The 115343-nt window shown below is 71.8% G+C and carries 89 protein-coding genes and 1 riboswitch (1 of these 90 running past the window's edge); of the genes, 42 read left to right on the forward strand and 47 right to left on the reverse strand.

The features are described from left to right. Positions 1-152: 152 nt before the first annotated feature. Positions 153-728, reverse strand: coding sequence for a hypothetical protein (locus tag LPA41_RS28800; protein ID WP_229074037.1), 576 nt, complete (start codon positions 726-728; stop codon positions 153-155). A 168-nt stretch (positions 729-896) separates the two neighbouring features. On the opposite strand from LPA41_RS28800, the gene LPA41_RS28805 reads away from it, so the two are divergent. Then, positions 897-2783 (forward strand): MFS transporter, encoded by a 1887-nt coding sequence (locus LPA41_RS28805; protein ID WP_229074038.1) that lies wholly within the window; start codon positions 897-899, stop codon positions 2781-2783. A 116-nt stretch (positions 2784-2899) separates the two neighbouring features. On the opposite strand, the gene LPA41_RS28810 is transcribed toward LPA41_RS28805, so the two are convergent. Beyond that, positions 2900-3850, reverse strand: a complete 951-nt coding sequence (locus tag LPA41_RS28810; RefSeq protein WP_229074039.1) for a trans-aconitate 2-methyltransferase — start codon at positions 3848-3850, stop codon at positions 2900-2902. A gap of 47 nt (positions 3851-3897) precedes the next feature. Between LPA41_RS28810 and LPA41_RS28815 the strand changes: the two genes are divergently transcribed. Beyond that, positions 3898-4464 (forward strand): helix-turn-helix domain-containing protein, encoded by a 567-nt coding sequence (locus LPA41_RS28815; protein WP_229074040.1) that lies wholly within the window; start codon positions 3898-3900, stop codon positions 4462-4464. Between the two features lie 603 nt (positions 4465-5067). On the opposite strand, the gene LPA41_RS28820 is transcribed toward LPA41_RS28815, so the two are convergent. The 3 genes from LPA41_RS28820 to LPA41_RS28830 form a co-directional block, all read right to left on the reverse strand. Continuing rightward, positions 5068-6084: a LacI family DNA-binding transcriptional regulator gene (locus tag LPA41_RS28820; protein WP_229074041.1), complete on the reverse strand. Its 1017-nt coding sequence runs from the start codon at positions 6082-6084 to the stop codon at positions 5068-5070. A gap of 16 nt (positions 6085-6100) precedes the next feature. Further along, positions 6101-7096 (reverse strand): type I glyceraldehyde-3-phosphate dehydrogenase, encoded by a 996-nt coding sequence (gene gap / locus LPA41_RS28825; protein ID WP_229074042.1) that lies wholly within the window; start codon positions 7094-7096, stop codon positions 6101-6103. An 85-nt stretch (positions 7097-7181) separates the two neighbouring features. Further along, the gene (locus LPA41_RS28830; RefSeq protein ID WP_229074043.1) at positions 7182-8141 is read right to left on the reverse strand and encodes a GlxA family transcriptional regulator; all 960 of its coding nucleotides are present in this window, start codon (positions 8139-8141) and stop codon (positions 7182-7184) included. A 150-nt stretch (positions 8142-8291) separates the two neighbouring features. Here LPA41_RS28830 and LPA41_RS28835 point away from each other — a divergent pair, with 150 nt between their 5' ends. Next, positions 8292-9302 (forward strand): LacI family DNA-binding transcriptional regulator, encoded by a 1011-nt coding sequence (locus LPA41_RS28835; protein ID WP_229074044.1) that lies wholly within the window; start codon positions 8292-8294, stop codon positions 9300-9302. A 28-nt stretch (positions 9303-9330) separates the two neighbouring features. Here the strand turns inward: LPA41_RS28835 and LPA41_RS42535 are convergent, their stop codons facing one another. Beyond that, positions 9331-10707 (reverse strand): serine/threonine-protein kinase, encoded by a 1377-nt coding sequence (locus LPA41_RS42535; protein WP_304523802.1) that lies wholly within the window; start codon positions 10705-10707, stop codon positions 9331-9333. Between the two features lie 154 nt (positions 10708-10861). Here LPA41_RS42535 and LPA41_RS28850 point away from each other — a divergent pair, with 154 nt between their 5' ends. Beyond that, positions 10862-11656, forward strand: coding sequence for a hypothetical protein (locus LPA41_RS28850; RefSeq protein ID WP_229074045.1), 795 nt, complete (start codon positions 10862-10864; stop codon positions 11654-11656). 6 nt (positions 11657-11662) lie between these two features. Here LPA41_RS28850 and LPA41_RS28855 read toward each other — a convergent pair whose 3' ends face one another. Further along, positions 11663-12718, reverse strand: a complete 1056-nt coding sequence (locus tag LPA41_RS28855) for a hypothetical protein (protein ID WP_229074046.1) — start codon at positions 12716-12718, stop codon at positions 11663-11665. A 120-nt stretch (positions 12719-12838) separates the two neighbouring features. Between LPA41_RS28855 and LPA41_RS28860 the strand changes: the two genes are divergently transcribed. The 5 genes from LPA41_RS28860 to LPA41_RS28880 all read left to right on the forward strand — a co-directional run bounded on the left by LPA41_RS28860 (position 12839) and on the right by LPA41_RS28880 (position 19340). After that, positions 12839-14689 carry a sensor domain-containing diguanylate cyclase gene (locus LPA41_RS28860; RefSeq protein ID WP_229074047.1) on the forward strand — a complete coding sequence of 617 codons (1851 nt, stop codon included), beginning with the start codon at positions 12839-12841 and terminating at the stop codon, positions 14687-14689. Then, complete coding sequence (locus tag LPA41_RS28865; RefSeq protein ID WP_229074048.1) at positions 14686-16968, forward strand: bifunctional diguanylate cyclase/phosphodiesterase; 2283 nt, start codon at positions 14686-14688, stop codon at positions 16966-16968. The genes LPA41_RS28860 and LPA41_RS28865 overlap by 4 nt, the downstream gene beginning before the upstream one ends. 68 nt (positions 16969-17036) lie before the next feature. Continuing rightward, positions 17037-17633: a hypothetical protein gene (locus tag LPA41_RS28870; RefSeq protein WP_229074049.1), complete on the forward strand. Its 597-nt coding sequence runs from the start codon at positions 17037-17039 to the stop codon at positions 17631-17633. Continuing rightward, positions 17630-18493 carry a hypothetical protein gene (locus LPA41_RS28875; protein WP_229074050.1) on the forward strand — a complete coding sequence of 288 codons (864 nt, stop codon included), beginning with the start codon at positions 17630-17632 and terminating at the stop codon, positions 18491-18493. The genes LPA41_RS28870 and LPA41_RS28875 overlap by 4 nt, the downstream gene beginning before the upstream one ends. Before the next feature lie 73 nt (positions 18494-18566). Then, a complete protein-coding gene (locus tag LPA41_RS28880; RefSeq protein ID WP_229074051.1) occupies positions 18567-19340 on the forward strand; it encodes a hypothetical protein in 774 nt (257 codons plus the stop codon). 352 nt (positions 19341-19692) lie between these two features. Here LPA41_RS28880 and LPA41_RS28885 read toward each other — a convergent pair whose 3' ends face one another. The 7 genes from LPA41_RS28885 to LPA41_RS28915 are packed head-to-tail and all read right to left on the reverse strand — an operon-like array spanning position 19693 to position 26495. Continuing rightward, on the reverse strand, positions 19693-20829 hold the full coding sequence (locus LPA41_RS28885; protein WP_229074052.1) for an ABC transporter substrate-binding protein: 1137 nt from the start codon (positions 20827-20829) through the stop codon (positions 19693-19695). 30 nt (positions 20830-20859) lie between these two features. After that, a complete protein-coding gene (locus tag LPA41_RS28890; RefSeq protein WP_229074053.1) occupies positions 20860-21624 on the reverse strand; it encodes an ABC transporter permease in 765 nt (254 codons plus the stop codon). Further along, positions 21624-22412: an ABC transporter ATP-binding protein gene (locus tag LPA41_RS28895; RefSeq protein ID WP_229074054.1), complete on the reverse strand. Its 789-nt coding sequence runs from the start codon at positions 22410-22412 to the stop codon at positions 21624-21626. The genes LPA41_RS28890 and LPA41_RS28895 overlap by 1 nt, the downstream gene beginning before the upstream one ends. After that, on the reverse strand, positions 22409-23251 hold the full coding sequence (locus LPA41_RS28900) for an ABC transporter permease (RefSeq protein WP_229074055.1): 843 nt from the start codon (positions 23249-23251) through the stop codon (positions 22409-22411). The genes LPA41_RS28895 and LPA41_RS28900 overlap by 4 nt, the downstream gene beginning before the upstream one ends. Next, positions 23248-24243, reverse strand: coding sequence for a TIGR03842 family LLM class F420-dependent oxidoreductase (locus tag LPA41_RS28905; protein ID WP_229074056.1), 996 nt, complete (start codon positions 24241-24243; stop codon positions 23248-23250). Before LPA41_RS28905 ends, LPA41_RS28900 begins: the two co-directional genes overlap by 4 nt. A gap of 12 nt (positions 24244-24255) precedes the next feature. Beyond that, the gene (hydA, locus tag LPA41_RS28910; RefSeq protein WP_229074057.1) at positions 24256-25656 is read right to left on the reverse strand and encodes a dihydropyrimidinase; all 1401 of its coding nucleotides are present in this window, start codon (positions 25654-25656) and stop codon (positions 24256-24258) included. Beyond that, on the reverse strand, positions 25653-26495 hold the full coding sequence (locus LPA41_RS28915; protein ID WP_229074058.1) for a nitrilase-related carbon-nitrogen hydrolase: 843 nt from the start codon (positions 26493-26495) through the stop codon (positions 25653-25655). Before LPA41_RS28915 ends, hydA begins: the two co-directional genes overlap by 4 nt. Before the next feature lie 190 nt (positions 26496-26685). Here LPA41_RS28915 and LPA41_RS28920 point away from each other — a divergent pair, with 190 nt between their 5' ends. From LPA41_RS28920 to LPA41_RS28945, 6 genes are all read left to right on the forward strand, one after another. Then, complete coding sequence (locus tag LPA41_RS28920; RefSeq protein WP_229074059.1) at positions 26686-28062, forward strand: aminotransferase class I/II-fold pyridoxal phosphate-dependent enzyme; 1377 nt, start codon at positions 26686-26688, stop codon at positions 28060-28062. A 19-nt stretch (positions 28063-28081) separates the two neighbouring features. After that, complete coding sequence (locus tag LPA41_RS28925) at positions 28082-29380, forward strand: aspartate aminotransferase family protein (protein ID WP_229074060.1); 1299 nt, start codon at positions 28082-28084, stop codon at positions 29378-29380. Positions 29381-29554: 174 nt separating this feature from the next. Further along, the gene (locus LPA41_RS28930; RefSeq protein WP_229074061.1) at positions 29555-30484 is read left to right on the forward strand and encodes a sugar phosphate isomerase/epimerase; all 930 of its coding nucleotides are present in this window, start codon (positions 29555-29557) and stop codon (positions 30482-30484) included. After that, entirely contained in the window at positions 30484-32550 is a 2067-nt protein-coding gene (locus LPA41_RS28935; RefSeq protein ID WP_229074062.1) for a PQQ-dependent sugar dehydrogenase, read from the forward strand. Before LPA41_RS28930 ends, LPA41_RS28935 begins: the two co-directional genes overlap by 1 nt. A gap of 258 nt (positions 32551-32808) precedes the next feature. Further along, positions 32809-34038 (forward strand): inorganic phosphate transporter, encoded by a 1230-nt coding sequence (locus LPA41_RS28940; RefSeq protein ID WP_229074063.1) that lies wholly within the window; start codon positions 32809-32811, stop codon positions 34036-34038. Positions 34039-34051: 13 nt separating this feature from the next. Further along, a complete protein-coding gene (locus LPA41_RS28945) occupies positions 34052-34363 on the forward strand; it encodes a hypothetical protein (RefSeq protein WP_229074064.1) in 312 nt (103 codons plus the stop codon). Positions 34364-34413: 50 nt separating this feature from the next. On the opposite strand, the gene LPA41_RS28950 is transcribed toward LPA41_RS28945, so the two are convergent. Then, positions 34414-35505: a glycerophosphodiester phosphodiesterase gene (locus LPA41_RS28950; RefSeq protein WP_229074065.1), complete on the reverse strand. Its 1092-nt coding sequence runs from the start codon at positions 35503-35505 to the stop codon at positions 34414-34416. A gap of 194 nt (positions 35506-35699) precedes the next feature. Continuing rightward, positions 35700-38660, reverse strand: coding sequence for a glycine--tRNA ligase (locus LPA41_RS28955; RefSeq protein WP_229074066.1), 2961 nt, complete (start codon positions 38658-38660; stop codon positions 35700-35702). Between the two features lie 44 nt (positions 38661-38704). On the opposite strand from LPA41_RS28955, the gene LPA41_RS28960 reads away from it, so the two are divergent. Further along, a complete protein-coding gene (locus LPA41_RS28960; protein WP_229074067.1) occupies positions 38705-39847 on the forward strand; it encodes an acyl-CoA dehydrogenase family protein in 1143 nt (380 codons plus the stop codon). A gap of 42 nt (positions 39848-39889) precedes the next feature. Here LPA41_RS28960 and LPA41_RS28965 read toward each other — a convergent pair whose 3' ends face one another. Together LPA41_RS28965 and LPA41_RS28970 are read right to left on the reverse strand one after the other, a co-directional pair. Further along, on the reverse strand, positions 39890-40717 hold the full coding sequence (locus LPA41_RS28965; protein WP_229074068.1) for a hypothetical protein: 828 nt from the start codon (positions 40715-40717) through the stop codon (positions 39890-39892). A gap of 129 nt (positions 40718-40846) precedes the next feature. Further along, positions 40847-42370 (reverse strand): sensor domain-containing diguanylate cyclase, encoded by a 1524-nt coding sequence (locus tag LPA41_RS28970; protein WP_229074069.1) that lies wholly within the window; start codon positions 42368-42370, stop codon positions 40847-40849. 87 nt (positions 42371-42457) lie between these two features. Between LPA41_RS28970 and LPA41_RS28975 the strand changes: the two genes are divergently transcribed. Together LPA41_RS28975 and LPA41_RS28980 are read left to right on the forward strand one after the other, a co-directional pair. Beyond that, positions 42458-43141 carry an HAD family phosphatase gene (locus tag LPA41_RS28975; RefSeq protein ID WP_229074070.1) on the forward strand — a complete coding sequence of 228 codons (684 nt, stop codon included), beginning with the start codon at positions 42458-42460 and terminating at the stop codon, positions 43139-43141. Between the two features lie 304 nt (positions 43142-43445). After that, a complete protein-coding gene (locus LPA41_RS28980) occupies positions 43446-45224 on the forward strand; it encodes a glycoside hydrolase family 6 protein (protein ID WP_229074071.1) in 1779 nt (592 codons plus the stop codon). Between the two features lie 335 nt (positions 45225-45559). On the opposite strand, the gene LPA41_RS28985 is transcribed toward LPA41_RS28980, so the two are convergent. After that, entirely contained in the window at positions 45560-46168 is a 609-nt protein-coding gene (locus LPA41_RS28985; RefSeq protein ID WP_229074072.1) for a DUF3455 domain-containing protein, read from the reverse strand. A 101-nt stretch (positions 46169-46269) separates the two neighbouring features. After that, positions 46270-47076, reverse strand: coding sequence for a hypothetical protein (locus tag LPA41_RS28990; protein WP_229074073.1), 807 nt, complete (start codon positions 47074-47076; stop codon positions 46270-46272). 380 nt (positions 47077-47456) lie between these two features. On the opposite strand from LPA41_RS28990, the gene LPA41_RS28995 reads away from it, so the two are divergent. From LPA41_RS28995 to LPA41_RS29005, 3 genes are read left to right on the forward strand one after another with little or no spacing between them, the layout of a single operon-like run. Continuing rightward, entirely contained in the window at positions 47457-49376 is a 1920-nt protein-coding gene (locus tag LPA41_RS28995; RefSeq protein ID WP_229074074.1) for a translation initiation factor III, read from the forward strand. Next, the gene (locus LPA41_RS29000; RefSeq protein WP_229074075.1) at positions 49373-50848 is read left to right on the forward strand and encodes an NADH-quinone oxidoreductase subunit NuoF family protein; all 1476 of its coding nucleotides are present in this window, start codon (positions 49373-49375) and stop codon (positions 50846-50848) included. The genes LPA41_RS28995 and LPA41_RS29000 overlap by 4 nt, the downstream gene beginning before the upstream one ends. Positions 50849-50889: 41 nt before the next feature. After that, positions 50890-51417, forward strand: a complete 528-nt coding sequence (locus tag LPA41_RS29005) for a redoxin domain-containing protein (protein WP_229074076.1) — start codon at positions 50890-50892, stop codon at positions 51415-51417. A gap of 36 nt (positions 51418-51453) precedes the next feature. Here the strand turns inward: LPA41_RS29005 and LPA41_RS29010 are convergent, their stop codons facing one another. Continuing rightward, positions 51454-51705, reverse strand: a complete 252-nt coding sequence (locus tag LPA41_RS29010) for a PspC domain-containing protein (RefSeq protein ID WP_229074077.1) — start codon at positions 51703-51705, stop codon at positions 51454-51456. A 185-nt stretch (positions 51706-51890) separates the two neighbouring features. Here LPA41_RS29010 and LPA41_RS29015 point away from each other — a divergent pair, with 185 nt between their 5' ends. Next, positions 51891-53663: a serine/threonine-protein kinase gene (locus tag LPA41_RS29015; RefSeq protein WP_229074078.1), complete on the forward strand. Its 1773-nt coding sequence runs from the start codon at positions 51891-51893 to the stop codon at positions 53661-53663. A gap of 60 nt (positions 53664-53723) precedes the next feature. Here the strand turns inward: LPA41_RS29015 and LPA41_RS29020 are convergent, their stop codons facing one another. Further along, on the reverse strand, positions 53724-56204 hold the full coding sequence (locus tag LPA41_RS29020; protein WP_229074079.1) for a Tex family protein: 2481 nt from the start codon (positions 56202-56204) through the stop codon (positions 53724-53726). 485 nt (positions 56205-56689) lie between these two features. On the opposite strand from LPA41_RS29020, the gene LPA41_RS29025 reads away from it, so the two are divergent. Further along, the gene (locus LPA41_RS29025; RefSeq protein WP_229074080.1) at positions 56690-57409 is read left to right on the forward strand and encodes a PP2C family serine/threonine-protein phosphatase; all 720 of its coding nucleotides are present in this window, start codon (positions 56690-56692) and stop codon (positions 57407-57409) included. Positions 57410-57451: 42 nt separating this feature from the next. Further along, positions 57452-57994 (forward strand): GNAT family N-acetyltransferase, encoded by a 543-nt coding sequence (locus LPA41_RS29030; protein WP_229074081.1) that lies wholly within the window; start codon positions 57452-57454, stop codon positions 57992-57994. Positions 57995-58043: 49 nt separating this feature from the next. On the opposite strand, the gene glgB is transcribed toward LPA41_RS29030, so the two are convergent. The 4 genes from glgB to LPA41_RS29050 all read right to left on the reverse strand — a co-directional run bounded on the left by glgB (position 58044) and on the right by LPA41_RS29050 (position 65296). Continuing rightward, a complete protein-coding gene (glgB, locus tag LPA41_RS29035; RefSeq protein WP_229074144.1) occupies positions 58044-60149 on the reverse strand; it encodes a 1,4-alpha-glucan branching protein GlgB in 2106 nt (701 codons plus the stop codon). Positions 60150-60253: 104 nt separating this feature from the next. Next, the gene (locus LPA41_RS29040; protein ID WP_229074082.1) at positions 60254-61567 is read right to left on the reverse strand and encodes a maltokinase; all 1314 of its coding nucleotides are present in this window, start codon (positions 61565-61567) and stop codon (positions 60254-60256) included. Continuing rightward, complete coding sequence (gene treS / locus LPA41_RS29045) at positions 61564-63321, reverse strand: maltose alpha-D-glucosyltransferase (RefSeq protein ID WP_229074083.1); 1758 nt, start codon at positions 63319-63321, stop codon at positions 61564-61566. The genes LPA41_RS29040 and treS overlap by 4 nt, the downstream gene beginning before the upstream one ends. Before the next feature lie 10 nt (positions 63322-63331). Further along, positions 63332-65296 carry an alpha-1,4-glucan--maltose-1-phosphate maltosyltransferase gene (locus LPA41_RS29050; RefSeq protein WP_229074084.1) on the reverse strand — a complete coding sequence of 655 codons (1965 nt, stop codon included), beginning with the start codon at positions 65294-65296 and terminating at the stop codon, positions 63332-63334. Between the two features lie 568 nt (positions 65297-65864). Here LPA41_RS29050 and LPA41_RS29055 point away from each other — a divergent pair. After that, positions 65865-66479 (forward strand): hypothetical protein, encoded by a 615-nt coding sequence (locus LPA41_RS29055; RefSeq protein WP_229074085.1) that lies wholly within the window; start codon positions 65865-65867, stop codon positions 66477-66479. Positions 66480-66628: 149 nt separating this feature from the next. Here the strand turns inward: LPA41_RS29055 and LPA41_RS29060 are convergent, their stop codons facing one another. Then, positions 66629-67096: a PPOX class F420-dependent oxidoreductase gene (locus LPA41_RS29060; RefSeq protein ID WP_229074086.1), complete on the reverse strand. Its 468-nt coding sequence runs from the start codon at positions 67094-67096 to the stop codon at positions 66629-66631. Between the two features lie 13 nt (positions 67097-67109). Beyond that, positions 67110-67913 carry a polyphosphate--glucose phosphotransferase gene (gene ppgK, locus LPA41_RS29065; RefSeq protein ID WP_229074087.1) on the reverse strand — a complete coding sequence of 268 codons (804 nt, stop codon included), beginning with the start codon at positions 67911-67913 and terminating at the stop codon, positions 67110-67112. Positions 67914-68162: 249 nt separating this feature from the next. On the opposite strand from ppgK, the gene LPA41_RS29070 reads away from it, so the two are divergent. Next, positions 68163-68918, forward strand: coding sequence for a SigB/SigF/SigG family RNA polymerase sigma factor (locus LPA41_RS29070; protein WP_229074088.1), 756 nt, complete (start codon positions 68163-68165; stop codon positions 68916-68918). A gap of 769 nt (positions 68919-69687) precedes the next feature. Here LPA41_RS29070 and LPA41_RS29075 read toward each other — a convergent pair. Next, entirely contained in the window at positions 69688-70308 is a 621-nt protein-coding gene (locus LPA41_RS29075; RefSeq protein ID WP_229074089.1) for a general stress protein, read from the reverse strand. Beyond that, entirely contained in the window at positions 70305-71216 is a 912-nt protein-coding gene (locus LPA41_RS29080; protein WP_229074090.1) for a phosphatase PAP2 family protein, read from the reverse strand. The genes LPA41_RS29075 and LPA41_RS29080 overlap by 4 nt, the downstream gene beginning before the upstream one ends. Before the next feature lie 215 nt (positions 71217-71431). On the opposite strand from LPA41_RS29080, the gene gsmA reads away from it, so the two are divergent. Then, entirely contained in the window at positions 71432-72541 is a 1110-nt protein-coding gene (gene gsmA, locus LPA41_RS29085; RefSeq protein WP_304523804.1) for a sporangiospore maturation cell wall hydrolase GsmA, read from the forward strand. Positions 72542-72620: 79 nt separating this feature from the next. Next, positions 72621-74948: an ATP-binding protein gene (locus LPA41_RS29090; RefSeq protein WP_229074091.1), complete on the forward strand. Its 2328-nt coding sequence runs from the start codon at positions 72621-72623 to the stop codon at positions 74946-74948. A gap of 7 nt (positions 74949-74955) precedes the next feature. Here LPA41_RS29090 and LPA41_RS29095 read toward each other — a convergent pair whose 3' ends face one another. Further along, entirely contained in the window at positions 74956-75321 is a 366-nt protein-coding gene (locus LPA41_RS29095) for a response regulator (RefSeq protein WP_229074092.1), read from the reverse strand. A 53-nt stretch (positions 75322-75374) separates the two neighbouring features. Then, on the reverse strand, positions 75375-76328 hold the full coding sequence (locus LPA41_RS29100; RefSeq protein ID WP_229074093.1) for a glycosyltransferase family 2 protein: 954 nt from the start codon (positions 76326-76328) through the stop codon (positions 75375-75377). A 56-nt stretch (positions 76329-76384) separates the two neighbouring features. Here LPA41_RS29100 and LPA41_RS43075 point away from each other — a divergent pair, with 56 nt between their 5' ends. Next, a complete protein-coding gene (locus LPA41_RS43075; RefSeq protein WP_229074094.1) occupies positions 76385-76882 on the forward strand; it encodes a DapH/DapD/GlmU-related protein in 498 nt (165 codons plus the stop codon). A 67-nt stretch (positions 76883-76949) separates the two neighbouring features. Continuing rightward, positions 76950-77525 carry a low molecular weight phosphatase family protein gene (locus LPA41_RS29110; protein WP_229074095.1) on the forward strand — a complete coding sequence of 192 codons (576 nt, stop codon included), beginning with the start codon at positions 76950-76952 and terminating at the stop codon, positions 77523-77525. Here the strand turns inward: LPA41_RS29110 and LPA41_RS29115 are convergent. From LPA41_RS29115 to LPA41_RS29140, 6 genes are read right to left on the reverse strand one after another with little or no spacing between them, the layout of a single operon-like run. Next, positions 77506-78921 (reverse strand): polysaccharide biosynthesis tyrosine autokinase, encoded by a 1416-nt coding sequence (locus LPA41_RS29115; RefSeq protein WP_229074096.1) that lies wholly within the window; start codon positions 78919-78921, stop codon positions 77506-77508. The genes LPA41_RS29110 and LPA41_RS29115 overlap by 20 nt on opposite strands. Beyond that, positions 78908-80227, reverse strand: a complete 1320-nt coding sequence (locus LPA41_RS29120) for a hypothetical protein (RefSeq protein ID WP_229074097.1) — start codon at positions 80225-80227, stop codon at positions 78908-78910. The genes LPA41_RS29115 and LPA41_RS29120 overlap by 14 nt, the downstream gene beginning before the upstream one ends. Position 80228: 1 nt before the next feature. After that, on the reverse strand, positions 80229-81299 hold the full coding sequence (locus LPA41_RS29125) for a glycosyltransferase family 1 protein (protein ID WP_229074098.1): 1071 nt from the start codon (positions 81297-81299) through the stop codon (positions 80229-80231). Beyond that, entirely contained in the window at positions 81296-82507 is a 1212-nt protein-coding gene (locus LPA41_RS29130) for a hypothetical protein (protein ID WP_229074099.1), read from the reverse strand. The genes LPA41_RS29125 and LPA41_RS29130 overlap by 4 nt, the downstream gene beginning before the upstream one ends. Next, positions 82504-83535, reverse strand: coding sequence for a glycosyltransferase (locus LPA41_RS43080; RefSeq protein ID WP_229074100.1), 1032 nt, complete (start codon positions 83533-83535; stop codon positions 82504-82506). The genes LPA41_RS29130 and LPA41_RS43080 overlap by 4 nt, the downstream gene beginning before the upstream one ends. Position 83536: 1 nt before the next feature. Further along, on the reverse strand, positions 83537-84895 hold the full coding sequence (locus LPA41_RS29140; protein WP_229074101.1) for a sugar transferase: 1359 nt from the start codon (positions 84893-84895) through the stop codon (positions 83537-83539). Positions 84896-85431: 536 nt separating this feature from the next. Between LPA41_RS29140 and LPA41_RS29145 the strand changes: the two genes are divergently transcribed. Both LPA41_RS29145 and hrpA read left to right on the forward strand, forming a co-directional pair. Continuing rightward, positions 85432-86526, forward strand: coding sequence for an LCP family protein (locus tag LPA41_RS29145; protein WP_229074102.1), 1095 nt, complete (start codon positions 85432-85434; stop codon positions 86524-86526). 55 nt (positions 86527-86581) lie between these two features. Further along, the gene (hrpA, locus tag LPA41_RS29150; RefSeq protein WP_229074103.1) at positions 86582-90508 is read left to right on the forward strand and encodes an ATP-dependent RNA helicase HrpA; all 3927 of its coding nucleotides are present in this window, start codon (positions 86582-86584) and stop codon (positions 90506-90508) included. A 94-nt stretch (positions 90509-90602) separates the two neighbouring features. Here the strand turns inward: hrpA and LPA41_RS29155 are convergent, their stop codons facing one another. Continuing rightward, on the reverse strand, positions 90603-90974 hold the full coding sequence (locus LPA41_RS29155) for a DUF6401 family natural product biosynthesis protein (RefSeq protein WP_229074104.1): 372 nt from the start codon (positions 90972-90974) through the stop codon (positions 90603-90605). Positions 90975-91169: 195 nt separating this feature from the next. Here LPA41_RS29155 and LPA41_RS29160 point away from each other — a divergent pair, with 195 nt between their 5' ends. Beyond that, positions 91170-92000: a LamG-like jellyroll fold domain-containing protein gene (locus LPA41_RS29160; RefSeq protein WP_229074105.1), complete on the forward strand. Its 831-nt coding sequence runs from the start codon at positions 91170-91172 to the stop codon at positions 91998-92000. A gap of 792 nt (positions 92001-92792) precedes the next feature. Here the strand turns inward: LPA41_RS29160 and LPA41_RS29165 are convergent. The 4 genes from LPA41_RS29165 to LPA41_RS29180 form a co-directional block, all read right to left on the reverse strand. Continuing rightward, positions 92793-93158: a hypothetical protein gene (locus tag LPA41_RS29165; protein ID WP_229074106.1), complete on the reverse strand. Its 366-nt coding sequence runs from the start codon at positions 93156-93158 to the stop codon at positions 92793-92795. A 216-nt stretch (positions 93159-93374) separates the two neighbouring features. Then, the gene (locus LPA41_RS29170; RefSeq protein WP_229074107.1) at positions 93375-94394 is read right to left on the reverse strand and encodes a B12-binding domain-containing protein; all 1020 of its coding nucleotides are present in this window, start codon (positions 94392-94394) and stop codon (positions 93375-93377) included. Further along, the gene (locus LPA41_RS29175) at positions 94391-96094 is read right to left on the reverse strand and encodes a PP2C family protein-serine/threonine phosphatase (protein WP_229074108.1); all 1704 of its coding nucleotides are present in this window, start codon (positions 96092-96094) and stop codon (positions 94391-94393) included. The genes LPA41_RS29170 and LPA41_RS29175 overlap by 4 nt, the downstream gene beginning before the upstream one ends. 67 nt (positions 96095-96161) lie before the next feature. Continuing rightward, a complete protein-coding gene (locus LPA41_RS29180) occupies positions 96162-96935 on the reverse strand; it encodes an exodeoxyribonuclease III (RefSeq protein ID WP_229074109.1) in 774 nt (257 codons plus the stop codon). 252 nt (positions 96936-97187) lie between these two features. Between LPA41_RS29180 and LPA41_RS29185 the strand changes: the two genes are divergently transcribed. Beyond that, the gene (locus tag LPA41_RS29185; protein ID WP_229074110.1) at positions 97188-97814 is read left to right on the forward strand and encodes a hypothetical protein; all 627 of its coding nucleotides are present in this window, start codon (positions 97188-97190) and stop codon (positions 97812-97814) included. Between the two features lie 33 nt (positions 97815-97847). Here LPA41_RS29185 and LPA41_RS29190 read toward each other — a convergent pair whose 3' ends face one another. Beyond that, complete coding sequence (locus tag LPA41_RS29190) at positions 97848-100175, reverse strand: EAL domain-containing protein (protein WP_229074111.1); 2328 nt, start codon at positions 100173-100175, stop codon at positions 97848-97850. A 68-nt stretch (positions 100176-100243) separates the two neighbouring features. Then, a complete protein-coding gene (locus LPA41_RS29195) occupies positions 100244-101053 on the reverse strand; it encodes a universal stress protein (RefSeq protein ID WP_229074112.1) in 810 nt (269 codons plus the stop codon). Positions 101054-101226: 173 nt separating this feature from the next. Between LPA41_RS29195 and LPA41_RS29200 the strand changes: the two genes are divergently transcribed. The 6 genes from LPA41_RS29200 to LPA41_RS29225 all read left to right on the forward strand — a co-directional run bounded on the left by LPA41_RS29200 (position 101227) and on the right by LPA41_RS29225 (position 109400). Further along, positions 101227-102510: a citrate synthase gene (locus LPA41_RS29200; protein ID WP_229074113.1), complete on the forward strand. Its 1284-nt coding sequence runs from the start codon at positions 101227-101229 to the stop codon at positions 102508-102510. A gap of 215 nt (positions 102511-102725) precedes the next feature. After that, positions 102726-104291: a gluconokinase gene (locus tag LPA41_RS29205; RefSeq protein WP_229074114.1), complete on the forward strand. Its 1566-nt coding sequence runs from the start codon at positions 102726-102728 to the stop codon at positions 104289-104291. Positions 104292-104407: 116 nt separating this feature from the next. Continuing rightward, a riboswitch (cobalamin riboswitch) is annotated at positions 104408-104525 on the forward strand. Between the two features lie 12 nt (positions 104526-104537). After that, positions 104538-106817, forward strand: a complete 2280-nt coding sequence (locus LPA41_RS29210; RefSeq protein ID WP_255690518.1) for a VWA domain-containing protein — start codon at positions 104538-104540, stop codon at positions 106815-106817. Positions 106818-107026: 209 nt separating this feature from the next. Then, the gene (gene cobO / locus LPA41_RS29215; RefSeq protein ID WP_229074116.1) at positions 107027-107626 is read left to right on the forward strand and encodes a cob(I)yrinic acid a,c-diamide adenosyltransferase; all 600 of its coding nucleotides are present in this window, start codon (positions 107027-107029) and stop codon (positions 107624-107626) included. Further along, positions 107620-108969, forward strand: coding sequence for a cobyrinate a,c-diamide synthase (locus tag LPA41_RS29220; RefSeq protein WP_229074117.1), 1350 nt, complete (start codon positions 107620-107622; stop codon positions 108967-108969). Before cobO ends, LPA41_RS29220 begins: the two co-directional genes overlap by 7 nt. 65 nt (positions 108970-109034) lie before the next feature. After that, entirely contained in the window at positions 109035-109400 is a 366-nt protein-coding gene (locus LPA41_RS29225; RefSeq protein WP_229074118.1) for a cobalamin biosynthesis protein, read from the forward strand. A 90-nt stretch (positions 109401-109490) separates the two neighbouring features. On the opposite strand, the gene LPA41_RS29230 is transcribed toward LPA41_RS29225, so the two are convergent. Beyond that, entirely contained in the window at positions 109491-110969 is a 1479-nt protein-coding gene (locus LPA41_RS29230) for a glutamate--cysteine ligase (protein WP_229074119.1), read from the reverse strand. A 221-nt stretch (positions 110970-111190) separates the two neighbouring features. After that, positions 111191-111712 (reverse strand): hypothetical protein, encoded by a 522-nt coding sequence (locus LPA41_RS29235; protein WP_229074120.1) that lies wholly within the window; start codon positions 111710-111712, stop codon positions 111191-111193. A 2170-nt stretch (positions 111713-113882) separates the two neighbouring features. On the opposite strand from LPA41_RS29235, the gene LPA41_RS29240 reads away from it, so the two are divergent. Both LPA41_RS29240 and LPA41_RS29245 read left to right on the forward strand, forming a co-directional pair. Continuing rightward, on the forward strand, positions 113883-115163 hold the full coding sequence (locus LPA41_RS29240; RefSeq protein ID WP_229074121.1) for a hypothetical protein: 1281 nt from the start codon (positions 113883-113885) through the stop codon (positions 115161-115163). A gap of 108 nt (positions 115164-115271) precedes the next feature. Next, a protein-coding gene (locus LPA41_RS29245) for a SigB/SigF/SigG family RNA polymerase sigma factor (protein ID WP_229074122.1) crosses the window boundary here: on the forward strand, positions 115272-115343 show its 5' portion. The gene runs 1065 nt beyond the window's last position; the window shows 72 of its 1137 coding nt (coding positions 1-72); the start codon lies at positions 115272-115274; its stop codon lies beyond the right edge, outside the window.

Below are 115343 nucleotides of genomic sequence, written 5' to 3' on the forward strand. Positions count from 1 at the left end.
GTCGCGGTCGAACTCAACGGCCGCCCACGCAAAACGCTCGGCTGGGACACCCCAGCCGAGCGCTTCGCTAAACTCCTGGCCGAAACCAGTTAATCAACCTGTGTTGCAACGACCCCTGGAATCCGCCCGCGGTGGCCGGGCCGTTCCGTGTCTCAGGAGTCCTTCAGCAACCCGTCCAGGCCGGAGCGGGCGTCCGCGTGGGCGTCGAGCACATCCTGTTCGACGATCCGGGTCTCCTCGGCGAGCACCTCGGCGGCCACCTCCGCGACGTGCGCCTCCTGCCGGACCTGGGCGGTCTCGGCGAGTGTCCGGTCGTACTCGGCGCGGGCCGCGTACACCTCCTGCTCGTCCATCTCGACGGCGCCGGCGTGTTCCCAGATGGTGTTCAGCTGGGTGACGTCGAGGTCACCACGCCGGTACGCGTCAAGCGCCGCCCGCTGCACCAGGCGATTCTTCGTCTGGTCGTCGCGGGTCACCCACTGTGCCGCCAGGTACCGCTGCTCGGCCTCGGCGCTGGCCCGCGCCGCCGACTCCGCCCGGTGCCGTGCCTCGTCGGCCGCCTCCGCCGCCCGTTCCGCCGCGGTCCGGACGGCCTCGGCGTCCGCCAGCAGCTCGTCCACATCGTCGGGTTCCGGCGGTCTCGGCTCCTCCCGGCTGCTCCTGGCTATCACCCAGCCACCGAGCAGAGCGGCCAGCACGACCACGACTACGACGAGTGTCCATCCCATCCGGCCGACCGTAAGGTGATCTTCGGCCGCCCGCCACTCGACGGCGGCACCGGCCCGCCCGCGATCCCGCAGCGAATCGCGGCGGAGGCCCACCGTCCGGTAGCGTGCCCGCCGCGCGTAACACCGGCGTGGTAGAAAGCCCGACGACTTGGAGAAAGGGGCCCCGGCGTGAAGCAGCTCAACGACCTGGTCGCGGAGTTCTGGAACGACTACGCCGCCCTGGTGCTGCTCGGCGCGGGCCTGCTCGGCGTGATCCTGCTCGCCGGCCTGGGCGTCTGGGCCAAACGGTCGAAGAAGCCGTTGCGGCCGATCGCGCTGGCGTTCAGCATGAACCTGGCGCTGCTGCTCAACGCCGAGGGCATGTGGGTCATCGCGGTCGACCAGCTGAACCTTCCGAAGATCTTCGCGGTGCTGGTGTTCGCGGTCTTCGAGATCTGCTTCCTGACGGCAACGTCGCTCGCCGCCGAGCAGTACCGGCGGACCACCGTGCACGCTCCGGACGGGACGATCGTCACACCCGGTCACCCGGGACCGATGCTCTACATCGCCGCCCTGATCGCCGCGCTCTCCGGCATCATCGTGGCCAGCAACGCGGTCACCGGCACCGAGAAGCTGCTGCGCCTCGCCGTACCCTGCGTGATCTTCCTGATGTGGTGGGCGGCGCTCACCGCCGCCGGGCAGCGCGTCCGGCGTGGCCGCTTCGCCTACAGCCCGCGCCGGCTCGCCGAGCGCTGGGGATGGCTGATCCCCGACGACGACCCCGATCTGGTACGGATGGCAGCCGAGCGCCAGGTCCGCCGGATGATCGTGAACTACCACCGGGTCAGCGCCGGCCGTGTTCCCCAGGCGTGGTGGCGGTCGCGGCTGCTCAAGGACGCCCGGACCGCCGGTGAGCCGGTGATCGCCGACGTGATCCAGCAGCTCGCCCGGATCGAGCGCGTGATGGACCTGCTGGCTCCGGGCGCGGTCCGGGCGGCCGCGCCGATCCGCCCGGAGTTGCTCACGCCGCCGCCCGCGTCCGCGCCGTCGCCGGGCCCCTCCACGCCGGCGCCGGCCACCTCTTCGCAGGTGCCGGCCGTCCCTTCGCAGGTGCCGGGCGCCCCTCCGCAGTCCGCCGCCAGCTCTCCGCAGTCGCTGGGCGCCGCCGGATCGGTGGCGGTGCCGGCAATCCCGGTGCCCGTGTCGCCGGCCGTGCCGCCGCAGGTCCAGTTCGTCCCGCCGGCGGTCGAGCAGCGCACCGACGCCATCGGCGTGCCGGTGTCACGGCGGCCCGCCGACCAGCCCGTACCGGCCGACGCCCCGGTCTCCCCGGCCCCGGCGATCCCGGCCTGGGCGTCGATCGGCACCGGCGCCCGGCCCGCGGTCAGCATCGTCGGCTCGCCCTGGTGGCGGCTCGCCGTCGACCGGCTCAGCAAACAGGTCGCCCTGGAGATCCGCGTCGAGGACCTGCCGGACATGACGTACCCCCGGATCACCGAACTCGCCCGCACCCTGGCGTCCCGCAACTCCGAACTCGGCGAGGGCGTCGTGAAGGCGTTCGTCAACGACTACGTGCGCGAACTGAACGGCGAGTACGGCGAGGTCGCGTACCCCTGGCGGGATTTCCTCCCGGCACCCGCCACCGCCGCGCCCGGCTCCGCCGCCTGGCTGGCCGCGCTCGAAGACCTGCGCAACGCGCTCGAGGAGGAGCTGGGGCAGAGCGAGCTGCCGGCCGACCCCTACGAGTTGATCGACCTACTCATCCCGGCCGCGCCGCGGCTCGACGAGGAGACGGTGCGCGGCTTCGTCGGCGACTACGTGCTCGCGCTCAGCGGTCAGGGCTCCGGCGGCGCCCAGCCCTGGCAGCACCTGCTGCCGCGCCCGCAGAGCATCCGGTCGGCCACCGACGAGGAGATCCTGGACGTCTACGGCGAGCAGCTCGAGGAGTACCTGCGCGCCAACGGCCGGATCACCCGCAACCGGGTGCAGTCGATCACCGGCATCAAGAGCCGCATCCAGGCCGACCGGATCAAGGCGACCCTTGAGGAGCGTGCGGGCGTACCGGTCGGGGGCTGATGCCGGGCCAGGCGGGTCCAGGACGCGGTGGTGGCGGGTCCGGGACGCGGTCCCTCAGGACGCGGTGTACGCGGTCCTTCAGGACGCGGTTCTGCGGTCTCTCGTGATGTGGCGGTTCAGGATCTGGTGATCCAGACGTCCCGGGTGCTGCGGACGGACAGGTCGGAACGGGCCGCGAGCGCACCCGGCGCCAGCAAGTCGTCCAGGGCGCGGCGGTCGGCGGGGGAGAGGCGGTCCGCCAGGGTGGTGCGATAACGGCCCAGGACCGTACCGGCGTAGAGCAGCGCGTTCGCGGGCAGCGGCGCCGGGATCGCCACGGTGAGCGGGCGCGCCTCCAGGACGGTCAGGCCGGCTGCGTCGAGGCGGGCCGGCCAGTCGGAGCCGATGTGCGGCAGATGTTCGTTGCGGGCCTCGGTGGCGGCCGCCTGACAGCGGTCCTCCAGGCCGTCGGCGAAGCCGGGCGGCAGGAACCACGGCATCGCCTCCATCTCCAGCATCACGAACAGCCCGCCGGGGCGCAGGGTGGCCCGGATGTCGCGGAGCACGCGGTCGGGCTCGGCCATGTGGTGCATCGAGGACGACGCCCAGATCAGGTCGGCCGGTTCGAGGGTGGGCCAGCCGGCGTCGAGGTCGGCCCGCAACGGGGTGATCCGGGTGTCGACGCCGTGCCGGCGTGCGGCCTCGGTGAGGCGCGCCAGCATGTCGTCGGAGCTGTCCACGGTGGTGGAGGCGGCTTCGGGGAAGCGGCGCAGCAGGGCGAACGTGCCGGTTCCGGTGCCGCTGCCGACGTCCACGATGTGCCGGACCGGGTGGCCGGCCAGTGCGGCGGCCCGGGCGGTGAGTTCGTCGAGTTGCGGGCGGGCCAGCTCGGCGTCGAGGTCGAGCAACTCGGGCAGGCCGGCCCCGGAGTGGCTGTCGCCGTGGCCGCCGTGGCCGCCGTGGCCACGCGTGCTGTGGCTCTGCCCGTGCTGGCTCTGCCCGTGCTGGCGCTCGCCGTGGCCGCCGTGACCGCCGTGGCTCTGACTGTGCTGGGGGGAGCGGTCGGCGGGTGCGTGATCGTGTGGCATGTACCGACCATACGACGTCCTTGCCTGCAACGCATATAATCTTGCGTATGACGCAAGACGCCGAGGTGGACGCTCTCGTCCGGGCCCGCATCCGAGGCCTTCGGGTCGCCAAAGGGTGGTCGCTGGACGAACTGGCCGCCCGTTGCTACCTCAGCCCGTCCACGCTCAGCCGGATCGAGACCGGGCATCGGCGGATCGGGCTCGACCAGCTGACGGCGATCGCGCGGGCACTCGGTGCCAGTCTGGACTCGCTGGTGGAGACGGCCGGTGACGAGGTGGTGATCACGCCGCATCACCATCCGGAGCGGGGCATCACCACGTGGGTGCTCACCCACGAGCCGGGGCGGCAGGGTATGACGGTGGCCCGGATACGGCTGACGCGGCCGGCCGAGCGAGGCCCGGACGCGTTGCGGGTGCATCCGGGGCGCGACTGGTTCACGGTGCTGTCCGGGACGATCGAGCTGGTGCTCGGCGAACGCACGGTGATCGTCGAGGCAGGGCAGGCGGCGGCGTTCTCGACGATGATCCCGCACGCGTTCGGGGCCCGCGGCGGGCCCGCCGAGGTGATCGCCATCCTGGACCACGACGGCGAGCGTGTGCACCTCGACGCCTGAGCGCCGCGGCGACCGGCGACCTCCGGCGCATCGCCGGGCAGATGCGCGGCAAGGGGCGGGGCATATCGCCGGGCAGATGCGCGGCAAGGGGCGGGGCATATCGCCGGGCAGATGCGCGGCAAGGGGCGGGGCGCGCCGCCGGGCGAGTGCGCGCCGGAGGGTCAAGGGCGGCCTTGTTGATCTGCTAGCGGTGCGAAATCGCGGTTTTAGCCCCTTGATCACAGCGATTTTGTAGCGCTAGCAGATCAACATCTCGCCAAGGACCCGCGCGACGGGAGAGACACGGCCGGACCGGCGCGGTGGGAGGGACGCGGCCGGACCGGCGCGGTGGGAGAGACGTGGCCGGAGGGGCGCGGCGGGAGAGACGTGGCCGGAGGGGCGCGGCGGGAGAGACGTGGCCGGAGGGGCGCGGCGGGAGAGACGTGGCCGGAGGGGCGCGGCGGGAGAGACGTGGCCGGAGGGGCGCGGCGGTAGGCATATGCACAGGCGGGGAGGACGCGGTCGGGGAGAGCGGCGGTAGGCGTATGCGCGGCGGGGAGGGCGGCGGTCGGGGGAGAGCGGGTGCGCGGCGAGGGCGGGGGTGCGGGCGCCCGTACGGCTGGGTCAGTGGGTTGGGGGTGCGCAGCTGGCTCGCCAGGTGATGGTGGCGGGGGCGGGTTCGGAGCGCGGGGTCTGGTCGTCGCCGAGGGCCAGGGCCATGGCTCGTTCGCCCATTTCGACGAGGGGCAGGCGCACCGTGGTGAGGGCCGGTGTGACGTCCCGGGCGATCGGCATGTCGTCGAAACCGGTCACCGAGATGTCGTCGGGGACGCGGACGCCGCGGTCGCGGAGGGCGGCTAGGGCGCCGACCGCCATCGAGTCGTTGAGGGCGACGAGCGCGGTGAGCGTGGGGTCGGCGTCGAGGAGCGCGGTGGCTGCGGTGGCGCCGCCGTCGCGGGTGAAGTCGGCGTGGACGATCCGCGCCGGCGGCAGCGGGACGCCGGTGTCGGCGAAGGCCTGGCGGAAACCGGTCAGCCGGTCGGTGGTGGTGGTGAGCAGGTGGGGCCCGGCGATCACGCCGACGCGGCGGTGGCCGAGGCCGAGGATGCGCAGGCCCAGCGCGTGGGCGCCGGCCTGGTTGGCCGGCAGGACGGCGCTGCCGACGATCCGGTGCCGGCCGATCACCGCGACGCGCCCGCCGGAGTGCTGGTAGGCGGCGAGCTCGCCGTTGAGCCGGTCGGTGAACGCGTCGTCGTGGTAGCCGGAACCGGCCAGGATCAGCGCGTGCACCTGCTGGGCGCGCAGCAGAGCGACGTACGCCAGTTCGCGTTCCGGCTCGCGGTAGCTGTTGCAGATCACCAGGAGCCTGCCGTGGTCGGCGGCCTGACGTTGCAGGCCCCGGGTGATCTCGGCGAAGTACGGGTCGGAGACATCGTGGACGATCACGCCGACCGCGGCCTGCCGGGGGCGTGCCACGTGCTGGGCGTGCGCGTTCGGCACGTAGTGCAACTGCGCGACCGCGGCCAGGACGCGTTCGCGGAGGTCCTCGTTGACCCGTTTCGCGCTGTCGTTGATCACGCGGGAGACGGTCGCGGGGGAGACCCCGGCAAGCCGGGCCACATCTGCCAAGGTGACCGCCATCGGCACAGTCTAGAGATTAATCGCGGCCCAGCAGGCGCAGCGTGTCGACGACCCGGTTGGCGAAGCCCCACTCGTTGTCGTACCAGGCCACGACCTTCACGAGCCGGCCGTGCGCGGCGGTCAGCAGCGAGTCGAAGATCGAGGACGCCGGGTTGCCGGTGATGTCGGAGGAGACGAGCGGGTCCGAGGAGTACTCCAGGATGCCGCGCAGCGGACCGGCCGCTGCCGCCTCGAACGCGCTGTTGATCTCCTCGACCGTGACCGGGCGCTCGACCAGGGCGTTCAGCTCCACGAGGGAGCCGACCGGGACGGGCACGCGCACCGAGTACCCGGTGAGCCGGCCGTCGAGGCGCGGCAGCACGGCGCCGATCGCGGTGGCCGCGCCGGTCGTGGTGGGCGCGATGTTGAGTGCGGCGGCGCGGGCCCGGCGCAGGTCCCGGTGCGGGCCGTCCTGAAGGTTCTGCTCCTGGGTGTACGCGTGAATCGTCGTCATCGACCCGGTCTCGATCCCGGCCAGGTCGTCGAGGACGGCCGCGACCGGGGCGAGCCCGTTGGTGGTGCAGGACGCGTCGGACACCACGTCGTGGACGGCCGGGTCGTAGTCGCCGTGGTTCAGCCCGTACGCGATGGTGATGTCCGCGCCCTTCGACGGCGCGCTGACCAGCACCTTGCGGGCGCCGGCCGTGAGGTGGGCGCGCGCGTCGGTGGCGGCGGTGAATCGGCCGGTGGATTCGAGGGCCACGTCGACGCCGATGTCCTTCCAGGGCAGCCGGGCGGGTTCGCGCTCGCTGAGCACCTCGATCCGCCGGCCGTCCACGATCAGGTGGTCGTCGTGCGCCTCGACCGGGCGGCCGAGGCGGCCCAGGGTGCTGTCGTAGCGCAGCAGGTGGGCGAGGGTGGCGGCGTCGGCGAGGTCGTTGACGGCGACGATCCGGACGTCGGTGTGCAGCAGCGCGGCGCGCAGCACGTTACGGCCGATGCGCCCGAAACCGTTTATGGCAACTCGTGTCATGCCCTCAGCCTGCTATCCAGCTTTGTCGCGAAATAGACGGCGGGGCGTCAGGAAGCGCGAGATTCTCGCCAGCGGCGGTGCGGCGTCAGGAAGCGCGAGATTCTCGCCAGCGGAACGCCCGCCGGTACTCGCTCGGCGACGTCGACAGGATCCGCTGGAAGTGCAGCCGCAGGTTGGCGCCGGTGCCCAGTCCGACCCGCGCGGCCACCTGTTCCACCCCGAAGTCGCTCGACTCCAGCAATGCCCGGGCCATGTCGACGCGGGCCCGCAGAATCCACTGCATCGGCGTGTAACCGGTGTCCTCGACGAACCGCCGCCCGAACGTGCGCTCGGAGACCCGGGCGTGCCGGGCCAGCGTGGCCAGGGTGAGCGGCTCGTCCAGGTGACGCAACGCCCACTCCCGGGTGGCCGCGAACACGTCGCCGAGCGGCTCCGGGATGCCGCGGGGCAGGTACTGCGCCTGGCCGCCGCTGCGGTACGGCGCCGCGACCAGCACCCGGGCCACCGCGTTGGACGCCTGCACGCCGTGGTCGCGCCGGATGATGTGCAGGCAGAGGTCGATGCCGGCGGCCACTCCCGCCGACGTGAGCACCTGTCCCTCGTCGACGAAGAGGACACCGCCGTCTACCTGCACCTTCGGGTATTCGCGGGCCAGCGTCGGCGCCATCCGCCAGTGCGTGGTGGCCCGGCGCCCGTCGAGCAGGCCGATCGCGGCGAGCGCGAACGCCCCGGTGCAGATGGAGACCATCCGGGCGCCGCGGAAGGCGGCGTCCCGCAGCGCGTCGAGCACCCGCGTCTCCAACGGCCGCACCGGGAACCGGTAGCCGGGGATGATGACCGTGTCCGCCTCGGCCAGCGCCTCCAGGCCGTGTTCGACGACGAAGCCGAGCCCGTCCCGGCCGGGCACCTGACCGGCGGCCAGTGAGCAGTGGGTCAGGTCGTAGGCGTGCTCCTCGCGCGGCGCGAACACCTGCGAGGTGATGCCGACGTCGAGCGGCGCCGCGCCCGGGAGGACCAGCACAGCGATCTTGTGAGTTCCGTGCACGTACTCACCATGCCCGGCCTGCACGGCGGCGCGGAACTGGCGGTACGGACAGGGTACGCAAGGATTTCGCCAGGCGGGCTACCCTCTGGACGCGGACGCACGTGTACCGTGTGTCGGTTGCGTGCGGCGACGCGGAGAGGACGGCCGGCGATGCGGGACGAACGGAGCCGCTCGACAGGGCGGCCGACGCTGGAGGAGGTCGCGGCCCGGGCCGGTGTCGGCCGGGGCACGGTGTCCCGTGTCGTCAACGGGTCGGCGCAGGTGAGCCCCCGGGCGAGGGCGGCGGTCCAGGACGCCATCGAAGCGCTTGGCTACGTGCCCAACCGGGCGGCGCGAGCCCTGGTGACACAGCGCACCGACTCGATCGCGCTGGTGATCTTCGAGTCCGGCGAGCGGTTCTTCGCCGAGCCGTTCTTCGGCCGGATCGTGCAGTCGGTCTCCTCGGTGCTGGTGGCGCGCAACCTCCAGATGGTCCTGATGATCGCGCAGGCGCCCGAGGAGCGGCGGCAGCTCGAGGGCTACCTGACCCGCCAGCACGTCGACGGCGCGCTGCTGCTGTCGCTGCACGGCGACGACCCGCTGCCCGCGGTGCTGGAGGAGCGGGGCGTGCCCACCGTGCGGGTCGGCCGCCCGGTCCACCCGGACGCGGTGAGCTTCGTGGACGCCGACAACCGGGGCGGGGCCCGGGCCGCCGTCACCTATCTGCGGGAACAGGGCCGCACGTGCATCGCCACGATCACCGGCCCGCTGGACATGGCCGCCGGCATCGCGCGCTACGACGGGTACCGCGACGTCGTCGGCGACGGCCCGGCCGCGCGCGGCGACTTCGGCGAGCTCAGCGGCGCCACCGCGATGGAGTGGCTGCTCACCCAGCACCCCCAGATCGACGGCGTGTTCGCCGCCTCCGACATGATGGCGGCCGGCGCGCTGCGGGTGCTGCGCCGCGCGGGCCGCCGGGTGCCGGAGGACGTCGCCGTGATCGGGTTCGACGACTCGGTGATCGCCCGGCACACCGACCCGCCGCTGACGAGCGTCTACCAGCCGATCGAGCAGATGGGCCAGGAGATGGTCCGGCTGCTGCTCACCAAGCTCGACGGCGAGGAGCCGGCAGACTGGGAGACGGTCCTGCCCACCCGCCTGATCCTGCGCGGCTCCGCCTGACGGACGCGGGCCGGGCGGGGAGCCGGCGTCAGCCGGCGCCGCGCAGGTCGGTCAGGCGTTCCTGGATCAGACCGGCCTGCGCCTCGGTCAGGCCACCCTCGCTGAGCCGCTGCCGCACCTTGACACTCAGCAGGTCGACCTGGTCGTCGACGTTCACGTCGCCGACCCCGTTCAGCTGACCCAGCAGGTTCAGGAAGTCCAGCGCGACGTCCGGCCGGATCTCGCCGGCCTGCTCACCCTCCTCGACGGCGTCCTTCACCCGGCTGACAGCGGTGTCCACGGTCAGCGCGCGTGCCGGGGTGGCCGGCGGGGACACGGCCGCCGGCGGTGCGGGCGGCGCGGTGGTCGGCGCCGGGCCGGTCGGCGCGGCACTCGACGGTACGACGCTCGGCGGCGCCGCGAACTGCGGCTCCTCGTCACTGCGGACCGTGTTGACCAGGAACACGAAGGCGCCGGCCGCGATCGTCAGGCCGACGCCGAGCGCCACCCGCCGCCGGTTCAGGCCGGGGTCCCCGGCGGGCCGGGGGACGACCCGGGCGCTGCCGGTCGGCGGCGGGGTGGGCAGCGGGATGGTGCGGCGGGCGGCGGTCGAGGGGATCAGCCGGGACAGGGCGCGGCGTGCCTCGGCGGCGGAGGGCCGGCGGTACGGGTCGTCGTCGAGGCACCGGTGGATGAGGTCGCGCAGCCGTTCCGGCAGGGTGTCGGGGAGCCGGGCCGGGCCGTGCGCCTGCGCGACGGCCAGCTCCTCCCAGGTGTCCACCGAGTACGGCGGGACGCCGGCCACCATCTCGAAGAGCAGGACGCCGAGCCCGTACAGGTCGGTGGCGGGCTCGGCGGGTTTGCCGTCCAGGCGTTCCGGCGCGGCGTAGGCCGGTGTGCCGAAGGTGGCGCCGGTCTCGTCGTCGTCGGGTTCGCCGGCGGCCGCGCTGATCCCGAAGTCGAGCAGTTTCACCCCGCCGGTGCAGAGCATCACGTTGCCTGGCTTGATGTCGCGGTGCACCACGCCCGCCGAGTGTGCGGCGGCCAGGGCCTCGGCGACGGCGGCGCCGATCGAGACGGCCTCGCCCCACGGCATCGGGCCGTCCGCGATGCGGGCCGCGACGGTTTCACCGCTCAGCAGCTCCATCACCACGAACGGCGCGACCGAGCCGTCCGGGCGGACCGCCTCCCGGTAGTCGTGCACGGCGGCGATGCCCGGGTGCGACAGGCGCGCGGCGAGGCGGGCCTCGCGCCAGGCCAGGTGCGCGGCCCGGGTGTCGCCGGCCGGCAGCTTCACCGCAACCGGCCGGTCGAGCAGTTCGTCGGTGGCCCGCCAGACCTGCGCCATGCCGCCCGTCTCGAGCAGGCTGACGAGGCGGTACCGCGAAGCCAGAAGGATCGCCGGCGCCGGCCATACATCGTGCATGCCAGGACATTCGCGGAGTACGGCGGGCATGTCAACCGCTGCGGGGCACCGAGGGGCCGTGGTGAGGCGCAACCCACCCGCAACCGGACCGGAAACCGGCCTGAACCCGGGCCTGCTGATCGTGGGAACTCCCCAGAACAAGGAGCTCGTTCCGATGCGCATCCGCCGTACCGTCGCCGCCGCCACCCTGGTCGCCGCCGTCACCGTCTCGGTCGCCGGCACCGGCGTGGCGGCGTTCGCCCAGTCCGGCTCCGCGCCGGCCGCCGTCGCCGCCGCCAAGAAGCCCGCAGCGACCAAGCCCGCCGCCAAGAAGCCCGCCGCCAAGAAGCCCGCAGCGACCACGCCCGCCGCCAAGAAGCCGGTCGCGAGCAAGCCCGTCGCGAGCAAGCCCGTCGCGAGCAAGCCCGTCGCGAGCAAGCCCGCCCCGAGCAAGCCGGCTCCGAGCAAGCCGGTCGCCCAGAAGCCGGTCGCCAAGAAGCCGGTCGCGAAGAAGCCCGTCAAGAAGGTCCCCTTCGCCGCGCTGGGCACGATCACCGCGGTCGACGCGGCCAAGAACACCGTGACGGTGAAGGTCACCGGCGGCACCAAGGACGTCAAGGGCCGGACCGTCACGATCACCGTGCCGTCCGCCGTCGCTATCAAGGTCAACGGCAAGAAGGGCGCGCTGAGCACGCTCGGTGCCGGCCAGAAGATCCAGGTGACGGGTACGCGTGCCGACGTCACCCTGACCGCGGCCAAGGTCGTGGTGACCGGGAAGAAGAAGGTCACCACGACCCCGGCGCCGCTGCCGGCCGAGACGCCCGCGCCGGTCGTGACCCCGGTGCCGTCCGACAGCCCCGAGGCTCCCGAGCCGGTCGTCACTCCGGAGCCGGCCGAGACCCCGGAGCCCGGCACGACCCCGGAGCCCGGCACGACCCCGGAGCCGGCCGAGACGCCCGACGCGGCGTAAGGGCGGTCAGTCGACGGTGGGCGGGAGGGTGCGTGCGGCCTCCCGCAACGCCGCGCCGGCCGCGCTGTACGGGTTGTACGTGTACGTCCGTGCCGGGGACCCCGGCACGGTGAAGTAGGCGGTCGCCAGCCTCGCCGGGTCGGTGGCGATCTCACCGCGGGCCACCGTGTCGTTGCCGTCGTCCCAGCCCCACGGCGCGTTCGCCGAGTTGGTGCCGCACGCGTAGGTGCCCGTACCGCAGCCGCCGCTGGTGTCGCCGGCGAAGGTGCCCAGGCCCGCGAAGAGGCTGGTGTTGGCCCGCTGGGCCCACAGGCCGCCGGACGCGAAGACGTCGACCAGGCGGTACCGGACGTCCCGGTCGTCGGCCCCGGCCGGCGCCTCGGCGACCGACAGTGACGGGTAGTAGACGATCCCGTCGCCGTTGATCGCGTACTGCGGATGCGCCTTCAGCCCGTGCCCGCGCGCCTCCTGTGCGGTGACCGGGTGCTGGTGGGGGTCGTGCGGCGACGGCGCGGTGCGCAGCGTGCCGTCGATCGTCTCGCCGCCGTTGGTCCAGGTGCTGCCGGCCGGCGTGTACGAGAAGAAGTCGCTGTGCGCCACCGTGACCGCGGCCCGCAGCACCCCGTGGTCGGAGCCGTCCCGCTCGACCACCATCAGGACACCCTCGCCGTCGTTCTCGTGCTCGGTCTCGAACAGCGGGTGGTCGATCCAGTCGCGGGGGTGGAAGAACAGGTAGGTCAGGTACCAGTGGGTCGCGGTCTCGGCCACCGAGTAGTACGCGTACGCGGTCGTGTCCTTGCCCGCGTTGTCCCAGTTGTCCCGGCCGTTGAGGTTGCCGTCGAAGTCGTACCCGGTGATCATGTCTGCCTTGCCGGCCAGCGCGTGCGTGCCGGTTGCGTCGACGTCCTGGTGGTGGACCGGCGCCCAGCGAAGCGCCAGTTCGGCCCGGCTCACCGCGGCCTCGGCCGGCAGCGCCGGGAGCGTCGCGGCGACGATACCCGCTGCCAGGACGGCCCCTGCCTGGCGAAGACGCGTGGCGGCCCCTGCTCGAAAGAGATGCATGGCAGTCAATGTAAGGGGGGCCGGTGGCATTCCGGCAAAGATCGAATGACCGAAGATCTAAGTCCGGGCGGGTTCCGGCCGATCGCTGCCGACGACATGAGTGACAGACGGAGGACAGCGATGCGGCCGGCCACACGTGACCCGGTCCTTCTCGTCCTGCTGCTCGGCGGGTTGCTGCTCTGCGCCGGATACGCCGCCGGCCTGGGCGGTTTCCGGGCACAGACCCTGGTCGCCTGGCTGATCACCCCGGCGCTGGACCTGCTGCTGCTGATCTGGGCGTGGGCGGTGGCCCGGACACCCGGGGTGCCGCGGCCGGTCCGCCGGTTCTGGCAGGCCGTCGCCGCGGCCGCGCTCGTGTTCTTCGGCGGCGACTCCGTGCAGTTCGTGGCGCTGCTGACCGACCCGGTCCGGAACGGGCTCACCTACCACCCGGCGCAGACCACCGCCGCGGTCGTCGGGATGCTCGTGGTCTGCGTGGCCGCGCTGCGCTACCCGGCCGGTTCGTGGACGAGCGGCCAGAGCACCCGGTTCGTCCTGGACGCCGGGATCGTCGGCTCCGCGGCCGGGGTGGCCGCCTGGTGCCTGGTCTCCCGGCCGGAGGTGGCGGCCGGCGGCGCCGCCGTGCTCTACCCGGTGGCCCTCGGCTCCGGGCTGCTGCTCTGCGCCGTCTTCCTGGTGGTCCGGATGGCGATGAACGGGCACAGCCCGATGTCCGTCCCCGCGGGTGCGCTGCTGGCGGCCGCGATCCTGCTCCAGGTCGGCTCGACCGCCGTCATCCCGACGCTCGGCGACGACCACGCCCGGCTGCAACTGGTGCTGGCCTTCGCGCCCTGCGTGCTCTCCGCCGCCGGTGCGCGGGTGCAGCTGCTCGGTGACCCCGGCGCGGGCGAGCGGCAACGGCAGGGCCCGGCCGCGCGGCGCCGGCGGCGCTACAGCGTCCTGCCGTACACCGGGACCGTCGTCTGCGCGGCCGCGCTCGTGCTGACCCTCGCCACCGGCGGCCTCGGCCTGACCGCGTGGGGCGCCCTGGCCGGTCTGGTGCTCAACGTGGCGCTGGTGGTGGCCCGGCAGCTGGTGGCGCTCGGCGAGAACAACCGCCTGCTGGACCGGCTCGACGACAGCCTGGACGAGATCCGCCGGCGTGAGCACCTGCTCGAGGAGATGCTGCGGCACTCCTCCGAGATCGTGTCGATCCTGGCGGCGGACGAGCGCTTCCGGTACGTCAGCCCGGCCATCGAGCGGATCCTCGGCCTGCCGGCGGACCACGTCCTCGGTCGTACCGCGCGCGACGTGCTGCACCGCGACGACGAGGCCCGCCTGGACGCCGACTTCCAGCACCTCTACCGCACGCCGGGCGCCGAACTGGCGTATCAGGCCCGGTTCCGCCGCGCCGACGGCACCTGGCGCTGGCTCGACGTGTTCGCGGTGAACCTCACCCACGAACCGGGCGTCGGCGGCGTCATCTGCAACGCCCGGGATGTCACCGAGGCTCGCGAGCTGCATGAACGCCTGCGCTTCCAGGCCGGGCACGACGAGCTGACCGGGCTGGCGAACCGCCGCGAGTTCACCGCCGCGGTCCGCGCCGAACCCGGTGACGCCGCGGTCCTGCTGATCGACCTGAACGGCTTCAAACAGATCAACGACACGTACGGGCACAGCACCGGTGACGCGGTTCTCCGGCACGTGGCGGGTGTCCTGCGGGCCGGCACCGCGCCCGGGGACGTGCCGGCCAGGCTCGGCGGCGACGAGTTCGCGGTGCTGGTCGCCGGCGGTGACGCGACGGCGGCCGAGCGGCTCGCGGCGCGCCTGCGCACGGCACTGACCGAGCCCGCCCAGGTAGCCGGACGGTCGCTGCCGGTGGGCGCCAGCATCGGTGTCGCGTGCGGACCGGCCACCGACCCGGACCACCTGCTCAACGCCGCGGACCTGCGGATGTACGAGGAGAAGCAGCGCTCGAGGGCGGTGTCGTGACAGCCGTCGCGGTCGCGGTGCTGGGTGCGCTCTGGTACCTGTTCTGGTCGGCGACCGGGACCGGGCCGGTCGCGATCGCCTACCTGTTCATGCCGGCCGGCCTGATCGCCGCCGTCCTCGCGGTCCGCGGCCTGCGGCGGTCCACGCCGCTCACTCCGGTGGCACGGCAGTTCTGGCGGACCCTGGAGACGGCCTGCCTGCTGCTGACCGCGGGGTACGGCGTCCTCGCCGCCGCCGCGTTCGCCACCTCCCCCGAACTGCCCGCCATGCCGGGACCCGCCGTGGTGCTGGCCGGAGCCGGGATGCTGCTGGCGATGGTCGCGGTGGCCCGGGTGCCGCTCGGTGTCGCGAGCTGGTACGAGCGCGGTAAACAGGCCCTGGACCGGACCATCGCGTTCCTCGGCTGCACCGTGCTGCTCTGGCACTTCGGCCTGGCCCCGATGGTCGCCTCGCCGACGGCGTGGAGCACGCCGGTGCTGGGCATCCTGCTGCTGGCGTTCGTCTTCGCGGCCGGCGCGATCACCAAGGTCTCGTACATCGCCGGTGGGCCGGTGGACCGGGTCGCGCTGCGCCTCATCGCGGCGTCCGGCCTGGTCGCGGCCGTCGTCGCGGAGGCGGGTGTGGCCGGCGGCGAGGACGGTCCGGTGGTGGCGCAGGCGCTGTGCATGCCGCTGGTCCCGGTGCTGGTCGCCGTCGCGGCCCGCCGTCAGCGGCGCACCGCCGACGCGCCACCGGCCCGCCGGGGCAACGTCTGGCTGCCCTATCTCGCGGTGCTCGCCGTCGACATCCCGGTCGCCGACATGCTGATCGGACCGCTGGACCCCGGCGACCGGCTCTGGGAGATCCGGGTGGTGGTCGGGGTGGCGGTCACGGTCGCCGCCCTGGTCACGCTCCGGCAGTACCTGTCGTTCCGGGAGAACAACCGGCTGCTGCGGGAGAAGCGGGAGTCGGAGGCGCGCCTGCGTCACGAGGCCGACCACGACGCGCTGACCGGCCTCGCCAACCGGGCGCTGTTCCGGCGGCGACTCGACGCGGCCCTAGCCGGCGGGGCGGCCGGTGCCACGGTGCTGCTGGTGGACCTGGACGACTTCAAGACGGTGAACGACTCGCTCGGCCACGACGCCGGCGACGAACTGCTCGTCGCGTTCGCGGCGGCGCTGGCCGCGGCGACCGGCGGCGACGGGGTGGTGGCGCGGCTGGGCGGCGACGAGTTCGCGATCCTCCTGGACGAGGAGGACCGGGGCGCGGCCGTGGCGGACCGGGTGATGGCGATGACCGCCGCGTCTTTCGGGGCGCACCGGTTGCTCGTACACGTCAGCGCCGGTCTGGCCACCGCCACGCCGGGCACCGCGCCGAGCGCGCTGCTGCGCGCCGCCGACACCGCGATGCACGTCGCGAAGGAACGCGGCAAGAACAACTGGGTGCGGTACGCCCGGGACATGGAACGCACCGCCCAGGCGCACGCCGCCCTCGGCGGTGACCTGCGCCGAGCCCTCGACGCCGGTGAGTTCCGGGTCGTCTACCAGCCCCTCGTCGGCCTGGCCGACGGCCGGCTGGTCGGCGCCGAGGCCCTGGTCCGCTGGCTGCACCCGGAACGCGGCGTGGTCTCCCCGGCCGAGTTCATCCCGGCCGCCGAACGGACCGGGCTGATCGTGCCGCTGGGCCGTTTCGTGCTCCGGGAGACGTGCCGGCAGGCGGCGGCCTGGCTCGCCGCGTTCGGGCCCGACGCGTTCGCCAAGGTGTCGCCGAACGTCTCGGTGCGCCAGCTGCACGACCCCGACTTCGTCGCCGACGTGCGCGCCGCCCTGGCCGACGCCGGGTTGCCCGCCGACCGGCTCGTCCTGGAACTCACCGAGTCGGCGGTGCTGCGCGGCCCGCAGATGCTGCACGTGCTGCGCGAACTACACGACGCGGGCGTGCGGCTGGCGCTCGACGACTTCGGCACCGGCGAGTCGTCGCTGAGCCTGCTGCGCGCCTTCCCGGCGTCGATCGTCAAGCTGGACAAGTCGTTCGTCGACGGCATCGAACTGGATGAACTGGGCACGCCGGCGGCGCACGCCCGGCAGGCGGTGGCCCGCGCGGTGGCCCAGCTGGCGGACGCGCTGGGCCTGGACACGGTCGCCGAGGGCATCGAGAACCAGGAACAGGCCGACCGGCTGCGGGCCATCGGATACACCGTGGGGCAGGGCTACCACCTGGGCCGCCCGGTGGCGCCCGACGAGATCACCGCCCGGATGGCGGCCGAACAGCGGTCCCGCGCCGGGTCTGCCGCGGCCTGACCTGAGCGCGGCCGGTTTCTGCCGCGGCCTGAGCGGTTCCGGCGGGCGGGTGTGGATAGGGTACGGCGATGGACACGGCGGACGACGGCACCCGGACCGCGCGGTCGCTCGCGGACCGGCTGGAGCGCCTCACCTTCGCCGACCTGACCGAGAGTCAGGTGACGGCGCGGCTGACCGACGAGATCGCCGGGTGGGGCACCGAGCAGGGCTGGCGGGTCTACCGGCGCGCGCCGAGCGTCTTCCCGCTGCCGGCACCGCTGCGGGGCAACTCGGTGCTGGACGTCGCCTGCGCCCGCCCCGACGGGCCGCCGATCGCGATCGAGGTGGACCGGGCCGACCGGCAGCGTACGGTCGACAAGCTGCTCGCCGAGGCCGCCGCCGGCCGGGTCGCGATCTGGGTGCGCTGGGGGACCGGGCCGTTCATGCCGCCGCCGCTGCCGGTGCACCTGGTGGTCCGGGAGACGGCCCGCCGCTCCGGGCGCTGGCACACCGTGGCCGACCTGCCCCCGCCCCGCCACTCCGAGCTCGTGACCACGTCCGACGCCGCCGAGCTGCCGCTGGGCGGACCGGCGGCACCCGCGTCCGACGCCGCCGGGCTGCCGCTGGGCGGACCGGCCGCGACCTCGTCCGATGCTGCCGAGCTGCCCTGGGAGGACACACCGTGACCGAAAGCCCGTACCGCCTGGCCTGGCGGGTCACCGAGCCGTTGCACGCGATGGTCTACTTCGCGCCCGAGGCGGTGCAGGCCTATGCCCAGGCCGGCGTCCAGGATGCGCGCGCGGGCTACTTCGCGTCCCGGGCGGCGGCGTTCGGCCCCTGCGGGCCGGGGGTCGTCACCGCCACGTTCTACAACTTCAACCCGGCCCTCGTGGCGCGGGCCCTTCCCTCGGTGTGGGCGACCACGTCGCCGGCGGCGATGGTGGCGGCCCGCCTGGAAGGTGCCGGCGCGGCGCTCACCCGGGGGCTGGGCGCCGAGGTGCTGTCCGGGCCGGAGGTGGCCGAGGCGGCCTCGCTGGCGCGCGTCGCGGCGCAGGCGGCCACCCGGTGGCCGCAGGGCCGGCCACTGTTCGCCGCCCACGCGGAACTGGACTGGCCGCAGGAGCCGCACCTGGTGCTCTTCCACGCGCAGATGCTGTTGCGGGAGTTCCGGGGTGACGGGCATGTCGCGGCCCTGCTCGCGGCCGGTGTCAGCGGCCTGGAGGCGATCGTGCTGCACGTCGCCAGCGGGGAGGTGGACGAGCGGTTCCTGCGGGGCAGCCGGGGCTGGAGCCGGGACGAGTGGGCGGCGGCCCAGGACGGGTTGCGGGCGCGCGGCCTGCTGGACGGCACCGAACTGTCCGGCGAGGGGCGGCGGCTGCGGGCCGAGATCGAGGAGCGGACCGACCGGCTGGCCGAACCCGCGTACCGGGAACTGGGAGAGCAGGGCTGTCTGCGGCTGGCCGAGCTGGCCCGGCCGCTGAGCCGGACCGTGGCGAAGGCCGGGATGCTCGACCCGCGTGCCCTTGTCGCGGAGCGTCCCAGTTGAGGGATCGGGCCGGTGAAAAGGCGCACTGACCATTTACGTTGCCGTTCCGTATCCGAGACGTCACCCTTAGTAGGTGACTGATGAGCGGAGACACCCCGCGTCCTGGTGGGCGCAGTTCCAAGAGGCCTCCGATCGGTTCGACACCGCGTACCTGACCGAGGGCCTCGGTGATCTGATCAACGCGAAGATCGCTTCGCCGCTGCTGCGGCGGGAGGCCGAGATCGCCGCGGACGTCGTGGTCCGTCACCTGAACAAGCCGAACAGCGCCGAGCTGGCCGAGCGGGCCGGCAAAGCCGTGCAACGGCTGGTCGAGACCGTACGGCGACTCGAGGAACGTTCCGGCGACGCGTTCGAGCTGGCCCCGGCGCACGCCGCGTGCCACCTGCTGGAAGGCCGGTTCGCCGACGCCGCCTCCGCGGCCGAGGAGTTCCTCAAGACGCAGCAGATCCTGCGGGTCTTCGTCGGCGCGCTGCGGATGGAACGGTTCGACAACGACCTCGCGGTCCGGATGCTCGCGGCCGGCCACGCGCCCGGGACGGCCCTCAACTCCGGCTCGGTGATGGGCAAGTACAGCTGGTGGCCGAGCTGGCTGACGAAGGTGGTGACCGAGCGCGCGATGGCCGGCCGGCTCGACGAGCAGACCATTTCGGCGCTCGACCGCTGTGCCTACGCGGAGCTGAGCCCGGCACAGGCCCGGATCGCCCGCCGGCTGCTCGCCGGTGAACAGGACTTGATCGAGGCCACCGCGACCCGGTTGGAGGCGCTCAACGAGCCCCGAGCGGCCAAGCTGCTCCGCGAGGGCGACCTGACAGCGGTCGCCCTGGCCGCCCGCCTGATCCCGCTCTAGTAGCGCCGGTTCCGGCCGGCCGGGCGAGCCCGGCCGCTGCGGGCTTGGTGGGTTCAGCCGGTGTTCGGCCACCCGGCTTCACCGCTGATCGCGCCGGCCCGGCTGTCGATCACGGCTGCGGGGAGTGCTCTCGGGCGACCGTGGGTGACAGCCCAGCGGTGGCTGTCATCCACGGCTGTGAAAGGTGCCCTGTGGCGACCGTGGGTGACAGCCGGGGCCGGTGGGCTGTCGCTCATGGCTGTGGGGAGCGCTCTCGGGCGACCGTGGGTGACAGCCAGCCCCGCTGCGCTGTTGTTTGCGATCATGGGGGACGGTTCTGTGCCGAACGTGAGGGCCGGCGGGAGTCGGAGGCTCAGGCGCCGCCGGATTCCAAGGTCACCGTGGTGGGTTGGAAGTTTGTGCCGGTTACGTCCACGCCGGCGGTTTTGGCGGCCTCCAGGGCCTGGTTGATGTAGTCGTTCGTGTAGGCCAGGCCCTCCGGTGCCTTGGTGAGTACCGTTTCGCCGGTCTGGTTCTTCGCCGTCATCGAGATGTCCACGGTCTGCTGCCAGGCCGCCGGGTCGATCACGCCGATGCCGCCGGTGGACGGCCAGATCAGTTTGTTGGTCTCGTTCATCTGCCAGAGCTGGTGGCTCTTGCCGAGCTTCGAGCCCTTCGCGACGACCAGGTCGCGGCACTTCTCGGCGTTGTCCCGGCAGAACGCCCAGCCCTTGATCGTGCCGGTCAGGAACTTCACGGTCTGCTGCTGGTACGCCGGGTCGTTGAGCTTCTCGGTGTTCGCCCAGACCGCGTCCTGCAGCATCGACGAGCCCTCGGTCTTCCAGTCGATGATCGAGAAGTCGTCGGCGGTGTAGAGCTTGCCGGTCGCCGGGTTCGTCGCCTCCAGCAGCTGGGCGTACTCGTTGTAGCTCATCGCCTGTGCGGCGTCGATCTCCTTCTTCAGCAGCGCCTGCATGTCGAACTGCTGCTGCACCAGCGTGACGTCCTTGCCGGGGTCGATGCCGGCTTTGGTCATGCCGGCGAACAGCTCGAACTCGTTGCCGAAGCCCCAGTTGCCGACCTTCTTGCCTTTGAGGTCGGCGGCCTTGGTGATGCCGCTGTCCGCCCAGGCGACCTGGTAGGTGCCGGAGCGGGCGAAGATCTGCCCGACGTCGGTGATCCCGGCGCCCTGTTCCCGGGAGGCGAGCGCCTTCGGCACCCAGGCCACCGCGTAGTCGGCCTTGCCCTGGGCCAGCACGGTCTGCGGGACGATGTCGACGGCACCTTCCAGCAGTTCCACGTCGAGGCCCTGTTCGGCGTAGAACCCCTGGTCGACGGCGGCGATGTAGCCGGCGAACTGGGCCTGGTAGAACCACTGCAACTGCAGCTTGACCGGGGTGGGCGCGCCGCTCGCCCCGGGCGCCGCGGTGGTGCCCTGGTCGGCGGTGCCGCACCCGGCGAGAAGCAGAGCGGTGACGGCAACAGAGGTAAATATCCGGTTTCGTGGCACAGCAACCTCCGGGAGAAACGGCGGGAGAACTCAGGCGATGAGCCGTTGCCGCCACGGCATGGCGAGCCGTTCCAGCAGCAGCGTCACCAGGTAGAAGGTCAGTCCGAGCAGGCAGGCGCCGACCACGAAGGCCCAGGCCCGGGGGTACGCGGTGAAAGCCGCGGCCGAGGTGATCCGGGAGCCGAGACCGTCCTGGAGGCCGCCGAAGTACTCGGCGACGACCGCGGCGATCACGGCCAGCGACGACGCCTGCCGCAGACCGGTGAAGAGGTGGGGGAGCGCGCCGGGCAGGCGGACCTTGCGGGCGAAGGTCCAGCCGCCGGCCGCGTACGCGTGCATCAGTTCCTGATGGATCGGGTCCACCTCGCGCAGCCCGCGCAGCAGGTTCAGGAAGACCGGGAAGAACACGACGATCGCGGTGACCAGCCGGCGCGGGACACTGCTCGTCGACTCGAACATGTTGTTGAGGATCGGGGCGAGCGCGATGATCGGCAGCGCGTTGATCACCGCGGCGAACGGCACGGAGACCTCGCCGAGGATCCGCGACCGGCTGGCGAGCAGCGCCGCCAGGATCGCCAGCACCGAGCCGGCGACCAGGCCGGCGAGGGCGTTGGCGCCGCTGGCGAGCGCCGCCTCCGCGACGTTGCCGCGCTGCACGAGCAGTTCCCGCCAGATCGCCGACGGCGCCGGCAGGATGAACGGGGCGATCCGGCCGAGGGTCACGGTGAGCTCCCAGAGCACCACGGCGACGATGCCGGTGAGCACCGGGGGCAGGACGCGCAGCAGCGTACGCATCACGCCTCCGCGGTGATCGGCGCCGGCGTGCCGCGCAGCGCCTGGCGCACCTCGGTGATCTTCTCGAAGAAGACCGGTGACTGGCGTCCGGCCTCGTCGCGGGACGGCAGCGCCACCTCGATCGCCGCGGTGATCCGCCCGGGGCGTGCCGACATGACCACCACCCGGTCGGAGAGGAACACCGCCTCGGAGATCGAGTGGGTGACGAAGACGGTGCTGGTCCCGGTCGTGGCGCGGATGCCGAGCAGCTCCGACTGGAGGCGTTCGCGGGTCATCTCGTCGAGCGCGCCGAACGGCTCGTCCATGAGCAGCAGCGGCGGCCGCACGGCCAGCGCCCGGGCGATCGCGACGCGCTGCTGCATGCCGCCGGAGAGCTGGCCCGGGTAGTGCCCGGCGAAGTCGGCGAGACCGACCAGGTCCAGCATCTCCTCGGCCCTGGCCCGGCGTTCGGCCCGGCCGGCGCCGCGCAGTTCCAGCGGCAGCTCCACGTTGCGGCGCACGGTCCGCCATTCGAAGAGGCCGGCCTGCTGGAAGGCGATGCCGTACTCCTGGTCGCGGCGCGCCTGCCCGGCCGGCCGCCCGGCCACCGTGACCGTGCCCGTGGTCGGCGGGATCAGGTCGGCGATCAGGCGCAGCAGGGTGCTCTTGCCGCACCCGGAGGGCCCGATCAGCGAGACGAACTCGCCGTCGCCCACGGTCAGGCCCACGTCGGTCAGGGCGAGCACCTCGTCGGGCCGCCCCCGGTTGAAGATCTTCGTCACCCCGTCGACGACCACCGCCGCTGTCACAGTGTCACCACCTCCACGTGGCGCCGGTGCCGCATCAGCGGCAGTTCGAGGAGACTGACGGCGCCGGCCACGAGCAGGCCGAGCAGCGCCGCGCCGAGCATCGCCGTGTAGACCTTGGCGGGGTCCGAGGTGGCCTCCCGCGAGTACTCGATAATCAGGCGGCCGATGCCGCCGCGGGTGCCGGTGGAGATCTCGCCGACGACCGCGCCGACCACCGCCGCCGCGCCGGCCAGCCGCAGCGCCGGGAACAGGTAGGGCAGCGCCGCCGGGAACCGCAGTTTCAGCAGCGTGCGCCACCACCCGGCGGCGTAGCTGCGCATCAGCTCGACACCGGCGGCGGACGGCGACTGCAGCCCTCGCAGCATGCCCACCGCCACCGGGAAGAAGGCCAGGTAGGCGGCGATCACCGCGACCGTCGCCCAGGGCGGCATCAGGATGCCGCCCCAGCCGGCGATCAGCGGCGCCAGCGCGACGAGGGGCACGGTCTGGGAGAGGATGACGTACGGCAGGAGCCCGCGCTCGACGATCCGGAACCGCTGCATCGCGACCGCCAGCAGCAACCCGACGACCGCCCCGGCCAGGAATCCGGTTGCGGTGATCCCGAGCGTGAAGACGCAGGCCTCCAGGACGACCTGCCAGACCGGCCGGCCGCCGGCCAGCTCGGGGGAACCGAGCCGGTCGGCGATCGTGGCCAGGTGCGGCATGGACAAGTCGTCGGCGCGCGGCAGGACCCGGACGCCGAACAGCACCGTGCCCGCCGGGTTGCCGAGCGCCTTGTAGCCCTCCCAGAGCAGTGCGGCCAGCAGGAGCCCGGCGGCGATCGGGAGGATCCTCCTCATGCGAACGCCGGGATGATCTTCTCGCCGTACGCGGCGAGTGTCTCGTCCTTCGCGTCGTGCTGCAGATAGACGGCGAACTGGTCGACGCCCAGCTGCTTGAGTTGCTCCAGCTTCTTGACGTGCGCCTCGACCGGGCCGAGCACGCAGAACCGGTCGACGATCTCGTCGGGCACGAACGTGGTGTGGCTGTTGCCGGCCCGTCCGTGCTCCCTGTAGTCGTAGCCGTCCCGCGCCTTGATGTAGTCGGTGAGCGCCTGCGGCACCGCCCCGTCGCCGCCGTACCGGGCCACGATGTCGGCGACGTGGTTGCCGACCATGCCGCCGAACCAGCGGGTCTGACCGCGCTGGTGTTCGAGGTCGTCGCCGACGTAGGCCGGCGCCGCGACGCAGAACTTGATGGTGTCGGGGTCCCGGCCGGCCCGCTTGGCCGCCTTGCGAACCGTCCCGATCATCCAGTCGGCGATGTCCGGGTCGGCGAGCTGCAGGATGTACCCGTCGCCCACCTCCCCGGTGATCGCGAGCGCCTTCGGCCCGTACGCGGCCACCCAGACCTCCAGGCGGCTGTCGGCGGCCCAGGCCAACTGGATCTCGTTGCCGCGTACCGTGACCGTCTCGCCGTTGCCCAGCCCTCTGATCACCTGGACGCTCTCGCGTAGCTGGCCCAGGGTCTGCGGGGTCAGGCCGAGCACCCGCAGCGCCGAGTCGCCCCGGCCGATGCCGCAGACGGTCCGGTTGCCGTACATCTCGTTGAGCGTCGCGAACAACGACGCGGTGACCGTCCAGTCCCGGGTGCCCGGGTTGGTCACCATCGGGCCGACCACGATCCGCTCGGTGGCGCCGAGGATCGCCGAGTAGACGACGTACGGCTCCTGCCAGAGCACGTGCGAGTCGAAGGTCCAGAAGTGACTGAAGCCGGCGGCCTCCGCCTTCTGCGCCCACGCGACGAGTTCGAGTGCCGGTGGGTCGTTCTGGAGCACCACTCCGATGTCCATGTGTGCTCCCGTTCAGACCAGGTAGTCGCTGAGGCCGCGCTTGACGTAGCGGCCGCGGCCGGCCCGCCCGGTGTACTCGCCACCCGCGGCGATCACCTCGCCCCGGGAGATGACGGTGTCGACCCGGCCGTCGATCTCCCAGCCCTCCCACGCGGAGTGGTCCATGTTCATGTGGTGTGTCGCGGCGCTGATCCGGGTCCGCCCGGCCGGGTCGTAGAGCACGATGTCGGCGTCCGAGCCGGGCGCGATCACGCCCTTGCGCGGGTAGAGCCCGAACATCCGGGCCGGGGTGGTGGCGATCGTCTCGACCCAGCGGCTCAGCGACAGCTTGCCGTCGACCACGCCCTGATAGATCAGGTCGACCCGGTGCTCGACGCTGCCGATCCCGTTCGGGATCTTCGAGAAGTCGCCGCGGCCGAGTTCCTTCTGGTCCTTGAAGCAGAACGGGCAGTGGTCGGTGGAGACCACCGACAGGTCGTTGGTGCGCAGGCCCTGCCACAGGTCGGCGCGGTGGCTCTCGTGCTTGCTGCGCAGCGGCGTCGAGCAGACCCACTTGGCGCCCTCGAACCCGGGCGCGCCGAGCTGGTCCTCCAGGGTCAGGTACAGGTATTGCGGGCAGGTCTCGGCGAACACGTTGCGGCCGCGGTCCCGCGCCTCGGCCACCTGTTCCAGCGCCTTCGACGCGGAGAGGTGCACGATGTAGAGCGGGCAGTCCGCCGCGACGCTCGCCAGCCAGATCGCCCGGCTGGTGGCCTCCGCCTCCAGCTCCTGCGGCCGGGTCAGGCCGTGGTGGATCGGGTCGGTCTCGCCGCGTTCCAGGGCCTGCTTGACCAGGACGTCGATGGCCGGCCCGTTCTCCGCGTGCATCATGATCATGGCGCCGTTGTCGCGCGCCTTCTGCATGGCGCGCAGGATCTGGCCGTCGTCGGAGTAGAACACCCCGGGGTACGCCATGAACAGCTTGAAACTGCTGATCCCCTCGTTGGTGACCAGGTGATCCATGGCCTTGAGGGACTCGTCGTCCACCCCGCCGAGGATCATGTGGAACGCGTAGTCGATGTGGCAGTTGCCGTCCGCCTTGCCGTGCCAGGCGGCCAGGCCGTCCTGCACCACCTCGCCGGTCCGCTGCACCGCGAAGTCGATGATCGTGGTGGTCCCGCCGATGGCGGCCGCCCGCGTGCCGGTGTCGAACGTGTCGCTCGCCGCGGTGCCGCCGAACGGCAGCTGCATGTGGGTGTGCGCGTCCACCGCGCCCGGGATCACGTATTTGCCGGTGGCGTCGATGGTCGCCACGCCCTCGGGGCCGCGGCCGGGCGCGTACAGCGCCGCGACCGTCTCGCCGTCGACCAGGACGTCCGCCAGGATCGCGCCGGCCGGGCCGACGACCGTTCCACCCTTGATCAGGAAGCTCATGGCTGCACCAGGTCCCCGTAGGCGTCGGGCCGGCGGTCCCGGTAGAACTGCCAGCGGTCCCGGACCGTGGCGAGCAGGCTCAGGTCCAGGTCCCGGACGATCAGCTCGGGCTGGTGCGTGTCCGCGACGTCGCCGACGAACTTGCCCTCCGGGTCGACGAAGTACGTCTGGCCGTAGAAGTCGTTGTCACCGAGGTCCTCGACGCCGACCCGGTTGATCGCGCCGATGAAGTACTCGTTGGCGACGGCACTGGCCGGTTGCTCCAGCTGCCACAGGTACGACGACAGGCCGCGGCTGGTGGCCGACGGGTTGAAGACGATCTGCGCGCCGTTCAGGCCGAGCGCCCGCCAGCCCTCCGGGAAATGCCTGTCGTAACAGATGTAGACGCCCACCCGGCCGACGGCCGTGTCGAACACCGGATATCCGAGGTTGCCGGGCCGGAAGTAGAACTTCTCCCAGAATCCCTTGACCTGAGGAATGTGGTTCTTGCGGTACTTGCCGAGGTATTTCCCGTCGGCGTCGACCACTGCCGCGGTGTTGTAGAGAACGCCCGGTTGTTCCTGTTCGTACATCGGCAGAATCATGACCATGCCGAGTTCGGCGGCGAGGGCCTGGAATCGTTCGGTGGTGGGTCCGGGGACGGATTCCGCGTACTCGTAGTAGGCGGCGTCCTGCACCTGGCAGAAGTACGGGCCGTAGAAAAGCTCCTGGAAGCAGATCACTTTCGCACCCTGGGCGGCGGCCTCACGAGCGTAGTCCTCGTGCGCCTTGATCATCGATTCCTTGTCGCCCGTCCAGGTGGTCTGGACGAGGGCGGCGCGGACGACTCCGGTCGTCATGTGCGGCCCCTCTCAATTGATCTTATGCACGCGCAGTGCGCTGCGGAGCGCCTGTGATCGTGTGTTTACTCCTCGTCATGTGTCCCGCGCTAGGGCTTGCTTTGTCGGCGCCGGATGCCGTAGGACACTAACGACACACATTGAGGCGAACAATTGCCCGAACGTTACGGAATGTTTCGGAGAGGATAATTTGCTCCCGCTGATAACCGGGGCGATCCAGGACCGCAGCGCCCGGGGCATCGCGGCGGCCGTGAGCCGCCTGATCACCGCCGGCCGGTTGCCGGCGGGGACCCGGCTGCCCACCGTGCGCGCGGTCGCCGCCGGGCTCGGGGTCAGCCCGACCACGGTGAGCGAGGCGTGGCGCAGCCTGACCCTGGCCGGCGCGATCCGGACCCGCGGGCGCTCCGGCACGTTCGTCGCGGGCCCGCTGCCGTCCCGGGAGCAACTGCGCTACAGCCGGCTCGGCGGCGCGCGGGTGGCGCTGCCGCGGGACCTGTCCACCGGCGTGCCCGACCCGGCGCTGCTGCCCGACCTGAGCGGGGCGCTGCGCCGGATCGGCGACGGCCGGTGGGCGGGCAGCTATCTCGACGCCCCGGTGCTGCCGGAGCTGGAGGCGGTGTTGCGGGAGCGGTGGCCGTACCGGCCGGAGAGCCTCACCCTGCTGGACGGCGCGCTTGACGCGCTGGACCGGATCGCCGGCGTCGCCCTGCGCTTCGGCGACCACGTGCTTGTCGAGAACCCGGCGTTCGCCCCGCTGCTCGACCTGTTGCAGGCGGTCGGCGCGACAGTGGTGGGCGTGCCGATGGACGCGCGCGGGCTGGACCCTGCCGCGCTGCGGCAGGCGCTGCGCGAGCACCACCCGGTTGCGCTCTTCCTCCAGCCGCGGGCGCAGAACCCGACCGGCGTGAGCATGGACGCGGCCCGGGCCGCCGAGCTGGCCGGTGTCCTGCGCGACGCGCCGGACCTGCTGGTCGTCGAGGACGACCACGCCGGTGACATCGCGACCGCGCCGCCGGTCAGCGTCGGCACGCACCTGCCGGACCGCACGGTGCACGTCGCCAGCTTCTCCAAGAGTCACGGGCCGGACCTGCGGCTCGCGGCGGTCGGTGGGCCGGCGCCCGTGGTCGACGCGGTGTGTGACAGGCGGCTGCTCGGGCCCGGCTGGTCCAGCCGGCTATTGCAGGGTGTGCTCCTGGACCTGCTCACCGACCCGCGGGTGATCGACCGGGTCGCCACCGCGAGGGACACCTACGCGGAGCGGCGCGGCGCCCTGCTGGCCGTGCTGCACGCCCGGGGCGTGACGGCCACCGCAGCCGACGGCATCAACCTCTGGATGACCGTTCCTGATCAGCAGAACGCGATGGTGGCCCTGGCCGCGCACGGTGTGGCCGCCGCCCCCGGCGCGCCGTTCTGCGTGCGGCCGCTCGCCGACGACCACCTGCGGGTCACCGCCGGGCTGGTCGCCGGCGGATACGACGAACTGGCCGAGGTCCTCGCCTCGGCCACCCACCGGAACAGCCGCGGCAGCGGCCGGCGCGGCCAGGGGCACCCCCACGGCTGGCGCTGATCGATCTGAAGGAGGTCCGATGAGTGAGCTGCTGGATCGGCATCGTGCCGTCATGCCGGGCTGGATGCCGGTCTACTACGGCGACGATGCCTTGGAAATCGTGTCCGGAAAGGATCGCCGGGTCACCGACGCCGCCGGCCGGACCTACCTGGACTTCTTCGGCGGCGTGCTGACCACCATGATCGGGTACGACATCGCCGAGATCAACGACGCCGTCCGCCGCCAGATCGGCACCGGCGTGGCGCACACGTCCACGCTCTACCTGATCCGGCAGCAGGTCGAGCTCGCCGAGAAGATCGCCCGGCTCTCCGGCATCCCGGACCCGCGGGTCTTCTTCACCAACTCCGGCACCGAGGCGAACGAGTCGGCGCTGCTGTTCGCGACGAACGTGCGCCGCTCCAACCAGATCCTGGCGATCAAGAACAGCTACCACGGCCGGACCTTCGCCACCATGGCCGTGACCGGGCACCGCAGCTGGTCGTCGAGTTCGATGAGCCCGCTGACGGTGAACTGGCTGGCCTCGGCGGACCGGCTGCGCGGCCGGATGGCCGGGTTGTCCGACGGCGACCTGCTCGACGCGGCAGTGGACGACCTGCGCGAGGTCCTCGCCACGGTCACCGCCGGTGACGTCGCGGCGCTGATCGCCGAGCCGGTCCAGGGTGTCGGCGGGTTCGTGCACGGGCCGGACGGGCTGCTCGGCGCGTACCGCAAGGTTCTCGACGAGCACGGCGTGCTGCTCATCGCCGACGAGGTGCAGACCGGCTGGGGGCGCACCGGCGACCATTTCTGGGGCTACCAGGCACACGGCGTCACCCCGGATCTGATCACCTTCGCCAAGGGGATCGGCAACGGGTTCGCGCTCGGCGGGGTGGTCGGCCGGGCCGCGGTGATGAACGCGGTGCCGGCGATCAGCTTCTCCACCTTCGGCGGCAACCCGGTCAGCGCCGCCGCCGGCAACGCGGTCCTCGACTATCTGCTCGACCACGACCTGCAGGGCAACGCGCGGCGGACGGGCGCGGTGCTGCTGGACGGTCTGCGGGCGCTCGACCACGGCATTCTCGGCGAGGTACGCGGACGCGGCCTGATGATCGGGCTGGAGTTCGTGCGTCCCGGCACCACCGAGCCCGATCCGGCCGCCACGCTGCGGGTCTTCGACAGGTGCCGGCAGGCGGGTCTGCTGGTCGGCAAGGGCGGCCTGTACGGCAACGTGATCCGGATCGGCCCGGCGCTGACCCTGACCGAGGAGGAGGCCCGAGAGGGACTGGCAATTCTGTCCGAAGCGGTCGCCGCGGTGGACGCCGAGACCCAGATAGGTTGATCAGTACCGTTTTGCACCCCGCTTTACCCCCGTGACCGGCACATCGGCGCGGGGGTTTTGCTGTCTACGCGGGAACTTTCGCTTGATCTGAAGAAACTTAGCTTCACTCTGGACGAAACAGATCGGTAACCTCCTGATTCATGTAGATGGATCGATAAGCGAGGGGGACCGCACATGCCGCAGTCACTCAGTCGACGCAAGCTCCTGGGCGCCGCCGCGGCGGCCGGGGCTGCCGGCGCGCTGGCCGCACCAGGGGCAGCGAGCGCCGGTGGCGGGGGCGGCCACGGCCGGCCCGGCCGCGTCCCGCGCGACCAGATCAGCGTGCAGCTCTACACGCTGCGCAATCAGCTCTCGATTGACCTGGAGGCGAGCCTCGCCGAGCTCGCCGAGATCGGTTACACCCGGGTCGAGCACGCCGGCTTCGTCGGCCGCACCGCCGCACAGTTCCGCGCCGCCCTGGACAACGCCGGCCTGCGGGCCACCTCGGGGCACGTCGGGATCCCGCAGCCGTTCAACGCCGACACGTGGAAGCGGGCCCTGGAGGACGCCAACATCGTCGGCAACAAGTACATCGTCCACCCGTACTTCGGGTTCGGCGCCAACGGCCCGATCCGCGACGCCGCCGTCTACCGGGCGTTCGCCGCGGACCTCGACAAGGCCGGCGCGCTGGCCCGCCGGGCCGGGCTCAGCTTCGGTTACCACAACCACCAGGCGGAGTTCTTCCGGCAGACTCAGAACGTCCGGCCCGGCAGCAAGGTGACCGGGTTCGACATCCTGACCGGCGAGACCGACCCGCGCAACATGCACCTCGAGGTCGACCTCTTCTGGGCCTTCCGCGGCGCCAGCGACCCGGTCGACCTGATCAAGAAGCACCGCGGCCGGATCCGGCAGGTGCACGTCAAGGATCTGGACGCGAACGCGAGCTTCGCCGACCCCGGCGACGGCGTGATCGACTTCGGCCGGATCTTCGAGCACTCGCGGGAGGCGGGCCTCGTCGAGTACATCGTCGAGCGCGACGACGCCGGATCGCCCCCGCGCACGCCGGCCGACGCGCTCGTCACCGCACAGCGCGGATACGCGTACCTGGAGGGGCTTCGGTTCTGATGATTCTTCACCGTCTCGCAGCGCTGGTCATCGCCGGATCAGCCATGCTCGTCGCACCGGTCGCGGCCGCCGCGCACCCCGGGCACGAGTTCCCGACCGACTTCCAGAAGGTCACCCTCAACGACTTCCCGGGCGAGCCGATCGCGCTCGCCGTGCTGCCCGACCGCCGGGTGCTGCACACCGCCCGCGGCGGTGAGGTCCGCATCCACGAGCCGTCCACCGGGCGCAACGTCCTGGCCGCGACGATCCCGGTCTACCTGCACGACGAGGAGGGTGTGCAGGGCATCGCGATCGACCCGAACTTCGAGCAGAACAAGTGGGTGTACGTCTACTACTCGCCGCCGCTGGACACGCCGAAGGACGACCCGGCGACCCCGGGCGTCAACGAGGGTGACGCGCCGGCCGAGGGCACCGCCGCCGACTTCGCCCGGTTCAAGGGCCACCTGCTGCTGTCCCGCTTCAAGCTGGTCGGCAACACGCTGAAGCTGAACACCGAGCAGCAGATCCTCAAGGTGCCGACCGACCGCGGCCAGTGCTGCCACGTCGGCGGCAAGATCGACTTCGACCGGGCGGGCAACCTGCTGCTCTCCACCGGTGACGACAGCAACCCGTTCTTCTCCGACGGGTACGCGCCGATCGACGAGCGGCCGAACCGCAACCCGGTCTTCGACGCGCAGCGCACCTCGGCCAACACCAACGACCTGCGTGGCAAGCTGCTGCGGATCAAGGTCGGCCACAACGGCAAGTACACGGTGCCGCGCGGCAACCTGTTCCGGCCGGGCACCCCGAAGACCCGCGCCGAGATCTACGCGATGGGCCTGCGGAACCCGTTCCGGTTCACCGTCGACCCGCAGACCGACGTGGTCTACATGGCCGACTACTCGCCGGACGCGCAGAACGCCAACCCGGCTCGTGGCCCGGCGGGTCAGGGCCGCTGGATGGCGATCGACAAGCCGGCGAACTACGGCTGGCCGTACTGTGTGGCGCCGGATCAGCCTTACGTCGACTACGACTTCGCGACCAAGGTGTCCGGTGCGCCGTTCAACTGCGCGGCGCCGGTCAACGAATCGCCGAACAACACCGGTCTGCGCAACCTGCCCCCGGTCGAGCGGGCCGAGGTCATCTACTCGTACGGCGCCAGCGCCCAGTGGCCGGAGCTCGGCACCGGTGGCATCGGGCCGATGGGCGGTCCCGCCTACGACTACGACCGCCGTTCCCGGTCGCCGTTCAAGTGGCCGGCCGAGTTCGACGGGCTGCCGCTGTTCGCCGAGTGGACGCGTGACTACGTGAAGGCGTTCCACCTGGACCGCCGCAACCAGGTCACGCAGATCGACCCGGTGCTGCCGCAGATCGTCTTCGACAACCCGATGGACCTGGAGTTCGGCCCGGACGGCGCGCTCTACGTCCTCGAGTACGGTGACGGCTACTTCGCCGAGAACCCGGACGCCCAGCTCGCCCGGATCGACTACGTGCGGGGCAACCGGACGCCGATCCCGCGGGCGTCGGCCACGCCGAGGTCCGGCCAGGCACCGCTCACCGTGCAGTTCTCCAGCGCCGGGACCACCGACCCGGACGGCGACGCGCTGCGGTACGCGTGGGACTTCGACGCCGACGGCCGGGTCGACTCCCGGCAGCCGAACCCGACGCACACGTTCACCAGCAACGGCAACTACCGGCCGACCCTGAAGGTCACCGACAGCACCGGCCGGTCCGCGTCGGCCGAGGTGATCCTGCCGGTCGGCACCCTGGCTCCGGTGGTCACGTTCGTGACGCCGGTCGAGGGCCAGCCGTTCGAGTTCGGTGACACGGTGAACTACGAGGTGCAGGTCACCGACGACGCGCCGGTGGACTGCGCGCGGGTGACGGTGACGTACATCCTCGGGCACGACGAGCACGGGCACCCGCTCTCCACGTCCTCGGGCTGCACCGGATCGATTACCACGTTCGTGGACGACGGGCACGCCGGGGCCGAGGGGCTCACCGGGGTCTTCGTCGCCTCGTACACCGACACCGGCACGCCGCCGCAGACCGGTTCCGCGCAGGTGGTACTGGACCCGGCCGACTGATCACGATTCGCCGGACCCGACGAGGGCCGGCCGGGCTGTCACAGCCCGGCCGGCCCTCTCGTCCGTACGGCTGTTTCACCATCCGATGAACGGTCATCAGGAAGTGTTCATTCATCGTCCGTTGACTTCACCGAAACACGCCTGTCCGACTACTCTGCGATGAATTTTGGAAAACGTGAGGTAAACGGGAACGGAAACTTGTACATGTCCCGTTCCCCCTCTGGCCGTCGGGTGTCTTTCTCGGTCACGATCACCCGCGTGACAGAAACATCCGTGATCTTGGCGCTGGTGGTCCTCACGGCCCTGGCCTTCGATTTCACCAACGGGTTCCATGACACCGCGAACGCGATGGCCACCTCCATCGCGACGAAGGCGCTGCGGCCCAAGACCGCCGTCGCGCTCTCCGGCATCCTGAACCTGGTCGGCGCCTTCCTCTCGGTCGAGGTCGCGCTCACCGTCACCAACGCGGTCGTGAAGATCCAGGACAAGAGCGGCGCCCCGAAGACGGAACTCCTCGCCGACGGCGGCAGCGCCCTCCTGCTGATCATCCTGGCCGGTCTGGTCGGTGGCATCGTCTGGAACCTGCTGACCTGGCTGGTCGGCCTCCCCTCCAGCTCGTCGCACGCGCTCTTCGGCGGCCTGGTCGGCGCGACGATCGCCGGCCTCGGCTGGGGCGGCGTCAACTGGAACGGTGACGGCTCGAAGCTGGACGGCGTGGTCGGCAAGGTGCTGCTGCCCGCGGTGCTCTCCCCGGTCATCGCGGCCGTCGTCGCGGCGGTCGGCACCTGGATCATCTTCAAGATCACGGCAGGCGTCGCGGCGCGCTTCACCGACAAGGGCTTCCGCTGGGGCCAGATCGGCAGCGCCTCGCTCGTCTCCCTGGCGCACGGCACCAACGACGCGCAGAAGACGATGGGTGTGATCACCCTGGCGCTGATCGCGAGCGGCCACTGGAGCGACACCGCCAACATCCCGCTCTGGGTGAAGGTGTCCGCCGCCGTCGCCATCGCGCTCGGCACCTACCTGGGTGGGTGGCGCATCATCCGGACCCTCGGCAAGGGCCTGACCGACATCAGCCCGCCGCAGGGCACCGCGGCGCAGTCCGGCGCCGCGGCGGTCATCCTGGCCTCCAGCCACCTGGGCTTCGCGCTCTCCACCACGCACGTCGCCACCGGCTCGGTGCTCGGTTCCGGCCTCGGCCGCCCCGGCGCGACCGTCCGCTGGGCCGTCGCCGGCCGGATGGTCGCCGCCTGGCTGATCACGCTGCCCGCGGCCGGCCTGGTCGGCGCGGTGATGTGGTGGGTCGGTGACCTGATCGGCGGCATGGCCGGCGCGCTCGTCGTCTTCACCCTGCTGGTGCTCGCGTCGGTGGCGATGTGGATGCGGTCGCGCACCGGCCGCGTCGACTCGTCGAACGTCAACGACGACTGGGAGGGCACCGACGTCACCGACGTCGTGGAGAAGCCCGTCCCGGCCGTGGCGAACTGAGAGGCGTACGACAATGCACAACCTGGGATTCGCCCTCAGCGGCGCGTGGCAGGTCCTGATCGCCGGTCTGGTGCTCGGCGCCGGCCTGCCGATCCTCTTCGCCCTCGGCATCCGGTCGCTCGCCTGGGGCGCCGGTGAGGCCACGGTCAGCGACAGCGGCGTCACCGTCCCCGGCACCCGCCGGCCGGTCGGCACCGCGATCGGTTACCTGCTCTTCGCGGTCGTGGTGGTCGGCGTGCTGCTCGGCATCACGTTCATCGTGGCCAGCGGATTCGGCTACAAGCTCGACTTCTCCGGGTTCCTACCGGCCCTCGTCGCGAAGTAGGACCCCCGGCGGCCCGGCACCCCGCGAAGGGCGCCGGGCCGCGTCAGATCTCAGACGAGGGTACGGGCCAGCACGCCCACGTCCGGGTTGTCGGTGAACAGCCCGTCGATCCCGGTGCGCAGGAACGTGATCTGCTCGTCGATCGCCTTGCCGTACGCCGACGGGTCGGTGCCCACCCGCAGCTCGGCCGGCAGGAACGAGTTCTCCGCCCGGAACGTGTACGGCATCACCTTCAGCCCGGCCCGGTGCGCGTCCCGCACCAGCGAGGTCGGCGTGCCGAGCGTGCCGTCCGCCTTGCGCGGGATGATCTGGCTCTTCTCCGGGCCGAGGCCGTCGACGAAGTCGTTGAGCTCCTTCAGCCCGACCGGGGTCAGGTAGTCGGCGTAACTGCGCGGGTCGCCGAACGGCCCGCCCGCCGCGCCGGTGAGGAACACCAGCGGCACCTCGACGCGGTGCACGTCGGCCAGCTCCCGCAGGTTCGCCGCCTCGAACGACTGCACGAACACCTTCGCGCCCCGGCGGTCCAGGCCGTTGCGGCGCAGGGTCCGCACGAGCGGCTTCTCCAGGGGCAGACCGAGCCGCTGGAAGTACGTCGGGTGCTTGGTCTCCGGGAAGACACCCAGGTCGCGGTCCAGCTCCTTGGAGAGCCGCTTGCGCAGGTCCAGCACCTCCTGGAAGGTCGGCACCTCGAACCGGCCGTCGTACAGCGTGTTCTGCTGCCGGATCGCCGGGATCCGCTCGGTGGCGCGCAGTGTCTTCAGCTCGGCGAGCGTGAAGTCGTGGGTGAACCAGCCGGTGACACTCACCCCGTCCAGCGAGACGGTCCGCTTGCGGCCGGCGAACTCCGGCCGCGACGCCACGTCGGTCGTCCCGCCGATCTCCGGCTCGTGCCGGCACACCAGCACGCCGTCCTTCGTGATGACCAGGTCCGGCTCCATGTAGTCGGCGCCCATCCGGGCCGCCAGCTCGTAGGACGCGAGCGTGTGCTCCGGCCGGTAGCCGGAGGCGCCGCGGTGCCCGACCACCAGCGGCGTGGCCTTCCGGCCGGAACCGGCCCAGGCGGGTGCGCTGACGGTGCCGGCCAACGCCGGAGCGGCGGCCGCTGCGGCTCCGATGCGCAGCACCTGACGGCGATCTGCCACGTTTCCTCCACGGATTCGGCGTCCGGCGACCACCGCCGAACTGTCCGCCGAAAGTCCAGGTGACCGATTCGTCGGCCACCCGACCCCCATCCGTCGCGCAGGAGAAGAAACCGTGGCGCCCACGCGAACACACCCCGGGCGGGCCGGCACACCCGTCCGGTCACCCGGGGCGTGCCGGCGCGCTGGTCCGGGATCTACAGCCGCAGGTGCGGCCAGTCGAGCAGGCCGGCGCCGAGGTCGCGGACCGTCGCCAGCAGGCCCAGCCGGGCGGCCCGCAGGTCCGGGTCGTCGGCCATCACAAAGACCTCGTCGAAGAAGGTGTTCAGCGGCTTGACCAGGTCACGGGTGGCGGCCACGAACCCGGTCAGGTCGTCGAACCCGGTGGTGGAGACGCCCGACACCGCCGTGTGCAGGGCCAGCTCCGCCGGTTCGGTCAGGGCCGCCGCGTCGTAGGACGCGGCGGTGCCGTCCGGCACGATCCGCCGGGCCCGCTGCACGGCGGCGGCCACGGCCGCGAAGTCCGGGTCGCCGACGAGCTCGCCCAACTGGGCCAGCAGCGTGTCGGCGGCGGCCGGGCTGGCGAAGTGCGGCAGCACTGCCCGCACCCGGTCGACCGGCTTGCCCTCCTCGGTGAGTGCCTGCTCGAGGCGCTTCGCCAGGAAGTCGGCACAGGCGTCCAAGGTCTCCGGCGTGACCGGCACGGGCTGGGCCTCGGCGGCCAGCCGCAGGGCCTCGACCAGGTCCAGGCCGGCGAGGGCGGGCGTGGCGCGGTGCACGGCGAGCAGGCCGAGGACGGCGCGGCGCACCGCGAACGGGTCGCTGCTGCCGGTGGGCAGGCCCACGGTGGCGGCCAGGCCGGCGATCACGTCGAGGCGGTCGGCCACCGAGAGCAGGGCGCCGGTCACGGTACGGGGCAGTTCGTCAGCGGTGTTACGGGGCAGCTCGGCCTCGTACACCGCCTGTGCCACCGCCCGGTCCTCGCCGGCGTGCAGGGCGTAGTCGCGGGCCATCACACCGGCCAGGCTGGTCATCTCGGTGACCAGTTGCGAACCGAGGTCGAACTTGACCAGCTCCGCCGCCCGGCGCAGCGCCGGTGTGTCGATGCCGAGCCCGCCGGCGAGCCGCCGGGCCAGCGCCGCGATCCGGTCCGCCCGGTCGGCCATCGAACCCAGCCGATCGGTGAACGTGAGCCGGGACAGCTTCGCGCGCATCCGGTCGAGCGGCGTCTCCCGGTCGGCGCGGTAGAAGAACGCGGCGTCCTCGTACCGGGCACGCAGCACCGCCTCGTTGCCGGCGCGGACCAGCTCGACGTCGACCGGCCCGTTCGCCACGGTCACGAACATCGGCAGCAGGGCGCCGTCCGCGTCCCGGACCGGCAGGTAGCGCTGATGCTTGCGCATCACGGTGGTGAGCACGGCGGCGGGCAGGTCGAGGTACGCCTCGTCGAACGTCCCCAGCAGCGGCAACGGCTGCTCCACCAGGTCGGTGACCTGGTCGATCAGGGCCGCCTCGCCGCGCACGTCGATCCGGCCGTCCGGGTAGACCAGGTCCTGCGCGCCGACGACGATCAGTTCACGGCGGTCCTCGTGGTCGGCGACGATCCCGTTCACCCCGAGGGTCTCCACAAAGGTCTCGGCGGACTCGATCGCGATCACCGGTTCGGCGGCGGTGCGCAGCAGCCGGGTCTCGCGGCCGGCGGCCAGGGTGGAGACGGTCACCGGCACCACGTCGTCGCCCCAGAGCGCCGTCAGCCAGCGGATCGGCCGGCTGAACGACAGCTTCGGGTCGTTCCAGCGCATGTTCTTGGCGGCCCGCAGACCCGTCACCACCTGCGCGAGCACGGTCGCGAGCACGGCCGGCGCGGCGCGTCCGGCCTCGTGCTTCTCGACCACGACGTGCGGTACGCCGCCGATCTCCCGCGTGGTCACATCGGCGAGCGTGACGCCCTGGCCGCGGACGAAGCCCTCGAGCGCCTTGGTGGGCGTGCCGTCGGCCGCGTACGCGTTCGGGGTCTTCGGTCCCTTCACCAGGCGCACGTGATCGTCCTCGCGGGCACCGACCGCCTGCACGACGGCGATGAGCCGGCGCGGCGTGCCGTAGACCCGGATCTCGCCGTGCGCCAGCCGGGTGCCGGCCAGCCCCTCGGTGACCAGGCGCAGCAACTGGGCGCGGGCCGAGCGCAGCTCACCCGGCGGCAGTTCCTCGGAGCCGATCTCGAAGACCAGGGTGCGTACGCCGTCGCCGGTCTGCGTGGTGGCCGCCGGGCGTGCGGCCTCCCGGGCCGGGGTGGTGCCCAGCGGCAGGCCGAGTTCCTCGCGGCGGGTGACCCAGAGCTTGGCGACCTCACCGGCGAGGCGGCGCATCCGGGCGAACTCGGTGGCCCGGTCGGCGGTGGAGACGGCGCCGCGCGCGTCGAGGACGTTGAACGCCTGCGAGCACTTCAGCACGAAGCTGTGTGCCGGGACCGGCAGGCCCGCGTCGATCATCCGCTGGGCCTCGGCGGCGTAGAGGTCGAGCAGCCGGCGGTTGGCCTCGACGTCGGCGTCGTCGAGGTAGTAGCGCGACATCTCGTACTCGGATTGGCCGAACACCTCGCCGTAGCTGACGCCGGGCGCGTACGCGATCTCCTTGAAGTGGGTCTTCTCCTGCAGTGCCATGATGATGCGCTCGACGCCGTAGGTGATCTCGACGCTGACCGGGTCGAGGTTGAGCCCGCCGGCCTGCTGGAAGTAGGTGAACTGGGTGATCTCCAGGCCGTCCAGCCAGACCTCCCAGCCCAGACCCCAGGCGCCGAGCGCGGGGGAGGCCCAGTTGTCCTCGACGAACCGCACGTCATGCGCGGCCACGTCGATGCCGAGCGCCCGCAGGCTGCCCAGGTAGAGCTCCTGCGGGTTGCCGGGGTCGGGCTTGAGGATCACCTGGAGCTGGGTGTGCGTCTGCAGCCGGTTCGGGTTCTCGCCGTAGCGGGAGTCGTCCGGGCGCACCGACGGTTCGACATAGACGACTTTCCACGGCTCCGGACCCAGCACGCGCAGGAACGTGGCCGGGTTCAGCGTGCCGGCACCGACCTCGGTGTTCATCGGCTGGACGACCAGGGCACCCTGATCTGTCCAATACGCGGTCAACCGGGCCAGTGCGTCCTGCATGGTGAGCATGGGACCGAAGTCTAGGTGGGGCGTCACGGGGGTACGAACCGAACATGCTTGCCGGAGATCTTTACGCCTTTCAGGGTCTGCTGTCGGAGGAGGAGTCCGCGATCGTCCAGCGCGTCCGCGACTTCCTGAGCGCCGAGGTGACCCCCATCGCCAACGAGTACTGGGCGCGGGCCGAGTTCCCGACCCACCTGATCAAACGGTTCGCCGGGCTGGGTCTGGCCGGCGTGGAACGGTCGTCGCTGCTCAACGGATGGCTCGCCCTGGAGATGGGGCACGCGGACGCGTCGATGGCGACGTTCTACGGCGTGCACGCGGGACTCGCCATGGGCAGCATCCAGACCTGCGGCTCCCCGGAGCAGCAGGAACGCTGGCTGCCGGCGATGACCGCTTTCGACAAGATCGGGGCGTTCGCGCTGACCGAGCCGACCGGCGGGTCGGACGTGGCCGCCGGCCTGCGAACGACCGCCCGCCGCGACGGCGACACGTGGATCCTGAACGGCGCCAAGCGGTGGATCGGCAACGCCACGTTCGCCGACCTGGTCGTCGTCTGGGCCCGCGACGAGGCCGACGGGCAGGTCAAGGGCTTCGTCGTGCCCGGTGACGCCCCCGGGTTCACCGCCACCAAGATCGAGAACAAGATCGCGCTCCGGATCGTGCAGAACGCCGACATCACCCTGTCCGACGTGCGGGTGAGCGAAGCCGACCGGCTCCAGCGCGCCAACTCGTTCAAGGACACCGCCAAGGTGCTGCGCGAGACCCGGGCCGGCGTCGCGTGGCAGGCGGTCGGCGTGATGCTCGCCGCCTACGAGATCGCGCTCGCCTACGCCAAGGAGCGGGAACAGTTCGGCCGCCCCATCGCCAAGTTCCAGCTCGTGCAGGACCTGCTGGTCCGGATGGTCGGCAACGTGACCGCGTCCCTCGGCATGTGCGTGCGGCTCGCCCAGCTGCAGGACGGCGGCGTCTACCAGGACGAGCACTCGGCGCTCGCGAAGGCGTACTGCACGACCCGGATGCGCGAGGTCGTCGGCTGGGCGCGGGAACTGCTCGCCGGCAACGGCATCGTCCTGGACTACGACATCGGGCGGTTCGTCGCGGACGCCGAGGCGCTCTACTCGTACGAGGGCACCCGCGAGATCAACTCCCTGATCGTCGGGCGCGCGGTGACCGGTCACGGTGCGTTTGTCTGATCAGGCTCGTTGGTTGATCATTCCGTCTTGGGCCGATCATTCTCAGACGTACGCGACCTCGGTCGCGGTCTGCGTGACGGTGTAGCCCAGATCGCAGACCGTGGCCTGGCCGCGCTCCCGCTGGACACTTGACCAGGTCAGATAGAAGTGGCCGGCCGGCTTCGGCGGGGCCAGGGTGAACGCGGTGGGTCCGGCGCCGTCCGGGAAGTCCCGCCACCCCGGGTCGCCGGCCGCGTGCCTGTTCCACGGGTCCGCGCCGAACCCGAGGCTGCCACCGGACCGGGTCCGGCCGCAGTCCCGCCGGAAGCTGACGTGCACCGGGCCGCGGCCGAGGGTCAGCTCCGGGCTCTGCGCGCGGCACACCGGGTGGCACTGGAGCTGGGTGCCCTGCCAGGTGTAGACGAGGCGGTCGACCGTACGCGTCGTGAAGACCGCCAGATAGTCGGTCATGTAGGCCGAGCCCCGCCCGTTCTTCTTGATCCCGCGGTAGACCGCCTCATAATCGCCGGACGTGCGCGCGATCATCGTGGTCCGGAACCGCCCGGCGTCGTCGGCGGCCACCCGGCCGATCCGCGCCCACCGATCCTTCTCGGTCTTACGGAAGTAGAGGTCCACCGGCGCGGCGTTGCCGGTGTCACCCCAGCCGGCCTTCCCGCTCAGCGTGATCCGGGAACCCTGCCGCACCTCGTCCGGCGACACCGCGAACACCATCTCGGTGGTCGGCCCGCGCTGCACCTGCCCCGCCGGCACGCCAGGCACCCCGGCCGTTCCGGGCGCTCCCAGCGCTCCGCCCGCTCCGGTTGTTCCGGTGGTTCCGGCGGTTCCGGCGGCGAGCACGGCAACGGCCGCAAGCAGGGACGTTCCGAGCATGGCGAAGTCCTTCCCGAACAACGTAGGCCGCCCGAAACTATCAGCTTTGCGGTATTTATCCGATCTCCCGAACCCGTGTTGCCGCCCCGCCCATGCCCGGACCGGGCGCCGGAAGCAGCCGTCGGCGCGTCAGTAGGCCACGCGGACGCCGCCGCCGTTGCGCTTGGCCTCGTACATGGCGGCGTCGGCGTTGCGCATCATCGTGCCGAAGTCGATGGCGTTGGACGGGAACATGGAGACGCCGATGCTGGCGCCGATGCGTACCGTCTGGCCCTCGATGTCGAACGGCTCGCGGAGCCGGTCGCAGATGCGCGTGCCCGCCGCGACGGCGGCGTGCTCGTCCGGGTCGCCGGTGAGCAGCACCGCGAACTCGTCGCCGCCCAGGCGGGCGACCAGGTCGGGGCGGCGCACGGTGCCCTGGAGGCGCTTCGCGACGAGTTGCAGGAGGACGTCACCGGCGTGGTGCCCGACGGTGTCGTTGACCTGCTTGAAGCCGTTCAGGTCGAGCAGCAGGAGAGCGAGGCGGGTGCCGGTCGCGTACCCGATCTCCACCGCCTGCTCGGCCCGGTCCAGCAGGTGCTTGCGGTTGGGCAGGCCGGTCAGGGAGTCGTGGAAGGCCTGCCGGGTCAGCTCGTCCATGTGCTGCTGCGAGGCCTCCCGCATCCGGGCGCTGTCAATGATCAGGGCGCCTTCGACCGCGATCTGCTCGGCCAGCACACGGTCCCGGGAACTCCACTCGCGGACGCCGCCGGTGTCGCCGCAGACCACGATGCCGACCGTCCCGGAACCCGACGTCAGCGGGATCGCGATGAACGACTTGATACCGAGCGACTGGACGAAACCGCCGGCCCGCGCCTTCGTGGCGGCGGCGTCGCCGACCAGCATCGGCTCGCCGGACCCGGCGACCGCCCGCCAGATCGGTGAACCGGTGGCCGGTTCGCCGATCAGGTTGCCGACCACGTCACGCCGGGCCTCCTCCGGGAAGCCGACGCCGTGCACGTGCCGGATCCGGCCGTCGTTGTCGATCAGGTGCATCCCGGCGATCTCGGTGCGGAACGCGGTCGCGCAGGAGCGGGCCAGCAGTTCGGCGGCGGTTTCCACGCTGCCGGCGGTCATGCCCTGTTCGAACAGCTGCCGGATGGTCGAGGTGCTGTGCGCGACGAACTGCCGCTGCTTCTCGGCGGCCAGGCCCTGCAGGGTGGTCGCGAAGTGCAGCGCCATCGTGGAGATGGTCTCCGGGAGCAGGCCGGCCAGGGCGCTGCCGGTGAGCAGCAGGACGCCGACGGTCTGCCCGCCGATCCGCAGCCGGATCGCCATCTGCTCGCCGCTGACCACCGGCTTGCCGCCGGCGGGGGTGCGGAACACCTTGCCGGCGACCATCTGGTCGCGCCGGCCGGGCTCGCCGTACTGCGCGGTCGCCGTCATCATGCCGGACTCCGAGTCCAGCTCGTAGACGGTGGCGGCGGTCAGCCCGGCGACGTCCCGCAGGTGGGGTGCGGTGAGGTCGAGCACGTGCTGGACCGAGGGCGTGTCCTTGGTCATGAAGGCCACCAGTTCGGCCAGCAGGAGGCCCTGCCGGTCGGGTGTCACGGCCGGCCCGCCGGAGAGCTCCACCTGGAGTCCGGCTGTGTGCATCGAGCTGCCCACGGTCATGGTCCTAGGGTCGGCATCCGGGCGCCCGGGTTGAGTCGCGGGAGCGGTGCCGGAGGTCGCATTTGGGGAGCGGTCATAATTCGTGCTGTGGCGTTCCGTGCTCTGATCTTCGACTTCGACGGCCTGCTCATGGACACCGAGACCACGTTGATCGACAGCTGGCGCCACGAATGGCGCCGGCACGGCCTGGAACTGGACGAGACCGGGTTCTTCGCGGAGCACGGCGGGGACATGAGCGAGCAGCGGTACGCGGCGCTGGCGCGCGCTGCCGGTCCGGGCTTCGACCGGCTGGAGAGTCATGCGCGGCGGACCGCGTACCGGGAGGTTGTGCATGCCGGTCTGGGGCTGACGGCGGGGATGCCGGCGTGGCTGGACGAGGCGGAGCGGCGGGGCCTGCGGCTGGCGGTGGCGAGCAGTTCGGCCCGGGAGTGGGTGGCCGGCAACCTGGCGCGTACCGGCGATCTCGGCCGCTTCGAGGTGCTCGCCTGCGGTGACGAGGTGGCCGCGCACAAGCCCGACCCGGCCGTCTACCACCTCGCGCTGGAACGTCTCGGGTTGCGCGGGGCCGACGCTGTCGCGTTCGAGGACAGCCCGCACGGCGTCACGGCCGCTCAGGCCGCCGGGTTGCGCTGCGTGGCGATCCCGAACCCGTTCACCGCGCCGGACCGGTACGCCCACGCGGACCTGTTGCTGAGCAGCGCCGCCGACCTCGGGCTGGCCGGCGTGCTGGCCGCGGTGCGGGCGCCGGAGCGGCAGTCCGCGGAGTCCTGAACCACCCGCCGGACCACGGCCGGTCCCGCGCTGGACCACCCGCCGGTCCGGCGCCGACCATCGGCCGCTCGCGCGCCGATCACCGGCCGCTCGCGCGCCGATCACCGACCGCCCGGTCGTCGATCCCGGGGGCCCAGGAGTCGCAAAACCTGCGGTGAACCACCCGTTGCGGCACTGTTTCCGGATCATTGCGCTGGGAGCGCTCCCATGTAATGCTGTCCACATCGGCCAACGATCCCCACCGATGTGTTGGTCGCCGTTCCCTGGCGCGCTCCCGCGCCGCCCGAAGTCTCGAGGAGTCTTCATGAGACCCATCCCCACCCGTGTCCGCGCACTCACGGCTGCGGCAGCCGTGAGCATCGTGGCCGGCGCCGGTGCCGTCGCCGTGGCGAACAGCGCCAGCGCCGCGGCCGGTTGTCGCGTCAACTACTCGGTGAACCAGTGGAGCACCGGGTTCACCGGCAACGTCACCGTCACCAACCTGGGCGACCCGATCAGCGGCGGCTGGAACCTGACCTGGGCCTTCGCCGGCAACCAGCAGATCACCCAGGGCTGGAGCGCGACGATCAACCAGTCCGGGGCGAACGTCACCGCCGCCGGGCCGTCGTGGGCGGCCTCGCTGCCGACCAACGGCACCGCCAACTTCGGCTTCAACGCCAACTACTCGGGTACGAACGCGGCGCCGACCACCTTCACGCTGAACGGCACGGTCTGCACCGGAAACGTGCCGACCAGCCCGTCGAGCAGCCCGTCGACGTCGCCCTCGACCTCGCCGTCCAGCAGCCCGTCGACCTCGCCGTCCACGTCGCCGTCGAACCCGCAGCCGGGCACCAAGGTCGACAACCCGTACGCCGGTGCCCGCGGCTACGTGAACCCGGAGTGGAAGGCCAAGGCCGAGTCGGTCGCCGGTGGCAACCGGGTCTCCAACAACCCGACCGCCGTCTGGATCGACCGGATCGCCGCCATCAACGGCACCACGGGCAGCAGCTCGAACGGTTCGATGGGCGTCCGGGACCACCTGGACGAGGCTCTCGAGCAGGGTGCCGGCTACATCCAGTTCGTGATCTACAACCTGCCCGGCCGGGACTGTGCGGCGCTCGCCTCCAACGGTGAGCTCGGCGTGAACGACCTGCCGAAGTACAAGACCGACTACATCGACCCGATCGCGGCGATCCAGGGCGACGCCAAGTACGCCGCCCTGCGGATCATCAACATCGTCGAGATCGACTCGCTGCCGAACCTGGTCACGAACACTTCCGGCCAGCCCGGCGGCACGGCGACCTGCGACACGATGAAGGCGAACGGCGGATACGTCCAGGGCATCGGGTACGCGCTGCAGAAGCTCGGCGCGCTCGGCAACGTCTACAACTACGTGGACGCCGCCCACCACGGCTGGATCGGCTGGGACTCCAACTTCGGCCCTAGCGCCGACATCATGCTGGAGGCCGCCCGGGCGTCCGGGAACGTGAAGAACGTGCACGGCTTCATCACGAACACCGCGAACTACTCGGCGCTGCGCGAGCCGTTCGTCCAGCCGACCACCACGGTCGGCGGGCAGAGCGTCCGCCAGTCCAAGTGGGTCGACTGGAACATGTACACCGATGAGCTGACCTTCGCGCAGGCCTTCCGGACCAAGCTGGTCTCGATCGGCTTCGACTCGGGCCTCGGCATGCTGATCGACACGTCCCGCAACGGCTGGGGCGGTTCGGCGCGGCCCACCGCGGCGAGCACCTCGACCGACGTGAACACCTACGTCAACCAGTCCCGCATCGATCGCCGGATCCACGCCGGCAACTGGTGCAACCAGGCCGGTGCCGGCCTCGGCGAGCGTCCCACGGCGGCTCCGGCCCCCGGCATCGACGCCTACGTCTGGGTCAAGCCCCCGGGTGAGTCGGACGGCTCCTCCGAGCTGATCCCGAACGACGAGGGTAAGGGCTTCGACCGGATGTGCGACCCGACCTACACCGGCAACGCCCGTAACGGCAACAGCCTGTCCGGCGCGCTGGACGGAGCCCCGATCTCGGGTGCCTGGTTCCCGGCGCAGTTCGCTCAGCTGATGGCGAACGCCTACCCGGCACTGTAAGAAGCCACGATTCCCATCCGGCGACCGGCCGGCGCTTCTCGGGCGCCGGCCGGTCGCTTCGTGTCCGCCACGTCGGTGAGCGCTCGCCGACCAGGAGTCCGAGGTCGACCTGGCGCTGTCGAGGTTCGTGTTGATCTGCTGGCGGTGCGAAATCGCGGTTCTGACCCCTTGATCACAGCGATTTCGTAGCGCTAGCAGATCAACTTCCCCTACTGGGCGGACGGGATCTGCTGAGGGCGCGACGGGCTCGTCCCGCGGACGATGTAAGTGACCGTGCCCGCCCGGGTCGATCACCGCCTCACCGGGGCCGGCGCGAGCCCCTGACCCCGGCGACGCTAGCTCTTCGCCACGAAGAAGCGGTAGACCGCCCGGTAGGACACCGCGGTGGTGGCGCTGCCGCTGCAGGCGCCGGCCGGGGCGACGCCGCCCACGGTGTCCAGCCGCTGGATGTAGGTGATGTTGCCGAGCAGGCCGGGGCCCCGGGTGAGTTTCGCGGTGATGCGCAGCTGCGGGATGCTCGCCGGGTGGGCGGACGGCGCCCGGACCGCAGTCGTCCCGTCGCCCTCGACCAGGGAACCGTCCTGGTCGGACTGCCAGCTGGGACCGCGGAAGTGCAGGACTGTCACACGTTTGGCGGGGCGGTTCTGCACACCGGTCAGCGAGGCCGCCGGCTCGATCAGGGTCCAGGCGCCGGTGGTGCAGCCGTAGACCTGGACACCGCGCGCCTTGAGCACCGCGTGCACGACGTGGCCGGCGGGTGGCGCCAGTTCCGGCGGCACCACCGGTTCGCCGCCGAGGAAACTCTCCGCCTGGGTGGTGGCCGGCCGCGACGACGCGGCGGGCGTGCGGTCCGTCCCGGCGAACGAGACGCCGGCCGGCACCGCGACGGCGGTGAGTGCGAGGGCGCCGAACGCCCCGATGAACCGTACCTGGCGTCTGGTCACGAGGCCCTCCGGCGTTGGACGGTGACGCTGGGCCCTCACGGTAACGGGCCGCCGGGCGGGAGCGGCTCGTCGAGTCGGGAAATCACCCGCAGGAACGCCACCTACCGGGGTGATCCGGGCATCGTGTAGAAACCGGTCGGCAACTGCTGGGCCCGTTCCCGTGCGGCGCGCGACCGGGCCCGGATGCGCAGCAGCAGCAGGATGCCGAGGAAGACCAGGATGCCGCCGACGATCAGGCCGGGACCGAGCAGGAACGAGTCCTCCGAGACCAGTGCGGTCTCCTGCGCCTCCGCCGGCTCCTCGTCCCGATCCGCGGGGGCCACCGGTCCGCCGGCGGCGTCCTCCCCGGCATCCTCCGCCGAGGGCGACGGCGACGCGTCGGCGGACGACGCGGACGGCGACGGCGACGGGGGCGACTCGGGGTCGCCGCCGACCCGGGTGGTCAGCCCACCGGCGGTGAGCAGCGTGCCCTGCGCGTCGAAGGCCCGCGCCTCGAACCGCACCGGACCCGCATCGGGGCCGGTGAAGGCGATCTGCCAGCGACCGGTGACGGTACGCCCGCGGCACAGCGTCCCCGGGTCCGGCGCGTCGTCCAGGACGGTCGTGGTGATGCCCTCGGTGCTGGTGCTCGTGCCGAAGACGCCGTCCTGTTCGACCCGGACCACGCGGAGCTGATCGGCCGGTAGCTCGGAGTGCACCAGCAGCGCCCAGCGCACCTTGCGGCACCGGCGGCTCTCCGAGGTCACCACGGCTGTCACGTCCGGTGCCGAGCGGCCGGCGGCGAACTCCTCCGGCCCCGTCACCCGCACGGCGAATCCCGGCACGTCGGCCGTGGCCGGCGCCTCGATCATGGTGCTCAGCACGGCGCCGGCGAGCAGTGCGCCGGCCAGGGTGATGAGATGTCGCATGGCGGTCCCCCTTCCCAGGCACCTCGCGTGCTTCGCCTGCACTACTAAGTTCGCCGTCGCGCCCGGAATGGTTCAGAGGGTGTCCTGCGTCACCACGCGGGAAAGCTTTAATTCTTCCTTACGGAAGCAACCTGATCGCCGTTTCGGCAGCTCAACGCGCATGTGCGAACGGTAGCTGACCGGCTACGCAAAAAATTTCGACGCTGTTCATCCGAAGCGCGGCCCACCACGTAATCCGGGGAGGACACGGACCGGCGCTCGGCAGGGGATAGCGGAGCGGCGGAACGGGTCCGGCAGAGCTTGAGCGCGGGGCGTCCCCCACGGACGCCGGCGTCCCACCGCCCACGGGACGTGGCCGCACCAAGGAGAACGAGGAGTCAATGGCCCGGTCGAAGAACAACCAGCGCGCCGCCAATCGGGTGACGGTCGATGTCGGATCCACCGGGACCCGGCCGGTCTCGAAGTCCGCCGTCCTCTTGCTCGTCGTCAGCGTCCTGGCCGCCCTCTGGGCCGTCGCCATGATGACCACGCCCGGCAAGGTCGGCTACTACTACTTCTTCATCTACGCCGAGTTCTACATGGGCGTCATCAGCCTGGTGTCGCTCTCGATCACGATCATGGTCGGCCTGGTGGCGACGGACCGGCTGGTGCTCAGCATCCGCCAGCGGGTCCTGCTCCAGTCCGTGCACCGGACCACCGGCCTGATCGCGGTGAGCGCCCTCGGCGTGCACGTCTGGACCAAGTACACCGCCGACTACATCCGGCTCATCGACATCGCCGTGCCGTTCCTGGCGCCCGGGTACAACACCCTCTACGTCGGCCTCGGCACCATCTCCGGGTGGATCATGGTGCTGGTCATGTGGACCGGTATCGCACGGTCCCGCTTCATCGGCCGTGGCAAGCCGTGGATGTGGCGGGGCATCCACGCGATCTCGTACCTGATGTGGCCGATCGCGCTGCTCCACGGCCTCGCCGCCGGCCGGCCCGCGCCCACCTGGGTCATCGTCAGCTACGTCGTGTGCGTGCTCGGCGTGCTCGTCGGCCTGGCCGTACGCCTGACGGTCAGCCTGAACCGCCGGAAGGACTTCTCGTCCGCGGCGGGAACCGGCATCAAGCCGGTCGGCCAGCTGGTGCCCACCGGCTCGCCGGCACCGAAGCGGCGTCCCGGCCGCCGCGGTGAGCCCGCGGTGGATCTGCTCGCTCCCGCCGGTCCGGCCGCGAACACGGCTGCCTGGGTGCCGGCTGCCCCGCCGGTCCGCCCGGCCGAGCCCGCGCCGATGACCGCGCCGATGACCGCGCCGATGGCCGCTCCCGTCAGCCCCGCCCCGATGGCCGTTCCGGTCAGCCCGGCGCCGATGACGGCCGAGGCGGACTACCCGCCGCCGCGCGGCCGCCGCCCCGAGCTGGAGGCCCCCGCGCCCCGGCAGCGCCGGGCGGTCGAGGACGACGAGCGCTACGACACGGCCACCCGGGCCATCTCGCGGCGCGACATCGAGGACGAGCGGTACGTGTACGACGAGGAGCCCGCCCCGCGCTCCCGGGGCGGCCGGGCCCAGGAGATCTACGACGCCGGCCCGCGCCGCGGCCGCCGCTACGAGGACGACGAGCCCGCACCACGCGACCGCCGCGACCTGGAGGGAACCGGTACCCGGATGCGCCGGGACGACCTGGAGGCGACGGGCACGCGGATGCGCCGCGACGACCTGGAGGCGACGGGCACGCGGATGCGCCGGGACGAGCTCGAGACGACCGGCACCCGGATGCGCCGGGACGAGCTCGAGACGACAGGTACCCGGATGCGCCGCGACGACCCGGCGGCGACGGGCACGCGGATGCGCCGCGATGAGCTCGAGGACACCGGCGCCCGGATGCGCCGCTACGCCGACGGCGAGGTGCCGCTGCGGGCCCGCCGGGTCGAGCCCGAGTACGAGGACCGCCCGCGCCGCCGCCGGGACGACGACTACGACGAGGTGCCGCCGCCGCGTGCCGCCCGGTACGAGGACGACCGCCCGGCCCGATACGAGGACGACCGCCCCGCCCGGTACGCCGAGGAGGAGCCGCCCCGCCGCCGCGAGCGTGCCGACGGCCGGCACAGCCGCAGCCAGTTCGTCGACCTCGCGGACGGCCAGTGGGGCGAGCCGGACGACTCACCGACCCTCGTCGACATGGCGTCCCGCCGGTCACGCCGGGCTGCCGCACCGGAACCGGAGACCCGTGGCGGCCGCCGGGCCCGGGCCGGCCGCGACGAGGACGACACCTATTTCTCCCAGCTTCGTGGTGACGTCAGGGAAGCGAATTGAGTACCGCACAGGTTCCACCGGTCACGGCCATCGGAACGCCGCGCATCACCGCGGGGTTCGACGAGTACGGCCGTCTCGACCTGGTCGCACATCAGGAGGTGCACGGCGGGTTCGCCGCGCTCTCCTCGGGTGAGCTGGTCGGCCTCGCCGACCGGATCGAGCTGCGTGGCCGCGGCGGTGCGGGTTTCCCGTTCGCCCGCAAGGTGCGCGCGGTGATCGACTCGTGCCGCCGGCAGGACCTGCCGCCGGTGATCGTGGTGAACGCGACCGAGGGTGAGCCGCCGTCCTGGAAGGACAAGGCCGTGCTGACCCGCAACCCGCACCTCATCCTGGACGGCGCGGCGCTGGCCGCCGCCGCCCTGGACGCCGAGGAGATCGTGATCGGCATCGCCGACGACGGTGTCGGCCAGAGCTCGATCACCGCGGCGCTCGCCGAGCGCAAGATGCCGTGCCCGACCCGGATCGTCACGGTGCCGCACCGGTTCATCTCCGGTGAGGGTGGCGCGCTGGTCCGCGGCATCAACGGCGAGGCGCACATCCCGCCCGGCCGCAAGGTCCGGTCCAGCGACAACGGCGTGATGGGCCTGCCCACGCTGCTCTCCAACGCGGAGACCTACTCGCAGCTGGCGATCGCGGCCCGGATCGGGCCGTGGGAGTACAACTCGGTGGGCATCCCCGAGGAGCCCGGCACGGTCATGCTCACCGTCGGCGGGTCGGCCACCGCGCCGGCGGTCGTGGAGGCGCCCAGCGGGACCCCGCTGATGGAGGTCCTGGAGATGTGCGGCGCCGACCTCGGGCCCGGTCTCCTGGTCGGCGGGTACCACGGCAAGTGGATCACTGCCGAGCAGGCCCGGACCGTGACCATCTCCCGTAAGGGTTTCGCCAAGGTCGGCGGCACCCTCGGCGCCGGCATGCTGATCCCGATCGGCTCCAAGACCTGCCCGCTCGGCGAGGTCGCCCAGGTCGTGCAATATCTGGCCGGTGAGTCGGCCGGTCAGTGCGGCCCGTGCCGGATCGGCCTGCCCGACCTGGCCCGGGCGGTCACCCTGGTGTCGCTCGGCGGCAACGCCGTGGAGAACGTGCGGCAGGCGGCCGGCCTGGTCAAGGGCCGCGGCGCGTGCAGCCACCCGGACGGCACGTCGCGGTTCGCGCTCTCCGCACTGGAGGTCTTCGCGGAGGACGTGCGGGCGCACGCCAACGGCGAGGGCTGCGGCAAGCAGGTCCGCGGCATCCTCCCGCTGCCCTACACCGCGGAGAAGGGCGCCCGGAAGCTGGCCCTGGACTGGTCACGCTGCGACGGGCACGGGCTCTGCTCGGCGGTCGCCCCGGAGATCATCCGGTTGGACCACAACGGCTTCCCGGCGTTCCCGCAGACGCCGTTGCCGCCGTGGCTGGAGGAGGGCGCCCGCAAGGCGGTGAACGTCTGCCCGGCGCTCGCGCTGCGTCTGACGGAGCCGACGGTCGCCAAATAGGCCGGTGTGAACCGGCCGGACTATCGACGGGAGAGCACGCCGTGCGCGTACCCCGGCTGCTGGTGAGCCTGCTGATCGCGACAGCTGTCGCGGCGGCGGGCTGCGCCACCGCCAAGACCGCGTCCCCCGCGCCGGCCGGTGCCGCGCCGCCGGCCGCACCCGGCGTGCCCGTCGCGCTCACCTTCACCGGGAGCACGCTGGACGGCGCCGACTACGACGCGGCCGCGCTCGCCGGACGCCCGGCGCTGCTCTGGTTCTGGGCGCCCTGGTGCGCGACCTGCGCGAGCGAGGCCCAGTCGGTCGCCGACCTGCACGAGGAGTACGGCGACCGGCTCGGCATCCTCGGCGTCGGCGGGCTGGGCACGGTGGAGGCGATGCGCGAGTTCGTGAGCGAGATGGGGGTGGGCGCGGTGCCGCACCTCAGCGACCCGGCCGGCAAGGTCTGGCAACGGTTCGGGATCGCGCAGCAGAGCTGGTACGTCTTCGTCGACGCGGGCGGCACCGTCGTGCACCGCGGGTACCTGGACGACCTGCAGCTCACCACGAAGGTCCGTGAGCTGACGGCCTGACCGCGCCGCCGTCGTGCGGCGCGGCCGGGCGGTGGATCAGTAGGAGGCGGGCGGGGTGGCCGTGGGCGCCCAGGCCGGCTTCTCGGCCGGCATCACGAACCAGAGCACCGGGTAGATCAGGATCTGGCTGCCCGGAACCACGAAGAGGATCAGCACGAACAGCAGGCGGGCGATCCACGGGTCGAGGCCGAACCGGCGGGCCAGCCCCGCGCAGACACCGGCGATCATCCGGCCGTCCTGCGGGCGGACCAGGCCCTGGCGGGCCATCGAGTCGTGCACGGCGTTCATGGTGGGTCTCGCTTTCCGATAGCGGCTGATGTGTCAATCGTGCGCCGACGGGGGTGCCGCGACCATCCGGAGACGCCCGGACCCGACCCTGAGAACGCCCTCCGGGACGCAGTGGAGAGACCCCGCCCGATACAGTGCCACCGGCGAGCGAGAAAGGCCGTGGCGGCGGTCGGGGGGCAATAACAATGGTCGATGGGACTTTACCGGGGGAGCGGACGCAGCCGCTGCGCCCGCGCGACCCGCGCAGCCTCGGCGACTACGAGCTGGTGGGCCGGCTCGGCGAGGGCGGCATGGGCACGGTCTACCTGGCGCGCACCGCGGCCGGGGTGCTCGTCGCGGTCAAGATGGTGCGCGCCGACCTGGCGCACGACGACGAGTTCCGCCGCCGGTTCCGCAGCGAGGTGAACCGGGCCCGGCAGGTGCCGCCGTTCTGCACGGCCGAGGTGCTCGACGCCGACCCGGACCACGAGCACCCCTACCTGGTGGTCGAATACGTCGACGGGCCCACCCTGGCCGAGGTGGTCGAGGACCGGGGGCCGCTGACGAGCGCCAACCTGCACGGCGTGGCGATCGGTGTGGCCACCGCGCTGACCGCGATCCACGGCGCCGGGGTGATCCACCGCGACCTCAAACCGCGCAACGTGCTGCTCGCGCCGGGCAGCCCCAAGGTGATCGACTTCGGGATCGCCCGGGCCATGGAGGCGACGAGCGCCAACACGCGGACCGACCAGATGGTGGGCACGGTGGCGTACATGGCGCCGGAACGCTTCAGCACCGAGGGCGAGGCGCCGGTGACGCCGGCCGCGGACGTGTTCGCGTGGGGCAGCGTGGTGGCGTACGCGGGCACCGGCAGGACGCCGTTCCACGCCGACTCGCCGCCGGCCACCGCGGCCCGCATCCTGACCCAGCCGCCCCGCCTGGACGGCCTGAGCGGCCCGCTGCGTGACCTGATCGCGCACGCGCTGGAGAAGGACCCGGCGAACCGGCCGACCGCACGGGAACTGCTCGACCTGCTGGTCTCCTCGGGGGAGCGGCCGGCCGCCACCGCCGCCGCCTTCGCCGACCAGCCCGACCTCAAGGCGGCGGCCGTGGAGGCGCAGGCGGTGACCGGGGTGGCCGCGGCGCCGGCCACGGCGACGGTGCCGGGCCCGGTGCTGGCCATCCCGCCGGGCCTGGTCGGGTACGACGAGAACTCGATCATCACGGTGCCGATCTCGGAGGCGACCGCGACCGCCCTCGCGACGGCCGGGCCACCGCGGCGGACCGGCCGCCGCTGGGCGCTGCCCGCCGGCGTCGCGATCCTGCTCGTCGCGGTGGTCGTCGGGGCGGTGCTGCTGGCCCTGTCGATGCGCCCACCGGCCGGCGGCGGCGCGACGCCCGGGGTGTCCGGCCTGCCCGACACGACGCCGCTGATCGCCGACGCGCTGCGCACGCCGTCCCTGTGGGTGCCGACCGAGCAGGCCGGCGAGGGCGCCACCTGCCGTTTCGAGAACTCGCTGGTGGTGCGCCGCAAGACCGAGGGCACGTACCGGTGCACCGGCCCGGCCGACGAGGTGCCGGCGAACCTGCGGGCCCAGGTCGGGGTGAGCCTGCTGACCGAGAACAGCTGCGCGGCGATCTGGTTCCGCTTCAAGGACCTGCGCGGCTACCTGCTCCGGGTCTGCCAGAACAACATCTACGTCGGCAAACACAAGCGGGACGGCAGCGTGCCGGTCCTGAAGACGTTCCCGCTGGCCGAGCCGATCGCGCTGAAGGCCGCGCCGACCGAGATCTCGCTGATCGTGATCGGGGAGACGGTGCAGGTGCTGCGGGGCGGCGTCCTGGTCGGCTCGGTGCCGCTGACCGACCCGGAGATGCTCACCGGCCGGCTCTACCTGGGTGTGTTCAACGAGCGGAACGCGAAGAAGCGCGGCCCGTACGAGGTGGCGTTCACCGACGTGCGGATCTGGTCGGCCTGACGGCGGGGCCCGGGTGCTTCCCGGGCCCCGCCGGCAGATCTGACGCCTGTCGGCGAACCGTCAGTCGCGGGTCAGACCCGCCCGGCGCAGCGCGTCCGCCATCGCGCTGTTGCCGAAGCTTCCGCCGCCACCCTGCCCGCCGCGCTGACCGCCCTGGCCGCCGCCCTGACCGCCGCGCTGACCGCCCTGCTGCCGTGGCTGCCCGCCACGCTGCTGGCCGCCCTGACGACCGCCCTGCCGGTCACCCTGGCCGCCGGGCCGGCCGCCCTGACCGCCGGGCCGGCCGCCCTGCCGGTCCGGCGCCTGCCGGTCTCCGGGGCGGTCCTGGCCGCCGCGCTGCCCACCGCGGTCCTCGCGTGGCGCGCGGGCCCGGCCCGGCTCGTCCTGCAGGCGCATGGAGAGCGAGATCCGCTTGCGGACCGGGTCCACCTCCAGGACGCGGACCTTCACCACGTCACCGGACTTGACCACCTCGCGCGGGTCCTGCACGAACCGGTCGGAGAGCGCCGACACGTGCACCAGGCCGTCCTGGTGCACGCCGATGTCGACGAACGCGCCGAACGCGGCCACGTTCGTCACCTGGCCCTCCAGGATCATCCCCGGCGTCAGGTCGGCGATCTTCTCGACGCCCTCGGCGAAGGTGGCCGTGGTGAACGCCGGGCGCGGGTCGCGGCCCGGCTTCTCCAGCTCCTTGAGGATGTCCGTGACGGTCGGCAGACCCACCGTGTCGGTCACGAACTTCTCCGGCCGGATCGCCTTCAGCAGCGGGCTGTTGCCGATCAGCGACTTGATGTCGGCGCCGGCGTCGGCGGCGATGGTGCGAACCACCGGGTACGACTCGGGGTGCACGCTGGAGAAGTCGAGCGGGTCCTCGCCGCCGGAGATCCGCAGGAAGCCCGCGCACTGCTCGAACGCCTTCGGACCCAGCCGGGCCACGTTCTTGATCTCCTTGCGGTTCTTGAACGGGCCGTTCTGGTCGCGGTGCAGCACGATGTTCTCGGCCAGGCCGGCGGTGATGCCGGAGACCCGGGTGAGCAGCGGCGCGGAGGCGGTGTTGACGTCGACGCCGACGCCGTTCACGCAGTCCTCGACCACCGCGTCCAGCGAGCGGGCCAGCTTCACCTCGGAGATGTCGTGCTGGTACTGCCCGACGCCGATCGACTTCGGGTCGATCTTCACGAGTTCGGCGAGCGGGTCCTGGAGGCGGCGGGCGATCGAGACGGCGCCACGCAGCGAGACGTCCATGCCGGGCAACTCCTGCGACGCGTACGCCGAGGCGGAGTAGACCGACGCGCCCGCCTCCGAGACGACCACCTTGGTCAGCTTGGCGTCCGGGTGCCGCTTGATCAGCTCGGCGGCGAGCTTGTCGGTCTCCCGGGACGCGGTGCCGTTGCCGATCGCGATCAGTTCCACGTTGTGCTTGGAGGCGAGCGCGGCCAGCCGGTGGATCGACTCGTCCCACTTGTTCTGCGGCACGTGCGGGTAGATCGTGTCGGTGGCGACCACCTTGCCGGTCGCGTCCACCACGGCCACCTTCACACCGGTCCGGAACCCCGGGTCCAGGCCCATCGTGGTCCGGGTGCCGGCCGGCGCGGCGAGCAGCAGGTCGCGCAGGTTCGCGGCGAAGACCCGGACGGCCTCGTCCTCGGCGGCCTCGCGCAACCGGACACGCAGGTCGGCGCCGAGGTGGATGAGGATCCGGGTCCGCCACGCCCAGCGCACCGTGTCGACAAGCCACTTGTCACCGGGCCGGCCGTGGTCGGTGATGCCGTTGCGGCCGGCGATGCGGCCCTCGAAGTACCCCTCGTCCTCCTCGGGGTGCGGCTCCATGGTGAGCTCGAGGACGTCCTCCTTCTCGCCGCGCAACATCGCCAGGATGCGGTGCGAGGGCAGCTTCGCGTACGGCTCGGCGAAGTCGAAGTAGTCGGAGAACTTGGCGCCGTCGGTCTCCTTGCCGGCGCGCACCTTCGCGACGAGACGCCCCCGCTTCCACATCTGCTCGCGCAGGTCGCCGATCAGGTCGGCGTCCTCGGCGAACCGCTCGATCAGGATGGACCGGGCGCCGTCCAGCGCGGCCTGCGCGTCGGCAACCCCCTTCCCGGCGTCCACGAAGGCCTCGGCGGCCGCGCGCGGGTCGACGGTGGGGTCACCCAGCAAGCCGTCGGCCAGCGGCTCCAGGCCGGCCTCACGGGCGATCTGGGCCTTGGTGCGCCGCTTCGGCTTGAACGGCAGGTAGATGTCCTCCAGGCGGGCCTTCGTGTCGGCCTCGAGGATCTGCTGTTCGAGGGCGTCGTCCAGCTTGCCCTGCGAACGGATCGACTCCAGCACCGCGGCCCGCCGGTCCTCCAGCTCCCGCAGGTAACCCAGGCGCTCCTCCAGGGTGCGCAGCTGGGCGTCGTCCAGGGTGCCTGTCACCTCCTTGCGGTAGCGGGCGATGAACGGCACCGTGGCCCCGCCGTCGAGCAGCTCGACGGCCGCCGCGACCTGTCCTTCCCGTACCCCGAGTTCCGAGGCGATGCGCTGATGGATAGCTGTCGTCACGCCGACGATTGTGACCGAGGCCGCCGCGCCTTGTCGCGCCGCCCCGCGCGGTCTGCTGAAGCGGGTCACCCCGCGGACGATGCCGCCGGGGTCTGTCGATCACATGGCGCGCGATGTGGTACGGCCTGGATCGTCCCTCTCCCGGCTGAACCGTCACCGCCGTACCCAGGTGTCGCGAATGTCACGGTCCGCCGGATCCGGCGCCGGCCGGTCCGCACCCGGCCGCGACGACAACCGGGGTCGCGGGCGAGCGTCCCGACCGGCGCCCGGCCCGCGCCGGAACGGTCGCCGGAAGTCCTCCTCCCGGCGCCCGGACCGCCCGTGACCAGGGAGATCACCGGTTCCAGGCCGGTGCGACCCGGGGCCGCGCCGGCCCCGGACCGGCGAGCCCGGGAGGGTGACCTCCCATCCTCGCCGCACGCACCGGACGACACTACGTAGGAGGTACTAGAGACAACCGTTTGGGCGTTTGGCAGTCTTGTCACATGACGCTTGCTGTCCGGGCGGTCGCCGCCACTGATCAGGGCCTGGTCCGGTCCAACAACGAAGACGCCGTCTTCGTCGGAAATCGACTCTTCGTCGTGGCGGACGGCATGGGTGGACTCCCCGCCGGGGAGCTGGCGAGCGACATCCTGGTGCAGACGCTCAGCACCGTCGACAGCACGCCCGACACCGGCGAGCCCCTGCAGGATCTGATCGCCGCGCTGCAGACGGCCAACCAGCGCATCGAGGCGGCGGTGGCGGACGACGACGCCCGCGACGGCATGGGTACGACGGTGACGGCCCTGCTGCTCTCCGGCGACCGGCTGGCCGCGCTGAACGTCGGCGACTCCCGCTGCTACCTGCTGCGCGACGGCGAGTTCACCCAGCTCACCCGGGACGACACCTACGTGCAGGCGCTCGTCGACCAGGGTGTGCTCACGCCGGACGACGCACGGCGGCACCCGCAGCGGGCCCTGGTCACCCAGGCCGTGCAGGGCGGCCCGTTCCGGCCGGCGGGCCGGATGATCCCGGCCCGGGTCGGCGACCGGTACCTGCTGTGCAGCGACGGGCTCTCCGACTACGTCGAGGACGCGATGATCGCCCAGACGCTGCGCGAGGTGGCCGACCGCAAGGAGTGCGCGGGCACGCTGGTGCAGCGGACCCTGGACAACGGCGCCCCGGACAACGTGACGGTCATCGTCGCCGACGTGGTCGAGGCCTGACCGCTCGCCTCACGGCCGAGGGCGTGCCGTTATTCTCGGCCGGTGCTGATCACGACGGAACGGCTTGTGCTGCGGCGTTTCCGGGCGTCGGACGCGCCGCGGCTCGCGGAGTACCGGTCCGACCCGGAGGTGGCCCGGTACCAGTCGTGGGACGCGCCGTTCCCGGTGGAGCGCGCCGAGGTGGCGGTCCGCAACTTCGCGGCCAGTTCGCCGGACGAGCCGGGGCACTTCCAGTACGCGATCGAGCTGACCGCCGAACGGGAGCTGATCGGGGACGTCTACGTGCGGCTGCACGACAACCGGAAACAGGCCGAGATCGGCTTCACGGTCGCCCGGGCGTACCAGAAGAGGGGTTTCGCCTCGGAGGCCGTCGGCGCGGTCCTCGACCGGCTCTTCCGCCGTCAGGGGCTGCACAAGGTCACCGGGGAGTGCGACGCCCGGAACACGGCGTCGGCGGCGCTGATGGAGCGCCTCGGGTTCCGGCGCGAGGGCCTGCTGCGGCAGCAGACGTTCATCAAGGGCGAGTGGACCGACGACCTGCTCTTCGGCCTGCTCGCCACCGAATGGCCCGCCACGGAGCCGTAGACGCGGCAGGAGCGGGGGACGGGCGCGGGCCCGCCCCCCGGACGAGGGCTCAGCCCTCGTAACGCAACCAGAGAGCACCCAGCGGCGGTACGCGCAGCGACGCCGACGCGTCGAAGCCGTGCCACGGGACGTGCTCGGCCTCGACCGCGCCCAGGTTGCCGACGCCCGAGCCGCCGTACAGCTCGGCGTCGGTGTTGATCACCTCGGTCCAGCGGCCGGCGCGGGGCAGGCCGATCCGGTAGCCCTCGTGCGGGATCGCGGCGAAGTTGACGACGCAGGCCAGCGTGTCGCCGTTCGGGGTGAACCGGACGAACGAGAACGTGTTGTGCTGCGAGTCCTCACTGGTGATCCAGCGGAAACCGGCCGGCGAGGTGTCCTGCGTCCACAGGGCCGGGGTCTCGCGGTAGACCCGGTTCAGGTCACCGACCAGCTGCTTGATGCCGGCGTGCTGCGGGTCCTCGAGCAGGTGCCAGTGCAGGCCGCCGCTCTCGTTCCACTCCCGCTCGTCGCCCATCTCGGCGCCCATGAAGAGCAGCTGCTTGCCGGTGAACGCCCACATGAACCCCATCAGGGCACGGGTGTTCGCCAGCTTCTGCCACAGGTCGCCGGGCATCTTGCCGGTCAGCGAGCCCTTGCCGTGCACCACCTCGTCGTGGCTGATCGGCAGGATGTAGTTCTCGCTCCACGCGTACACCGTCGCGAAGGTCATCTGGTGGTGGTGCCACTGCCGGTGCACGGGCTCCTTCTCCATGTAGGAGAGGGTGTCGTTCATCCAGCCCATGTTCCATTTGAAGCCGAAACCGAGGCCGCCCAGGTGGGTGGGGCGGGTGACGCCCGGCCACGCGGTCGACTCCTCGGCGATCGTCACGACTCCGGGGTGGTGCTTGTAGACGGTCGCGTTCATCTCCTGCAGGAAGCTGATCGCGTCCAGGTTCTCCCGGCCGCCGTACTGGTTCGGGGTCCACTCGCCGTCCTTGCGGGAGTAGTCCAGGTAGAGCATCGAGGCGACCGCGTCCACGCGCAGGCCGTCGGCGTGGAACTCCTCGCACCAGTAGAGCGCGTTGGCCACCAGGAAGTTGCGGACCTCCTTGCGGCCGAAGTCGAAGACGTACGTCCCCCAGTCCGGGTGCTCGCCGCGCTTCCAGTCGCCGTGCTCGTAGAGCGGGGTGCCGTCGAAGCGGGCCAGGCCCCACGCGTCCTTCGGGAAGTGCGCGGGCACCCAGTCGAGGATCACGCCGATGCCGGCCTGGTGCAGCTTGTCCACCAGGAACCGGAACTCGTCGGGTGTGCCGAAGCGGGACGTCGGCGCGTAGTAGCCGGTGACCTGGTAACCCCAGGAGCCGCCGAACGGATGCTCCATCACCGGCATCATCTCGACGTGCGTGAAGCCGGTCTCCAGCACGTAGTCGACCAGCTGCTCGGCCAGCTCGACGTAGGTCAGGCCGGGCCGCCAGGAGCCCAGGTGCACCTCGTAGACGCTCATCGGCTCCTGGTGCCACGACTTGCGGGCGCGCTCGCGCATCCACTGCTCGTCGTGCCATTGGTATTCTGACTGGAAGACCACGGACGCGGTGGCCGGCGGCACCTCGGTGTGCTGGGCGACCGGGTCGGCGTGCTCGCGCCAGACACCGTCCTGCCCGAGGATCTTGAACTTGTACTTGGTGCCGACGTGCGCGGTCGGCACGTACAACTCCCAGATGCCGCTGGAGCCGAGCGAGCGCATCGGCCAGCCGTCGTACGGCCCCCAGCCGGCGAAGTCGCCGATCACCTGCACGCCGCGGGCGCTCGGCGCCCAGACCGCGAACGCCACGCCGGTGCCGCGGGGCTGCGCGCCGAGCACCTTCCACAGCTTCTCGTGCCGGCCCTCACCGATCAGGTGCAGGTCGAGCTCGCCGAGCGTGGGCAGGTGCCGGTACGGGTCGTCGCACTGCGTGCCGTCCACGTCGAGCCGGTAGTCCAGCACCGTGCCGGCCAGCTCGGCGGCGAAGATCCCGTCGGGGTGCACCTTGGTCATTTCGGTGCGCTCGCCGTCGTGCAGCACCGACACGGTCTCGGCGCCCTTGCGCAGGGTACGGACGACCGTGTGCCCGCCGTGCGGATGCGCACCCAGGATGGCGTGCGGATCGTGGGTGTCCCCGGCGATCACGCTGTTCATGGCCCGCTGGTCGGCAGCGAGGCGTGCGGTGGTGTGCCCGATCATGGTGTTCCGTTCCTCCGGGATCTTCGGCGGGGTCTTCGGCGAGGGGTCGCCCGTCGAGGTCATCCGACGAGCCGGGTGATGGACCGCAGCGGGATCCGCAGCCAGCCCGGGCGGTGCCGGGATTCGTACGCGGCCTCGTAGACCGCCTTGTCCAGCTCGTACGCCGCGAGCAGGGCCTCCTGCCGGCGCGGGTCGGTGCCGGAGACGTTCGCGTACCCGTCGCAGAAGGCCGCGCGGTTGCGGTCCACCCACTCCCGGGCCCGGGCCGCCAGGTGCTCGTCGTCGTCCTGGTCGACCAGGAGCTGATAGGCCGCGTACTCGTAGGAGCGCAGCACGCCGGCGACGTCCCGCAGTGGGGAGTCCGGCATCCGGCGCTCGTCGAGCGGCTGGCCCGGCTCGCCCTCGAAGTCGATCAGCAGCCACGCCTCCGGGGTGCGCAGCACCTGACCGAGGTGCAGGTCGCCGTGCACTCGCTGGACCTGGACCTGCTCACCGGTGAGCGCGGTGAACCGCTCGGTGATCGCCGGGACGAACTGCTGGAGCTCGGGAACCGCGGTGGCGGCGGTGCGCAGCCGGGCCAGGACCGCGTCCAGCGGGAACGGCGCCGGCCCGGTGCCGAGCTCGTCGGCGAGGGTCCGGTGCACCGAGGCGACGGCCTCGCCCAGCCGGTACGACTCGCCCTGGAAGTCGCCGCCCACCTGGTCGGCGTGCATCTCCGCGTCGGCGAACAGGTCACGCGCTGACGCCGTCGCCATCGCCCAGCCCTCGGCGGAGTTCGCCGCGTACTCGGTGACCATGCCGAGCGAGCAGGTGCCCGCGTCGTCGGACGACTCCAGCGAGCCGAGCAGCCGGGCCACGTGCGGGTTGCCGGCCCGGCCGAGCACCCGGTTCAGCTCGATGTCCGGGTTGATGCCGCAGGTGACCCGCCGGAACAGTTTCAGGATCGCGTCCTGGTCGAAGATCACGCTGGTGTTGCTCTGCTCGGCGTCGAAAACCCTCGGCCACGCCTCGAGCGGCAGCTCGACGCCGGGCTCCTTCTCGAAGGTGACGTCGCCGACCGGCTCCGACCGGTCGACGAGCGAGAGCAGGTGCCGGGCCGCCGCCGGGTCGTAGAGCGCGTCGTAGCCGACCCGGCCGTCGTCGGTCGTGCCGATCGTGGCGACCTGGCTGTACTCCGGGATCGGGCCGGCGCCCCAGCCCACCAGGATCTGGTAGCGCTCGGAGCTGCCGTCGGTGTACTCCACGTCGACGAGAACCAGTTCCAGGTCCTCGCCGAGCGGCGTGGCGGAACCCTGCTTGACCGAGGCGAGCACCCGGGTGCGCCCCGCGTACCAGCGTTGATTCGGTAACCACTCGGCGAAAGGCAGCGTCATTGCTTCTCCTCCGACCCGCACAACTGGAACCAGTAGAAGCCGTGTCCCGGGAGGGTCAGCAGGTACGGCAACTGGCCGATCCGGGGGAAGTTGACGTGCCCGGTGAGCTCAACCGGCGTGTACCCGTTCCAGTGCTGCAGGTTCAGCTCGATGGGCTGTGGGAAACGGGACAGGTTGTTCACGCAGAGGACGACGTCGTCGCCGAACTCGCGCAGGTAGGCCAGCACCGACGGGTTGGAGCCGCCCAGCTCGCGGAACGTGCCGACCGCGAACGCCTCGTGCCGGCGGCGGACCGCCAGCATCGTCCGGGTCCAGTTCAGCAGCGAGGTCGCGGAGTCGCGCTGGGCCTCCACGTTGACGGCCTGGTAGCCGTAGACCGGGTCCTGGTTGACCGGCAGGTAGAGCCGGCCCGGTGTGGCGGTGGAGAACCCGGCGTTGCGGTCCGGCGTCCATTGCATCGGTGTACGCACACCGTCGCGGTCGCCGAGCCAGATGTTGTCACCCATGCCGATCTCGTCGCCGTAGTAGAGCACCGGCGAACCGGGCAGCGACAGCAGCATGGCGGTGAACAGTTCGATCTGGTTGCGGTCGTTCTCCAGCAGCGGGGCGAGCCGCCGGCGGATGCCGACGTTCGCCTTCATCCGCGGGTCCTTGGCGTACTCGGAGTACATGTAGTCGCGCTCTTCGTCGGTCACCATCTCGAGCGTCAGCTCGTCGTGGTTCCGCAGGAAGATGCCCCACTGGGTGTTCTCCGGGATGGCCGGCGTCTGCGCCAGGATCTCCGAGATCGGGAAGCGCGACTCGCGACGCACCGCCATGAAGATGCGCGGCATCAGCGGGAAGTGGAACGCCATGTGGCACTCGTCGCCGCCGCTGCGCGGGTCGCCGAAGTACTCCACCACGTCCGCCGGCCACTGGTTCGCCTCGGCCAGCAGCACCCGGCCGGGGAACTCGTCGTCGATCACCTTGCGGCAGTGCTTCAGGAACGCGTGGGTGGCCGGCAGGTTCTCGCAGTTGGTGCCCTCCTCCTCGAAGAGGTAGGGGACCGCGTCCAGCCGGAAACCGTCGATGCCGAGATCCAGCCAGAACCGCAGGACGTCGAGCATCGCCTCCTGCACCTTGGGGTTCTCGTAGTTGAGGTCCGGCTGGTGCGAGAAGAACCGGTGCCAGTAGAACTGCCGCCGCACCGGGTCGAACGTCCAGTTCGACTCCTCGGTGTCGACGAAGATGATCCGCGCGTCCTTGTACTTGTCGCTGGTGTCGTTCCAGACGTAGAAGTCGCCGTACGGCCCCTCGGGGTCGTGCCGGGACGCCTGGAACCACGGGTGCGAGTCGGACGTGTGGTTCATGACCAGGTCGGTGATCACCCGGATGCCGCGCTTGTGCGCCGCGTCCAGCAGCGCCACGAAGTCGTCGACCGTGCCGAACTCCGGCAGCACCTTGTAGAAGTCGCGGATGTCGTAGCCGCCGTCGCGCAGCGGCGAGTCGTAGAACGGCGGCAGCCAGAGGCAGTCCACGCCGAGCCACTGGAGATAGTCCAGCCGCTCGATCAGGCCACGCAGGTCGCCGCCACCGTCCGAACCCGAGTCGTAGAAGGCGCGCACGAGCACTTCGTAGAAGACGGCGCGCTGGAACCAGGTCCGGTCGGCGGGGAGTGCCCGGGCGTGGCCGAAGTCCTCGGCGTTCGGGTGCTCGACCACACCGTCCTCGGTGTGGCTGCCCTCCGCCGGATCGTGCTCGCTCGTCAACTCCATCGTGTTCCCCCTACCCCGTCTGCACGACGAAGATGTGTGCCGGCTCGACGTACGGGTCGATCCGGACCGCGTTGTACTGACCCCACTCGTAGGTCGCCCCGGTGATCTGGTCGACCACGGTGAAGCGCTCGTGCCAGTCCATCCCCAGCGCCGCCATGTCCAGCGTGGTGTTACCCCACTGCACGCTGCTGGAGTCGAACGAGCAGATCACCAGGACCGTGTTCCCGGTCTCGGCGTCCCGCTTCGAGAAGCACAGCAAGGAACCGTTGTCGATCTCGTGGAATCGCAGGTTGCGCAGCCAGTGCAGGGCCGGGTTCTCGTCGCGGATCCGGTTCAGCCGGGTCAGGTACGGCGCGAGCGACCGGCCGGACCGTTCGGCCGCCGCCCAGTCGCGGGGCTTGAGCTCGAACTTCTCGTTGTCGATGTACTCCTCGGCGCCGGGCCGGGCGACGTGCTCGAACAGCTCGTACCCGGAGTACATCCCCCAGGACGGCGTGAGCATCGACGCCAGGACCGCGCGGATCTTGAACATCGGCGGGCCGCCGTGCTGCAGCGACTCGTGCAGGATGTCCGGCGTGTTCGGCCAGAAGTTCGGCCGCATCCAGTCCACCGAGGTCAGCAGCTGCTCCATGTACTCGCGCATCTCCCAGGCCGTGGTGCGCCAGGTGAAGTACGTGTACGACTGAGTGAAGCCGATCTTGCCGAGCCCGTTCATCATGGCCGGCCGGGTGAAGGCCTCGGCCAGGAACAGCACGTCCGGGTCGGTCTCCTTCACCTTGGGGATCAGCCACTGCCAGAAGTTGACGGCCTTGGTGTGCGGGTTGTCGACGCGGAAGATCTTGACGCCCGCGTGCACCCAGTGCATCACCACGCGGTACACCTCGTCGCGCAGCGCCCGGTAGTCGTTGTCCCAGTTCAGCGGGTAGATGTCCTGGTACTTCTTGGGCGGGTTCTCGGCGTAGGCGATGGTGCCGTCGGCGCGGGTCGTGAAGAACTCCGGGTGCGACTTCACCCACGGGTGGTCCGGTGCGGCCTGCAGCGCGAGGTCGAGGGCGACCTCCATGCCCAGTTCCTCGGCCCGCTCCCGGAAGGCGACGAAGTCCTCCAGGGTGCCGAGCTGCGGGTGGATCGCGTCGTGACCGCCCTCGTCGGAGCCGATCGCCCACGGCGAGCCGACGTCCTCCGGCCGGGCCACCAGCGTGTTGTTGCGGCCCTTGCGGTTGATCTTGCCGATCGGGTGGATCGGCGGCAGGTAGACGACGTTGAAGCCCATCGCCGCGACGGCCGGCAGCCGCTCGGCGGCCGTCCGGAACGTGCCGTGCCTGATCGGCGTGGCGTCCGGGCCGACCTCGGCGCCCTCGGAGCGCGGGAAGAACTCGTACCACGCGGAGTAGAGGGCCCGCTTGCGGTCCACCCAGAGCGCGAACGAGCGGGTGGTGGTCACCAGCTGCCGCACCGGGTTGTGCCAGAGCAGCTCCTCCAGGTCCAGTCCCGGCGTGACCCGGGCGAACAGGGAGCGCTGATCGTCACGGAGCGCGGCGGCCGCGGCGCGGACCCGCTCCTCGTCGGCGTGCGGGACGACCTTGGCGGCCAGGTCGAGCAGCTCCGCGCCCTCGGCCAGGTCGTTCGCCAGGTCCTCGAGGCCCTGTCCGGCGCCGACCTTCTTGACCACCGCGTCCCGCCACGTCCGGTAAGGGTCGTCGAAGGCCTCCACGGTGAACGTCCACCGGCCCACCGAGTCGGGCCGGATCGTGGCGTGCCATTTGTCGAGGCCCGGTTCGCCGGGGGTCATGCGCGTGAAGGGCTTGGTCTCACCGTCGGGACCGCGCCATACCACGTTCACGCCGAGCGCGTGATGTCCTTCGCGATAGGACACCGCGGAAACCGGGACCAGTTCGTCTACCACCGCCTTCGCGGGGTAGCGGCCACCGGACACAGCCGGTGTCACGTCTTCGATGGGGAAGCGACCGGTCATGATCTCCACCGTAGTCAGAGGGGCGCGAGAGGACTCGGCGACCGGAAAAACCACCGCCGGCGTCCTATGACTTCTCCGCAGTGGAGGAAATGAAACCGGCCGACCGCCGATGCGTCTCAACCTACCGGAGACCTCTTGGCGCGGCGCATCCAGACGCGGCCACGCACCGCCGGAAAACACGACAAGTTCACCTGTACGCAACAGTCGCTCGTCACGGACAGTAGGCACCTCGGGGACAGCTCCAGCCGGCAGCACCACATCGCCGGCCCGCCGCCCCCGCACCACCGCGGCCGGTCCGGGCAACGCCACCTCGGCGAACGGCGCCCGGAGGTTCGCCACCCGGATCCGGGTCCACGCGAGCGGTGGGATGTCCGTCACGTTCATCACGAAAAGTCCGCCGGGTCGCGATCCGCGGGCCAAGCCGGACGCGATCCGCGCGGTCAGAGGAGCGGAACGGTTGCCCTGCGTTGCCATCGAGGAACCCAGCTCAAGACCCGTACCGGGCGGCCGAGCTATACCCCTGACGCCAACCGAACACGGTGGGCGCCTGAGCAGGAGGTTTACTTCAGTGGCCGGACCGTCGACCGCTCTGTCCCCGGTGATCGCCGCCAGCACCCACTGGCTGGCCCGCGCCTACCCCGGTGGCGAGTCCAACACGGTCGCGCACACCCTCGCCGAGCTGCAGGCCCGTCAGGCGATCACGGTGGCGGCCTGGCTGCGGTACCCGACCGAGGTCGACGCGGCACTCGTCGCCATCGCCGGCCCCGGCGGCTCGGCCCTGCTCGACTGGAAGGCCGGCAGCGAGCCCGAGGACGAGTTCGCCGACGGCGAGGGCTGGCGCACCTGGGTCGACGAGGTCGTCGTCAGCTGGGCGGCCTGCCTGCTCGCCGACCCGATGCTGGCCCGCCGCGGCGTCGACTCGGTGATCGCCGCCATGCCGATCCCGGAGCCCCGGCCCCGCCCGCACGGCCGTCGCGCCGGTGGCCTGCCCAACGAGTTCCGCCGCCTGCTGTCCCCGGACGCCCGCGACCGCGAGGCCGCCACGCTCCTGCGCCACCCCGACCTGCTCGAGCCCATCGCCGCCATGCACCGCGACGCCCTGCTCTACCTGCTGGATGCTGAGCCTGCTGGCCTCGCTGAGTCGGCTGGCCTCGCTCCGCTCGGCGAGGATCGCGCCCTCTGAGTCGGTGTCGAGGGCACCGACGGGCGCGATCCGGATCTGGTTGCGCTTGACCCCTGAACGAGCAAGGCCGGTGCCCTCTGTCCTCCTGGGGTGCCGGCCTTGCTTTGTTGCGCTGTGTTCGTGTTCTTTCTCGGTCAGTCGTTTCTTGGTCAGTCTTCGGCGAGGCGGGGTGGGAAGCCGCCGGTGGCGATCGGGCCCCAGGACTCGATTGTCACGCGGATCAGGCACTTGCCCTGGTCCCGCATGGCCTGGCGGTACTCGTCCCAGTCCGAGTGCTCGCCCGAGATCACCCGGAAGTACTCCACCAGCGGCTCGACCGCGTCCGGCAGGTCGATGACCTCGGCGACGCCGTCCACCTGCACCCACGGGCCGTTCCACTCGTCCGACAGGACGCAGAGGGTGACCCGCGGGTCGCGGCGGATGTTCGCCACCTTGGCCCGCTCCGGGTAACTGGAGATGACGATCCGGCCGTCGGCGTCCACGCCGCAGGTGTTCGGCGAGGACTGCGGCCGGCCGTCCTTGCGGGTGGTCATCAGGATCGCGTGATGCCGGGGACGCAGGAACTCGACCAGTTCCGCCCGGCCGACCCGGTTGTTCGTCGCGATGGTGCGCGCCATGACTCCGTACCCCTCAGTCCCGTGCGGCCTGGGCCGCCGCATCCACCTGGATCGCACCCGGGTCCTGCCCGCCCGGGCCCTGCGCGGCCTGCTCGGCGCTGACCGCCGCGCCGATGATGCCGGCGTTGTTGAGCAGTGTGGCCGCGACCATCGGGGTGCGGATGTCGATCAGCGGGAAGAACTTCTCCGACTTCTTGCTGACACCGCCGCCGATGATGAACAGACGCGGCGCCAGCAGCATCTCGATGTGCCGCAGGTAGCGCTCGACGCGGGGCGCCCACTGCTCCCAGGAGAGCTCCTTGCTCTCCCGGATGCGGTCGGCGGCGAGCAGCTCGGCGTCCTTGCCGTCGATCTCGACGTGGCCCAGCTCGGTGTTGGGGATCAGCACGCCGTCGAGGAAGAGCGCGGTGCCGATGCCGGTGCCGAGGGTGACCATCATGATCAGGCCGGACTGGTCGCGGCCGGCGCCGAACGCCACCTCGGCGGCGCCCGCCGCGTCGGCGTCGTTGAGCACGGTGACCGGCTTGCCCAGCCGCCGGGCGAAGAGCTGGGCGGCGGGCGCGTCCAGCCAGGACCTGTCCACGTTCGCCGCGGTGCGGGTCACGCCGTCCACCACGACGCCGGGGAAGGTGATGCCGACGCTGTCGCAGTCGCCGAACTTCTCGGCGACCTCCGCCACCGCCTCGACGACGCCGTCCACGGTCGCCGGCTGGGGGGTGGGCACGCGGAACCGCTCGCCGAGCAGCTCACCACGCACCGTGTCGACCGGGGCGCCTTTCACACCGGAGCCGCCGATGTCGATGCCGAGGATGGTCATCCGTTGTTTCCGTTCTTCCGCTCGGGTGTTCGGATGGTGTCTACCACGCAGGGCCGACATTGAATCCCGCGCTCACCGGACCGGGAGCGCCCGACACTCTAGGATGAACTCGGTGCGTAATTACCGCATTCACGCAACGTCACTCATACTTTCAGCTAGGCGCCGCTAGCCTTCTCGGCTAGCGTTGCATCTCAGAACGGTCGCCGCTCGCGGGCACGGCTCTCTGCCCGTCTGATGGAGGACCACGTCATGACCCTTCTCGACACGGCGCCCAGCAGCGCCGCCCAACTGCTCGACACCCTGGCCACCGCGCCGCCCGGGCGCCGCGCCAAACTCCGCGACCAGGTCATCGAGGCCTGGCTTCCGCTGGCTCGTCACCTGGCGCACCGGTATTCGGGGCGGGGTGAGCCCACCGATGATCTGATTCAGACGGCGACGGTGGGTTTGATCAAGGCGGTGGACAAGTTCGACCCGGAGCGTGGGGTCGACTTCGCGGGGTATGCGATTCCGACGATCATCGGTGAGATCAAGCGGCATTTCCGGGACCGGACGTGGTCGGTGCGGGTGCCGCGGCGGTTGCAGGAGTTGCGGCTGGCGATCACCGAGGCGAACAGCACGCTGACGCATTCGCTGGGGCGCTCGCCGACGGTGCCGGACATCGCGGCGCATCTGGGTATCTCCGAGGAGGAGGTCCTGGAGGGGCTGGAGGGTGCTCGGGCGTACAACGCGACGAGTCTGTCCACGCCGATCTCGGCGGACGGCAACACCGAGCTGGGTGACACCCTCGGTGGTGAGGACCACGAGTACGAGATCGCGGAGACGCGGGTGGCTCTCGGGCCGGCGCTGGCGATGCTCGACGAGCGTGAGCAGAAGATTCTGACGCTGCGGTTCTACGGCAACCTGACCCAGTCGCAGATCGCCGACCAGATCGGGATCTCGCAGATGCACGTCTCCCGGCTGCTGACCAAGGCCCTGACCAAGCTCCGCCGCCACCTGGAGATGTAGTCGGTTGCTGGGTATACGGCCTCGCTCCGCTCGGCGGCATCGCGCCCTTTGAGTCGATGACGAGGGCACCGGAATCGACCACGGCTTCGCCTGGCCGATTTCGGCACCCTCGTCATCGACGGCGCGATGCGACTGGGGTTGCGGTCACACCACGGTGAGCTTGGGCGGTCTGTCAGTGGTTGACCTGGGTTTGTGGGCGCGGGGGACGGCTCCGCGGACTACAGGCGCGCGGCGGGGTGCGGACTACAGGCGCGCGGCGGGGTGCCGCGCGCGGCTCTCGTTGTGGTCCGGGTGGTGTCGAGCAGTGCTGCGGTGGGTTCGCGCAGCGTCCCGGCCCGCCTTCTCGGTCCGCGCGGCGGTGTTGATCTGCTAGCGATGCGAAATCGCGGTTTTGACCCCTTGATCACAGCGATTTCGTAGCGCTAGCTGATCAACATCGTGATACCGGCGGGCTTGGTAGGGCTTCTGGGCGCGGCGCGCGGTGAAGAGGGCTACACGGCGGGAGGTGAAGGGGGCCTCGCGGCGGTGGTGCGATGCTGCTGCCGGAACGGCGGGTGACCGGGGCCGGGCCGGCGCCGGAAGCAGCAGGCGGACAAGTCTCACTGAGGGCACGAAACCAGTCGTACCGTGAGTCCCGCCCGCCACTTCCGATGTCAGCTGATCACCGGCCAACTGAGCTGATCAAGCCGCACAGTCATACCGAGCCAGTCGTACCGAGCCAGGCGATCGAGCAGTTCCCGGCTGGGACGATTCACGCGGTGACGGGGGGTCACTGGGCTCCGGAGGCCTGCCAGTTCAGGCGGACCAGCAGGGCTCGGGCCTCGTCGGCGACCTCGGCGTCGGCGAGGACGGCGTACTGGGCGGCCTGCAGGGAGCTGCGCGACGTGAAGTCGCGGCGGCCGCCGGTCGCGGCGTGCGCGATGGCGCCGAAGATGGCGCCCCAGACCGCGCCGACGAGGACCGTGGTCAGGATGACGCCGACCCAGCCGGTGTCGCTGAAGATGCCGAACAGCAGGCCGATGAAGAGACCGAACCAGGCGCCGCTGGCCGCGCCCGCGGCCGCAGCCCGGCCGACGGTGAGCCGGCCCAGCACGTTCTCCACGAGGCGCAGGTCGGTGCCGATGATCGAGGTTCGCTCCACCGGGAACTTGTTGTCCGACAGGTGGTCGACGGCCTGCTGGGCCTGCGCGTACTGCGGGTAGGTGCCGACCACGACGGTGGGTCCGGCCGGGCCGGCGCCACCGGTCTGCGCGGGCAGGGCGGGCACGCCGGCCGGTCCGGGCGGCACCGCGCCGGGGGCCGTCGGGGCGGCGGGTCCCGGGCCGGCGGCGGTCGCCGGGACGGCGTTCGGGACGGGTGTGGTGGGCGAGTCGTTCGATGGAGTGGTCATTTTGTGCCTCCCGGGACGGGCCGGCCGGCCGGCGGTTCGTCCGCCGTGAGCCGGACCCACATGATGAACGTGCCGGCGACACAGGCGACGATGCCCGCCGCGCCGGTGAGGAAAGCGAACTGGCCGGACACCAGGTCGGGGGAGCCGCGCTCGGTCAGGGCCACGGTGAGCAGTCCCAGGCCGCCGGCCGCAGCGGTGACCGCGCCGGTGATCGCGAGCACCACCATGACCAGCTTGTTCGGCAGGTGCAGCGGGCGGACCCCGGCGGCCCGCCGCAACCGGACCGCCCAGACCACCAGCGCGCCGCACGCCAGCACGACCAGCAGGGCGGCGACCGCGTCGCTGGGCCGGTGCCAGTCCGCCCAGACGGTGGCGATCGCGACCACCGCGACGTAACCGGCGCCGACCAGCCCGATCGTGCCGCGCAGCGCCCGCGGGAAGACCAGGACCAGCACGAACGCCACTGAGGCGGCGGCTGTCACGTGCCCGCTCGGGAACGAGTTGGGCAGCGGGTTGCCGTCCAGGTCCGGCCGCGCCAGGCCGCTCTTGAGCAGCTGGGTCGTCAGGTTGGCGGCGACCACCAGGACGAACGCGCCGATCGCCAGGTCCAGCCGGCGCTGGATCACGCCGAACGCCGCGGCGAGCACGCAGACCAGCGCCAGCAGGGTCAGGTGGGTGTACTGCAGGGCGCGGTCGAGCACGTCCGTCACCCGGGGGTGGCTGACGTCGCCGCCCAGCATGGCCGTGGTGTCCACCGCCTGCCCCAGCGAGGTCTGCACGAAGACGTGGTACATCGCCGCGACGGCTGCTGCCGACAGCACGGCGACGAACAGTGGCGAAACCGTGTGCCAGAGGCTGCGGCCGGGTGGCGCGACGGGCCGGACCGGCTGCGGGGCGACGGTCGTCAATTCGACCTCCAAGAGCGGCGACTGATGCCGACACGGCTTTCCCCGTCACGCGAATTCTCAAGCACCCCGGCGGCACCTGTCTCGCGTGCCACACCGGCCACACCGGACACCGGTGGCGGCACGGCAACCCGGTGGCACCCGGACGGGCCCCGCAGGAGCAACCCCCGACCGCGACCTTCGTACGGACGCCGACCGTTACGAAGGAGACGTTTCCCATGAGGCACACGACCCGACGACTGCTCACCGGCCTGGTGCTGGTGCTTGCCGCCGGGACCGGGGCGGGTATGGCCGCTCCGGCTTACGCGGCCGGGGTCACGGCGACCATCGACGTCAACGGTGAGCTGAAGGTGCGCGCGGCGCCCTCCACGGCCGCCAAGGCCGTCGGCACGGTCAAGGACAACCGGAAGGTCTCGATCGCCTGCGCGGTGAACGGGACGAGCGTGCGCGGCAAGGTGCGCACCACGAAGGTCTGGGACCGGCTGACCAACGGCACCTACGTCTCGCACAGCTACGTGCGGACCAGCAAGAAGATCCCGGCGTGTGCGGCGCCGGCGAAGAAGACCACCCCGGCCGCGCCGGCCCTGGTGACCGGCACGGTGCGCACCGCCGACGGGGCGGTCAACGTCCGCAGCGGACCGGGCACCGCGTACCCGGTGGCCGGCAGCCTGACCAACAACACCGTGCTCAAGCTGGTGTGCGCGGCGCCGGGCACCAGCGTCGCCGGGACCGTGCGGACCACGGCGCAGTGGGACAAGATCTCCGACGGGCGGTACGTGGCGCACGCGTACATCCTCTCCGGCACCTTGAAAGCCTGCACCGGGACGCCTCCCGTGCCCGCCCCCGTGCTCACGCCCGCGCAGTTCATCGCGGCGGCCGTGCCCGGCGCCCAGCAGGGCTGGCGGGAGTACGGCGTGCCGCCGTCGGTGACCATCGCGCAGGCCATCCTGGAGTCCGGCTGGGGCCGCAGCGGCCTGTCGTCGGTCGACCGCAACTACTTCGGCATCAAGTGCCAGAACGGTGCCTACGGGCCGCACGCGACCGGCTGCCACGTCTACCGGACGACCGAGTGCTCCAAGGCCGGCAAGTGCTTCCAGATCGACGACGCGTTCCGCACGTACGGCTCGATGGCCCGCTCGTTCCGTGACCACGGGCACTTCCTGCGGAACAACAAGCGCTACACCCCGGCGTTCGCGTACACCAAGAACGCCGACAAGTTCATCGAGCAGGTGTGGAAGGCCGGGTACGCCACCGACCCCAATTACGTCTCCAAGGTCACCGGCATCATGAAGACGAACAACCTGTACCAGTACAACACCTGGAAGTAGTCGCCGCCCGCCCCCGTCAGCTCCGGCTGGCGGGGGCGTTCTGCGGTATATGCCTGATATTCGGCATACGCTTCTGATGGTGGAGCGACGCAAGGACGGGGAGCGCCGGTTCGCCGGCCCGCTCCTCGCCGCCGGGGTGCTGCTCACGGGACTGCTGGTCACCGTGCTGGTGGCGGGCGGCTTGCGGGCGGCACAGCGGGAACGCGCCGAGCGGGTGATGGACCAGCGGCACGCGGCGGCGCTCGCCACGGTGCAGACCGAGATCGCCCGGTACCGCGCCCTGCTCGAGGCGGTCGCCGCCGGGGCTGCCACCCACCGGGAGCTGACCTGGGACGAGTTCGACGTGGCGAGCGAGCCAATGGCGGACGCCGGGTTGCTCGGGGCGACGGCGGCGGCGTACGTCGTCCCGGTCCGCACCGCCGACATCCCGGCCGAACAGCGACGCTGGCGCGGGCTCGGCGCCGCCGCACTGACCCTGCGAGCCGCCGAACCCGCGGACGAGCACTACTTCGCCGTCTACGCCCGGACCCTGCACGAGGGCGACACCCCGGCCGTCGGCACCGATCTCCGGAACGCCCCAGAACTGACGAACGTCCTCGCCGAGTCACGGCGCATCCACGCCACCGCGGTCTCCGACACCTACGTCCTGCTCAGCGACCGCACCATGCCGGCCGGGCGGCAGCAGCAGTCGTTCGTGCTCGCCACGCCGATCTGGAGCCGGGCCAACACCCCGGAGTTCCGTGGCTGGATGATGCTCGGCTTGCGCGGGCGCGACTTCCTCTCCGGCGTGCTCGGCACGATCAGCCAGGGTCAGCTCCTGGGCCGGTTGATCGCCACCGACAGCGACGGCAGTCAGGTGACAGTCGTCGACTGGTCGGCACCCGGCGACCCGGACCTCACCCGCAGCGCGCCGTTCACCGTCGGCGACCGGACCTGGACCCTTGTCACCCAGGCCGACTCGGCCCGGCTGCCCGGCGCGCGCAGTCAGATGCCGGCCCTCGTCCTGGTCGGCGGAGGGCTGCTCACCGGCCTGCTGTCCTGGCTGGTCCACGTGCTCGCCACCGGCCGGGCCCGGGCGCGCGCCCAGGTCGAGGTCGCCACCGCGGAGCTGCGGGTCGCCGAGGAGGAGAGCCGCCGCCAGGCCGGGCTGCTCGGCGCGGTCCTGACCAGCATCAGCGACGGTGTCAGCGTGGTCGACGAGACCGGCCGGGTGCTGGTGGAGAACCCCGCCGGCAAACGGTTGATGGGTACCGACGAGGCCAACGACCACCCGGAGCAGTGGCAGCAGCACTACGGCGTCTTCCGGCCGGACGGCGTCACCCCGATGCCGGTCGAGGAGATGCCGCTGATCCGGGCGCTGCACGGCGAACCCGCCGACCAGGTGGAGGTCGTGATCCGCAATCAGCAGCGACCCGAAGGGGTGCTGATCAGCGTCGACGGGCGGCCGCTCGACCCGAGTGCCGGCCTGCGCGGCGCGGTCGCGGTCTTCCGGGACATCACCGACCTGCGCCGCTACGAGACCGACCTGCGGGTCTTCGCGGGCGTGGTGGCGCACGACCTCAAGGCGCCCCTCGCGCTGGCCCACGGCCACGCCGAGGTGGCCCTCGACGACCTGCCGCCGGAAAGCCCGACCCGGGAACGCCTGCTGCGCATCGTCGGGTCCATCGACCGGATGGACACGATGATCGAGACGTTGCTCGCCTACACCACGGCACGCAACGCGCCCCTGCGGCCGGTGCCGCTCGACGTCGCGGCGCTGGCCCGGCAGGTGATCGAGGAGCGGACCGCGCACCGGGACGACGTCACCTGGTCGATCGGGCCGCTGCCGCCGGTCCAGGCCGACCCGGGCATGCTGCGGCACCTGCTGGACAACCTGATCGGCAACGCACTCAAATACGTCCGGCCCGGCGTTGCGCCGCACGTCGTCGTGGACTCGTCACGCCTCGCCCCGGACGGGCCGGGGGAGTCGGGGGGCTGGGTGCGGATCGAGGTGGCGGACAACGGCATCGGCATCCCCGACGCCGAGAAGCCGCACATCTTCGAGACATTTCACCGTACGGAAGAGGCCGCGCGCTATGCCGGAACCGGGCTCGGCCTCGCCATCTGCCGGCGCATCGTGGAGCGGCACGGCGGCGAGATCGACGTCACCGACAACCCGGGAGGTGGCAGCCGCTTCTTCGTCACACTGCCCGGCGTACCGGCGGACACAGTGCTGGAAGGACGGGACATGGGCTCGACAGCCGAGAACGACGACGCCGCCGTGCGGGCCGCCCTGGAACGGGCACTCGCCGAACGAGCCGCGATCCTGGAGGCGGCCCAGCTGCCCGGCCTGGGGATGCCGCAACCGGCCCGGGAGCAGCCGCTGCGGATGCCCCGGCCGGAGAAGCAGCGGCAGGACCAGGCCTGAACCGCCGTCAGGTGCCGGCGACCGGCAGCAGCGTCGCGATCAGGGCCAGCAACTGGGCCGGCACGAACGGCTTCAGCAGGGTCGCCGAGGCGCCCGCCTCCTCGGCCCGGCCATCACCGGGCAGCAACGACCCACTCGCCACCACCACCGGGATGTGCCGCAGCGCGTCGTCGGCCCGGATCGCCCGGCACAGATCCAGTCCGGTCATGTGCGGCATGTCGACATCGGTCACCACCAGATCCGGCCGATGCTCCTTGACGGCCGCCAGCGCGGCGGCCCCGTCGGCCGCCGCCACCACCCGGTGACCGGCGCGTTCCAGGGAACGCTTCAGCACGTACCGGATGTCCTCGTGATCCTCCGCGACTACGATCACCGTGGGCCTCGTCTCTCGGTAGCCGTTTCCAGGGATACCGATCGAGGGGGCACTCAGGACACGGTGCCGCCGGCCCGCCCGGTGGGCAGGCCGGCACCCGGCGAGCGCCACCGGTCGCTGGCATTGCCCCGGCCGCAGGTGCGCAGAGCCTGCTCCGGCCGGAAGTATCCGTACGCCCGCCCCCGTGCCCGGGCGAGTCCGCACCGCAGGTCCACCCCGTCCCGGGTGCGCGCGGCGTGCAGCACCCCCTGGATCGCCGGCCAGAACACCCTGGCCAGGGTCATCGGGCCGGCGAAGTGCCGCCGGTACACCACACCGGTGCCGACCGCGTACGCGTAGTCCTTCGCCACCCGGCCCGCAGGGGAGAGCCCGTAGGCGTGCGGCCGGCCGTGAACCACGATGCCGGGAGCGGCGACGATTCCGCCCCGGCCGGACAGCCGGACCAGCAGGTCGGTGCCTTCGCCCGACTGGGCCGACCCGGCCGATCCGGTCCCGATGCGCTCGTCGAAGCCACCACAGGCGAGGACGTCCGCCACGTTCCACACGCACGCCGGCTCGATCGGCAGCCACAGTTCACGGCCGAGCAGCCGGTGGCCGGCGTCGCCCGGTGACCGTAATGCCGTGCCGTCGTGCGCGTACGTCCCCACCAGACAGGAGGCCACCGGAAAGGTCGTCGCCGACTGCGTCACGGATTCACTGAAAGTGGCGTCGAGAATCGAGGTGTCGTTGGTCGTGACAGCCCAATCCGCATGACCGGAGAGCATGCGGAAAGCTTGATTCCGCCCGGCACTCAGACCGCCGCCGCCGTTCTCCCAGAAAAGGACGGATCCGGCCGCGGAAGCGATAGCCGTGATGCGGGCACGGGCCTCGCTCATCGGCGTGCTGCTCTGATCGACGACGGCGATCGCGGCCGGCGGAGTTCCCTGGCGCGCGGCAGAGTCGACGAGCCGGACGAGATCGTCCGGTCGGTTCCTGGTGGAGACGGCTATTGCCCAGCGGATCGTCACATTCGTCTTTCTGTCTCGTGGCCGCCCGGCGCCGGCCGGCATGGCACGATGGCGCGGTGGACAACCGTCGCCGTAAGCAGCTTGTCGTCGTCGGTCTGATCAATTCGGCGATCGTCCCGAACTCTTACCGTGGGCGTCTTCTGTCCCATGCCGGCGTCCGGGTCGGCCCCGATGTCTTCATTTCACCCGGGTCGTTCTTCGTAGGCGATTCCTGGATGTCCGTGGCGGCCGGGTCAACCATTGCCTATCAGGGTTACTTCGATTTCGCCGCGCCGATCAGAATCGGGGAACGCGTCCGTGTCGGCCCCCGTACGATGATCCTCACCGGCGCACACGAGATCGGGGACCGGACCAGGCGCGGTGGCGACCTGACACCCCGGCCGGTGACCGTGGGGGACGGCTGCTGGCTCGGTGCCGGCGTGACGGTCCTGCCCGGTGTCACCGTCGCACCCGGCTGCGTGGTCGGTGCCGGCGCGGTCGTCACCCGGGACACCGCGCCCGACGGTGTCTATGCCGGTGTGCCGGCCCGGCGGGTCCGCGACCTGCCGGTCTGACCGGGTCGAGGCGACCGGTCGCTGAAGAAAGGGGAATTGGCTGTCATCCGCGCTGTCCGGCCGGGACGTGCCGCACACCACCGTCCTGCACGTCTGTGCCGGCAACCAGGTCCGCTCGCCACTCGCCGAACACCTGATGAAGGCGATGCTCCACGACCGGTACGGCTCGGCGGCCGAGCTGCTGACGATCCGTAGTGCCGGGCTCGTAGGCCCGCCGGGCCGGCCGATGCAGGAGCTGGCCGTCGCGGAACTGGGAAAGCGGGGGCTGGCGGTGCCCGTCTTCACCTCCCGGCTGATCGAACTCGCCGAAGCGGAGGACGCCGCTCTCGTCCTGACCGCCTCACGCCGGCAGCGCGACGAACTGGTCGCGACCTCGCCCCGCCGCCTGCTTCCCAAGACCTTCACCTGGCGGGAGCTGGCCTGGTTGCTGGACGGTACCTCGCGCCACGAGATCCCCGGATCTCCGTTGCTGGAGCGCGTCGCGGCGTTGCCCGACACGGCTCGGGCCCGCCGGGGACACCTGGCGCCGGTGCCCCCGGAGATGCTGGACGTCGCCGACCCGATGGGTCGGGGTCGCCGGGAGTACCGGCAAGCGGCCGAGGAGATCGAGGCAGCGGTATCGGTCATCGTCGGCCGGTTGTGACCAGGGACGAGTCCTCCGACCGGTGCTGGGGGGCGGGCACAGCGTCGGTGTACGCGGTGTAGTAGGCCGACGCCGAGCCACGGCTGCGGGTCACCCGGTTCGCGACCAGGCCGAGAACCGCGCCACCCGCCCGGCGGATCGAGTCGACTGCGCCGGTGAGCTGGTCGATCCGGGTGCTGCCGATTCCGGTGACGAGGAACGCGCCATCGGTCTCCCGGGCCAGGATCGCCGCGTCGGTCACCGGCAGCAGCGGGGGCGAGTCGAAAATGACGATCATCCCGGAGTCACGCAGCGTGTCGAGCATCCGCCGCAACTTGTTGCTGGCCAGCAGCTCACTGGGGTTGGGTGCCGCCGGGCCTGCCGGGAGCAGGTAGAGCGGCAGATCAGACCGCCACTGGTGCAAGGCCTCGTGGATCGACACGTCGTCGATCAGCACGGTGGAGAGTCCGACGCCGCCGGGGATGGCGAACGTGTCCGCCAGACGCGGACGTCGCATGTCCGCATCGACCAGTACCACCGGCTGACCGGCCCGGGCCAGCGCGACGGCGAGGTTCGCGGCGACAGTGGTCTTGCCCTCGCCAGGCATCGCCCCGGTGACCACGAAGCTGGAGAGCCTCCGGTCCACCGACAGGAATCTGATGTTCGTGCGGAGTTGCCGGAAAGCCTCGGCCCGCGGGGTGGCGCCGTCGTCGATGATCAGCGGCCGGGTCTTCATCATCGAGTCGGCGGGAACGGCACCCAGCACCGGTATCTCGGTGAGCTGGGCGGCCTGGTCCTGAGACCGGATGGTGCGGTCGGTCAGCTGACGAACTACGGCGTACCCGATGCCGGCGACCAGGCCGAGCAGCAGTCCCACGGCGAGATTCATCGGCCAGCTGGGGGACACCGGGTCGGTGCGCACCGTGGCCGGGCCGGACACCGAGACCTTGACCGGCGACACCACTGCACCGCTGGGCAGTTCGAGCCGGTCGACGAAGCGGGGGAACTCGGTGCCCAGCGCCGAGGCGATCTGCCGGGCGCGCTCCTTCGAGGTGTCGGTGACCCTGATGTCGAGCAGCACTGTGTCGAGCGGCGAGCTGACTTCGATCATCGAGGCCAGCTCCTCCGTGGTGAGGGGCAGGCCGAGCCGCTCACGCACCGCGTCCAGGACGAGAGGGCTGTTGACGATGTCCGCGTACGACTTGACCCGCTCCCTGGTGAAGTCGCTGCCCTGGGCGAGCTGGCTGCTGCTGGCGGTGCCGCGCAGCGTCATCGAGACGAAGAGCTGGGTGCCGGCCTCGTAGCGTTCGGGCTGACGCCATGACACCCCGGCCGCCACACCGAGGCCCGCCACAACCGTGATCAGGACGATGATCCAGCGAACGCGTACGGCGTGCAGTAGTTCAGCGAGTGACATGGCGCTCTCCGGTGTGCAGTGTCGACGTTTGTTGCGTGGGGGCTTCGGCGGCGGAACGCCGGGGTGCGCGCAGATACATGGCCGCGAGCAGGCAGACCACCACGAGCGGGAAGGCCCGCCCCTGGCCGTAGTAGAAGAAGCGGGGCAGTTCGAGCAGGCCGATCGCGGCCACCGCATAACCGAGCAGTGCGGCAGGCGAGCCGGCACAGGCGTTGCGGTAGACGCGACCCAGGACCACACCGACCAGGACGAGCAGCACCGGTGCGAGCAGCCGCAGCTCGCCGAAGATCGGAAGAAGGGCGCTGGGGTTGTTGAACTCCGGGTTCGAATGGGCGTCCAGGTAGGCCCGCCAGAGGTCGGTGCCCGAAGTCCGATCCCCGCCGGACATGGCGCGGAAGGCACCGCCGAGAACGGGGAACTCCCAGAGGAACTGCAGAGTGGTCTCCGGCCTTATCAGGTCAGGGCTCAGACCGTGCAGGTAGAGAGCGCCGTTGTTGGTCGCGGTGGCGTAGTACGCCTGCAGCCGATCCGCGGAGAACCCGAGCAGGGTCTGATCCGTGCGGGAGGCGTAGAAGCTCCAGCTGCGGCTCTGCTCGGACAGAGCGAAGAAGCCGAGCAGGGCGCCGAGCCCGGCACCGGACCAGCCGAGAAAGGCCAGGCCGGACGGCCAGCGTTTCTTCGGCCCGGGTACCCGGGCGCCGCGCACCCGCGGTAACAGGGCGAGCACCACGGCGAGGGGCATCAGGAGTTCGAGCAGGGCGAGCCGCTCGCTGTTGGCGACCACCCGGATCGCTCCCAGGACCAGCGTCAGGACGAGCATCACCGGGTGCGGGCGGCCCAGCCGGTGCAGGAGCGTGCATGCGGCGATGACGAAGGGACCGACCTGGGTCAGCGTGGTGATGCCGGGAACGGTCACCGCCTTCTGCGCGCCCGAGCCACCGGTCAGGAACGACGGCCCGTTCTGGAGCACGGCGAGGCCGAACCAGACGAGGTAGCCGGCCATCGCAAGCCAGAACAAGATCCGGGTCAGCTTCTCCAGGCGATCGAGCGATCCGTCGGACACAGTCAGCCAGGGTGTGGCAGCGGTCCGGCCGCTGATCGCCACGCCCAGCACGAGAAAGCCGATGCCGGCGGCCTGCAACCAGAGGTCACCGTTGCTCAGCACCCAATCCTGCCCCCAGTCGCCGCGTTGACCCTCGGTGCTCAGCGCGGCGGGCACGGTGCTCAGGACGGCGGCGAACACCAGGAACCAGAGCGGGTGAACCAGGGCCGGCTGGGAGAGCGGGATCCGTGTTGCGGTCGGCACGTCAGCGGCTCCGCGCCAGGTCGAGCAGCCGGCGTGCGCCGTCCCGCCACGAGTAGCGCCGTGCGTTGGCGGCCCCGCGTTCCCGCAGCCGCGCACGCGCCGGGGAATCGTTGCTGAGCACGGCGAACTCCGCGGCGTAGGTACGTTCGCCCCGGTCGGACACCATGATCGCGGCGTCGCCCGCCACCTCCGGGAGGGACGCGTTGCCGGCGCAGATCACCGGACACCCGAGGCGCTGTGCCTCGACGACCGGAATGCCGAAGCCTTCGTAGACCGACGGCATGAGCAGGGCGCCCGCGTGCCGGTAGAGATAGGCGAGTTCGGCGTCAGTGACCCGGCCGAGGTAGTGGATGTTCCCGGCGTGCTCCGTGTGTGCCTCGGGCATGTCGGTGCGGAGCACTCGTGCGGACGGGGCGGCGCCGACCACGACCAGATGCGCACCGGTAGCGGTGAACTGGTCCACCACCAGCGCGGTTCGCTTGTGCGGTGCCCGGGAACCGACCGTCAGGGCGAACGGCGCGTCCGGCAGCCGGTCCGCGATGCTCGCGTCCGGAACGATGTCGTCCACGTGCTCGGCGCCGCACGGCACGACGTGGAAGCGGTCGGCCGGTACGCCCAGCCAGTCGGCCACTTCGCCGGCGCTGAACTCCGAGACCGTCACCAGGCGGGCCGGTCCACGGCTGATCAACCGGTAGAGCGCCTCGTACCAGAGGCGGAAGCCGGTGGAAAAGGCTTCGGGGATGCGGCGGACCGAAGCGTCGTGCATCACGACCACCTGGCGGCGCTTGAGCACCGGCGCGGGACCCGACATCGAGATCAGGGTGTGCCCCCAGCTACGCAGCGGCAGCCAGACCTGCTCGAAGAACATTCCGGAGAAACGGCTGCGTACACAGGTGAACCGCTCGGTGAGCCACGGCGGGGGATCGGCGTCGGCGGGCAACGCGACGACGCACCGCGCCGCGTCGGCGGGATCCATCGCGCGCATCATCTCGGCGGCGTACCGCTGCGTGCCGGTGATCCGCTGGCTGGTCCAGCGGCCGTTGATCCAGATCCGCCGGTTGACCTCGGTCATGCGCTCATCTCCTTCAGTCGGGGGCGGATGTGGACGCGGCGCCTGTCCTCGGCGTTGCGCAGGGCGTACCAGGTGATGAGCAGCATTTCGCTCCCGCAGAGAAGCAGGAGGTAGAGCTGGAGGTCACGGATCCAGACGGCACCTATCGCGATGGTGAACAGGGCGATGGCGCTGGCCGTCAGATTGGTGACCATGAATCGTGCGGGGGAGGCGTTCAGCATGTGCCGCGTCCCCTGCCACGTATTGACGAGGACGAAGAGCTTGTAGGCGCAGTAGACGAGGACGGTCAGGGCGGCCGTGGCGGCGAGATCCTCGGAGACCAGGCGCCGGATGGCCGAGCTGCCGGCCAGGGCGACGGCGGTGACCAGCAGACTGCCGATCGTCAGCAGCTTCGGCAGACTGAACAGCGGGCTGATCCGGCCGCGCAGCAGATCCTCCCGCACCGAGGCGTTGAGCAGCAGGTGGAACGGGCCGAAGACGAGCTCCAGCGCCCGGATCACCACGATCGCCGTGCCACCGACACAGATGCCGGCGAGGGTCGGCAGGGCCACGCTGAACATCAGTCCTACCGCCGACGCGAAGCCGTAGGACATGCCCGGGCGCAGGGACGACCACAGCGCCGGCCGGATGCCGCTGGAGACGGCGCCGCGGCGGCACTGCCGGGCCGCCCATGCGAGCACCAGCAGTTGAGCCGGTACGGCGGCGACCAGCACGCTCCGGCCGGTCGCCGCGAGGAGCACCGCCGAGATGACGGTGCCCATCGCGGTGAGCTGCGGCACTAGGTTTCCCGCGGCGACCGAGCGGATCCGGTTGAGCAGCCAGTACCGGTTCTCAATCCAGACCTGCAAGAGCACGGGTACGGCGGTCGCAGCCCACGCCCATCCGCCGCCGCCCGGCACCGCGATCAGCGGTACGAAAACCACCACCGGAGCGATGATCAGCGTCGTCGCGAGTGCCGTCCGGGTGGCCCAGGCTCGCGGGTCCCAATCCGGCGGGACGACACCGCGGGCGATCGGGCGGCCGAGCAGAGCCTCCTGCAGCACGTACGGGATCGCCAGCAGGGTGCCCTGGAGCGCGACCAGAACCAGGTCCGAGTGCCCGCTCCAGGAGGCGATCAGAAACACCGCGACGCTGCTCAGGCGGGTGAGCGCCTGCACCGAGATCTGCGAGCGTTGCAGATTCCCGGCGAGCGACAGCGGTGATCTCATCGACCGGCCTTCACGACGTGGCGGTAGACGCCGGCGAGCATCTCGGTCTGACGGCCGGCGTTCATGGTGCGGAGCAGGTTGGTTGCGGCACGGAGCGAATCGGCGCGGGCAGTGGGTGATCTGAGGATTTCCAGGACCCGGTCGGCGGCCTGGGTGGGGTCGGTCGCGGTGGGCAGGGGGAGGCCGGTGAAGGCGGCGATGTCGCGGACCACCAGGGGCAGCCCGGCGGCGGCCGCGTCGAGGACGCTTATCGGGAAGCCCTCGGAGGCGGCGCAGTGCAGGTAGAGGTCGCTGCCGGCCAGGGCGGCGGCCATGGCGTCCTGGGGCAGCCAGCCGGTGATCTCGACACCGGCGGTGGTCAGGGCGTGCCGGTGGACCTCGTTGTCGCCGCCGCCGATCCAGCGGAACCGGACCCGGGGGTCGCGGTCGCGGACGATGGCGGCGACCTCGGCGAAGAAGAGCGGGTCCTTCTGCGCGGTGAGGCGGCCGATCATGGAGATGACCGGGGTGCCGGAGGGTCGCGGGGCCGGTGGCCGGGTGCTGATGCCGGGCCGGTTCGGCACGACTGCCACGTGGGTGCGTGCCAGCCGGGAGACCCGGCGGGCCAGCTGTTCCTCGTACGGGGAGACCGCGAGGATGGCGGCCGTCCGGTGGGCCAGCACCGACTCGGCGACCCGGGCGACGACGCGCTGCGAGCCGGAGACGGCCGGGTTCACGAAGCCGAAGCAGTGCGGCTGGTAGACCACCGGCACGCCGGTCCGGGCCAGCCGGGTGTAGATACCGGCCCAGCTGGAGTGCGCGTGCACCACGTCGGGGCGCAGCCGCCGTACCGCGTCGGTGACCGCGCGGATCCGGGCGCCGGCGCCGGCCGGCAGCCGGGTGGTGCTGGTGAAGCCGGCCGGCGTGCAGGGGTCGGCGTCGGCGTGCCAGAGCAGGTGGTGCTCGTCGCGGTCCAGGCCGGCGGCCATCTGGTTGACGACGGCGCCGGTTCCGGCGGAGTAGCACTCGGTGACATGAAGGATGCGCACGTCAGCGGCCTCCGGCGCTGACGACCTCGTGCAGGGTACGCACGATGATCTTCACGTCCAGCCAGAGCGACCAGTTCTCGATGTAGTAGTTGTCGAAGCGGGCCCGGTCACCGATCGGGGTGTCGCCGCGCAGGCCGCTGACCTGGGCGAGGCCGGTCAGGCCGACGGGTACGCGGTGCCGGCGGGCGTAGTGCGGGTGTTCGGCGGAGAACTGCTCGACGAAGTGCGGCCGTTCCGGGCGCGGGCCGACGACCGTCATGTCGCCGCGGAAGATGTTCCACAGCTGGGGCAGCTCGTCGAGCGAGGTGCGGCGCAGCACCCGGCCGACCGGGCCGACCCGGTCGTCGTTCGCGATCGACCAGGTGGTCTGCGAGTCCGTCTCGTCGCGCGGCCGCATCGAGCGGAACTTGAGCACCTGGAAGGTGCGCCCGCCCCGGCCGACCCGTTCCTGGCGGAACAGCACGCCGGGGCCGCCCTCCAGCCGGACCGCGACGGCGCAGGCCAGCAGGACCGGGCTGAGCAGCAGCAGGGCGAGCGCGCTGAGCGCGACGTCGAAGCTGCGCTTCAGCCGCCAGCGCCAGCCGTCGAGCTCGGGCAGGCGGACCCGGACCACCGGGATGGCACCCACGTGGTCCTGGTGCGGGTTGCGGATCGGGAAGCGGCGCATCCGGGGCACCACGTACACGTGCCGGGTACGGCCCATCGACGCTTCCAGCACGTCGGCGAACCGGTCCTCCGGCGCGTTCGGGTCGGCGACCACCACGACCGTCGCGCCGTGCCGTTCCAGCACGTGGGCCAGGTCGACCACGTCGCCGAGGCGCGGCACGCCGATCGCGGCCGGGTCGTGGTGCCAGGTCTCGTCCAGGTAGCCGACCGGCTTGAGTCCGTAGCTGTGGTCCCGGTGCAGGACCTGGATCAGGTCCGTGGCGACCGGTCCGCTGCCGACCACGACGGCCCGGCGGCCGGCCCGCCGCGACCGGCGGGCGGCCCGGATCACCGCGTAGGTGAGCGACCGGCCGGCGAGCAGCAGCAGGATGGTGGCGCCGGTGGTCCGCAACAGCGACTCGACGGTGATGCGGGTGTCCACCGTGTGCCGCAGGGCGGTGACGCCGGCGACCAGGGCGGCCGCGATCAGCACCCGGCCGATCAGGGCGGGCAGGTCGTCGAGCAGCGACAGGTGCAGGCGGCGGCCGTAGAGGCCGGCCGACGCGAGCAGCGCGATCGTCACCAGCGCGAGGACGGTCAGCGCCCGGAAGTGCGTGCTGTTGGCCGGAATGAGCGCGAAAAGAGCTACCGCATCGATTCCGAGAATGAGAATCCACGCCGGCGGCGGTGTGGTCCTGGCTTTCTCACTCGACATCGAAGTGATGGCGGTGGACTGTCCCCCGTACACGTCGCCTCCGTTTTCCCTTCTGCTGGCCGGCCGCGTTCCGATGCTGGCCTGCGGCGAAGTTGAACAGTAGGGAGGCAGTATTCGTGCCAGCGTCGTCCTTTCGGACAATCAGTATTTACCGGTGTTCTGAAAAGGCGGAAAGCGGACGTGGGTGACGGCGGGGCCGCCGTGTACGTGACGGATCGGAACGGCGCGGCAGGCTGTCTTGTTTCGGCCCGGGAATCCGTTCTGACGGGTGGGTCCGACCTGAGAAAGTGCTAGGAACTGGGCGGGTATCGGCTGAGTGATCTGAGTCTCCGCGAACACTCAGCGTGATCTCATCCCTACAGCTGGCGGGGGAGAACCTACTGATAGTCCGGTTCGGGGTCACCGTCCGTGGTGAGGGCTGCCGGGCCTGAACAACCGCTTCAAACGGACGCCGGGATGCCGTCGGAGAGAAAGCTGTCCGAACGGGGGATGATCTCGGCTTGACCATTCCTCGCCCGTACATGAAAGGTGTGGGGGTGGAATCTGGGATCGATGTGGTCGGCGAGCCCGGCGAAAAGGAACAGCCGGCCGCGAACGAGAAGAACAAGGGATGGTTCGGCTCGATGCCGGGCTGGAAGAAGGCGCTTCTCGTTCTGGCGGCGCTTGTTCTCGTGGTGGCCGGTGGCGTCACCGGCGGAGGTTATTTCCTCTACAGCCGCTACGAGAACAAGGTTTCCCGCGCCGAGCTGCTGCCCGCCGACTCCGCCGAGGACGTCGCCCGATCCGCGGCGAACTGGGAGTCAGGGCCGCTCAATCTGCTGCTGCTCGGCTCCGACTCGCGGGCCGGGGAGTCCGGCGGGACGAGCCCGATCGGCGAGCGGTCGGACACGATCATGCTGCTGCACATCTCGAAGGCGCGCGATCACGCGACGTTCGTCTCGATCCCGCGGGACAGCTACGTGGACGTGCCCGCCGGTGGCGGCTGGAAAGGCGGCAAGAACAAGATCAACTCAGCGTTCGCCTTCGGTGGGGCGCCGCTGACCGCGAAGACCGTGAAGGAGCTGACCGGGGTCACCCTGGACGGCGCGATGATCGCTGACTTCGCCAGCATCCGGGACATGGTCGACGCGGTGGACGGGGTGAACGTCTGCATCGACACGAAGGTGACCTCCGCGCACAGCGGCACGGTCTGGGACGCCGGATGCCACGACATGGACGGCGAGGTGGCCCTGGACTTCGTCCGCCAGCGCTACGGCGTCAAGGGCGGCGACTTCGGCCGGATGAAGAATCAGCAGCTCGTGGTGAAGTCGCTGATCGCCAAGGTGCAGTCGAGCGGCACGCTGACCAACCCGCTCAAGCTGGACAACCTGCTCGGCATCGCGGCCGACTCGCTCACCGTCGACCAGAAGCTGGACCTGCGGGACCTGGCCTTCGCGGTCCGGGAGATCCGCCCGGCGAACATCGATTACCGGACCGTTCCCTACACCACCGCCAGCCTCAAGACCCCGGCCGGCAGCGCGGTGAAGCTCGACCCGGATCTGTCGACGTCGATGTTCAAGGCGATCGCGGACGACACCGTCGAGCAGTGGATCAGCGCGCACCCGGCGGAGGGTACGGTCAGCGGCCGCTGAACGCGGCGTTAATCACCGGGCAACGCGCGAGCGTACCGCCTATTCTTGCCTCGCCATGTCGATTTCGCCTTCCCCCGCATCCGTGTCCGAGCTGCGCTCCCGGATCTCCGAACTCCTTCCCCGCGACGAACACCGCATCGGACGACGGCTGGAGGGCACCCGGCGGATCCGGGACGACGCCGCCCGCTCCGCCGCGCTCGCCGAGATCGCCGCGGAGGTCGAGCAGGCCCGGTCCCGCCTCGCGAGCCGGCTCGCCTCGGTGCCCCGCGTCACCTACCCGCAGGCGCTGCCGGTCAGCGCCCGCAAGGACGACATCGCCGCGGCGATCCGCGACCACCAGGTCGTGGTCGTGGCCGGCGAGACCGGTTCCGGCAAGACCACCCAGATCCCCAAGATCTGCCTGGAGCTGGGCCGGGGCGTGCGCGGGCAGATCGGGCACACCCAGCCCCGGCGGATCGCCGCCCGGACCGTCGCCGAGCGGATCGCCGAGGAGCTCGACCGGCCGCTCGGCAACACCGTCGGCTACAAGGTGCGCTTCACCGACCAGGTCAGCGACGACACCATGATCAAGGTGATGACCGACGGCATCCTGCTGGCCGAGATCCAGAACGACCGGATGCTGCGCCGGTACGACACCCTCATCATCGACGAGGCGCACGAGCGCAGTCTCAACATCGACTTCATCCTCGGGTACCTGCGCGAGCTGCTGCCCCAGCGCCCCGACCTCAAACTGATCATCACGTCGGCGACGATCGAGACCGAGCGGTTCGCCGCGCACTTCGCCGACGCCGCCGGCACACCGGCACCGGTGATCGAGGTGTCCGGCCGGACCTACCCGGTCGAGGTCCGCTACCGGCCGCTGGTCACCACCCGGCTGATCGAGGACGACGAGATCCGCGAGGAACCGGTCGACCAGATCGACGGCATCGCGGCCGCGGTCGACGAACTGCCGCGCGACGGCGACATCCTGGTCTTCCTCTCCGGCGAGCGGGACATCCGGGACACCGCCGACGCGCTGAGCAAGCGGGACCTGCGCAACACCGAGATCGTCCCGCTCTACGGCCGGCTGTCCGCCGCCGAGCAGCACAAGGTCTTCGAACGGCACACCGGCCGCCGGGTCGTGCTCGCCACCAACGTCGCCGAGACGTCGCTGACGGTGCCCGGCATCCGCTACGTGATCGACCCCGGCACCGCGCGGATCAGCCGGTACTCGCACCGGCTCAAGGTCCAGCGGCTGCCGATCGAGGCGGTGTCGCAGGCCTCCGCCAACCAGCGCAAAGGCCGCTGCGGGCGCACCTCCGACGGCATCTGCATCCGGCTCTACTCGGAGGAGGACTTCGAGCAGCGCCCCGAGTTCACCGAGCCGGAGATCCTGCGCACCAACCTGGCGAGCGTCATCCTGCAGATGACGAACCTGGGCCTCGGCGACCTCGCGAAGTTCCCGTTCATCGACCCGCCGGACCGGCGCAACATCACCGACGGCGTGAAACTGCTCGAAGAACTCGGCGCGCTCGCCGACCGCAAGCTCACCCCACTCGGCCGGCAGCTCGCACAACTGCCCGTCGACCCGCGGCTGGCCCGCATGGTCATCGAGGCCGATCGGCAGGACTGCCTCGCCGAGGTGATGGTGATCGCGGCCGCGCTGTCGATCCAGGACCCGCGCGAACGGCCCGCCGACAAACAGCAGCAGGCCGACGAGAAGCACGCCCGGTTCACCGACAAGGAATCGGACTTCTTCAGCTATCTCAACCTGTGGCGTTATCTGCGGGAGAAACAGCAGGAACTGTCCGGCAACCAGTTCCGCCGGCTGTGCCGCAGCGAATTCCTGAACTACCTGCGGGTGCGGGAGTGGCAGGACATCTACTCGCAGCTCAAGCAGGTCACCCGTACGCTCGGGCTCGCCCTGAAGGAGGACTGGGAAGCCGGGGTCGCGGCACAACCCGTGCACACCGCGCTGCTCGCGGGCCTGCTCAGCCACATCGGGTTCAAGGATCCGGAGAAACGGGAGTACCTGGGCGCCCGGGGCGCGAAATTCGCCATCTTCCCCGGCTCGGCGCTGTTCAAGCGGCAACCGAAATGGGTGATGTCCGCCGAACTCGTGGAGACCAGCCGGCTCTGGGGCCGGGTGAACGCGCGGATCGAACCCGAATGGGCCGAGAAACTGGCGCCGCACCTGGTCAAACGGTCCTACTCGGAACCGCACTGGGACCGCAAGATGGGCGCGGTGATGGCCTTCGAGAAGGTGACCCTTTACGGTCTGCCGATCGTGCCGCGCCGCCGCGTCGGTTACGGCAAGGTCGACCCCGCCGCCTCCCGCGACCTGTTCATCCGGCACGCCCTCGTCGAGGGCGACTGGGAGACGCACCACAAGTTCTACGCCGAGAACGTGCGCCTGCTGAAACAGATCACCGAGATCGAGAACCGGGCGCGGCGGCGGGACATCGCGGTCGACGACGAGACGGTGTACGCGCTCTACGACGCCCGCATCCCGGCGGAGGTGGTGTCGTCGCGCCACTTCGACGGCTGGTGGAAGAAGGCCCGGCGGGAGAACCCGGACCTGCTCACCTTCACCCGGGAGGACGTCGTCAACGCCGGCCGGGACACGGTCGACCCGAACGCCTTCCCGGACGCCTGGCTGGCCGGCGGCGTGAAACTGCCGCTGCACTACGAGTTCAACCCCGACTCGCACGCCGACGGCGTCACCGTCCGGGTCCCGCTCGACCTGATCAACAAGCTGGACGCGGACGACTTCGGCTGGTCCGTGCCGGGCTTCCGCAAGGACGTCGTGATCGCCCTGATCCGGGCCCTGCCGAAACAGCTGCGAACCAGCTTCGTCCCGGTGCCCGACTGGGCGGAAGCGGTCCTCGACCGGGTCCCCGCGCGGCGCGGCGCGCTGCCCGACGCGATCGGCACCGAGCTGCGGCGCCTCAGCGGGGTGGTCGTACCGGCCGACGCGTGGCGCCCGGACCAGGTGCCCGAGCACCTGCGGATGAACTTCCGGGTCGTCAACGAGGCCGGCGAGGTGGTCGCCGAGGGCCGCGACCTCGACGTGCTGCGCCGGCAGCTCGCGCCGAAGGTGCAGGCCACCATCTCGCGCGCCGCCGGCAACCTGGAACGCCGCGGCATCACCACGAACGACTTCGGCGGGCTGCCGCGCAAGGTGGCCCAGGTGCGCGGCGGGTACGAGGTGAACGTCTGGCCGGCCCTCGTCGACGAGGGCGACAGCGTCGCGATCAAGGTCTTCGAGACCGAGCCGGAACAGCGCATCGCCATGGTCGCCGGCACCCGGCGGCTGATGCTGCTGACCCTGCCGCCGGCCGCCCGGTTCCTGCAGGGCCGCCTCGACAACCGGGCCAAGCTGGAGTTGTCCCGCGCCAACCCGTACCGGTCGATCGCCGACCTGCTCGACGACTGCGCGGGCGCCGCCGTCGACCGGCTCGTGGCCGACCACGGCGGCCCCGTCTGGTCCTCGGTCGAGTTCGCGTCCCTGCGCGACAACGTCCGTCAGGACCTGGTCGACGCCGTCGCCAACGTCGTCACCCAGGTGCAGGCGGTGCTCGCCACGACGTACGACGTGGAGCAGCGGGTCCGCAGCCTGCGCGACCCGTCGCTGCTGCCCGCGCTGGCCGACATCCGGCAGCAACTGAAGGGGCTGGTCCACCCCGGCTTCGTGACGGAGACCGGGTGGCGGCAGCTGCACCACCTGCCGCGCTACCTGCGGGCGATCGTCTATCGGCTGGACCGCCTCGGTGGCGGGCTCGGGCGCGACCGGCAGCTGACGACGCAGATCCACGAGATCGAGTCGGAGTACCGGGAACTGCGCGCCGAGGCCGTGCCCGGCGGCCCGGCGGAGGAGGGCCTGCGCGAGATCCGCTGGATGATCGAGGAGCTGCGGGTGAACTACTTCGCGCAGACGCTCGGTACGGCGTACCCGATCTCGGACAAGCGGATCTACAAGGCCATGGACGCGCTGCCGCTCTGAGTCCTGGGTGCCGGGCGGCCGGCGCCCAGGCCCTGTGCCGTCTTGTGGCCGGTCCTGATCAGTGCGGGCCGGCCCGTCGGTGTGGGCCGGCGGCTCAGTGCAGGTCGGCCTCGAGGGCGAGCAGGCAGACGGCGACCAGGGGCAGCAGCGGCCATGCGGCGTTCATCCAGGCGGCGGCGCCGGTCGGGGCCTGGCCGGGCTCCGGGACCGACCGGCCCATCCGGGCGGCGCCCGCGGTGATCGACCGGGCGTAGGAGGCCAGCGACTCGGCGTCCACCACCCGGCCGGCGTCACGGATGGAGTCCCGGACCGTGGCGGCGTGCTGGTCGACGCGGGCCAGGAGAGCGGGTTCGGCGAACGCGGCGGCCAGGCCGTCGACACCGACACGGGCCATCGTCTCGTCGAGGTGGACGCGGGCGGGGCGGGCGGCGGCGATCGGGGCGATGGCGAGGTTCTCGTTCGTCATGCGGAAGACGCTAGAGGGCGGCGAGCAGCAACAACAGGTGGGTGACCCAACGGCACCCGAAGCACCAACCGGCCGGCAACCGATGCTCCCGGCCGGCACCCGTAGCACCCGTCCGGCACCGTGATCCGACCTCGTACGGTCTACTTTCCCCGGGTGGTTTTGGTCGTAAAGGGTGTTATGGGCAATCTTCTTCTCATGAGGATCGTCAAGTACTCGATTGTTGCCCTGCTGGCTGCCGCGCCGCTGCTGGGTGCTCCCGGCGCCGCGACCGCGGCGCCGACGCCGGGCGCGGCTCCCGGTGCCGCTGCCGCTGGCGGTGCCGGTGTCGCTGGCGGTGCTGCTGCCGCTCCCGGTGCCGCCGCGGCGCCGGCCGAGGTGCCGCCCGGGCTGGTGGCGCGATACAACTTCGACGGCGGAGCCACCGACGGCCGGGTCGCTGACCTGTCCGGCCGGGGCGGGCCGCTGACCGTCCGCGGTGCGGACACCGGTGCCGTCACGTTCACCGCCCTGGGTGCGGGGCGGTTCGCGACGTTCCCGGCCAAGTGCGCCACCGGGGCCACCACGTGCCCACGGGCGTTGCTCGAGGCGGCGGACGACGCGGACCTGGACCCGGGTGCGCGCAATTTCCGGTGGGCGGCGAGCGTACGGGTCAGCGCGGCCCAGCTCAACGGCAACGCCAACGTCATGCAGAAGGGCGTCGCCGGCACCGGCAGCCAGTGGAAGATGCAGATCAGCGGCAAGGCCGGGCGCGCGCAGTGCACGATGGTGGCGCGCGGCACCGGACAGAAGTTCACCGCCACGTCGGCACGTCCGGTCGCCGACGGCGCCTGGCACCGGGTGGTGTGTGAGCGGTCCGGTACGGCGCTCGTCGTGTCGGTCGACGGCACGCCGGTGGGCCGGGCCGCGGTGCCGGCGACGCTCACGGTCGACAACACGATGCCGCTGCGGATCGGCGGGCCGAACTTCCAGGCCGGCGCCGACATGTTCCACGGCCAGATCGACGACGTCTACGTCCAGCTCGTCTGAGCCGGTCCGGACACAACGGCGGCCCGGCACCTCGGTGCCGGGCCGCCGTTCTCGACCAGCCGCGTCCGCATGGTCTGACCGCTTCAGGCCAGTCGCGTCCGCATGGTCTGACCGCTTCAGGCCAGTCGCGTCCGCACGGTCTGACCGCTTCAGGCCAGTCGCGTCCGCACGGTCTGACCGCTTCAGGCCAGTCGCGTCCGCACGGCCTGACCGTTCAAGATCAGCCGCGCCAGAGGGCCGAGTCGGCGCGGCCGCGACTGGCGGGCCGCGTCACGACGGCTTCGCCGCAGCGCGGCCGCTTCGGATCAGCCGCGCCGGCAGGCTCAGACGCGCCGTCAAGGCGCGGCCGTGCCGGACCACGGCGGAGAGCGCGGCGTGCCGGACCTCGGCGGAGGGCCGGGGCGTGCCGGACCACGGCGGAGGGCGCCGGCGTGCCGGACCACGGCGGAGATGTTCGCCACCGCAGGCGCTGCACCCCGATCGTGGTCCCACTGATGCCGCCCGTGCATCAACCTTCGGGCCCTCGCGTTTTGACCCCGGTGGCGCCGGACACGCCGCCGGTGGCGAGATGTTGATCTGCTAGCGCTACGAAATCGCTGTGATCAAGGGGTCAAAACCGCGATTTCGCACCGCTAGCAGATCAACACCGCCGCGCGGAGCCACCGCAGCCGACTGCGGCTCCTTGTCCAGGGACCGCAACAGAGCCGAGGGCGAGCAACACCACGCCGGCGCAACCGGCGGAAGAGCTCGCCCTCGCTACTCGACCTCCCATAGGGACACCCAGGAGGACGGTCAGCTGCGGCGGAAGGCGTAGCTGCGGCCGCCCGCCGCGCCCGCCGCACGGGCGGAACGGTCGCGGCCGGAGCGTTCCCGGGCCGCCTGACGGGTGTCGCGGGCGTCTTGCCGCGTGGTGGCGCCGGCGCCCGGCCGGCGGGTGACGACAGGCTGCGTGACGACGGGCTGCGTGACGACGGGCTGCGTGACGACGGGCTGCGTGACGACGGGCTGCGTGACGACGGGCTGCGTGACGACGGGCTGCGTGACGACGGGCTGCGTGACGACGGGCTGGGCGACAACGGGCCGGGTGAGGCCGGCGGCGAGGTCGTCGCGGGCCAGGTCGTCGAGGTTCACGTGCACGGAGAACGGTGTGGCAGGCATGAAAGCACCCTCCAGGGAGGACGAGGAGACACAGGGGTGCCCGGAAACGAGCGAAGCGTGTGGGAATGCCGGATCCGGGCTCACGGGAAGCGCCGGCCCGTCGAGGGGCCGACCGGTTCACAGTGATGAAGGGGCGCCGGAACTGCGAGGCGCGCCGGATCGTCTGTCACAGCATGCGGCCACGCTAGGCCCGCCCCGGGTGGGCCGGCAACCGATTTATCGGGGCAGCGCAGCCACGGCCCGGTCGATCGTGGTGATCGCGGCCGGGAAGTCGACGAGCTGGTCCCGGACCAGCCGCAACCCGATCCGGAGCGCACCCTGCGGCACCCCGCGGCTGATCAGCACGTCGGCGGTCCAGCCGACGAAATCGGTGAAGATCTCCGGCTCGTCGAGGTAGAGCGCCGCGGCCAGGAAGTCGGCGATGTGGCCCAGATCTTCGGCCGTCGACTCGAGTTGTGCCTGGTCGTAGTCGCGGGCCGCCGGGTAGACCTCGGGGAGCCGGTCCATCGCGTTCCCGATCAGCTGCGGCCGGGATCGGACCAGGTGGGTGTACTCCTCGTCGCCGAGGAAGGTGCCGGGGTCGTCCGCCACCCAGCGCGGCGGCCAGTCGGTGGCCAGCCGGGCGATGGCCTCCTCGCCGGTGGCGGCCCACGCGTCGGCGCCGAGCCGCTGCGCGTAGCGCCCGTCGGGGCCGAACCCGCGGCCCCCGGCGATCACCGGGACCCCGGCGGCGCGGCACGCGGTGATCGCGGCGTGGGCGCGGGGCAGCCGGGTCGGGATCATGCAGCTGAGGGCGACCGCGTCCGGGCCGGTCTGGTGCAGGTGGGTGATCAGGTGCCGGCCGGGCACGCTGGCGCCGAGGAAGTCGACCCGCCAGCCGTCGAGGCGCAGCAGCTCGGCGAACATCCGGGCGGGCAGGCCGTGCCATTCCCCGTCCACGCAGGCGAGGGTGAGCCGGCCGCGGGTGGCCGGGACGGTGGTGCGGGCCGCGACGGCGGCGAGGACGCGCTCGCTGACGCCGGTGGCCGCGTGCTCCCGGGCCACGCCCCACTCGTTGGTGGCCCACAGCTCACCGACCCGCCGCTGGGTGGCGCCGATCAGGTCGTTGATCACTCGCTGGGCCGGTACGCCGGCGTCGAGCAGGGCTGTCGCGTGGGCGACGGCGGCCTGTTCGTCGCCGTCACCGACCAGCTCCAGGTAGTGGTCGAGGGCGAGGTCGACGGTGATGGCGGTCATGACCGGCTCCGGCTGCGACGGTCGCCGCGGCGGGCCGCGACCAGGTAGGGCGAGGCGTTCGGGGCGCCACCGCCGCGCAGGCTCAGCGGCGGGCGGGTGTGCGCGCGGACCGCCAGCATCGCGATGTCGTCGCGGGGCCCGCCGTTCACCCACTCGGAGACCAGCTGGCGCAACCGTTCCACCGCGACCGCGCCGGGCATGCCCTGGCAGCCGGCCAACTGCCGGCGCAGCCGTTCCTCGCCGAACTGCTCGTCGCCGGTGGGGCCGCCGCGCGCCTCGGTCAGGCCGTCGCTGTAGAGCAGGCACAGCTCGCCGGGCGCCAGCTCGACGGTGGCCGGGCGGACCACGGTCTCCGGCAGGACGCCGATCAGCGTGCCCTTGGTGGGTACGACGTCGACCGTACCGTTTGTGCGCAGGATCAGGGGTGGCGGGTGACCGCCGCTCGCGAGCCGGAGCCGCACCCGCCCCTGCTCGGCACGGTGCACCGTGCCGACGACCAGGGTGACGAAGCGTTGCCGGCGGCCGGACTGGAGCAGTGCCCGGTTGAGCACCGTGAGCATGTGATCCGGCGCGACGTCGACCAGGCTCAGCGCCCGCAGGGTCTGCCGCACCTTGCCGGTCATCACCGCGGCCTCCGGGCCGGTGCCGCAGACGTCGCCGAGCGCGATCACGGTGTCGCTGCCACCGTCGACCGGGCCGATGACCTCGTAGAAGTCGCCGCCGACCCGCAGCGAGTCACGGGCCGCCTGGTAGGAGGCGGCGAGCTCGAAACCCTCCGGCTGGGGCAGCTCCGGCGGCAGCAGGTCCGCCTGGAGCACCGCGGTGGTGTCTACCTGCTCCTGGTAGAGCATGGCCGCCGCGACGGCGGCACCGGCCCGGGCGGCGAAGACCCGGACCAGTTGCTCGTCCTCCGCGGAGAACGGGGCGTGCGGGCCGGTGCGCGCCAGCACCAGGGCGCCGGCCGGCTCGGCGTGGCCGGGCAGCGGGACGACCAGCAGCGCGCCGATCGGCCCCAGGTCGGCCGGGAACAGCCAGCCGGGCGCCAGCGCCGGGTCGAGCCAGCGGCTCGGGATCGGCGGGAAGCCGTCGAGCGCCTCGGTCAGCCCCGGCACCTCGGCGAGCACCCGCTCGGGGAGCGTGCCCTCCTCGGCGGCGTGCCCGGGGGAGAGGCGGATCCAGGCGCTGTGCCCGCCGGTGACGGGCAGGACCACGATGGCGGCGTCGGCCAGGTGCGCGACGGCCAGCTCGGCTGCGGTACGCGTACAGCGGCGCACGTGCAACGAGGCGGACAGCCGCCGCCCCGCCTCGGCCAGGAACGCGGTGCGGGACCGTTCCACCTCCAGCGCCGTGGCGTGCACGGTCTCGGAGGTGTGGTCGCGCAGGAACCAGGCGTAGTGGTCGTCGTCCAGGTCGCGCCGCATCCCGTACAGATGGCGGCCGTGGTGCTCGGCCCGGAACGAGTGCTGACCCGCGGCGAGCTCGCCCAGCGGGCCGGTGGTGGCGTCCTGCCCCGGCTCCAGGCCGGGCAGCAGGCGTTGTGCCTCGGCGTTCGCCAGCAGCACCGTGTCGCCGGTCGTGGCGCACAGCAGCATGGCCTCGGTCGCGGCCTCCAGGACGGCCCTGAGCAGGGCCGGCGCGGGCGCGACCGGGACCGTGCGCGTCAGCGGCTCGCCGGCATCCGGCGGCGTGAGCGCGGTCATCCGTTCGCCTCCCTGTTTCTCCCCCGTGAGCGTTGTCCGATCGGCTCCAGCCTACGTGGTCGGCGGATCAGTCTTCGATGTCGACCACGATCGGGGCATGGTCGGAGGGGCCTTTGCCCTTGCGGGCCTCGCGGTCGACAAGCGCGTCGGTGACCCGGGCGGCGACGTCGGCGGTGGCGTAGACGAGGTCGATCCGCATGCCCTTGTTCTGGTGGAACATGCCGGCGCGGTAGTCCCAGTACGTGTACGGGTGGTCGCCCTTGAGCGGCCGCGCCGGCACATCGGTGAGCCCGAGGGCGCGCAGCTCGGCGAGGGCCGTCCGCTCGGCCGGGGTGACGTGCGTGGACGCGGTGAACAGCGCCGGGTCCCAGACGTCGGCGTCGGTGGGCGCCACGTTGTAGTCGCCGGCCACCACGACCGGGCCGGCGGCCAGGTCCGGGACGAGCGCGTCCCGCAGCGCGGCCAGCCACCGCAGCTTGTAGGCGTAGTGCGGGTCGTCCGGGGTGCGGCCGTTCGGCACGTAGACCGACATGAACCGGATGCCGCCGCAGCGCGCGCTTATCGCCCGCGCCTCCGGGTCGGGGAAGCCGGGCTCGCCGTCGAAGCCGCGGCGCACGTCCTCCAGGCCGATGCGGGAGAGCAGGGCGACCCCGTTCCAGCGGCCCTGGCCGTACGCCGCCGTCTCGTAGCCCAGCTCCGTCACCTCGCCGGCGGGGAACGCGTCCTCGCCGACCTTGGTCTCCTGGAGGCAGACGACGTCCGGGGCGGTGCTGCCCAGCCAGTCGAGCAGGCGGGGCAGGCGAGCCTTGACCGAGTTCACGTTCCAGGTGGCGAAGCGCATCCGTCAAGCCTGCCGCATCCGGCCGGCGATCACCTGCGGCCGGGACCGATCGGACCGCGCGTCGCGGTGAACAGCGCGGCGGCGAGCCCGGCCATCAGCACGAGAAGCAGCACGGTCAGCATGGTTCTCCGATCGGCAGTGACGTGGCTTACACCAGGATTCCGCGAGCGAATAATGCCGGAGTTGGCCGCACGGCACCAGTCCTCCTGACAGGTTTGTCTCCGGGGAGGAAGACCGTACGGGGGAACGAACATGGATGTGGAAGTGCTGCCGGAGCTGCCGGCGGAGTTGTCCGAGGACGCCTGGGACTTCTACCAGGACTGTTTCGCCGACCTGGCCGTGCTGGCGGTGAACAGGCACCTGATGCACCGGCCCGAGTTCGACGAGCTGATGGCCGACAAACGGGCCGCCAAGTACGTGATCCGGGACGACGAGGGGCACGTGGCCGGGCTCGGTGTGATGACGAACCAGCTGGACGCGGTGCCGCTGATCTCGGCGGAGTACTTCGCGTACCACTGGCCGGAACACTACGAGCAGGGCCGGCTCTTCTACGTGGTCTTCGTCGGGGCGGCGCCGGGCACCCGGGGTACGGGCGTCTTCATCAGCCTGCTCCGGGAGATGTACAAGTCGATCGGCGAGGCCGACGGCAAGGTGTTCGTCGACATCTGCTCGTACAACGAGGAGCGGCACGCCCTGCCCCGGATGATCTCGATGATCCTGGGCCGGGTCGCCGGCCGGGCACAGCCGACCCGGCTGGACGCCCAGTCCTTCTGGATGTACGAGTTCCCGCCGCCCGGCACCGAGGTCCGCGAGGAGCGCCGCACCGGTTTCCGGGAGCGCCGGGCCGGTCTGCCGGAGCGCCGGGGTGTCAGGGGCTGAGCCGGCCTGCCGAGGGTTTGCCGGCCGGGCCGGTCACTCCGTCCGGCGGTGGCGGCCGTAGACCGACGCGATCGCGGGCATCTCCGGCTCCGCGATCGCGGGCTGCCGCCACCGCTCGGCGAACTCGTGCGCCGGCACCGCCGCACCCCACAGCCAGCCCTGGCAGTTGACCACGCCGACGGCGTAGAGGGCGTCGCGTTGCAGCGGCGTCTCCACGCCCTCGGCGATCACCCCGAGGCCGAGCGCGTGACTCATCGCCACCACCGCCCGGACGATCTCGTCGTCCTCGACGTTGACGCCGAGGCCGATCACGAACGACCGGTCGATCTTGACGCCGGTGACCGGGAAGCGGCGCAGGTAGCCGAGTGCCGAGAAGCCGGTGCCGAAGTCGTCGACGAGCAGCTTCACGCCGAGTTCCCGCAGCTCGAACAGCACCCGGGAGGTCACGCTGGAGCCGTCCACCATCACCGACTCGGTCATCTCCAGGGCCACGCAGTGCGCGGGTACGCCGTACCGCAGCATCTCGCCCGAAATGATCAGCGGCAGTTCCGGCTCGCTGAGCTGGCGGGGTGAGACGTTGATGGAGAGGTAGAAGTCGTCGCCGACGATGCCCTCGGAACGCCAGACGCCGAGCTGGCGCAGCGCCTCCTTGCGGACCCAGGTGCCGATGCTGCCGATCAGGCCGGCGTCCTCGGCGATCGGGATGAACGTCATCGGCGGGATCGCGCCGCGCTCCGGGTGCATCCAGCGCACCAGGGCCTCGGCACCGACCGGCACGCCGGTCTCCAGCCGCACGATCGGCTGGTAGTGGACGTGCAGCTGGTCCTCGGCGAGCGCCTGGCGCAGCGCCAGCTCCAGCTCGATCCGCTCCCGGACCTGGTCGTGCATCGAGGTGTCGAAGATCGTCGAGCGGCCCGGGCCCTCGCCCTTGGCCCGGTACATCGCGGTGTCGGCGTCGCGCATCAGCGCCTCGGCGGTGACCGCGGCCCGGGCGGCGTCACCGGCGGCGTGCGAGATGCCGATCGACGCGGTGATCACCACCTCGGTGTCGCGGACCAGGAACGGCCGGGCGAAGCAGCCGCGGATGTCGTCGACCAGGTGCAGGGCGCCGCCCTTCTCGCCGACGTACGCGAGCAGGAATTCGTCGCCGCCCACCCGGGCCACCGGTACACTGCCGGCCACCGCGGCCCGCAGGCGCCGGCCCACCTCGATCACCAGCTGGTCGCCGGTGTCGTGGCCCCAGGAGTCGTTCACCCACTTGAAGCCGTCCAGGTCGAGCATGTAGACCCAGACCCGGTCGTGTCCGTCCGGGTCGACCACCGTCACCAGACGCTCGATCTCGGCGGAGATGGACACCCGGTTCGGCAGCGAGGTGAGCGGGTCGTGGGTGGCCTGGTGCTCGGAGCGCAGCTGCGCGGCGACCTGCGCCTGGACCGCGGAACTGGCCCGGAACAGCAGCAGGCCGGCGATCAGCGCGCCGGTCACCGCGATCAGCAGCCGTGCGCCGGTGCCGCTGCTCCGGTCGCTGAGCAGCAGCGCGAACGGCAGGATCAGCGCCGGGGCGAGCAGGGCGAGGCGCTGCCAGCCCCACTCCTGCACCGGCGCCTTCGCGGCCCGGCTCATCTCGACGACCGACGGGTGCAGGGCGGCCACGCCGAGGGCCGTGTAGGCGAGCAGGAACGGCACGTTGTAGATCGGATCGGTGTAGATCTTCCCGCCGACCCCGGCGATCGCGTACGCGAAGTCGCCCGCGAACAGCATCAGCATCGTGCACGTCAGGGCGGTGAGACTGAGCGGCCACGACTTCGCCGTGAAGGTCAGGTTGACGATCAGCAGCAGGATGATCACGTCGAAGAGCGGGTAGGTGCCCTGGATCAGCGAGAGCAGGGCCGGTCGCCCGGTGGTCGCCGCGGCGGGCAGGGCCAGCAGCAGCGTGGTGGTCACGCCGGCGGCCAGGGTGACGATCAGCCCGTCCAGCACGGCGTGCCGGTCCAGGCTCGAGCGCTGGCGCAGCAGCATCGCCAGGAAGATGCCGAGCAGCATGTATCCGGTGAAGCTGAAGACGTCGGCCACCAGCGGCCACGGCATGTCCTGCTCGGTGACCGAGGGCCGGATGAGCACGCCGATCAGGAACGTCAGGGCGCCGGCACCCATCAGCAGCCAGGCGGTGGGCGGTTCGGCGCCCCACCGGCGGGGCCCGAGGAAGCAGGCCGTCACCGTCGCGATGCCGAGCACCAGGAAGCTGACGGTGCTGATCAGTGAGTCGGGGAACAGCGCGTAGAGGACCGTGGCGACCAGCCCGCCGGCGGCCAGCACCTGCCAGAGCCGCCGGGCGATCACGGGCGGGAGTGCGGGTTGCACCGGGCATTCCTCCCGAAGATCAAGGTTGGGATCAACGGTAGCAATCCGGGCACTTGACCAACCGGCGTTTAGTGAACTGCTCTCATGCTCGCGGCGCTGTGGGCGAAGACGGCCGGGCATCCGCCGCGCCGCAGCACCTCGCCGGCGACCGAGCCGAGCCGGCGCGCGCCGCCGGCGCCGCGCGGGCCGAGGACGACCAGACCGGCGTGCCGGCTGGCCCGCACCACGGTGGCCGCGGCCGGTCCGGTCAGCACCCGGTGGCGGGTGACCGGAAGTTCCGGCACCTCGGCGAGCATCTCGTCGAGGAGTTTGGCGCCGGCCTCCGCGGCGCCCAGGACGCCGTCGGGAACGACGTGTGCCACGTGCAGCGGACAGCCGTGCAGCCGGGCCTGCGCGGCGGCGAACCGGAGCCCGAGGCGGGCGAACGGCGAGCCGTCGACGGCGGCCAGGACCGGGCCGGTCGGCGGGCGCGGGCCGCGGGCCAGGGCCACCGGGCACCAGGACCGCGACACCAGGTCGCGGGCCAGCGCGCCGGTGCCGAGCCGGTCCAGGCCGGCGCCGCCGATCACCAGCAGGGCCGCGGTGCGGCTCAGCGCGACCAGCACCCGTCCCGGTGATCCATCCCGCAGTTGTCCGCGCGCATCGACGCCGGGTGTGGAACGCTGGGCGAAGGCGACCGCCTCCTCGACGACACGCGAGGCGGCCCCGCGGGCCGGGGCGTAGCCGGCGCCACCGGCTCCCGGACGCGGATCGGGCCAGGTGAAAGCATGAACGACGGACAACGCGCACCCGCGGGTGACGGCTTCCCGCGCGGCCAGCCGGACCGCGGCGCGACTGGCCGCGGTTCCGTCGGTACCCACCACGACGGGATCTCGCATCGGTCCTCCCGTAACAAAGCCGCAATATACCGACCATTGTCTATGGCGCAACGACCCATACGTACTGGTGACCAATGCCTCAACAGATGGCTGGCTGATGACCCATTCAGGTTGAGGGTTTACGGTGAACGGCAAAATCTTTGGGACATCTGCCGGTGAAGTGAGGGAAATACATGACGGATGTCAAGCTCGACCACCCTGGTGGCCAGCTGTCGATGTCGGTACGCGAAGCCGTCGACGGGCCGGGCGGCATCGACGTCAGTGCTCTTCTTAAAGAGACCGGCTACGTAACGCTCGACCAGGGCTTCGTGAACACGGCGTCGACCACGTCCTCGATCACCTACATCGACGGTGACCAGGGCATTCTTCGGTACCGGGGATACCCGATCGAGCAGCTTGCGGAGAAGAGCACCTTCCTTGAGGTGTCCTACCTGCTGATGAACGGCGAGCTGCCGACCGCCCCCCAGCTGCGGGACTTCGCGGACAAGATCCGCGTGCACACCCTGCTGCAGGAGGAGATGCGTACCTTCTTCTCCAGCTTCCCGCGGGACGCGCACCCGATGTCGGTGCTCTCGTCGGCGGTCACCGCGCTGTCGACCTTCTACCAGGACTCGCTCGACCCGCTCGACACCGAGCAGGTTGATATCTCCGCAATCCGCCTGATGGCGAAACTTCCGACGATTGCGGCGTACGCCTACAAGAAGTCGATCGGCCACCCGCTGCCCTACCCGGACAACTCGCTCGACTACGTCGAGAACTTCCTGCGCCTCACGTTCGGCCTGCCGACGCTGCCCTACGACGTCGACCCGAAGGTCGCCAAGATCCTCGACATGCTGTTCATCCTGCACGCCGACCACGAGCAGAACTGCTCGACGTCGTCGGTGCGGCTCGTCGGCTCGGCACAGGCGAACCTGTTCGCCTCGGTCTCGGCCGGCATCAACGCCCTCTCCGGCCCGCTGCACGGCGGCGCCAACGCGGCGGTGCTCGAGATGCTCGAGCAGATCCGCAAGGACGGCGGAGACGTCAACTCGTTCGTCACTCGCGTGAAGAACAAGGAAAAGGGCGTCAAGCTCATGGGCTTCGGCCACCGGGTCTACAAGAACTACGACCCGCGCGCCGCGATCGTGAAGAAGGCCGCCCAGGAGATGCTCTCCACGCTGGAGACGCCGGACCCGCTGCTGGAGATCGCGTTCAAGCTCGAAGAGATCGCTCTCTCCGACGAGTACTTCATCTCCCGCAAGCTCTACCCGAACGTCGACTTCTACACCGGCCTGATCTACAAGGCCATGGGCTTCCCGACGAAGATGTTCACGGTGCTCTTCGCGATCGGCCGGCTCCCCGGCTGGATCGCGCAGTGGCGCGAGATGATGACCGACCCGGCCAACAAGATCGGTCGCCCGCGGCAGATCTACACCGGCGCCCCGGTCCGCGACTTCGTCGCACTCGACCAGCGCTGACCCGCATCGATGACGCCCTGCCGGTGATCCGGCAGGGCGTTTTCGTGTGCCGGGCGTCTTCGTGCGCGCGGCGTCTTCCTGTGCCGGGCGCCGGGCGGCGCGGTCCCGGCCCCCCGGCCCGCCCGGTGCGGCATGCCGCGGGCGTCGCCTGGGCATGAAAGGGTCGAGGCAATCGGCTGATCACGCCGAGAGGCACCGCACCAGGGGAGACGCGCATGGACGTTGTGATCGGGATCGACACCGGTACCACCGCCACCAAAGGTGTCGCGATCGGTCCGCGCGGTGAGGTCCGTGCGCTGACAAGCGTGCACTACCCGCTTTCCGTGCCCGGCCCGGGCCGGGCGGAGCTGGACCCGGAACGGCTGTCCGCGGCCGCGGTGGAAGCGCTCGTCGACGTGGCCGGCCAGTGCCGCGAACACGGCGACCGGGTCACCGCGATCGGGCTCAGCGCGTTCCTGCACGCCCTCGTGCCGATGTCCGCCGACGGCACCCCGCTCGGCCCGCTGATCACCTGGGCGGACGGCCGCTCCGCCGCGCAGTGCGAGGCCATCGTCGCGTCCGGCCGGAAAGCGTCCCTCCAGGCGCGGACCGGCACGCCGGTGCATCCCATGTCGCCGCTCACCAAGCTGGCCTGGTGGGGTGAGAACGACCCGGAGGTGCTGCACGGCACCCCGCGCTGGGGCGGCGTCAAGGAGCTGATCGTCGCGGCGCTCGCCGACGAGCCCTTCCTGGTGGACCTCTCCCTGGCGTCCGGCACCGGGCTCTACGACATCCACTCCCGCAAGTGGGACGACGAGGCCCTGTCGATCGCCGGGGTCCGCGCCGGCCAACTAGCCGAGGTCGTGCCGACCGTCCACCGGCTGCGCCTGCGCGCCGACGTGGCCTCCGCCGCCGGACTGCCCCGCGACCTCCCCCTGATCATCGGCGCTGCCGACGGCCCGCTCGCCAACCTCGGCGTCGGCGCCACCCCGGCCGGCATCGCGGCCGTCTCGCTCGGCACCAGCGGCGCCCTGCGCACGGTCGTCGACCGGCCCACCAACGACCAGGCCGGGCGCCTCTTCTGCTACGCGCTCACCGAGGACCGGTGGGTGATCGGTGGCGCGGTCAACAACGCCGGGTCGGTGGTGCGGTGGGCGGGGGAGAGCTTCGCGGGCGGCTTCGAACGGCCCGGTGCCGAGGGTGAGGACGCCGACGAACGGGATGCGGCGCTGCTGGAGGAGGCCGCCGGGATCATCGCCGGCAGCGAAGGGCTGCTCTGCCTGCCGTACCTGCTGGGCGAACGGGCGCCGTGGTGGCGCCCCGGCATGCGCGGCGCCTACCTGGGGCTGCGCCGCGAACACACCCGGCCGCATCTGGTCCGGGCCGCCGTCGAAGGGGTCTGTCAGCAGCTGGCACTGGTCCGGGACTCGTTCGACGCCGAAGGCTGCCCGGTCACCGAGATCCGCGCCACCGGCGGGGCGGTCGCCTCCTCGCTCTGGGTGTCGATCCTCTCCTCGGCGCTGGACCTGCCGGTCGCGGTCGCCGACACGCCGGAGGGCACCGCGCTCGGCGCCTGCCTGCTGGCCCGGCACGCCCTCGGGGAACTGCCCGACCTGGACGAGGCGGCGGCGCTGGTGCCGATCGGCCGGCACACCACACCGGACCCGGCGGACGCGGCGTTCTACCGCAAGCTGCGGCCGCTCGTCGAGAAGTCGGCGCTGGCGGTGCTCGATGTGGTGGCCGAACTGGACCGGCTGGCGCCGGAACCACTGCCGGGCACCGAGAAGGCCGTCCGGTCGTGACCGTCCGTTCCGGGGCCCCGGGTGTCCGGGGCCTCGGTGCGGTGCGGGTCATCTTGATCGTCCTGGCGTAGGTCGCTGTCACCGGCCCGCGTTAGAGTGACCCGCGAGCGGTAGCGGAGGAACCCGGTGTGAGTCCGGGACGGTCCCGCCACTGTGACCGGGGAGCGACCCGCAGCACGCCACGGCGCACAGCCGGAAGGCGCGGGAACCGTCGATCCGGGAGTCAGGAGACTCCGGCCGCTCGGTTTGCCGACGCGCGGGCGTGGACACCCGCCGGAAGGGACTCCTGTGACAACTCCGTACCCGTTCTCGGCCGTGGTCGGGCTCGACGACCTGCGCCTCGCCCTGCTGCTGACCGCCGTCTCCCCGGCGGTCGGCGGGGTGCTGGTCCGCGGCGAGAAGGGCACCGCGAAGAGCACCGTGGTGCGCGCGCTCGCCGCTCTGCTGCCGGCGATCGACACGGTGCGCGGCTGCCGGTTCGCCTGTGACCCGGCCGCACCCGACCCGGCCTGCCCGGACGGCCCGCACCCGATCGGCGGCCCCGCCGACACCAGGCCCGCCAGGCTGGTGGAGCTGCCCGTCGGCGCCACCGAGGACCGGGTCGTCGGCACGCTCGACCTGCAGCGGGCGCTCAGTGACGGGGTCAAGGCCTACGAGCCCGGCCTGCTCGCCGCCGCGCACCGCGGCGTGCTCTACGTCGACGAGGTCAACCTGCTCCCGGACCACCTGGTCGACCTGCTGCTGGACGCGGCCGCGATGGGCCGCGCGCACGTCGAGCGCGACGGCGTGTCGGTCAAGCACGCGGCCCGGTTCCTGCTGGTCGGCACGATGAACCCGGAGGAGGGCGAGCCGCGGCCCCAGCTGGTGGACCGGTTCGGCCTGGTCGTCAACGTCTCCGCACCCCGGGACGCCGGGCAGCGGGCCGAGGTGGTGCGGCGGCGGCTCGCCTACGAGGCCGACCCGGACGGTTTCGCGACGCGCTTCGTCGCGGCCGAGCGGGAGTACGCGCAGCGCATCGCCACCGCCCGCGCCCAGCTGCCGGCGGTCCGGCTGCCCGACGCGGAACTGGACCGGATCGCCCGGGTCTGCCTGGCCTACGGGGTGGACGGCATGCGCGCCGACATCGTCGTGGCCCGCTGCGCCGTGGCCCTGGCCGCCTGGCACGGCCGGGACCGGGTCACCGCCGACGACGTCCGCGACGCGGCCCGGCTCGCCCTGCCGCACCGGCGCCGCACCGACCCGCTCGACCCGCCCGGCACCGACGAGGAGAAGCTCGACGAGGCCCTCGCCGAGGCGGAACGCCAGGCGGCCGCCGAGTCCGACTCTGCTTCTGATCCCGGCTCCGATCCCGATCCCGATCCCGGCTCCGGCTCCGACGGCTCGGGCTCCGGGCCTGACTCCGGGCCGGGCGGGGACGACCCGGACGGTGACGGGCCGCCGGACGGCGGCGGGGGAGGCGCGCCGCGCAACCCGCAGGACGGCGGCGGGCCGCAGGGCGCAGGCTCCGCAGCACCGGGTACGGGTGGGAGCACCACCCCGCAGCCCGCCGAGCAGAACGGGGCCGGACAACCGGAGAAGGCGGGCGCGGTCGCGAGCGCGGGCCCGGCGTACCGCACCAAGGCGCTGCGCATCACCGCCCGCGGCGACGGCGGTCACGCCGGTCGCCGGTCGCCGGCGTTCGCCCGCCGCGGCCGGGTGGTGGGCAGCCGCGCACCGGTGGGCAAACTGGCCGGGGCGCCGCACCTGCCGGCTACCTTGCGGGCGGCCCTGGACCGGGCGGGCGCGGAGGCGGTGCGGCCGTCCGGCAGTTCCGGCGCTTCGGCGGCAGGCGTTTCCGCGGCAGGCGTTTCCGCGGCTGCGGTTTCTGCGGCCGGCGGGTCCGGGGCCGGTGCTTCTGGCGCGGGGCGGGTGAGCGCGGGAGCTGCGCGGGTGCGGGTGCTGCCGCGGGATCTGCGGGAGTCGGTGCACGTGGGGCGTGAGGCGAACCTGGTGCTGTTCGTCGTGGACGCCTCCGGTTCGATGGCCGCGCGCAAGCGGATGACGCTCGTCAAGACGGCGGTGCTGTCGTTGTTGCGGGACGCCTACCAGCGGCGGGACCGGATCGGGATGATCACGTTCCGCGGGGCGGACGCCGATGTGGTGCTGCCGCCCACGTCCAGCCACGAGGTGGGTGTGATGCGGCTGGCCGCGCTGCGTACCGGCGGCCGCACCCCCATCGCGGCCGGCCTCCGTGCCGCCGCCGCCACGATCGCCACCGAACGCCGCCGCGACCCGCGCCGGCGCCCGCTGCTGGTGCTCGTCACCGACGGCCGGGCGACGAGCGGGCCCGATCCGCTGCGCGTGGCCCCGGCTCTGGCCGGGGTGTCCACCGTGGTGGTGGACTGTGAGTCCGGCCCGATCCGTCTCGGTCTGGCCGGTCGGCTGGCGACCGGGCTGAAGGCCGACATCATGCCGCTCGAACAACTACAGGCCTCGGTGCTGAACAGCCCCGCGGAGACCGGCCGCGCCTACCGCCGCGCCGCATGACGCCGACCGGGGGCACCCGGTCGATGTCGCGGACGGGAACGCCGCCCCGGGTGCCGCACGAGCGGTGATGCGGTTGCTCCGGTTTGGGGTTCGAGCCTGTCCCCCGCCGGGGGGTGAGGTGGCTGAGCCGCGCCGGGAGCGGAGGTGCTGCTGGCCGGGACGGGATGGTTCGGCGGTGGCGGTCGATCACGTACAAGAAAGGGTTTCGCATGCCTCAGGGGAAAGTGGCCGTTACGCCTGATGACGGGCTGACCACCCGGCAGCGGCGGCGGCAGGCGGTGTTCGCCGTGCACACCGGGGCGGGGAAGGGTAAGTCGACGGCCGCGTTCGGGATGGCGTTGCGGGCGTGGAGCGCGGGGTGGCCGATCGGCGTCTTCCAGTTCGTGAAGTCGCAGAAGTGGAAAGTCGGTGAGGAGACCGCGCTGAAGGCGTTGAACGGCGTCAACGGCACGCCGGTGACCTGGCACAAGATGGGCGAAGGCTGGTCCTGGATCCAGCGTCCGGGCACCGAGCGTGACCATGCCGCCGAGGCCGCCGAGGGGTGGGCGCAGATCAAGCGGGACCTGGCCGCGGAGTCGTTCAAGTTCTATGTGCTGGACGAGTTCACCTACCCGATGAAGTGGGGCTGGGTGGATGTCGCGGACGTCGTCGAGACGCTGGCGAACCGGCCGGGGACGCAGCATGTCGTGATCACCGGGCGGGATGCGCACCCGGACCTGGTCGCGGCGGCCGACCTGGTCACCGAGATGACGAAGGTCAAGCATCCGATGGACGCGGGTCGCAAGGGTCAGCAGGGCATCGAATGGTAGCCCGCGTGGTGATCGCCGCGCCGGCGTCCGGGCACGGCAAGACGACGGTGGCGACGGGTCTTCTCGCGGCGTTCGCGCGGCGCGGGCAGCGGGTGGCGCCGTTCAAGGTGGGCCCGGACTACATCGATCCCGGCTACCACGCGCTCGCTGCCGGGCGGCCGGGGCGCAACCTGGACCCGGTGATGGTCGGCGAGGAGCTGATCGGGCCGCTGTTCGCGCACGGGTCGGCGGGTGCCGACATCGCGATCGTCGAGGGCGTGATGGGCCTCTACGACGGGCGGACCGGCGCCGGCGAGACCGGGTCGACCGCGCAGGTCGCCGAGCTGTTGCAGGCGCCGGTGATCCTGGTGGTGGACGCTGCCGCGCAGGGCCGGTCGGTGGCCGCCCTGGTGCACGGTTTCCGCAGCTTCGGGACGGTGCGCCTGGCCGGGGTGATCCTCAACCGGGTGGGGTCGGAACGGCACGAGCAGATCCTGCGCGACGCCTGCGAGGAGGTGGGCACGCCGGTGCTTGGCGCACTGCGCCGTGCCGACGCGGTGGCCGCGCCCTCCCGCCACCTGGGGCTGGTGCCCGCGGCGGAACGGCGTGCGGAGGCGCTGGCCTCGGTGGACGCGCTCGCCACCCTAGTCGCGGGTGCGATCGACCTGGACGCGGTCGCCGCGGTGGCGCGCTCCGCGCCTCCGCTGACGGCGACGCCGTGGACGCCGGAGATCGCGGACCCGGTGCCGGGCCGTCCCCGGGTCGCGCTGGCCGGTGGTCCGGCTTTCTCCTTCGCGTACGCGGAAACGGCCGAACTGCTGGCCGGCGCGGGAGCCGACGTGGTGACCGTGGACCCGGTGCGCGACACGGCCCTGCCGGACGGGACCCGGGCGCTGGTGGTCGGCGGCGGATTCCCCGAGGTGTACGCCGCGGAACTCTCCGCCAACGCCGCGCTGCGTGCGGACGTGGCCCGGCTGGCCGCCGCCGGTGGGCCGATCGCGGCCGAGTGCGCCGGCCTGCTCTGGCTCTGCCGCACCCTGGACGACGCCCCGATGTGCGGGGTGATCGACGCCGACGCGGCGATGACACCGTCGCTGACCCTGGGGTACCGGGACGCGGTCGCCCTGGCGGACAGCCCGCTCGCGCCCGCCGGGACCCGGGTGACGGGCCACGAGTTCCACCGGACCACCGTGCACCCCCGGTCCGGGGTGCTGCTGTCGCCGGCCGGTGGGGCGGCCTGGGCGTGGCGTGGCGCCGACCCGGAAGGGTTCGCCACCCCGACGCTGCACGCGTCGTACCTGCACCTGCACTGGGCGGGGAACCCCGGCATGGCCCGCCGCCTGGTCGCGGCCGCCGCCCGGTGATCGTGGCCGGCCCGGTCGCGGGTGCAGCCGGTGATCGCTTCCGGCCAGGCCGCGGGTGTCGCCCGGTGATCGTTGTCGGTCTGGGTGCCCGGGCCGGTACGCCGGCCGATGTTCTCGCGGAGGCGGTCCGGGCGGCGCTGGCCGAGGCCGGGGTGGCACCCGGCGACGTGGCGGTGCTGGCCACCCTGGACCGGCGGGCGCAGGAGGCCGGCGTCCGGGACCTGGCCGGGGCCGCCGGCTGGCGGCTGCGCGGGTTCCCGGCCGCGGACCTGGCCGCCGTGGCCGTACCGTCACCGAGCGCCCGGGTGGCGGCGGCCGTCGGCACGGCCGGTGTCGCCGAGGCGGCGGCGCTGCTGGCGGCCGGCCCGGGTGGCGCGATGCTGCTGCCGAAACGACGGATCGGCCCGGTCACCGTGGCGATCGCGGGGTGACGTCCCGCCATCGCGGGGTGACGTCCCGCCATCGCGGGGTGACGTCCCGCCATCGCCGGGTGGCTTCCGGCGATCGCCGGGGTGGATTCTCTAGGGCGTCACCGGCCACTCGTGCACGGGGATGTTCTCGTGCATCAGCGGCAGGTACCGGCGCAGCATCTCGTGCAGGGCGTGCTGCCGGTCGTGTCCCTGTGCCTCCAGCCCGTGCAGCGTTTCCACCTGCCACGACGCGCCGTTGCGGTGGCGCAGGCAGCGCTGCTCGATGATGCCGAGCAGCCGGTCCCGCTGTGCGGGCGCGACTCCCCACATGTCGAGACCCTCGGCGGCCTGCGGCAGCAGCCGGCGCAGCACCAGCTCGGTGACCGGGAGCGTGCCGTGGCCCGGCCAGAACACGGTGGCGTCGATGCCGTGCCGGGCGCAGTTGTGGAAGTTCTCCTCGGCGGCGCGGAAACTCATCTGGGTCCAGAGCGGGCGGTCCGCCTCCGCGAGCCGGCGGGTCAGACCGTAGTAGAACGCCGCGTTGGCGATCGTGTCCGCCACCGTCGGCCCGGCCGGCAGCACCCGGTTCTCCACCCGCAGGTGTGGCCGCCCGTCGACGACCGCGTAGATCGGCCGGTTCCACCGGTACACGGTGCCGTTGTGCAGGCGCAGCTCGCTCAGCTCGGGGATCTCGCCACGTTCCAGGATGTCGGCCGGGTCGTCGATGTCGCAGATCGGCAGGAGCGCGGGGAAGTAGCGTACGTTCTCCTCGAACAGGTCGAAGACACTGGTGATCCAGCGTTCGCCGAACCAGACGCGTGGGCGTACCCCCTGGGCCTGGATCTCCTCCGACCGGGTGTCGGTGGCCTGCTCGAAGAGCGGGATCCGGGTCTCGCGCCACAGTTCCCGGCCGAGCAGCAGTGGCGAGTTCGCGCCGAGCGCCACCTGGACACCGGCGATGGCCTGCGCGGCGTTCCAGTACGCGGCGAACTGCGCCGGACTCACCTGCAGATGGAACTGGGTGCTGGTGCAGGCCGCCTCCGGCGCGATCGAGTCGGTGGTGACCGCCAGCCGGTCCACGCCGTCGATCCGGATGTCCAGGTCCTCACCGCGGGCCGCGAAGATCTGCTCGTTGAGCAGCTGGTACCGAGGGTTCGCGGTGAGCGCCTCGCCGGTGAGGTGCTCGCGCCGCAGCGTGGGCAGGATGCCGATCGTCACCATGTGCGCGCCGGCCGCCCGGGCCCGCCGCTCCGCCTGGTTGAGGCTGGCCCGCAGGCCCTTCTCCAGCTCGGCGAAGTCGTCGCCGCCCAGCCGCTGCGGCGGCAGATTGATCTCGATGTTGAACTGGCCCAGCTCGGTCTGGAAGTCCGGGTCGGCGATCGCGCCCAGCACCTCGGCGTTCCGCATCGCCGGGTCGGCCTTCCCGTCGATCAGGTTCAGCTCGATCTCCATGCCGGTCAGTGGCCGTTCGAACTCGAACCGTGCCTCGCGCAGCATCGTCGCGAAGACGTCGAGGCTCCGGCGGATCTTCTGCCGGTAACGGGTCCGGTCCTCCCGGCTGAACTCGGTCTGTTCGACCTTCTCACCCATCGCGCACCACCCTTCAGCCGACTACGGCGTCGGCCTCATGATGACGGCTGTCTATGGCAGTTCTCATCACGGCAGTGGTCCATTGTCGCCAGGTGGCCAACGTGTCGGGTGACGTTGACGGCGGGCTGGTGCGGATTCCGTCGAGCATGGACGCAGCGTTTACCCGCGCGGGGCGTGCTTTACCCGCGTTGGCCTCCCCGGTCGCCCTTGGCCCTGCCAGGTCACCGCAGCAGTGCGGCGAGCACCACGCCCGCGATGGTGAGACCGGCGGCGGCCTGCAGCAGCATGGCCGGGCCCAGGTGCGACCAGCGGGTCGGGATGCGCGGGGTCAGCGGCTGCATGGTGGTCAGGTTCACCACCTGCATCAGCTTGACCGGCAGCGTCGGATCGGCCTGCGGCTGGGTGCGCACCTGCACCAGGTCGCCCCGGTGCAGCGCCGACTGCGGCAGCTGCCCGTGCATCTCGATCTCGTAGGTCTGCCCCAGATCGTCGCGCAACCGGACCGGGGTCACCAGGAACTCCGGGCCCTTGCGCAAATCCTTGAGGGAACGCCGGGGCGGTCTCATCCGGAGCAGCGAGCCGATCAGCTGCGCGATGCCCGCGGTGAGGAAGACGGCGACGGCGAGGGCGCGCCCCACCCTCACCTCTCGGGTGTACGCGGCCTGAAAGCCGACAAAACGGCCGGTGATGATGGGGCTGACGTGCCGGAGGATTCGCTCGCGGTGCAGTTCGGTGTCGTCCATGGGGGGTCACCTCCTGGATGTACTTCGATGTTACGGAGAGAACGCGCTCAGGCACCGTGAGTGAATCGGGTCACTGGTCACCTCTGCATACCGTCCGTTCGCACCTGTTCGCTGCGATTCGCACCGATCTGCCGAAACCCGCCCTCCACGCACCCCCGCCGGGGTGAACTGGAGACGGGCCGCGTGCACCCCGCGCGACCCGCCGAGGGGGGCGGATGCAGTGGCGACGACGAACGCGTACGTGAAACCGGAGAGCGTGCTCGCGCGCACCGCACGCGAGATGGTCGAGGCACACACCGGCACACCCGGCGCCACCGCATGCCCCACCTGCGGCGAACGCCTGCCCTGCCGGATAGCCCAGTCCGCCGCCGAAGTCCTCGCCGCCGCCGGCCTGGCCGAAGCCTCCGGCCTGCTCGCGGCCGCCTCCCCGCAGCCAGCACCCGCGACGTCGTTCGCGCCCTCTGCCTTGCTTTCGCCTGCCGCCTCCGCCTCGGGCCCGTCCGCTCCTGCGGCCTCCGTCTCGGGCCTTCCCTCTCCTGCTGCCCCCGGCTCGGACCCGTCCTCTCCTGCTGCCTCCGTCTCGGGCCTCTCCTCGCCGGCCGTGCCGTCGTCCTTGCCGCCCTGGGTTGTTCCGGGCCTGACGGAACCGCCCCCGTGGCGTGCCCCGGACGCTGACGTCCCCGATCCCACGTGGCCGCCGCCGGAGAGCCCGTCCGGAACCGTGCCCCCGGTGCCCGACCCGGCCACTCCGCTATGGCTCCCGGGGCCGGGCGGCGGCCATTCCACGCTGCCCGCGCCCGCTCGCAGCCCGGGTGCCGCAGACACCCCGCTGCCCTGGCCACCAGAGCCCTCATCTGCCAGTTCCGACATTCCTCACATCGGGCGGCGCCGAGCGGAAGGGCGCGCGTCGCTGCCGCCGGCCGTCTCCTCGCCCGCCGGCCCGCCGTCCGCCGAGCTGCCGTCCGTCGGCCTGCCGTCCGCCGAGCTGCCGTCCGCCGACCCCGGCATCTCGTTCGGCCGCGTTCCTGGCGCTGGCCCTGGTCACGTGCCGTCGTCTCCGGGCCCGCTGTCGTCGTCCCCGGGCCCGATTCCGTCCGGGCCACACCCGGGAGCGCACTCCGGGCCGGGTGCAGACCTGGCTGGCGGCGGTGTTTTCCCCGCAGGGACGGTCGTCCCGTCCTCCGGTCCGGCCCCATCGTCCGGCCAGGTCGCGCCGGCTCCGGAAGCTGCCGCTTCGGCAGGCGTGCCGCTCCCGCCGGCACCCGGCTCGGGCACGGTGATTCCGCCGCTTCCGACTGCCGCCGCGCCCAGGCCCTCAAGTACCACCGCCAGCGCCGCCCCCGGCGCCGGCCTCGTGCCGAACGCAGGTGCCGCCCCGGGCGCCCTGCCTGCCCATGGTGCCGAAACGCCCGGTATGTCACATCCGGCAGCAGGTGCGCCGACCTTCGTGTCCTCACCGGATGCGTCGTCCGTCGCCCCTGCCGAACAGCCCTCTCCGTCCGGTCTGCCGGCTTCCATGCGGATTCCAGGCACGTCGTCCCCAGGCGTGTCGGCGCCTGGCATGTCAGTCCCGGGCGTGTCGGCTCCTGGCATGTCAGCTCCAGGCGTGTCGGCACCCGGCATGTCAGCCTCGAGCGTGTCGACCTCGGGCATGGCGTATCCAGGCCTGTCGATGCCGGGCATGCCGCCCTCGCCGGCAGGTATGTCGGCTTCCACGCCCGGCGCGCCTTCGCCGGCAGGTACGCCGGCTGCTGTTCCCGGCATGCCATCGTCGGCGGCGTCCCCACCCGGTATGCCGCCCGCGTCGGCAGGCTTGTCGGCCTCCGTCTTCGCGCCTGGGATCCCGGCTCCCGAGCCCTCTGGGCCGGCACCCGGTGGGGCGGCTCCCGCGCACGGTCTTTCGGCCTCCGCGTTCGGCCTTGCGGCGCCGGCCGCTACGCCGGGGGCGCCGGCCGCTACGCCGGGGGCGCCGGCCGCTACGCCGGGGCTGCCGGCCGCTAAGCCGGGGGCGCCGTCGTCTGGCGCCATCGCCCCAGCGCCGGAAATGCCGGATCCCGCGTCCGGTATGCCGGTTCCCGCGCCTGGCATGTCGGGGTTTGTGCCGGGTGTGGCGATTGCGGCGCCCGGGATGTCCGCGCCGGCGCCCGGCATGCCGCCTGCTGGGCCCGCGATGCAGCAGCCCGCCGCGCCCAGCCTGCCGGGCTATGCGCCGGGCGCTTTCGATGCCCCGGCGAACCCGCCGCTCGACGACCTGGACGCGTTGATGCGGCAGCCGCCTCTCTACAGTCAGCAGAACAGTCCGCTGGACGCGCCGCGGTTTCCGCGCTCGGCGCGTACCGCAACGTCGGCTCAGGGCGGCATCGGTCTTCCGGCCGAGCCGCGCGGGATGCCGGCTGCGGCCTACGGCGCCCCGGATGCACGCGCAGGCCAAGCCGAGCCGGCCGACTTCCTGCCGTCCGCCGCGATGCTCGCCCGCGCCGCCAGCCCGCAGCCCCTTGCGCCCAACGTTGCCGGCGCACCCGGCCTGGCCGCCGGTTCCGGCCTGGCCGGCGCAGTAGGCTTGCCGGGCGGATCTGGCCTGTCCGGCGCAGCGGGTCTGCCCGGCGGCTCCGGCCTTCCCGGGGGCACGAACGCTGCCGGTGCGGCAGGCCCCGCCGGAGGGACGTCGTCGCCCGCAAGCACCGGTATGCCGGGGGGAACGTCCCTGGCAGCAGGCGCCGGAGCGGCCGGGGTGGCGACTCCGGCGGCAACTGCCGGTCCGGACGGGGGGATGGCATCGGCTGGATCGGGTTTGCCTGCCGGGTCGGGCAAACGCCCGCCCCTGCAGGCGCCGGACATGGGGCAGCACCAGACCGCCGGTTCGGGTGCTGTGCCGCAGGCCACGCAGGGTTCCGGCCTCGGAAGCGCCGCTTCCGGCGCCACCGCACCGGGGATCGCCGCTCCCGGCATCGCCGCTTCGGGCCTGGCGGCTTCGGGTGCCGCCTTCCCGGGCGCGGCGGCGAATGCCACTCCCGGCGCCGCAGCCTCGTCGCCGGGCGCGGGCTTCGGTGCGAATGCCGCTCCCGGGGGAAACATCGCTCCCGGTAGCGGGAAAGCCGCTCCCGGTGCCGGGAACGTCACCCGGAACGCGGCACCGGGCGCTGCCAAGCCCGGCAAGCGCCCGCCCCTCCAGGCGCCTGACATGGGCCAGCACAACCCCGCAGGCCACCCCGCCCCGCAGGCGCCGGCCCAGCACACCGCAGTGCCGCAGGAATCCGCCGTGGCACGCCCGGCGCCGGGCGCAGGGGAGGGCTCCGGCACCGGCGCGCCCGAGGATCAGAGTGCCGCGCCCTCGGGCCTGATGGTCCATCCGGCGCCGGTCACCCGCCCGGAGCGGCCTGCCGCCGAGGTGCTGGAGGACCCGGCGAGTGCGCCGTCCGGTTTGCCGGGGCGCCGGAACCGAGATGGCTGACAACACGCCCGGCTGATCCTGTTTGGGGTCATGATGTGTTGGGCACTAGCGTGCCGATGGAGAGAGTCACATCCTGCTGCCCGCGATCCGGCTCTGGAAAGGCTTGATATGTCCTCGCGGAACCTGGTCGGTGGATCCGCCGACAACACGCTCGAGGACCTCGATGCGGCTGCGGCGTCC

Origin of the sequence: Actinoplanes sp. DH11 (assembly GCF_020873875.1) — a bacterium.
Taxonomy (GTDB): Bacteria; Actinomycetota; Actinomycetes; order Mycobacteriales; family Micromonosporaceae; genus Actinoplanes.

Coding starts and splice junctions, on each gene's coding strand:
- LPA41_RS29130 (WP_229074099.1), bottom strand. CDS start 82,507: ATGAGATCACCGCTGTCGCTCGCCGGGAATCTGCAACGCTCGCAGATC.
- LPA41_RS29165 (WP_229074106.1), bottom strand. CDS start 93,158: ATGCCTGCCACACCGTTCTCCGTGCACGTGAACCTCGACGACCTGGCC.
- LPA41_RS28995 (WP_229074074.1), top strand. CDS start 47,457: ATGGCCCGGTCGAAGAACAACCAGCGCGCCGCCAATCGGGTGACGGTC.
- LPA41_RS28900 (WP_229074055.1), bottom strand. CDS start 23,251: ATGAGGAGGATCCTCCCGATCGCCGCCGGGCTCCTGCTGGCCGCACTG.
- LPA41_RS29060 (WP_229074086.1), bottom strand. CDS start 67,096: ATGGCGCGCACCATCGCGACGAACAACCGGGTCGGCCGGGCGGAACTG.
- LPA41_RS29235 (WP_229074120.1), bottom strand. CDS start 111,712: ATGGACGACACCGAACTGCACCGCGAGCGAATCCTCCGGCACGTCAGC.
- LPA41_RS42535 (WP_304523802.1), bottom strand. CDS start 10,707: ATGCACGATGTATGGCCGGCGCCGGCGATCCTTCTGGCTTCGCGGTAC.
- LPA41_RS29220 (WP_229074117.1), top strand. CDS start 107,620: ATGGTAGCCCGCGTGGTGATCGCCGCGCCGGCGTCCGGGCACGGCAAG.
- LPA41_RS28810 (WP_229074039.1), bottom strand. CDS start 3,850: ATGCCACACGATCACGCACCCGCCGACCGCTCCCCCCAGCACAGTCAG.
- LPA41_RS28965 (WP_229074068.1), bottom strand. CDS start 40,717: ATGCTCGGAACGTCCCTGCTTGCGGCCGTTGCCGTGCTCGCCGCCGGA.
- LPA41_RS28800 (WP_229074037.1), bottom strand. CDS start 728: ATGGGATGGACACTCGTCGTAGTCGTGGTCGTGCTGGCCGCTCTGCTC.
- LPA41_RS28935 (WP_229074062.1), top strand. CDS start 30,484: ATGATTCTTCACCGTCTCGCAGCGCTGGTCATCGCCGGATCAGCCATG.
- LPA41_RS28870 (WP_229074049.1), top strand. CDS start 17,037: ATGGACACGGCGGACGACGGCACCCGGACCGCGCGGTCGCTCGCGGAC.
- LPA41_RS29140 (WP_229074101.1), bottom strand. CDS start 84,895: ATGTCGAGTGAGAAAGCCAGGACCACACCGCCGCCGGCGTGGATTCTC.
- LPA41_RS29205 (WP_229074114.1), top strand. CDS start 102,726: ATGGACGTTGTGATCGGGATCGACACCGGTACCACCGCCACCAAAGGT.
- LPA41_RS29010 (WP_229074077.1), bottom strand. CDS start 51,705: ATGAACGCCGTGCACGACTCGATGGCCCGCCAGGGCCTGGTCCGCCCG.
- LPA41_RS28925 (WP_229074060.1), top strand. CDS start 28,082: ATGAGTGAGCTGCTGGATCGGCATCGTGCCGTCATGCCGGGCTGGATG.
- LPA41_RS29180 (WP_229074109.1), bottom strand. CDS start 96,935: ATGCGCTTCGCCACCTGGAACGTGAACTCGGTCAAGGCTCGCCTGCCC.
- ppgK (WP_229074087.1), bottom strand. CDS start 67,913: ATGACCATCCTCGGCATCGACATCGGCGGCTCCGGTGTGAAAGGCGCC.
- LPA41_RS29200 (WP_229074113.1), top strand. CDS start 101,227: ATGACGGATGTCAAGCTCGACCACCCTGGTGGCCAGCTGTCGATGTCG.
- hydA (WP_229074057.1), bottom strand. CDS start 25,656: ATGAGCTTCCTGATCAAGGGTGGAACGGTCGTCGGCCCGGCCGGCGCG.
- LPA41_RS29195 (WP_229074112.1), bottom strand. CDS start 101,053: ATGCGAGATCCCGTCGTGGTGGGTACCGACGGAACCGCGGCCAGTCGC.
- LPA41_RS29070 (WP_229074088.1), top strand. CDS start 68,163: ATGACCCTTCTCGACACGGCGCCCAGCAGCGCCGCCCAACTGCTCGAC.
- LPA41_RS28915 (WP_229074058.1), bottom strand. CDS start 26,495: ATGACGACCGGAGTCGTCCGCGCCGCCCTCGTCCAGACCACCTGGACG.
- LPA41_RS28815 (WP_229074040.1), top strand. CDS start 3,898: ATGACGCAAGACGCCGAGGTGGACGCTCTCGTCCGGGCCCGCATCCGA.
- LPA41_RS28955 (WP_229074066.1), bottom strand. CDS start 38,660: ATGCTCACCATGCAGGACGCACTGGCCCGGTTGACCGCGTATTGGACA.
- LPA41_RS28990 (WP_229074073.1), bottom strand. CDS start 47,076: ATGCGACATCTCATCACCCTGGCCGGCGCACTGCTCGCCGGCGCCGTG.
- LPA41_RS29075 (WP_229074089.1), bottom strand. CDS start 70,308: ATGACCACTCCATCGAACGACTCGCCCACCACACCCGTCCCGAACGCC.
- LPA41_RS29185 (WP_229074110.1), top strand. CDS start 97,188: ATGGATGTGGAAGTGCTGCCGGAGCTGCCGGCGGAGTTGTCCGAGGAC.
- LPA41_RS29040 (WP_229074082.1), bottom strand. CDS start 61,567: ATGACGCTGCCTTTCGCCGAGTGGTTACCGAATCAACGCTGGTACGCG.
- LPA41_RS29155 (WP_229074104.1), bottom strand. CDS start 90,974: ATGACGAACGAGAACCTCGCCATCGCCCCGATCGCCGCCGCCCGCCCC.
- LPA41_RS28930 (WP_229074061.1), top strand. CDS start 29,555: ATGCCGCAGTCACTCAGTCGACGCAAGCTCCTGGGCGCCGCCGCGGCG.
- LPA41_RS28970 (WP_229074069.1), bottom strand. CDS start 42,370: ATGACCGTGGGCAGCTCGATGCACACAGCCGGACTCCAGGTGGAGCTC.
- LPA41_RS28890 (WP_229074053.1), bottom strand. CDS start 21,624: ATGCGTACGCTGCTGCGCGTCCTGCCCCCGGTGCTCACCGGCATCGTC.
- LPA41_RS29240 (WP_229074121.1), top strand. CDS start 113,883: ATGCAGCAGCCCGCCGCGCCCAGCCTGCCGGGCTATGCGCCGGGCGCT.
- LPA41_RS28960 (WP_229074067.1), top strand. CDS start 38,705: ATGCTTGCCGGAGATCTTTACGCCTTTCAGGGTCTGCTGTCGGAGGAG.
- gsmA (WP_304523804.1), top strand. CDS start 71,432: ATGAGGCACACGACCCGACGACTGCTCACCGGCCTGGTGCTGGTGCTT.
- LPA41_RS29050 (WP_229074084.1), bottom strand. CDS start 65,296: ATGACCGGTCGCTTCCCCATCGAAGACGTGACACCGGCTGTGTCCGGT.
- LPA41_RS28820 (WP_229074041.1), bottom strand. CDS start 6,084: ATGGCGGTCACCTTGGCAGATGTGGCCCGGCTTGCCGGGGTCTCCCCC.
- cobO (WP_229074116.1), top strand. CDS start 107,027: ATGCCTCAGGGGAAAGTGGCCGTTACGCCTGATGACGGGCTGACCACC.
- treS (WP_229074083.1), bottom strand. CDS start 63,321: ATGGAGTTGACGAGCGAGCACGATCCGGCGGAGGGCAGCCACACCGAG.
- LPA41_RS28860 (WP_229074047.1), top strand. CDS start 12,839: ATGCGGCCGGCCACACGTGACCCGGTCCTTCTCGTCCTGCTGCTCGGC.
- LPA41_RS29160 (WP_229074105.1), top strand. CDS start 91,170: ATGAGGATCGTCAAGTACTCGATTGTTGCCCTGCTGGCTGCCGCGCCG.
- hrpA (WP_229074103.1), top strand. CDS start 86,582: ATGTCGATTTCGCCTTCCCCCGCATCCGTGTCCGAGCTGCGCTCCCGG.
- LPA41_RS28855 (WP_229074046.1), bottom strand. CDS start 12,718: ATGCATCTCTTTCGAGCAGGGGCCGCCACGCGTCTTCGCCAGGCAGGG.
- gap (WP_229074042.1), bottom strand. CDS start 7,096: ATGACACGAGTTGCCATAAACGGTTTCGGGCGCATCGGCCGTAACGTG.
- LPA41_RS29125 (WP_229074098.1), bottom strand. CDS start 81,299: ATGACCGAGGTCAACCGGCGGATCTGGATCAACGGCCGCTGGACCAGC.
- LPA41_RS29170 (WP_229074107.1), bottom strand. CDS start 94,394: ATGACCGCCATCACCGTCGACCTCGCCCTCGACCACTACCTGGAGCTG.
- LPA41_RS29115 (WP_229074096.1), bottom strand. CDS start 78,921: ATGTCACTCGCTGAACTACTGCACGCCGTACGCGTTCGCTGGATCATC.
- LPA41_RS29025 (WP_229074080.1), top strand. CDS start 56,690: ATGACGCTTGCTGTCCGGGCGGTCGCCGCCACTGATCAGGGCCTGGTC.
- LPA41_RS29015 (WP_229074078.1), top strand. CDS start 51,891: ATGGTCGATGGGACTTTACCGGGGGAGCGGACGCAGCCGCTGCGCCCG.
- LPA41_RS28980 (WP_229074071.1), top strand. CDS start 43,446: ATGAGACCCATCCCCACCCGTGTCCGCGCACTCACGGCTGCGGCAGCC.
- glgB (WP_229074144.1), bottom strand. CDS start 60,149: ATGAACAGCGTGATCGCCGGGGACACCCACGATCCGCACGCCATCCTG.
- LPA41_RS29230 (WP_229074119.1), bottom strand. CDS start 110,969: ATGGGTGAGAAGGTCGAACAGACCGAGTTCAGCCGGGAGGACCGGACC.
- LPA41_RS28835 (WP_229074044.1), top strand. CDS start 8,292: ATGCGGGACGAACGGAGCCGCTCGACAGGGCGGCCGACGCTGGAGGAG.
- LPA41_RS29175 (WP_229074108.1), bottom strand. CDS start 96,094: ATGACCGCGCTCACGCCGCCGGATGCCGGCGAGCCGCTGACGCGCACG.
- LPA41_RS28850 (WP_229074045.1), top strand. CDS start 10,862: ATGCGCATCCGCCGTACCGTCGCCGCCGCCACCCTGGTCGCCGCCGTC.
- LPA41_RS28905 (WP_229074056.1), bottom strand. CDS start 24,243: ATGGACATCGGAGTGGTGCTCCAGAACGACCCACCGGCACTCGAACTC.
- LPA41_RS28945 (WP_229074064.1), top strand. CDS start 34,052: ATGCACAACCTGGGATTCGCCCTCAGCGGCGCGTGGCAGGTCCTGATC.